Raw genomic sequence first — 115,343 nt, 5'->3', positions numbered from 1 at the left:
ACGTACAGGCAAGCTTTTCGCCTATATGAACTATGATGTGACACCAGACATTATTACAACTGCAAAAGCGCTAGGAGGTGGTTTTCCACTCAGTGCGATGTTAACAACACATGAAATAGCTTCTGTAATGGGCGTAGGGACTCATGGTACAACTTATGGTGGCAATCCATTAGCTTGTGCAGTGGGTAATGTCGCATTTGATTTAATTAATACACCTGAGGTACTTGAGGGTGTAGAAAAGCGCTATCAATGGATTGTGAATGAACTGGTGGCAATTAATCAAACGTACGATGTCTTTTCGCAAATCCGTGGACAAGGTTTATTGATCGGTGCGCAATTGGCACCACAATATAAAGGTAAAGCCAAAGAGTTACTCAGTCTTGCTGCCAAACATGGCTTAATGATGTTAAACGCAGGAGCAGATGTAATGCGTTTTACACCATCGTTAATTATTACCCAAGAAGAATTACAAGAAGGAATGGTGGCATTAAAAGCGGCTATTGCGGAATTTGTAAAAGGGTAGTGCGGACTAAAAACCCCATCTATAAGGATGGGGTTTATACAGATTGTATCATCAATAGCCCTTTTATTGGGCTATTGTTTGTTCGGGGTGGGGAAACTTAGCGAGTCCCGTAAACGACGATAGTTTTACCGTGTGCTGAGATCAGGTTTTGATCTTCTAGCATTTTGAGAATACGGCCTACAGTTTCGCGTGAACAACCAACGATTTGACCAATTTCCTGACGTGTAATTTTAATTTGCATGCCATCAGGATGCGTCATGGCATCGGGTTGTTTTGCTAAGTTTAGTAAGGTCTGTGCAATACGGCCTGTAACATCAAGGAAAGCAAGGTTACCTACTTTTTCTGATGTTGTTTGTAATCTGTTCGCCATTTGAGCAGAAAGGCGCATCAGAATATCAGGGTTAACCTGAATTAATTGACGGAATTTTTTATAGGAAATTTCTGCTACTTCACAGGCTGTTTTTGCTCTAACCCATGCACTACGTTCTTGATCTTCTTCAAATAATCCAAGTTCACCGATGAAATCCCCCTGATTTAGGTAGGAGAGGATCATTTCTTTTCCTTCTTCATCTTTAATAAGAACAGCCACGGAACCTTTAACAATATAATAAAGTGTTTCCGCTTTCTCACCTTGGTGGATCAGCGTGCTCTTGGATGGATATTTGTGAATATGGCAGTGTGACAAAAACCATTCAAGAGTCGGGTCTGTTTGCGGCTTGCCGAGAACCATTCGCGTTATCCTCTGTACGTTAAATGCAGCCTTTCAAAACGGATAGGTTCCCTTTTGATACAGCGTGCTTAAAAATCCTATCTTTACCTATTAACTTCCTGAGAACACGGTAAGTTAATATGGAGTAGATTATAATAAATGAGAAAATAATGCATTGATCTTAACCACTATCATCAAGCAGATATTGTTTTTAACACAATTAGTGCATTAAGTCTCGTTTTACGCAGTCAGCATAATAAACCTATTTGCTAATTGCTAGTTGAATTATGAGAATGTACTCTTTTAGTTTCTGTCATCTTTAGGGGAAAATAAATGGAAGCGAGAGTTAAGTGGGTAGAAGATTTATCTTTTGTCGGTGAGTCTTCTTCTGGTCATCAAATCATGATGGATGGAAATTCGGGTGATAAAGCACCAAGCCCAATGGAAATGGTATTAATTGCTGCAGGTGGGTGTAGCGCTATTGATGTTGTGAGCATCTTACGTAAAGGTCGTCACCAAGTGACTGATTGTGAAGTGAAATTAACATCAGAAAGACGCGAAGAAGCCCCTCGTCTATTTACTGATATCAATTTACATTTTATTGTTTCAGGTAAAGAATTAACGGATAAAATCGTAGAACGAGCTGTTCAATTATCCGCAGAAAAATATTGTTCTGTTTCTTTAATGCTAGGAAAAGCAGCCAATATTACGCATTCATTTGAAATAAAAGATGCCGACTAATTTTGATATTTTAAAATAAAGTTTAATTCGAAAAATAATATCCCTTAATTAATGGGATATTATTTTTATAGAGATAAATTTTATTTTGGTTAACTTATCTTTTCGCCATTTAATAATTTTTTGACTAATGGCGCCATAATTAATTCCATCGCTAATCCTAATTTCCCGCCCGGTACAACAATAGTATTTATTGTTGACATAAATGAGCCATGCAACATCGCAAGTAAATAGGGAAAATCAATATCGGTTAAGCCTCGAAAACGAATAACAATAAAGCTTTCATCGAGAGTGGGGATTGCTTTGGCAGAAAAAGGGTTTGAAGTATCAACCGTTGGAACTCGTTGGAAGTTAATGTGAGTGCGTGAGAATTGAGGAATAATATAGCTAATATAATCATCCATTGAGCGTACAACCGAATCTCTTACCGCCTCTTGTGAGTGTCCTCTTTCTGTGGTGTCTCGAATAAGCTTTTGTATCCACTCTAGGTTTACGATAGGGACAACACCCACTAGTAAATCAACATGTTGTGCGACATCGTGCTCATTGGTGACAACGCCCCCGTGTAACCCTTCATAAAAGAGAACATCGGTATTGTTTGGCAAAGGCTCCCAAGGTGTAAATGTACCTGGTAATTGGTTGTAGGGAGTGGCTTCATCATAAGAGTGTAGATACTTGCGAGATTGACCTTGTCCTGTATCACTATACTGACTTAAGGTCTTACTCAGTAAGCTAAAATCATTTGCTTCAGGGCCAAAATAACTGATATGTCTACCTTGTTCTCTGGCTTTTCTTATCGCCATATCCATTTCAGGACGGGTATAGCGATGGAAACTATCTCCATCAATCAATGCAGCATTTGCATTGAGTTGTTGGAATATCTTACGAAAAGCTTGGCTTGTTGTGGTAGTTCCTGCACCACTTGAGCCAGTCACTGCGATGATCGGATGCTTGATTGACATAGGTTATCCTTTTGCTAAATAAGGTTGGCCCTTATTGACGGCGATACATCGCTTGCTTTGAATAACTAACCAGAGCGAAACTGCGATGCCGGCATAATATTGACGCTCTCATGAAGTTCTGACCAAACCAATACGGCTTCACCGGATTTAAGTTGTTTTTTTACGTCGGCGACTTTTTGTTCAAGCGTTTTCTCTTGGATACCATAATCAGTGCCTTCTCGTAAAACAAAACTTTCAATAAGATTATCAAGTGTCTCTGTGGAAAGCTCATTCCAAGGAATTATCATTTGGTTTTCTCCAAATAAGCGGATAACCAGTCAGGTATTCGGCTTTCAAGCCACATCACGGGTTTAGAAAGTTTTCCACTTACAAAACCGACATGCCCACCAAACTCGGTGAGTTGATATTCAATGTTGTTTGGTAAGGTTGTGATATCAGGAATAACATCCGCAGACATAAAAGGATCATCTTTCGCGTGAATAATCAGTGTTGTTTTCTTTATTTTATTTAATAAAGGTAATGCACTGCATTGGCGATAATAATCTAACGCATCTTTAAATCCGTGAATTTTAGACGTGATAAGATCGTCAAATTGACGTAGTTTTTTAATGGATTTTATCGTCAATAAGCTGATTGGTAATGATTCAGGATAGCGAATAAGCTTGCGTGTCGCGTTATTTTTCAGCTCTTTTAACAGATACCATTGATAAAAACGAGAAAAGCCATGTTCAATTTTTGTTGAGCATGGTTCTAGCATTAATGGCGCAGAGACAATAACGGCAGCATCTACAACCGCATTTTCACCGCTTTCTGCGAGATAATAGGCAAGCATATTTCCACCAAGAGAGTAGCCAACGGCGGCTGTTGGTTGCTCACCAAATTCCTTTTTCAACCAATTTAAGAAGTAGCGAGCATCTTCCGTTTCACCAGAGTGATAAATGCGCTTTTGTCTATTGGGTTCACCACTACATCCTCTAAAGTGCATCACAACGCTTAGCCAGCCTCTCTCTTTTGCTGCGGCTAACATGCCGTGAGCATAAGGGCTACTAAATCCACCTTCTAAGCCATGAAAAATGACTAAGCGCGGTTTATTGAGTGCTGTTGTCGGATCTTCACTCCACGCTAAATCGACAAAATCGTTGTCTGGGAGATTGAGTCGTTGCCAATGTGGCGTAAGTTGTGGTGTCCTACGTACAATTCTTGGTAAGAGCGTTTGTAAATGTGGATTTTTAGCCCAACGCATTGGATTAAAGTATTGAGACATATTTTCCGTCTATCAAAATGAATTAACACTTGTTTGCTAAATAACATACTGCTATTTTCGGTGAAAATAAAACATCTGTCACATCTTTGAGCACTTATAATGACAATTAGTCTGATTTCATCGTTAGCAATTTTCCTATTTATTGCTGCTATCACGCCTGGACCCAACAACTTATTGCTTACTTCATCAGGTGCTAATGTAGGTTTTAAAAGCTCATTAAAGCTGATGGCTGGCATTATACTAGGTATGCAATGTGTTTTGCTGAGTTCTGCATTTGGTGTTGCCGCATTATTGATAATTTATCCTGCACTGCATATTGGATTGAAGGTAGTCGGGAGTGCGTATCTGCTTTGGCTTGCTTGGAAAACAGCAACATCATCTTATCAGCGTTTAGATATTCCAGCAAAAACGCCCCAAGCAGTAAGCTGGTTTCAGGGCGGATTATTGCAATTTCTAAATCCAAAAGCGTGGATGATGGGATTAGGTGCAGTAGGAAGCTTCAGTTTATCGGGCGATGCTTATTTTAGCTCTGTTATTGCTATTAGTATTGTTATGGTTATTGTTAATTTCGTTGCCGGTATTGTTTGGATATTAGGCGGAACATTAATTAGTCTATTTTTACAAAGCAGACAGTCTTGGTTTATTTTTAATATCTCGATGGGATTATTAACGGCACTTTGTGTACCTTTGATTTGGATAGGGTAAATTAAAAAACATTTATAAATCAATAGATAAATTAACTTTCTTGATTAAAGTGATGTTTTTTTAAGTTTGGTTAAAATGATCTTTCTGAATGTGTATCAAAAAAAGAGTATTAATCTATCAAAAGAGAGATCTGCGATCATCTGTCATCTTTATTATGTATGTTACAGTGTCAATCATATAAAATGCTTATTGGTTTTGGGTTTTTACTCTTTTTAATATCCGTCTTTTTATTTAAATATGTTGTTTAACCTATTTTTGTATCATTAAAAATAAAAATAATTCCCCTATGAAGGAATTATTTATTCCTTATTACTATTTGTAATTAAAGGTTTTTTATTGTGTTAATGTTTTTAAAATGTGTTTTATATTGTCATTTAGTTAATTATTATGTTTAAAAACGCAATTTTGCTGAATATAAGTATATTCAGTTTATATCGTGTTGTTGACTAAGAAGAATAAATTATTATTTAAAATTGGAAAAAATTAAATTAAGTATTATAAAATATAGAGGTTAATGTGTGAGAGATTGAATAAAAAGAGTCAATATAACGTTATTATAAGAACAAGTATTTCGATAATAATATTACTTTTTTTATGATTTATTGTATCTCATATTTTGTTTCTAATTGATTTTATTCTAAAAACTTAATTACTTTAGGTATTAAACGTTTTATCAAAATTATTCCATATATAACTATATTGTACTCGAAGTGGATATTGTCATTATGCCAACATTAACGAAAATTGCGTGGATCAAGCCTGGTATGGCGACAAATCAACGTAAAATAGCGGATTATATTTTAGAGAACCCAGAAAAAACGGTCACTCTTTCATCACAGCAACTTGCTGAAACAATGGGTGTGAGTCAATCAGCTATTGTTAAATTTAGCCAAAAAATTGGATTCAAAGGTTTTCCTTCTTTGAAGCTTGCAATTAGTGAAGATCTTGGGCGAAAAAATGCAAATACAGGGCAGGATCCTAGCATATTACATAATCAGATTGGCTCTGAAGATAGCTTAGTTGTAATAGCTCAAAAACTTGCTCAAGAGAAGAATAATTCTATCAGTGATACCACTCGCCAAATTAATTACCTTCATTTTGAAAAGGTGATCCAGCTTATTGATGAAGCTCAGCGAGTTCAGATTATTGGTATTGGTGGTTCAGGGTTAGTCGCAAGAGACTTAAGTTATAAATTACAGAAAATAGGAATAACCACTCTGATTGAAACAGATCATCATGTTCAGATATCTGTTGCTCAAATGTTAAGTTCAAAGGATTTGCAGATAGTTATTTCTTATAGCGGCAAAAGAAAAGATATGTTAGTTGCGGCCTCTGTGGCTAAAAAACAGGGAGCAAAAATCATTGCTATTACAGGCGAAAAACACTCTCCATTAGGAAGAATTTCTGATTATATATTAGAAACAATTGCGGATGAAGGTGAGTGGCGAAGCGCTTCAATCTCTTCACGTACAGCACAAAATACGATCACTGACCTTATTTTTATGGCGTTATTAAAGAAACGTGATGAGTGTGCGAAGACATTAGTGCTAAGTTCACAGGCATTAATTAATAGCCTAGATAATTAAAAATTTTGAACTGATTCAAAAAACTAATATTTAAATGTAGGTATTTACACTTATTACTAAAGTTATTCTCCTAACGGCCGAAACGATAGTTATTTAGGCAGTCTTTTTTTGTTGAGATGTTTTAATTTCAATGTCGAGGAGAGTAACTAATGCGTAACAATCAACCGGTGACACAGCGAGAATACCCGGTATCTGAAAACGCAACACTGATGTCGACGACAGATCTTGATGGCAATATTATTTATGCCAACGAGGATTTCGTCGAAGCCAGTGGGTTTTCAGTCGAAGAGTTGGTGGGGAAACCCCATAATCTTGTCCGGCATCCAGATATACCTTCAGAAGTCTTTAAGGATATGTGGAGAACTTTAAAGCAAGGTGAGGTTTGGACTGGGATCGTTAAAAATCGGCGTAAAAATGGGGATCACTATTGGGTAAGAGCGAATGTCACTCCTATTATACGTCAGGGTAAAATTCAAAGTTTTATGTCGGTAAGGACGGCGGCAAAAAAAGAAGAAATAGCACAAGCCTCAGCACTTTACGCCGCTTTTAATCAAGGTAAATACCCTTCACACACGTTTTTAAAAGGCGCTTTTGTTTATAAAGGATGGCAACGTTGGCGCTCATGGAATCAAACAATTTCATTAAAAAAACGACTCCGTCTCTTTATCCTCTTACCTTTACCTTTTATGTTGTTAAGTGCATGGTTTGCTGGTTTATCGGGTTATACTCTTTTTATGCATATCGCGATTTTGCTGGTATTACTGATGGCAAATGAACGTATTCTCTATTTTCAGCTTGTTAAGCCAATTAGACTACTTAATGAGCAAGCGAATCGAGTTGCAACTGGCGATGAACATAACGTTACGTATATCAATCGCATCGATGAAGTGGGCATGACACAGCGTTCCGTTAATCAATTAGGACGCATGTTCCGTTGGTTGGTAAGTGATGTGAGTCATCAAATTCATCAAGTCGATATTTCTTGTGATCAATTAGCCGCAGGTAATCGCGATCTGTATGTGAGAACAGAGCAAACCGCCAGCAATGTTGAAGCAACTGCTTCAACGATGAATGAATTAACAACAGCAGTAAGCAGTAATAGTGAAACGGCAGGGCAGGCAAATAATCTCTCTAATATCACTTGTGAGGCAGCGATAAAAGGAGGTAGTGCAATGGATAATATCGTTACTACCATGAATGATATTGCGAAAAGCTCTGATCGTATTAGTAATATCATTGGTGTTATTGATAGCATTGCCTTCCAAACGAATATCCTTGCACTTAATGCATCCGTAGAAGCGGCTAGAGCGGGTGAACAGGGTCGAGGTTTCTCCGTAGTTGCAACAGAAGTAAGAGAATTGGCACAGCGCAGTGCTGAAGCAGCGAAAGAGATCAAAGCATTGATCAATGCTTCAAGTAGCAATATCAAAGTGGGTTCAAAGCAGGTCAATGAAACTGTCGGAACAATGGAAGATATTGTGGTACATGTTAAAAATGTGACCGATTTAATTGGTGAAATCAGTCTCGCATCCACAGAGCAGAGTGCGGGTTTAAAAGAGCTTGGCCGTGCTGTTGAAAAATTGGAATCGATTACGCATGAAAATGCGAATTATGTTTCGAAAGCTTCAATGATTTCAGGTGAAATGAAAGTACAAACTAACTACTTAGTTAGTGCAATCAATGTATTCCATTAATTTGTCATTATTTAAGAAGTAAAAGAAAAAGACACCTACTAAAAATAGGTGTCTTTGTGTTTATCTAAATCACGTTTTTATCATGATCAAATCAATGGATTAAAAGCTTGTCCAATCATCATCTTCATCTTCATCTTCATCGTCATTTACAGTTGCGGTTCCTTTTGCCGATTTTTTCTCTTTCACTTCATCTTTGACTGTATTTTTTATCTTCTCATTTTTTGTATGTAGTGATGTTTCAGATGAGAACGGTTTTTCTATTACTTTGTGTTGTGCCTTTTTATTGAACTGTTCACTTTCAGCCGTTTTAAACTGTTCAACGATTTGTTCAAGATTACCTGCTTCTTCAGTCAATAAGCTGGCAACAGAGGAAGATTGCTCAACCATCGCCGCATTTTGCTGTGTTGCCTTATCCATTTCAGTGACTGCAAGAGAGACTTGAGTAATGCCTCGAGTTTGTTCTTCTGATGCAGATAAAATTTCAGTCATTGAATCTTCAACATATTTTACGGAAGTCAGTATTTCGCACATAGAAATGCTGACTTGCTCAACAAGATCATTACCATGGCGAACACGGCTAATAGAGGCATCAATTAACTCTTTAATTTCTTTTGCAGCTTCGGCACTGCGTTGTGCCAATTCTCTGACTTCTGTTGCAACTACGGAGAATCCCCGACCTTGTTCACCTGCTCTGGCGGCTTCAACCGCAGCATTTAATGATAAAATATTGGTTTGAAAAGCGATGCTATTGATAACAGCAGTGATTTCACCAATTTTTTGTGAGCTATCAGCAATGTCAGTCATCGTTTTCACCATTCTATTGGTGACATCGCCCCCTTTACTGGCAATATTGGAAGTTTGGCTGATAAGGTGTGAAACTTCACGAGCACTTTCTGTATTATTTCTCACTGTTGCTGTGAGTTGTTCCATACTTGATGCTGTTTCTTCTAATGCGCTCGCTTGCTCTTCGGTACGACAAGAAAGATCGGTATTCCCTGCGGATAACTCTTGAACACCAGTATAAATATGATGACTTGTTCCTCGGATCGCATTCACAATTAATGACAGTTCGGTACGCATATATTGAATACCTGTAATTAATTGGTCGATTTCATTATTTCCTTTTGCAGTGACATCTTTATTTTCTAATAAATTTCCTTGTGAAATTTCCGACATATAATCGACAATTTGATTGATACGTAAAACAATATTTCGACGTATCCAAAGTACAACAAGGACAGTGAAAAGAATAAAAACAAACATAAAGACAAAAGCTAACACCAAGGTACGTTCATAATTACCTTGAGCTGCTTTTATTGCGTGAGTAACAACGTTATCACTGAGGTAATCTGTTGCTTCATAAAGGGATTGAGTGAAGCGTTCATTGGTATTATGTGCATAAAGAGATTGAAAACCGTAGTAATCGCGTATCTCTAGACATGATGCAAGTTGGTCAAGATCGTAAAGCACACGATTAAAGAGCTTTTTCATACTCTCTATTTTTTCGGGATCAAAATTAGCTTCTTCAGTAGCAGTGAAGTATGCGGTAATAATACGTATAACTTCTTGTTTTCTTTTTGGATAAGAGGAAAGGAAGTCAGAGATTTTATTTTCTGCAATATCGGGTGTGAGATGAGCGTCAAACATAACATTTAGCATATCTTCACGTAATTTATTTAACTCAGCATAACCATAATCCATCGTTTTTATCTGTTCAAAGCCATTTGCTAATTGTGAGATCCGCTTATTTGTTAAACTCGCGTCACGGATACTCATTGCACCAGAAAAAAGTTGAATGGCGCAAAACAGTATTAAGATAAACATTAAGCCATTAGATATTTTTATTCGTTTCAGCATAGCCTTACCTATTTAATTGGTTTGTAGGACACACAGCAAGGAGCGATAACTATTTATCAATTAAACTTATTCGGCTCAATGTTTAAAAACTTTACCTTTTCTACTTTGTTTAATGGTAAAGACGACTTATATTTCTTTTTTTAGCTTTAATTATCAGCTAATGGCTAAAATTTTCTAATGATTAATAGAAAAATCTATAAGTATATTATCTTACTTATTTTTTGTGTTAATTGTTAAAATATAAATATTAATAATGTTTTTTTGAATATTAAAATGATAATAAGCAGTATTTTATTTTTATTTATCTTTTTATCTTATGATAAGTAAAATAAAATTATCGCTTTCATAAATACTCTTAATGTTTCTAAAAAAACCATTTTGTTTCGTATAAAAAACGATCTGTTTTTTTGTGTTTATGTGCGGTGGGATCAGAAATACTCCCAGAAAAATTACTGGGAGTATGGTAGGGAGAGGTTTTGTTATATGTTCTGGACTATTTTCTACACCGCTCTTTCTTACGATGTTACGTGAGAGAGATAATTAAAAGCTTTCCCAATTATCGTCTATTTCATGATTATTGGTTTTGATTGTTGGTGTTTTAAGTGTTTCAGTGTCTTGTGACTTAGCTGAAAATGCGGGTAATTTAGCTTTAGCTGGTGCGATTTTTTCATGTTCAACTTTAAATGTATTCACAATCGTATCCAACATACTTGCTTGTTCACTTAATGTGGCAGAAGCAGCCGTTGATTGTTCAACCATCGCCGCATTTTGCTGAGTTGCTTTATCCATCTCATTAACAGCAAGGCTGATTTGTGCAATACCACGGGTTTGCTCTTCTGATGCAGATAAAATTTCCTTCATCGAACCCGAGACATGATTAACAGATGTAACAATCTCACCCATTGATAAACTAACTTGTTCGACGAGATCATTACCTTGTCTAACACGTAATATTGTCGATTCAATAAGCTCTTTGATCTCTTTCGCCGCTTCTGCACTACGCTGTGCTAAGTTGCGAACTTCACTGGCAACAACAGAGAAACCACGACCTTGTTCGCCCGCTCTTGCCGCTTCAACAGCAGCGTTAAGGGCTAATATATTGGTTTGGAAAGCAATATCATCAATAACCGCAGTGATTTCACCAATTTTTTGTGAGCGATCGGCAATGTCGGTCATTGTCATAACCATCTTATTACTATGCTCACCGCCTTGCACGGCAATATCAGCAGTGCTCATAACGAGTTCTGTTACTTCACGAGCGCTTTCCGTATTATTACGAATAGTTGCGGTCATTTGCTCCATGCTGGATGCCGTTTCTTCTAATGCGCTGGCTTGCTCTTCAGTTCGGCTTGATAAGTCATTATTACCCGCAGCAATCTCTTGTACGCCAGTGTAAATAGTTGCACTCGTATTGCGAATAGAGCTTACCATCTCTTTTAATTGAGCACGCATTTGCTGTAAGCCAAGCATGAGCTGATCGATTTCAGTCTTACCTGAAATATCGCTATCAATGCGACTGACTAAATCACCTTTAGCAATTGCTTCTTGATAGGTGATCATTTGGTTAATGCGCATAATAATGTATTTGCGGATCCAAATAAGAACTAAGGTGGTAAAGATGAGGAAGATACCCATAAAGAGTGATGCTACCCACAACATGCTGTGGTAATTATCTTCTGCTTCAATGACTGAAGGGTTAACAACTTCATCGGTAATAAAGTCTGTGGCTTCATACAGGGAATTCGTGAAGTTAGTGTTTGCTGGGCTTTTTAAAATTAAACGAACCGCGTTAGTGTTACGTTCACTTAAATACTGCGCCAGTAAATCAAGATCAGCTCGGCTTTTTTGATAGAGCTGTTTGATTTGCGCCATACGCTGCTGATCGAAACCTGTTTGCGCAGATAGCTCAACATATTCATTCATCAATGCATCAACTTGCGCTTTACGCGCAGGCATAGTTTGCATAAATGCAGTGATGTTCGCATCCTCGGCTTGAGGGTTTGAAATATAACTAAATGCTTGTGCAATAATATCAGTACGTAATGTATTCAACTCCGCATAGGTATTATCCATGGTACGTAGTTGATCGAAACTGTATGAAATTCTTTTAAGAGTATTTTGAGTCTGGTAGGCATCGTGAATGCTTTGTACTCCAGAAATGATCTGAATAATACAAAACAGAGTCAGGACACACATTAAACCTTGAGAGATTTTAATTCGTTTTAACATAACCCTACCTATTAGCTTTGCCTTTTCGTTGGTAAGTGGGAGGTCCACTTAGCAGAATGATTAATTCGGCTGGAATGTTAAAAACTTTAGCGTGAAAGAATTTATTTCCCTTACTTAATATAAACAGGTAGAAAATAAACGTTAGATGATTATTTTTATTGGGTTATTTTTAGATAGAGTGAGATTATGTTTTGTGTAAATCGTGCTATTGTAAAATGATATAAATACCGTAAGTGAAATGAATTGTATAAATTTTCAGAATGAATTGAAGGGCAAAAAGAAAGGAACTATTTCGCTTAAAATAGTTCCTTTTTTAATGAATCGGGTTGTATTACTGGGCTTCAAATGTGTTTGTCATTTCTTCCAGTGTTTCTTGTAACTCCATCCACTCCATTTCCACTTCTTCTAGTGCAGATTTCGCAACACCTTGTCGGCTTAAGCAATCAGAAAGCTCATTTTTACGGCTAGTATCATAAATACCACTATCAGAAAGAGCAGTTTCGATATCACTAAGCTCTTGGCTTAATTTATCCATCTTGCTTTCTAATGTTGTGAGTTTCTTGCGTAAAGGCTGGGTTTGTTGTCTAAACTCAGCTTCTTTACGTTTTTGCTCTTTTTTATCTTGAGCACTTAAATTGGTGGTTGTCGTAGTGTTGTCGTTATCTTGTTGGCTTTTATTTGCCTGTGCCTCTTGACGATTTTGATCAACTAACCATTGTTGGTAATCATCAAGATCACCATCAAATGGCTCAACTTGACCATCGTGTACAAGATAGAGATCGTCAGTGGTAGAGCGTAATAAATGCCTATCATGCGATACAACAACAATTGCCCCTTCAAAGCTAATTAGAGCTTGGGTTAGTGCTTGGCGCATATCTAAATCAAGGTGGTTTGTTGGTTCATCCATTAATAGCAAGTTAGGACGTTGCCAAACTAAAAGTGATAAGACTAAACGTGCCTTTTCACCTCCAGAAAATTGACCACAAGCATCCGTGACTTTATCGCCATGAAAACCGAAACCGCCCAAGTAATCACGTAGTTTTTGTTCAGTTTCTTTGGGCGCCAAACGAGTTAAATGCTGTAGTGCCGATTCATCAGAGCGTAAAAACTCCAATTGATGCTGGGCAAAATAACCAAGTTTAATACCTTTAGAAAGAGCCAATTTCCCCTGTAACGGTTGAATTTCGCCTGCAAGTAATTTTATCAGTGTCGATTTACCTGCACCATTGCGCCCTAATAATCCAATACGTGAGCCGGGAACTAAATTGAGTTTGATGTCATTAAGAATAACTTTTTCACCATAGCCCGCGCTGACTTTCTCCATTGATAAAAGAGGATTAGGTAAGCTTTCAGGTTGGCGGAAACTAAATTGGAATGGGTTATCCGAATGTGCAGGAGCAACACGTTCCATTCGTTCAAGCATTTTTACACGGCTTTGAGCTTGTTTTGCTTTTGTCGCTTTCGCTTTAAATCTATCTATAAAACTCTGTAAGTGTGCAATTTTGGCTTGTTGATTCTCAAACAAAGCTTGTTGTTGCGCGAGTTTGGTTGCACGCTGCATTTCAAATGAAGAGTAGTTACCTGAATATTCAAAGATTCTTTCTTGCTCAATATGCAAGATTTTATCCACGATCGGATCAAGAAAATCACGGTCATGGGAAATTAAAATAAGTGTGCCTGTGTAGCTTTTTAGCCATTTTTCTAGCCAAATTACAGCATCTAAATCTAAGTGGTTGGTGGGTTCATCGAGTAGTAGTAAATCAGATCGACAAATCAGCGCTTGTGCTAAGTTTAAACGCATTCTCCAGCCACCTGAAAATGATTTTACAGGTTCATTAAGTTGCTGTTGGCTAAAACCTAAACCATTCAGTAAGGTCGCTGCACGAGATTGTATTGTCCATGCATTAATTGCATCTAATTGCCCATGTATCAGTGCAATAGCGTGACCATCGTTTATTTCGTTAGCTTTTTGTAATCGTTGTTCTAACTGACGGTATTCTCTATCACCATCAATAACATAATCAATAGCAGGTACATCAAGTGCAGGTGTTTCTTGGTTAACCCATGCCATTGACCATGTACTAGGATAGGTGACATTGCCTGCTTCAGCTTGAAGTTCACCTTTCAATAAAGAAAGTAATGTGGTTTTGCCACAGCCATTTTTACCGACTAGACCAATTTTTTGCCCTGGATTAATGGTTGCACTGGCATTGTCCAGTAACACTCTGACACCACGGCGAATTTGCAAAGAAGAAAAAACAATCATAAATATCGTCTATTAAGAGTATGTAAATTAATATATAGAGTAAGTTGTTCGTAACTGTTGGTCACAATGCGTGCATGGTAACGGAAAAAATGGTTTCTGACACGTTTTGTAAGGAGGAATGATGTCAAACGCATCAAATGTATTACTGGTGTATGTTCATCCCGAACCGCGCCAATCAATCGCCAATAAAGCGTTATTAAATGCGGTGAGGGATTTAGAGAATATAACTATCCATGATTTATATGCTATTTATCCTGATTTTTTTATTGATATACACCATGAACAATCTTTGCTGTGTAAACATCAAGTGATCGTTTTTCAATTTCCATTGCAAACATATAGTTGCCCTGCGTTATTAAAAGAGTGGCAAGATAGAGTGCTAACTCGTCCATTTGCTAACAAAGCAGGTAGAGCACAATTAAAGGGTAAGTCATTTCGTTGTGTTATTACAACGGGAGAGCCTGAGCAGGCTTATCAACATGATGGGAAAAATCACTACACACTCACAGAATTATTACGCCCCTTTGAATTAATGGCAGAAATGTGTGGTATGCGCTGGTTATCACCAATGATTGTGTATTCAGCAAGACAACAATCTAAAACAACACTGACTCATATCAGTGAAGCTTATCGCCATTGGTTAAGTGCGCCACTTGAAGGGGAGCAAGCTTAATGGAAGATAATTGGATGATTAAAGCTGTGCTCTTTTTCCTGTGTGCGGCCGTGGTTATGGTGCCTATTGCACAGCGCCTTAAAATTGGTGCGGTACTCGGTTATTTAATTGCTGGTATTGCCATTGGTCCTTGGGGTTTAGGGCTGTTTAAAGATGTCGATAACATCTTACATTTTGCTGAATTAGGTGTGGTCTTTTTAATGTTCCTTATTGGTTTGGAATTAAATCCAGCCAAATTATGGGAATTGAGGCGTGCCATTTTTGGTGTTGGTTCAATGCAGGTGGTATTAACCGCCTCTATTTTTTCAGGACTCATTCTCGTTTTCACTTCTTTCTCGTGGCAGGCAGCCGTTATTGGTGGATTAGGTATTGCGATGTCTTCTACTGCGATGGCATTGCAACTTATGAACGAGAAAGGAATGAACCATAATGAAGGCGGGCAATTAGGTTTTGCTGTTTTACTTTTCCAAGATATGGCGGTTATTCCTATCCTTGCCGTTATTCCTTTGTTAGCCGGAGAAACGGCAAGCAGTGATTGGTATCGTATTGGCGTGAAAGTGGCCGCTTTTGCTGGTTTACTGATTTGTGGTCGTTATTTATTACGTCCACTCTTACGCTTAGTTGTGAAATCAGGAGTAAGAGAAGTTTTTACAGCTGCTGCGCTACTTGTGGTATTGGGTGCCGCTATTTTTATGGAAACCCTAGGCTTTTCAATGGCTATGGGAACCTTTATCGCGGGAGTGTTATTGGCAGATTCAGAATATCGACATGAATTAGAGATCTCCATTGAACCTTTTAAAGGTCTACTTTTAGGACTCTTTTTTATCTCTGTTGGTATGTCTTTAGATATCGGCATTTTATGGCGTTATCTTCCACAAGTATTATTGGGCGTCTTAGTTCTGGTTATTGTGAAAGCGTTGATACTTTATAGTATTGCTTGGTTAGCTAGATTGCGCTTTTCCACGCGTTTACAATTCTCAGCGGTGTTAAGCCAAGGTGGGGAATTTGCGTTTGTTGTTTTCTCAACATCTATGGCAATGGGCGTATTAGATAGTCAGCAAATGGCGTTATTGTTGGTTGTTGTCACACTTTCTATGATGACAACACCTCTTGTGATGCAAATGACAGACGCTGTGTTTGCTCGTCGTTATAATGAAGCTAAAACGGACGAACAGCCCTTTGTTGAAAATAACCACCCAGAGGTCATTCTTGTTGGATTTGGTCGAATGGGGCAGGTTGTAGGGCGCTTATTAATGGCGAATAAGATTAATGTCACGGTATTAGAGCATGATGTCGGAAGCATAAGCACCATGCGTAAATATGGCTATAAAGTTTATTACGGTGATGCAACCGATCTCAATCTATTGCGCGCAGCTGGTGCTGAGCATGCTAAAACTATTGTTATCACCTGCAATGAGCCTGAAGCTACGATGGAAATCGTTCATCTTTGCCAACACCATTTTCCTAATTTGCATATTATTGCAAGGGCAAGAGGGCGTGTTGAAGCTCATGAGTTGCTCAAAGCGGGTGTGACAGATTTTAGCCGTGAAACATTTTCTAGCGCCTTAGAATTAGGACGTAAAACGTTAATTGAATTAGGCATGCATCCTCATCAAGCTTATCGGGCACAACAGCATTTCCGTCGTCTGGATATTAACTTATTGAGAAAGCTGGTGGATGAATCTCCTGAAGAAGTCTCTAACGTTTCACGAGTGAAAGAAGCGAGACGAGAACTTGAGGAGCTCTTTAGTGAAGAAATTCGTCAAGAGCACCATCAGCCTGATATTTGGGATGAATCTTTAACAGAAGACATTCCTCAAATACATAAAGAAAAAAAATCTATTGATAAATAGGAGAACTGACCCCATGTCTGCAACCCGTAAACGCTTTATCGCAGGAGCCGTGTGTCCACACTGTAAAGCTCAAGATACACTCAAAATGTGGCGTGAAGATAAAGTGGATATTGTGGAATGTGCAAAATGTGGCCACCAGCAACGGCAAACAGAGGGTGAAGTTAACTCACTTGTTCGTGAAAATGAACAAGTCATTGGGATCTTTACACCACAATAATTGTAGGTTTTTTGATATAACCCGATACAGAAGATTTATTTTTCGTTACAATCGGGAAAATTTTGCCCACGGGTATGTAGGAGATGTCATGAAAGTAGCAAACGACTTGGTAGTTAGTCTGGCTTATCAAGTAAGATCAGAAGACGGTGTTTTAGTTGATGAGTCCACGGTGAGCGCACCGTTAGACTATCTGCATGGCCGTGGTTCTTTAATCAGTGGTTTAGAAAATGCATTAACAGGTCGCGAAGTCGGTGAAAAATTCGACGTAGAAGTTGCTTCTGATGATGCATATGGTCAATACGACGAAAACTTAGTTCAACGCGTACCGAAAGATGTTTTTGTGGGTGTTGATGAGTTAGAAGTTGGTATGCGTTTTCTTGCTGATACCGATCAAGGTCCAGTACCAGTAGAAATCACAGGTATTGAAGGTGACGAAGTTATCGTTGATGGTAACCACATGTTAGCAGGTCAAAACCTGAAGTTTCATGTTGAAATCGTTGCAATTCGTGAAGCGACTGAAGAAGAATTAGCTCACGGTCACGTACACGGTGAAGAAGAAGAGCACGAATGTTGTGGTGGCCACGGTCACGGTGAAGAAGGCGGATGCTGTGGCGGCGGTCACGGTCATGGTCATGGTCATTCACACGGTGAAGAAGGTGGATGCTGCGGTGGCGGCGGTCATGGTCACGGTGGTCACGGCCACGGCAATGGCGGTTGTGGTTGCCAGCACTAATCTTTTTTTGAAAAGATCAAAAGGAGCGTTTAAGCGCTCCTTTTTTGTTTTCATTTTTGATATTAACAGCGAATGGCGACTTAATAGTGAGGTGGGGGCGTTTCATCCTCGGGTCTAGCAAGTATTGAGGTTTGAGAATTTTTTAGGCGCTCAGAAACAATTTTTAAGGCTTCTTTAAAGCGGCTGATTTCAATTTGCTGCTGTGTGACCACCTGATTTAATTCTTCAATAGTCGCGTCTTGGAAAGCAACTTTGCTTTCTAATTGAATGAGCAATCGCTCTACTTCCTTAATATCCATTGTGTTTTTCCTCCTTTAAAAAGTCCTATTACGACGAATATGATTAACAAACTCGCGAAATTTAATCTTATTTACTGATATATACACAGGAAGACATAAATCTGGTTTGAGATAAAAGACTATTTTGCTAATGTGATAGCACTCTGTGCTGACAAAAATCCTAACATTAACTGTTAAGAGTGTCGGCAAATTTTTTAAATTCATATAAAATTGCTACCCGCGGATGAGTATATACCGCAACGACAGCAAGAAGTGATGCAAAATGTTTTGGCGAAGATCTATGATGATCGTTTGCAAAACGTAGCGACTCACTAACATATACTGGAGAATGGGATGAAATCTTTATTAAAAACGACGTTGCTGGCAACCAGTTTAGCTTTCGCATTCAGTGCACCTCATGCATTCGCTGAAGAAACAGCAGTAGCTAAAGTGCCAACACTAAATAGCGCATTTAAAACTCAAAATGAGCAAAATGCCTATGCGTTAGGCGCGTCGATGGGTCGCTATATGGAAGCTGCATTACAAGAACAAAAAAATATTGGTATTACTTTAGATTCTAAACAACTGTTAGCAGGTGTTCAGGATGCATTTAATAGTAAATCAAAATTATCAGACTCTGAAATTGAATTAACGTTAGCTGCTTTTGAAGATCAAGTCCGTACTGCTGCAACAGCAAAAATGGAAAAAGAAGCGACTGAGAATAAAACTGCGGGTGATAAATTCCGTACAGAGTTTGCAGCGGAAAAAGGTGTGGTAAAAACCAAATCAGGTTTACTGTATTTAGTTGAAAATCCTGGTAAAGGTAAGACACCAACAGATGCTGATCGCGTTACTGTAAACTACAAAGGCATGCTGATTGATGGTAAACAATTTGATAGCTCTTATGATCGTAACGAACCTCTGACAATTAGCCTGAAAAGCGTTATTCCTGGCTGGACTGAAGGTATGAAGTACATCAAAGAAGGCGGTAAAATCAAGTTAGTTATTCCACCAGAATTAGGCTACGGACAACGTGCGACAAGTGGTATTCCAGCTAACTCAACATTAGTCTTTGAAGTTGAATTACTGAGTGTTGAAAGCGATAAGTAATTCACTTATCTCTAAATATCACTAAAAAAATGCTGACGTCAATGTCAGCATTTTTATTTCTAATGTCGAGCTCATCATTTATTAACGCATAGTGAACATAGTGTTAGTCTATCGCCTCTTCTACAATAATGGCTTTGGGCTTTTTAAAAACAAACAATAAGCCCACAATGATTGCACCCATTCCCGCTAAACTTAGCCAAGACATTTTATTACCTAAGAAGATGTAATCCATTAATGCTGTCACGCCAGGTACTAAATAAAATAAGCTCGTGACGTTAACTAAATTACCTGCTGTGAGTAAGCGGTATAGCAGTAATTGAGCAACAACAGAAATAATAACAGCAAGCCAAAGTACAGGAATGACAAAGCCAATGTCGAATGAGGCGTGAAAAGGCTGGAATGGCACAAATAACAAGCACAACATAAGGCTAACAACATATTGTAGCGGTAGAGCATCCATTGGCGCTAATTGCAATTTTTTCTGTGAGATTGCACCGAAGCTCATACAAAGTAGTGCAACTAACGCGTAAATCATTCCCGTTAATGAAAGGGCTGTATTAAATAGGCTTTGAGCAACCACTAACACTAATCCTGCCAAGGCGATTAAAAGCCCTAATAGCCGTGTCGCGGTAAAATTACGTTCTATTATCCATAGTGTAATAATCGGCTGAACGCCCATAATTGTGGCTAACATTCCTGGTGTAATGCTATTAGCGAGTGCTAAAAGATAACAGATGGAATAACCACCAATAATCAATAAGCCGACCCATGCCGTTTTTAAACGACTTCCTTTTGGGGGCAAAAAGCGATGGCGTTGAATACACAAAAAAGAGAGAAATGCTAAAGCGATAATAAAGCGCCAAGTTAAAATAGCAAATGAGCTACCATTATCTAATCCCCAGCGAGAAAAAATAGCACCACTGCTCCATAATAAAACGAATAATGTCGTCGGGCCGAATTTTGCCCAATATTGACCTAAGTACATGATGATATACCTGTAAAACAAGCAATAAGAGAGCTTGATTATTTTTAATGATTATTAGCGAATTAATTAAGCAACGTGAGTTGCAACAACAACCGTTGTATTGACTACAACCACTTTCACTGGCGGAGGCGGTGAAGCGAGGATCTCAATAGGTATAGAAGCAACAGAAATTAATCCTATTATTGATGAAGTTTGCTGAGATTGGCATATCATCAGTAAATTCATAGGATTAATCACTCGTTAAAATAACAATGACTTGGAATATAGGTAATCTATTCAATAGTGTCAATTCTTATTATAACCACACCTAAAAAGGGAAGTTTGCAACAATAAAAGCTGGAAATGAGTACAAAATATAAAGAAAAATGAAAAAAGCTGTGACCTATCACAAAGCTATTATTCTAAGTCACTTGACGTAGATCTTCTGGCGATCTAACGTCAGGATCGTTCTTAATTCTGTTTTTATATTTAAATTTTTTTAATATTGAATTGATCCGCAATGACGAATCGTTATAAAAAATAGAACCTCAAGTCATTATCATAATTAAAGCCTTTAAGGATTATATAATCAAATGTCTAGCCCGTTATTTAATGGTGACAGCAGCGAGTTTGAAAAATTAGATAGCCGACCTTTTACTCAAACTGATCACGAAATACTAAAGTCCTATGAAGCTGCCGTGGATGGTTTGGCAATGCTCATCGGCAATCATTGCGAAATTGTATTGCACTCTCTGGAAGATTTGAAATGTTCAGCGGTTAAAATCGCGAATGGAGAACATACTGGTCGTAAGATTGGTTCTCCAATTACCGATTTGGCATTACAAATGTTACATGACATCACAGATGAAGATTCAAGTTTTTCAAAGGCTTATTTTACCAGAGCAAAAAGTGGTGCATTGATGAAGTCAATCACGATTGCCATTCGTAATCGTGAACGTCGTGTCATTGGTTTATTGTGTATTAATATGAACCTTGATGTTCCATTCTCTGAAATAATCAAAACCTTTATTCCTGAAGAAACACATGACGTTGCATCTGATGTTAACTTTGCCTCATCTGTTGATGATTTAGTGGCTCAAACGTTAGAGTTCACGATTGAAGAAGTAAATAATGATCGTGAAGTTGCGAATAATGCTAAGAATAAACAAGTTGTGTTAAGCCTTTATGAGAAAGGTATTTTTGATATTAAAGATGCTATTAATCAGGTTGCAGACCGCTTAAATATCTCAAAACATACTGTGTATCTCTATATTCGCCAGTTTAAAAACGGAGAATAAGGCAACATTATGAGTTCCTTGACATATTGTTTAGTGGTTACGGGGCCTCATTACGGAACTGAACAAGCTTCAAGTGCCTATTTATTCGCAAATGCCCTTATTGAAAAAGGGCATCAGATTGCACAAATCTTCTTCTATCGGGAAGGTGTTGTGAACGCTAATAAATTGGTATCGCCTGCAAATGATGAATTTGATCTTCCTAAAGCGTGGGTTACCTTGGCGAAAAAACATCAAATCCCCTTGCATGTTTGTGTTGCTGCCGCATTACGTAGAGGAATTATCGATGAGCAGCAGGCCAAAGAGCAGGAAATGGATAGCTATAACATGGCGCCCGAATTTGAGTTAAGTGGTTTGGGTTCACTGGCTCAAGCGATGTTGACCTGTTCCCGTGTGGTGCAATTTTAATGAAGAAAATGAATTCGATCGCATTCCTTTTTACTCAAGCACCTCATGGTAATAGTGCAGGGCGAGAAGGTTTAGATGCATTACTCGCAACCTCGGCATTAACAGAAGATATTGGTGTTTTTTTTATCTCTGATGGTGTGTTTCAACTCGTTGAAAATCAACAACCTGAAGGGGTTTTGTCACGTCATCATGCTGCAACATTTAAAGTGCTACCCTTGTATGATGTGACAAACGTCTATATATCACAGAAAGACATAGCTCATCGTGGATTATCCTCTCAAACTTCTTTTGTATTGGATGCACAGGTGATATCCCAACAAGATATTACTCAAAAATTGAGTGAATATGATGTGGTATTGCGCTTTTAATACAGAAGTTAGTCAGGAAGGTTGAACGGTTATGTTGTATACTTATTCTGTCTCTATTTATCAAAGTGATTTAGAGGCTTTTTTATCTTTATTGACAAAAGAAGATGATGTTTTGTTAATACAAGATGGTGTACTGGCAGTCCTTGAAGACAATCCCTTATTAAAACATTGTCTTCAACAGCAAATTTCAGTTTACGCATTAATTGATGATGTTTTGGCAAGAGGCTTAAAACAACAAGTATCTCATCATATTAAACTCATCAATTATAGTGATTTTGTCGATTTAACGGTAAAACACCCCCAACAAATTCATTGGGGAGCGTAGAATTGCTGTATAATTCTTGACACATGAGCCCGTCAGCAATAAAATTCTGCGTCCTCATGTTTTGTCTTGTTGACAAGACAGAGTTCAAATCCGTGTTTACGAAGCAAAAACCAGGAGCTTTTTTTAAATGGCAACTATTAATCAGCTGGTACGCAAATCTCGTAGCTCGAAAGTTGTTAAAAGCAACGTTCCAGCTCTGGAAGCTTGCCCGCAAAAACGTGGCGTATGTACTCGTGTATATACTACCACTCCAAAAAAACCAAACTCAGCACTGCGTAAAGTATGTCGTGTGCGTTTGACTAACGGTTTCGAAGTTTCTTCCTACATCGGTGGTGAAGGCCACAACTTGCAGGAGCACTCCGTAATCTTAATCCGTGGTGGTCGTGTTAAAGACTTACCAGGTGTGCGTTACCACACTGTTCGCGGCGCGCTGGACTGTTCTGGTGTTAAAGACCGTAAACAAGCTCGTTCTAAGTACGGTGTGAAGAAGCCAAAGGCTTAATGGTTCTCCGTTAAGTAAGGCCAAACATTTTTTCACAAATAATGTCAAAATAAACTCATTGAGTTTTGGACAACCCTGAATTTTAAACGGAGTATTTCCATGCCACGTCGTCGTGTAATTGGTCAACGTAAAATTCTGCCAGATCCTAAGTTCGGATCAGAACTGCTGGCTAAATTTGTAAACATTCTGATGGTAGACGGTAAAAAATCTACTGCAGAGTCTATCGTATATAATGCGCTTGAGACCCTGGCTCAGCGTTCAGGCAAAACTGAACTGGAAGCGTTCGAAATCGCATTAGATAACGTACGTCCTACTGTGGAAGTTAAATCCCGCCGTGTTGGTGGTTCAACTTACCAAGTTCCAGTTGAAGTACGCCCAGTTCGTCGTAATGCATTAGCAATGCGTTGGATTGTTGAAGCTGCTCGTAAACGCGGTGATAAATCCATGGCTCTTCGCCTGGCAAATGAATTATCTGATGCGGCTGAAAACAAAGGCGCTGCTGTTAAGAAACGTGAAGACGTTCACCGTATGGCAGATGCAAACAAGGCGTTCGCACACTACCGTTGGTAATCCACGGAGTATTGCAACTCTTTTCAGGACAGCTCTGCTGTCCTTTACCTGAATTGAACGCCCACGAGAGAGGAAAAAATGGCTCGTCAAACCCCCATAGCACGCTACCGTAATATCGGTATCAGTGCGCACATCGATGCCGGTAAAACCACTACAAGTGAACGTATTCTGTTTTATACCGGTGTAAACCATAAAATTGGTGAAACTCACGAAGGTTCAGCAACAATGGACTGGATGGAGCAGGAGCAGGAACGTGGTATTACTATCACATCCGCAGCAACTACTGCATTCTGGTCTGGTATGGCTAAACAGTTCGAGCCTCACCGTGTAAACATCATCGACACCCCAGGTCACGTTGACTTCACAATCGAAGTAGAACGTTCTATGCGTGTTCTTGATGGCGCGGTTATGGTTTACTGTGCAGTTGGTGGTGTTCAGCCTCAGTCAGAAACAGTATGGCGCCAGGCTAACAAATATCATGTACCACGTATCGCGTTCGTTAACAAAATGGACCGTATGGGTGCAAACTTCCTGCGTGTTGTTGAACAAATCAAAACACGTCTGGCAGCAAACCCAGTTCCACTGCAAATCCCAGTAGGCGCTGAAGAAGATTTCACCGGTGTTGTTGACTTAATTAAAATGAAAGCAATCCGTTGGAATGAAGAAGACCAAGGTGTTACTTTCGAATACGAAGACATTCCTGCAAATCTGCAAGATTTAGCTGAAGAATGGCACAACAACCTGGTTGAATCTGCTGCTGAAGCATCAGAAGACCTGATGGACAAATATCTGGGCGGTGAAGAACTAACAGAAGCAGAAATTAAAGCTGCTCTGCGTAAACGCGTTCTAGATAACGAAATTATCCTGGTTACCTGTGGTTCTGCATTTAAGAACAAAGGTGTTCAGGCAATGCTGGATGCGGTAATTGAATACCTGCCAGCACCAACAGATGTACCTGCAATCAAGGGTATTTTACCAGATGGTAAAGATACTCCAGCAGAACGTCATTCAAGCGACGAAGAGCCATTCTCATCTCTGGCATTCAAAATCGCAACTGACCCATTTGTTGGTAACTTAACATTCTTCCGTGTGTACTCTGGTGTGATTAACTCAGGTGACACAGTTCTGAACCCGGTTAAAGACAAAAAAGAACGTTTTGGCCGTATTGTTCAGATGCATGCTAATAAGCGTGAAGAAATTAAAGAAGTTCGTGCGGGCGACATCGCTGCTGCTATCGGTCTGAAAGACGTAACTACTGGTGATACTCTGTGTGCGATTGATGCACCAATCATCTTAGAACGTATGGAATTCCCAGAGCCAGTAATCTCTGTTGCTATCGAACCTAAGACTAAAGTTGACCAAGAAAAAATGGGTATCGCTCTGAACCGTCTGGCTCAAGAAGATCCATCTTTCCGCGTATCAAGCGACGAAGAAACTGGTCAAACTATCATTGCTGGTATGGGTGAACTGCACTTAGACGTGTTAGTTGACCGTATGCGTCGTGAATTTAAAGTTGAAGCGAACGTAGGTAAACCACAGGTTGCTTACCGTGAAACTATTCGTGATACAGTAACTGATATCGAAGGTAAGCACGCGAAACAATCTGGTGGTCGTGGTCAGTATGGTCATGTTGTTATCGACCTGTCTCCATTACCAGCAGGTGGTGAAGAGAACTACGTATTTATCAACGATATCGTTGGTGGTGTAATTCCTAAAGAATTCATCCCAGCTGTTGATAAAGGTATTCAAGAACAGCTGAAATCTGGTCCATTAGCAGGTTACCCTGTTGTGGATATTCAGGCTCGTTTACATTATGGTTCTTACCATGATGTTGACTCCTCAGAAATCGCGTTTAAAATTGCCGCATCAATGGCATTTAAAGACGGCTTCATGAAAGCTAAGCCAATTCTGCTTGAGCCAGTCATGAAAGTTGAGATTGAAACGCCAGAAGATTACATGGGCGACGTTATCGGTGACTTAAACCGTCGTCGTGGTATGGTTGAAGGTATGGACGATCTGCCTACCGGTAAGATCATCCGTGCTCAAGTACCACTGGCTGAGATGTTCGGTTATGCAACTGACCTGCGTTCACAAACTCAGGGTCGTGCTTCTTACTCTATGGAGTTCTTGAAGTACAACGAAGCGCCTAGCAACGTCGCTCAGGCTATTATCGAAGCTCGTAAAGCGAAATAAGATCCTTTCGAGTTCAATTTAGTTTACGCTCCCTCTATTTGAGGGAGCGATATTAAGGAATATAGTCGTGTCTAAAGAAAAATTTGAACGTTCAAAACCGCACGTTAACGTTGGTACTATCGGCCACGTTGACCACGGTAAAACAACTCTGACTGCTGCAATCACTACAGTTTTAGCTAAAACTTACGGTGGTTCTGCTCGTGCATTCGATCAAATCGATAACGCACCAGAAGAAAAAGCTCGTGGTATCACCATCTCTACTTCACACGTAGAATATGACACTCCAAGCCGTCACTACGCACACGTAGACTGCCCAGGTCACGCCGACTATGTTAAAAACATGATCACAGGTGCTGCGCAAATGGACGGAGCTATCCTGGTTGTTGCTGCGACTGATGGCCCAATGCCACAAACTCGTGAGCACATCCTGTTAGGTCGTCAGGTTGGTGTTCCTTACATCATCGTATTCCTGAACAAATGTGACATGGTAGATGATGAAGAGTTACTGGAATTAGTAGAAATGGAAGTTCGTGAACTTCTGTCTCAGTACGATTTCCCAGGTGACGACACTCCAGTAATCCGTGGTTCAGCGCTGAAAGCACTGGAAGGCGAAGCTGAGTGGGAAGCGAAAATTGTTGAATTAGCAGAAGCACTGGATTCATACATCCCAGAACCAGAGCGTGCAATTGACAAACCATTCCTGTTACCAATCGAAGACGTATTCTCAATCTCAGGCCGTGGTACAGTAGTAACAGGTCGTGTTGAGCGTGGTGTTATCAAAGTTGGTGAAGAAGTTGAAATCGTTGGTATCAAACCAACAACTAAAACAACTTGTACTGGCGTTGAAATGTTCCGTAAATTACTTGACGAAGGTCGTGCAGGTGAGAACGTTGGTGTTCTTCTGCGTGGTACTAAACGTGAAGAAATCGAACGTGGACAAGTTCTGGCTAAACCAGGTTCAATCAAGCCACACACTAAATTCGAATCAGAAGTTTATATTCTGAGCAAAGATGAAGGTGGTCGTCACACTCCATTCTTCAAAGGCTACCGTCCACAGTTCTACTTCCGTACAACTGACGTAACTGGTACTATCGAATTACCAGAAGGCGTAGAAATGGTAATGCCAGGTGACAACATCAACATGATCGTTGAACTGATTCACCCAATCGCGATGGACGACGGTTTACGTTTCGCTATTCGTGAAGGTGGCCGTACAGTAGGTGCGGGCGTTGTTGCTAAAGTATTAGGTTAATTACTCGCGTAATTTCCTAAAAAAGGGCATCAATTGATGCCCTTTTTATGCGTTGTTTGAAAAAGAACCTATCTCATCACTAGTTTGTTGTAAATTATTGGTGAGATAGGCTCTGATACAACGAATCGAGTCCAGTATCTTGCAGATACGAATGTCATAGAGATATGACACTGTGTCAGATGCAATCATAGTTGATTTTATGGTTAGTCTGATTTGTTTTGCTCTTGCGAGGCAAGCTGGCTATTTATTTACATCATAGTGACAGGTTAATTTATGAGTGCGAATAGCGGAGCTCAAGATAGCAAACGCGGTGGTGATATCGCTAAGTGGATCATTACCGTTTTATTGCTGGCAGTAGCAGTGGGTGGCAACTATCTTTACCGTGAATTTAACCTAGCGTTGCGAGCTTTAGCTGTTGTTGCTTTGTTCGTAGCAGCAGGTGGGATCGCGTTGTGGACAACACAAGGTAAAGCAACGTTAGCATTTGCTCGTGAAGCGCGTATTGAAATGCGTAAAGTAGTATGGCCAACACGTCAAGAAACATTGCAGACAACCCTGATTGTTGCTGCGGTGACGGCTATTGTGTCATTAGTTCTTTGGGGACTGGATGGCATTCTGGTTCGTTTTGTTTCATTTATTACTGGCCTGTGAGGTGTTCATGACTGATTCTCCAAAAAAACGCTGGTATGTCATTCAGGCATTTTCAGGCTTTGAAGGCCGTGTTGCACAGTCTCTGCGTGAACATATCAAATTAAACGAAATGGAAGACTCATTCGGCGAAGTTATGGTTCCAACCGAAGAAGTGGTTGAGATCCGTAGCGGTCAACGTCGCAAAAGTGAGCGTAAATTTTTCCCAGGGTATGTTCTTGTCCAAATGGTCATGAACGATGCAACTTGGCACTTAGTACGTAATGTACCTCGTGTTATGGGATTCATTGGCGGAACGTCAGACAGACCTGCACCAATTAGCGATAAAGAAGTTGATGCGATTATGAATCGCTTACAACAAGTTGGTGATAAACCGCGTCCTAAAACACTGTTTGAACCAGGTGAAATGGTTCGTGTTAGCGATGGTCCATTCGCTGACTTTAATGGTGTTGTTGAAGAAGTTGATTACGAAAAAAGCCGCTTAAAAGTCTCTGTATCAATCTTTGGTCGTGCAACACCAGTTGAATTAGACTTTAGTCAGGTTGAAAAAGGTTAAACCTTTTTACGCTGCTTTCTTGCAAAAGGTGGAAAAGTTATCTACAATTTTCCACCTTTCGTTTTGAGTTGTTTTGTCATAAGACAGAACAAAGTAAAATCGGGGAGCCCTAGCCGGGCGATATACCCAAATTGAGGAATTAATTAATGGCTAAGAAAGTCCAAGCCTATATCAAACTGCAAGTTTCTGCAGGTATGGCTAATCCAAGTCCACCAGTTGGTCCAGCTCTGGGTCAACAAGGTGTTAACATCATGGAATTCTGTAAAGCATTCAACGCTAAAACTGAAAGCGTAGAAAAAGGTTTACCAATTCCTGTTGTTATTACAGTTTACGCTGACCGTTCTTTCACTTTCGTTACCAAAACTCCTCCAGCAGCAGTTCTGCTGAAGAAAGCTGCGGGCGTGAAATCAGGTTCTGGCAAACCGAACAAAGAGAAAGTAGGTAAAATTACTTCTGCTCAAGTTCGTGAAATCGCAGAAACTAAAGCTGCGGACCTGACTGGTGCTGACGTTGAAGCTATGATGCGTTCAATTGCTGGTACTGCTCGTTCCATGGGCCTGGTAGTGGAGGATTAATCTGATGGCTAAACTAACCAAGCGCATGCGCAATATCCGTGAGAAAGTTGAAGTAACTAAACAGTACGAAATTGCTGAAGCTGTTGCTTTACTGAAAGAACTGGCTACTGCTAAATTCGTTGAAAGCGTTGACGTTGCTGTTAACCTTGGCATCGATGCACGTAAATCAGATCAAAACGTTCGTGGTGCAACTGTACTTCCACACGGTACTGGCCGTTCAGTTCGCGTTGCTGTATTCGCACAAGGTGCAAATGCAGAAGCTGCTAAAGAAGCAGGCGCTGAATTAGTCGGTATGGACGACTTAGCTGCTAAAGTTAAAGCTGGCGAAATGGACTTTGACGTTGTTATCGCATCTCCAGATGCAATGCGCGTTGTAGGTCAATTAGGTCAAATCCTTGGCCCACGTGGCTTAATGCCAAACCCGAAAGTGGGTACTGTAACTCCTAACGTTGCTGAAGCAGTTAAAAATGCTAAAGCTGGTCAGGTTCGTTACCGTAACGACAAAAATGGTATTATCCATACCACTATCGGTAAAGTTGATTTCAACGAAGCTCAGTTGAAAGAAAACTTAGAAGCTCTGCTGGTTGCTCTGAAAAAAGCAAAACCATCAGCAGCGAAAGGCGTTTATATCAAGAAAGTAAGCCTGTCTACCACTATGGGTGCAGGTGTTGCGATTGATCAAGCTAGCTTAAGCGCGACAGTTTAATCTTAGATTAGACTAAAGTCATAAAAGACTTTACCTTGGCGTCAAATTTATATAGAATTTGACGCCTTGAGTTTAGCTATGTTGTATTTTATTCAAGTCGACATAACTAAATTCTCTGAATTTCGGTTGGAGTCTGGCCTATCCAGACCCCGTCCAAGACCGCAGGTGTAAGTAATTACTTAATTTTCCTGCGTAGACGGTGAGAGAGCCAATAAAGAATTATATATTCTGGATTCTACTCACCGTGTTTTAGCGCTTATACCATTGTGGTAATAAGTGATGTGAGTCCCGAGTTTTTACTCGGTTAATCCAGGAGCAAGAAGCTAATGGCACTAAATCTTCAAGACAAACAAGCGATTGTTGCTGAAGTCAGCGAAGTTGCCAAAGGTGCGCTTTCTGCAGTTGTTGCGGATTCCCGTGGCGTTACTGTAGCTAAAATGACCGAACTGCGTAAAGCATGTCGTGAAGCTGGCGTTACTGTACGTGTAGTACGTAACACACTTCTGCGTCGTGCTGTTGAAGGTACTTCTTATGAAGTACTGAAAGATGCATTTGTTGGTCCAACCTTGATTGCATTTTCTGCTGAACATCCGGGCGCTGCTGCTCGTCTGTTCAAAGATTTCGCGAAAGCGAACCCAGCATTCGAGATTAAAGCGGCTGCCTTTGAAGGTGAGTTTATCCCAGGTTCGAACATCGATCGTCTGGCTACACTCCCAACTTACGATGAAGCAATCGCACGCCTGATGGCAACCATGAAAGAAGCCTCTGCAGGCAAATTGGTTCGCACTCTGGCTGCTCTGCGCGATCAGAAAGAAGCTGCTTAATAGCCAATTTCTTCGTTGCTTTATTTACGTATAAACTTTTTCTGAATTTTAGGAACACTTGTTATGTCTATTTCTAAAGACGATATCTTAAACGCAGTTGCTGAAATGTCTGTAATGGACGTTGTTGAACTGATCTCTATGATGGAAGAAAAATTCGGTGTATCTGCTGCTGCAGCTGTTGCTGTTGCTGCGGGTCCAGCAGAAGCTGCTGAAGAGAAAACTGAATTTGACGTTATCCTGAAAGCTATCGGCGGTAACAAAGTAGCAGTAATCAAAGCAGTACGTGGCGCTACCGGTCTTGGCCTGAAAGAAGCTAAAGACTTAGTAGAATCTGCACCAGCAGCTCTGAAAGAAGGCGTAAGCAAAGATGATGCTGAAGCTCTGAAGAAAGCTCTGGAAGAAGCAGGCGCTGAGGTTGAAGTTAAATAATTTAACTTCCCAGAGTGCAGCCTAACGGCTGATGGCTGGTGATTTTTTGGTCACCAGCCTTTTTGCGCTGTAAGGTAAGAGTCACTTTTTCACACTTTTTTGGTGTCTCATTACTTCAATATTTTTTGCTATTGACGACTTAATATACTGTGTTAGTCACTACGATCCACGTTCTCGAAAGCTCGGTAGTGATCTTGGCACAATGAAATGATTTAAGAGTAATAGCAATGAATATTCGGAAAATAGTTGTTTTCCTACCTACAAAAAAACAGTGTTTGCAGAATGTCGAGCCATCCTTAAAGTTAAGGACAGGCAGAGTGGGTCACTTTTCAGCGAGCTGAGGAACCCTATGGTTTACTCCTATACCGAGAAAAAACGTATTCGTAAGGATTTTGGTAAACGTCCACAAGTTCTGGATGTTCCCTATCTCCTTTCTATCCAACTTGACTCGTTCCAGAAGTTTATCGAGCAAGATCCTGATGGTCAAAACGGTCTGGAAGCAGCTTTCCGCTCCGTATTTCCTATCCAAAGCTACAGTGGTAATGCTGAATTACAATATGTCAGCTACCGCTTAGGCGAGCCTGTTTTTGATGTTAAAGAATGTCAGATCCGCGGTGTAACTTATTCAGCACCTCTGCGTGTAAAACTGCGTCTGGTCATTTATGAACGTGAAGCCCCAGAAGGCACCGTTAAAGACATCAAAGAACAAGAAGTCTATATGGGTGAGATCCCATTAATGACCGATAATGGTACCTTTGTTATCAATGGTACTGAGCGTGTTATCGTTTCCCAGTTACACCGTAGCCCTGGTGTGTTCTTTGATAGTGACAAAGGTAAAACACACTCTTCAGGTAAGGTACTGTATAACGCACGTATTATCCCTTATCGTGGCTCATGGTTAGACTTCGAATTCGACCCTAAAGATAACCTTTTTGTCCGTATTGACCGTCGCCGTAAATTACCTGCGACTATCATTTTACGCGCAATGAACTACAGCACTGAAGAAATCTTAGGATTATTCTTCGAAAAAACATTGTTTGAAATTAGCAACAACAAGCTGATGATGACATTAGTGCCTGAACGTCTGCGTGGTGAAACTGCTTCATTTGATATTGAAGCAAACGGCAAAGTGTATGTCGAAAAAGGCCGTCGTATTACCGCTCGCCATATTCGTCAATTAGAAAAAGAGCAAGTTGACCGCATTGAAGTACCTGTTGAATACATTGCAGGTAAAGTGGTTGCTCGTGACTATATTGATGAAGCGACAGGTGAACTGATTTGTGCTGCTAACATGGAAATCTCTTTAGATGTGTTAGCTCGCTTAAGTCAAGCTGGTCATAAAACGATTGAAACACTGTTTACCAATGACTTAGATCATGGTGCTTATATTTCAGAAACTGTTCGCGTCGATCCTACAAACGATCGTTTAAGCGCATTAGTTGAAATCTATCGCATGATGCGTCCTGGTGAACCACCTACACGCGAAGCAGCAGAAAATTTATTTGAGAACTTATTCTTCTCTGAAGATCGTTATGATCTGTCTGCTGTTGGTCGTATGAAGTTCAACCGTTCTTTAGGCCGTGACGAAGTTGAGGGTTCTGGCATCCTAAGCCAAGAAGATATCATTGAAGTAATGAGAAAACTGATTGATATCCGTAATGGTAAAGGTGAAGTGGATGATATTGACCACTTAGGTAACCGTCGTATTCGTTCTGTTGGCGAAATGGCTGAAAACCAATTCCGTGTTGGTCTGGTGCGTGTTGAACGTGCAGTTAAAGAGCGTCTATCTTTAGGCGATCTTGATGCATTAATGCCACAAGATATGATCAACGCAAAACCGATTTCTGCTGCTGTCAAAGAATTCTTTGGTTCTAGCCAGTTATCACAGTTTATGGATCAGAATAACCCGCTATCAGAAATTACGCACAAACGTCGTATTTCTGCATTAGGCCCAGGTGGTTTGACCCGTGAACGTGCAGGCTTCGAAGTTCGAGACGTACACCCAACTCACTACGGTCGTGTGTGCCCAATCGAAACACCTGAAGGTCCAAACATCGGTCTTATCAACTCATTATCTGTTTATGCACAGACTAATGAGTACGGTTTCTTAGAAACGCCTTACCGTGTTGTTGAAAACAATGCCGTAACAGATGAAATTCACTATCTGTCTGCAATCGAAGAAGGTAACTTCATCATTGCTCAGGCTAACTCCGTATTAGACGATGACAATCACTTCGTTGAAGAATTAGTTACTTGCCGTCATAAAGGTGAGTCAAGCTTATTTAGTCGTGACCAAGTTCAGTACATGGACGTTTCAACCCAACAGGTTGTTTCTGTCGGTGCTTCACTGATCCCATTCCTTGAACACGATGACGCCAACCGTGCATTGATGGGTGCGAACATGCAACGTCAGGCTGTTCCTACACTTCGTGGTGATAAACCACTGGTAGGTACAGGTATGGAACGTGCGGTAGCGGTTGACTCCGGTGTTACTGCGGTTGCTAAACGTGGTGGTGTTGTTCAGTATGTTGATGCTTCTCGTATCGTTATCAAAGTTAACGAAGAAGAGACTTACGCTGGTGAAGCGGGCATCGATATCTACAGCTTGACCAAATACACTCGTTCTAACCAGAACACATGTATTAACCAAACTCCTTGCGTATCTTTAGGTGAACCTGTTGATCGTGGTGACGTGTTAGCCGATGGTCCTTCAACAGACCTTGGTGAGTTAGCATTAGGTCAAAACATGCGCGTGGCATTTATGCCATGGAATGGTTATAACTACGAGGACTCCATCCTTGTATCTGAACGTGTTGTTCAAGAAGATCGTTTCACTACTATCCATATTCAAGAACTTGCTTGTGTCTCTCGTGATACTAAGTTAGGGCCTGAAGAGATCACAGCTGATATCCCGAACGTCGGTGAAGCAGCGTTATCTAAACTGGATGAATCAGGTATCGTTTATATCGGTGCTGAAGTGAAAGGTGGTGACATTCTGGTTGGTAAAGTAACACCTAAAGGTGAAACTCAACTGACTCCAGAAGAGAAATTGCTGCGTGCTATCTTCGGTGAAAAAGCGTCTGATGTTAAAGATTCTTCTCTGCGTGTTCCTAATGGCGTGTCTGGTACAGTTATCGACGTACAAGTCTTCACCCGTGATGGCGTAGAAAAAGATAAACGTGCATTAGAAATCGAAGAATCACAGTTACGTGAAGTTAAGAAAGACTTAACTGAAGAACTGCGTATCTTTGAAGCTGGTCTATTCGCTCGTATCCGTGGTGTTCTGATTGCTGGCGGTATTGAAGCTGAGAAATTAGATAAATTACCTCGTGAACGTTGGTTAGAGCTGGGTATTGCGGATGAAGAAAAGCAAAACCAGTTAGAACAATTAGCAGAACAGTATGATGAACTGAAAGCTGAGTTCGCGAAGAAACTGGAAGCTAAACGTCGTAAAATCACTCAAGGTGATGATTTAGCACCAGGCGTGCTGAAAATCGTTAAGGTTTACCTGGCTGTTAAACGTCAGATCCAACCTGGTGATAAGATGGCGGGTCGTCATGGTAACAAGGGTGTTATCTCTAAGATTAACCCAATTGAAGACATGCCATACGATGAAAACGGCAATCCAGTAGACCTCGTATTGAACCCACTGGGTGTACCATCACGTATGAACATCGGTCAGATCCTTGAAACTCACTTGGGTATGGCTGCTAAAGGTATCGGTGATAAGATCAACGCGATGCTGAAACAGCAACAAGAAGTTGCTAAATTACGTGAATTTATCCAGAAAGCTTACGATCTGGGTATGGCACCTCGTCAGAAAGTTGATCTGGACACCTTCAGCGATGAAGAAGTGTTACGTCTGGCTGAAAACCTGAAAAAAGGTATGCCAACCGCAACACCAGTGTTCGATGGTGCAGAAGAAATGGAAATTAAAGAGATGCTGAAATTAGCTGATCTTCCAACTTCTGGTCAGATTACACTTTTCGATGGTCGTACAGGTGAACAATTTGAGCGTCCAGTAACTGTTGGTTACATGTACATGCTGAAACTGAACCACTTAGTTGATGACAAGATGCACGCCCGTTCTACTGGTTCGTACAGCTTGGTTACTCAGCAACCTCTTGGTGGTAAAGCACAGTTTGGTGGACAGCGTTTCGGGGAGATGGAAGTGTGGGCACTGGAAGCATACGGTGCAGCTTATACTCTTCAAGAAATGCTTACTGTTAAGTCGGATGACGTTAACGGTCGTACCAAAATGTACAAAAACATCGTTGATGGTAACCATCAGATGGAACCAGGTATGCCAGAGTCGTTCAACGTATTGTTGAAAGAGATCCGTTCACTGGGTATCAACATCGAATTGGAAGACGAATAACGGATTCCATATAGACAGACTGCTAGAAATGGCAGTCTGTCAAACAGTGACTACACTGGTTTAAAGGGGTGAATGACAGGGGTCATTTGCCTGGCAGGTCTAACTCCGACAGGAGCCATTTCGTGAAAGACTTATTAAAGTTTCTGAAAGCGCAAACCAAGACCGAAGAGTTTGATGCGATCAAAATTGCTCTGGCATCACCTGATATGATCCGTTCATGGTCATTTGGTGAAGTTAAAAAGCCAGAAACAATTAACTACCGTACGTTCAAACCAGAGCGTGACGGTCTTTTCTGTGCCCGTATTTTCGGACCAGTAAAAGATTACGAATGTTTGTGTGGTAAATACAAACGTTTAAAACACCGTGGTGTTATCTGTGAGAAGTGTGGCGTTGAAGTTACACAAACTAAAGTTCGTCGTGAACGTATGGGTCACATCGAATTAGCTTCTCCAGTTGCTCACATTTGGTTCTTGAAATCACTACCGTCCCGTATCGGTCTGCTGCTGGATATGCCACTGCGCGATATTGAACGTGTACTGTATTTCGAATCTTATGTTGTTGTTGAAGGCGGAATGACTAGCCTTGAGCGCGGACAAATCTTAACAGAAGAGCAATATCTTGATGCATTAGAAGAATTCGGTGACGAATTCGATGCGAAGATGGGTGCAGAAGCTGTTCAGAACTTGTTACAGAGCATGGATCTGGAACAAGAGTGTGAAACGCTGCGTGAAGAGTTAAATGAAACTAACTCTGAAACTAAACGTAAGAAACTGACTAAACGTATCAAGTTACTTGAAGCATTCATGCAATCAGGCAATAAACCTGAGTGGATGATCTTAACTGTACTGCCTGTGTTACCACCAGACTTACGTCCACTGGTTCCACTAGATGGCGGTCGTTTTGCGACTTCAGACCTGAACGATTTATATCGTCGTGTGATCAACCGTAACAACCGTTTAAAACGCCTGCTTGATTTAGCAGCACCAGACATTATCGTACGTAACGAAAAACGTATGTTACAAGAGTCTGTGGATGCGTTATTAGATAACGGTCGTCGTGGTCGTGCGATCACAGGTTCTAACAAACGTCCTCTGAAATCTTTGGCTGATATGATCAAAGGTAAACAAGGTCGTTTCCGTCAAAACCTGTTAGGTAAACGTGTTGACTATTCTGGTCGTTCTGTAATCACCGTTGGCCCATACCTGCGTCTGCATCAGTGTGGTCTACCGAAGAAAATGGCTCTTGAGTTATTCAAACCATTTATTTACGGAAAACTGGAAACCCGTGGTTTAGCGACAACAATCAAAGCCGCTAAAAAAATGGTTGAGCGTGAAGAAGCGGTTGTTTGGGATATCTTAGATGAAGTTATCCGCGAACACCCAGTGATGCTGAACCGTGCACCAACACTTCACCGTTTAGGTATTCAGGCATTTGAACCAATCCTTATCGAAGGTAAAGCTATTCAGTTACACCCACTCGTTTGTGCGGCATATAACGCCGACTTCGATGGTGACCAAATGGCGGTTCACGTACCACTGACATTAGAAGCACAGTTAGAAGCTCGTGCGCTGATGATGTCAACAAACAACATTCTGTCTCCAGCAAGTGGTGACCCAATCATCGTTCCTTCACAGGACGTTGTATTAGGTCTGTACTACATGACTCGTGACTGCATCAATGCCAAAGGTGAAGGCATGGTGTTAAGTGGTCCTAAAGAAGCTGAACGCGTTTATCGCGCAGGTTTAGCCTCTTTACACGCACGCGTTAAAGTACGTATCACTGAAGAGATCAAAGATGGCGAAGGTAATATCACCACTGAAACTAGTTTAAAAGACACAACTGTTGGCCGAGCTATTTTATGGATGATCGTACCAAAAGGCCTACCTTACGCGCTGGTTAACCAACCATTAGGTAAGAAAGCAATTTCTAAAATGCTGAATACCTGTTATCGCGTATTGGGCTTGAAGCCAACCGTTATTTTTGCTGACCAAATCATGTATACCGGTTTTGCTTACGCAGCACGTTCAGGTGCTTCAGTAGGTATCGATGACATGGTTATCCCTGCGAAAAAAGCAGAGATCATTGCAGAAGCAGAAGCAGAAGTTGCAGAAATTCAGGAACAGTTCCAATCCGGTCTGGTAACAGCGGGCGAACGTTACAACAAAGTTATCGATATTTGGGCTGCGGCGAATGAGCGCGTAGCAAAAGCGATGATGGAAAACCTGTCTACTGAAACCGTTATTAACCGTAATGGTGAAGAAGAACAACAAGTATCTTTCAACAGCATCTTTATGATGGCTGACTCCGGTGCTCGTGGTTCTGCAGCTCAGATCCGTCAGTTAGCAGGTATGCGTGGTCTGATGGCTAAGCCAGATGGCTCAATCATCGAAACACCTATTACAGCAAACTTCCGTGAAGGTCTGAACGTACTCCAGTACTTCATCTCAACTCACGGTGCTCGTAAAGGTCTTGCGGATACCGCACTGAAAACAGCAAACTCCGGTTACTTGACTCGTCGTTTAGTTGACGTTGCACAAGACTTAGTCGTAACAGAAGACGACTGTGGTACAACCGAAGGTGTTATGATGACTCCGGTTATCGAAGGTGGTGATGTTAAAGAACCACTGCGTGAACGTGTATTAGGTCGTGTGGCTGCAGAAGATATTCTGAAACCAGGTACTGCCGATATTCTTGTTCCACGTAACACCCTGTTAAACGAAAAACTGTGTGACTTGTTAGAAGAAAACTCAGTTGACAGCGTGAAAGTACGTTCAGTTGTAACCTGTAACACAGACTTCGGTGTGTGTGCTAATTGTTATGGTCGTGACCTTGCTCGTGGTCATATCATTAACAAAGGTGAAGCTATCGGTGTTATCGCAGCACAGTCAATCGGTGAACCAGGTACACAGTTAACGATGCGTACGTTCCACATCGGTGGTGCGGCATCTCGTGCGGCAGCAGAATCTAGCATTCAAGTACGTAACAAAGGTACTCTGAAGCTATTCAATGCGAAGTTCATTACTAATACTGCTGGTAAATTAGTTATCACTTCTCGTAACACTGAATTACGTTTAATTGACGAATTCGGTCGTACGAAAGAGAGCTATAAAGTACCTTACGGTGCTCAATTAGCGAAGGGTGATGGCGAAGCGGTTAACGGTGGCGAAACTGTTGCTAACTGGGATCCACATACAATGCCAGTTGTGAGTGAAGTATCTGGTATCATCCGTTTTGCAGACATGGTTGATGGTCAAACTATCACACGTCAAACAGATGAATTAACAGGTCTTTCTTCACTGGTTGTTTTGGATTCAGCAGAGCGTACAGGTAGCGGTAAAGATTTACGTCCAGCATTACGCATCACTGATGCACAAGGTAATGACGTATTAATCCCGAATACTGATATGCCAGCACAGTACTTCCTGCCAGGTAAAGCGATTGTTCAGTTAGACGATGGCATTACAATTAACGCTGGTGACACTTTAGCGCGTATTCCACAAGAATCTGGCGGTACTAAAGATATCACCGGTGGTCTGCCACGCGTTGCTGACTTGTTTGAAGCTCGTCGTCCGAAAGAGCCTGCAATCCTTGCTGAAATCAGCGGTATTGTTTCGTTCGGTAAAGAGACTAAAGGTAAACGTCGTCTAGTTATTTCTCCATTAGACGGTAGCGATGCATACGAAGAGATGATCCCTAAATGGCGTCAACTTAACGTATTCGAGGGTGAGGTTGTGGAACGCGGTGATGTTATTTCCGATGGGCCAGAATCACCACACGACATTCTGCGCTTACGTGGTGTTCATGCGGTTACTCGCTATATCACTAACGAAGTACAGGAAGTTTACCGTTTACAAGGCGTTAAGATTAACGATAAACACATCGAAGTTATCGTTCGTCAGATGCTACGTAAAGTTACCATTGAGAACGCAGGAAGCTCTGAGTTCCTCGAAGGCGAACAGGTTGAATACGCTCGCGTTAAAGTTTCAAACCGTGTTCTGGAAGATGATGGTAAAGTACCAGCAACGTATGCTCGTGACCTGTTAGGTATCACGAAAGCATCTCTGGCAACTGAATCCTTCATCTCTGCTGCATCGTTCCAAGAAACAACTCGTGTTCTGACGGAAGCTGCGGTAGCGGGTAAACGTGATGAATTACGTGGCTTGAAAGAAAACGTTATTGTTGGTCGCTTGATCCCAGCTGGTACTGGATATGCGTATCACCAAGATCGTATGAAGCGTCGTCAATCACAACTGCCGACAGATGAAACTGAAACAACAATCAGTGCTGATGAAGCATCTGCTAACTTAGCAGAATTACTGAATGCTGGTTTTGGTGGATTAAAAGACTAAAATCTAATTTAGATTAGATTGAAATGCCCTCCATTGTGAGGGCATTTTTTGTTTCTGTTCTACATAAGTAGGCGAAATGATGAGAATAATAGCGAATATTTTGATTATTCTATGTTTTATTTTTACTGGATTTGCTTCAGCAGTGCCTTATGAAAGAGGTATTCCAACAGAAGCTCAATGGGATTTAAAAATGCCCATTACAACATTGATGCAACTTCGCCAACAAAAAACGTTATATGCATTTGTAGGGGATAAATTGCAGCCGGTTGCAGAACTTTTTCCTAACCAAAGTTTTTATGCATCAGTTACAGAGGGTGATTACCACAAAATACAATTTGGGAATGCTCAAGGTTATCTTGAAGCGGGCTATCTAGAAGATGGCTATTTTGAAGATATAGCTTCAATGAAACCAGATAAGAAAATACGTTTCTTATCAGATAGCACGAAGAAAGCAGATTATCCTATCTACGAATATTTAATTACGACAAAAAATACTCCTATCTATAGTGATAAAGATATTGCTAGCCCACAAATAGCGACACTCTTACCCAATTTACGTTACCCCGTGTTATCTCGCACAATAAAAGAAGATACTAATGGAAGTAAAATCAATTGGTTTGAAATCTCTTTAGGTGATCGCTTAGGTTATATTTCATCAAGGGATGTAAAGCCTGACTTAGGGATACCAGTACTTACTTATCACCATATTCTTAAAGTTACGGAAAACCATAATTTTCGCCATACATCAACAACAACATCATTAACTGCATTTACAGAGCAGATGAATTATTTAAAAGAAGCTGGATATGAAACGCTTTCGCTCAATCAAGTTGCTGGCTATTTAAATAAGAGTGTTAATTTACCAGGCAAAGCTGTTGCATTAACATTTGATGATGGTTTGCAATCCGTTTATCGTTATGCTTATCCTCTTTTAAAAGAAAATGGTCAACGAGCAACACTATTTATTATCTCATCACGAATAAAATCCAAAACACCTAAGTGGGCACCTAATTCATTACAATTTATGAGTTGGCAATCACTCAAATCGAGTCGTGATGTTTTTGATATTCAGTCACATTCCCATTTTTTACATCGTTTAGATAATAATAAAAAACCTATTATTTTTAGCCGTCAGTCCCACACAATTATATTAGACTTACAACGCTCACAACGTGTATTGCGATTATTAAATCCACATCAATATGCCTTTGCATATCCTTTCGGTGGATATAATCAAAGGGCAATTACTGCAGTTAAAGCGTCTGGTATGACATTGGCGGTGACAACTCAACAAGGAAAAGTTCGTTTAGGTGATCCTCCTTTTGCACTAAAACGGCTCTATGCTTTGAGTACAGACCCTATTGAGAAATTTGCGAGAATGGTGGGTAATGATGAATATGAAGTCGTTAATAAAAATATCGTTGTTGATAAATAATTAAAAATAAAATTTATAATCTTAAAAAATACCTTTGATATTTATTGAAGGTATTTTTTATTCCTCTATTACTAATTCAGTTAAGATCAATAAATAACTTATATTTTTCAGATAATTATGATGATTTTTTAGTGATAAAAATTTATTTTTTTCTGTAAGCTGGCAATCCAAATTCAGTATGGAGCCAGTTATGAAAAAGCCTATATCTATATCTTCTTATGATTCTGCATTTAAACGCTTTATGATGAATGTCAGTAATGCGAAAGATTTCTTCTTTGTTCATTTACCAGAGGAATTAAAAAGTCATTGTGATTTTTCGACGTTACAATTGCAAAATTCTTCTTTCATCGATATTAAATTACGTTCTCGTATGTCTGATATTTTGTATTTAGTGAGAACTAAAGAGGGTGATATTCCTATTTATTTACTGATAGAGCATCAATCTAGGCCAGATAAAATGATAGCTTGGCGCATGATGAATTATGCATTTTCCACTATGAATCAACATTTACAGCAAGGTTATAAATCGTTGCCTCTCGTTGTTCCTATTTTGTTTTATCATGGCAAGAAAAAACCTTATCCTTTTCCTGTTAATTGGATGTCATGCTTTCCACTTACTTCACTTGCTAATAAGCTTTATTCTAATAATTTCTCTTTAATTGATTTGACTTCAATTGATGATGATATTTTGCTGACACATAAAAAAGCAGCGGTAATGGAAATTGCAATGAAGTATGTTAATAGTTGTCATGATCTTAATAAGATTGCAATGCTTCTATCAAAAGCAATAAATCAGAAAAACTGCAGAGATGAGGACACGATTATTGTCGTAGAATATTTATTCTCAATTCTGGATGCATCAGACTTTGAATTTGTTATCAATAAAATAGTTGAACAGGTAGATAGCCACAGAGAGGTGATTATGAATATAGCGTGGAGATTAGAAAATAAAGGGTTTGAATTAGGTAAAAATGAGGGTATTAAATTAGGTAAAACGGAAGGTATTGAGATTGGTAAAAAAATAGTACAAATAGAATTAGCTCAAAATTTATTAAAAGAGAATTTTGATCTTTCATTGATCGAAAAAATATCAGGTTTGAGTATGCAAGAACTTGAAGAATTAGCAGTATAAGAATTAAGTTAATTATTTTATATAATATTAAATTAAAAATATCCTAAGACATTATTTATAATCTTTTATTTTTCTTTAATTATTTTAAGTTTATTACATGTTATTTTTATTGAGTTATTTAATAAAAACCGCCTTTATTATTTGTAATTAAATTAATTAAAAGCGGTTTTATATTATTCAAATTTTAATTAACGACCCAAGTAATTATCCCAATCTTTCCATACAGGTTGTAATCCTCGCTCTTTTAATACGTTAATAACATCATTTACATGGCGATTATCATTAGGTGAAAACTGTTCTAGCTCTTCATGACTATCAGAATATCCACCGGGTTGGGTTTTAGATCCTGCGCTAATATTATTAATTGCTAACGGCACTGTGTTATCGCGAAAATAAGGAGATTCTCGTGTTGAAAGTGAAAGCTCAACGTCTGGTGCCAAAATGCGAAAAGCACAGATCAATTGAACTAATTCAGCTTCACTCATTACCGATGCAGGGCTAAGCCCACCAGCGCAAGGACGTAAACGAGGAAAAGAGATAGAGTAACGGCTTTTCCAATAGCGTTTTTGTAAGAACAAGAGATGTTCTGCCACCATATAACAATCGCTACGCCACTGACTTGAAAGGCCAATCAACGCACCTAAACCAATTTTATCAATTCCTGCTTGCCCTAATCTATCAGGTGTTTGTAGTCGCCAATGGAAATCTTGTTTTTTACCTTTTAGATGATGAAGCTGATAAGTTGGTTCATGATAGGTTTCTTGATAAACCATCACGCCATCAATACCTAGTGTTTTTAATTCTGCATACTCTTCTGTTGCAAGAGGTTGTACTTCCATCATTAATGAACTGAAATTTTCTCGAATAAGAGGGATATATTGGCGAAAATAATCCATACCCACTTTTCTTTGGTGCTCTCCAGTCACTAATAACAAGCTATCAAAACCTAACTGCCTGATGCTACTGCATTCAGCGATGATTTCATTTTCATTTAATGTTTTACGTTTAATGGCATTACTCATTGAAAAACCACAATAAGTACAATCATTCGCACATAGATTAGAAAGATAAAGTGGAACATATAATCCCACAATATTACCAAAACGTTGTCGAGTGAGTTGTTGAGCACGTTGTGCCATAGGCTCTAAATAATGGCGACCCGCAGGCGAAATTAGCGCCATAAAATCATCAAGTGTAAGGGAATGGCGATTTAATGCGGCTTCAACATCCGCATTGGTTTTACTATTGAGTTTTAATGTAATGTCATCCCAGTCGAGTTGTTGCCAATAATCAGAAAATGTGTCCATTAGTATGCCCCTAAATATTGGGTTAATGGACTAGAAGCTTTCGCTTGCATATTCACAATTGAAGCAGGTGTCACAAGTCCTGATTGTCGAGCAAGTTCACCAGCATCAAGCGCTGCTTTAAATGCTTGTGCCATTAGAATAGGATTTTTGGCAACAGCAATTGCGGTATTAACTAATACTGCATCAGCACCTAACTCTAAAGCTTCGAGTGCATGACTTGGTGCACCAATACCAGCATCAACAACAACAGGAATTGAGGCTTGTTCAATGATAATTCGTAGGAAATCACGAGTCTGTAAACCTTGATTTGAGCCAATAGGAGAACCTAAAGGCATTACAGCTGCACAGCCAACCTCTTCTAAACGACGACATAAAACAGGATCAGCACTGCAATAAGGTAACACAACAAAACCTTCTTTAACGAGGATTTCAGCGGCTTTAAGTGTTTCAATAGGATCGGGTAATAAATATTTAGTGTCAGGATGAATTTCTAATTTTACCCAATGGGTGCCAAAGGCTTCTTTGGCTAAACGAGCCGCAAAAACAGCTTCTTGTGCTGTTTTTGCACCGGATGTATTAGGTAATAATTTTACCCCTAATGATTTAAGTGGTGCGATTAAATCATCATTACCATTCTTTAAATCCACACGCTTCATTGCCATCGTGACTAATTGGCTACCCGAAGCCTTAATGGCTTCTGTCATTAGCGTTGGTGTTGCAAATTTTCCTGTGCCTGTAAAAAGTCTAGATGTGAATGTTGTATCAGCAATTTTTAACATATCAGCCTCCTGCAATTGCTTGGAAGAGAAGAATAGTATCGCCATCATTAATAAAATGTGTTTCCCAATTTTCACGGGGAACAATGGTTTCATTGACAGCAAGCGCCACACCGATGTGTGGCTGTTCTAACTGAATAAGGAGCTGACAGATAGTGACAGGCATATCCAGAGAATATTGTTCGTCATTTACGGTAATGTTCATGCTACCCCTCGACAAACAGGACATGTTTTTGATGGTGTTAAATGCAAAGTACTCCAATTTTGTTTTCTACCATCGAAAAGGCGAAGTTTTCCACTTAGAGAACAAGGTAAGCCTGAGAGTAATTTGATTGCTTCAAGGGCTTGAAGTGTGCCAATAACCCCAACAACAGGTCCTAATATACCTGCTGTTTTGCAGTTTCTTTGTGGCTCAGTTTCATCAGGATAAAGACAGTGATAGCAACCTTGAGTAAAAGGAGGTTCAAATACCATAAGCTGACCACTAAAGCCCACGGCACTACCACTAATAAGTGGAGTTTGCTGTGCGACACAAGCACGGTTAATCGCTTGACGAGTGAGCATGTTATCTGTGCAATCTAAAACTAAATCGACCTCTTTAACTAATTTAGATAATGAATCATCATTAATACGTTGTTTATAAGAAGTAATTTTTATATCCGGATTTAGTGCAAGTAGAGACTGCTTTGCGACTTCTGATTTGGCATCGGGAATATCTTGAGTGCGATAAAGAATTTGACGCTGTAGATTAGAAACATGTAACTCATCATCATCAACTAAAATAAGCTCACCAATACCTGCACCAGCAAGATAAAGTGATGCGGGAGAGCCTAATCCGCCAAGTCCAATAATCAATACCTTTGCTTGTTGAAGTTTGTTTTGACCCTCTAAGCCAATATCTTCTAACATCACTTGTCGGCTATAACGCATAAAATCATTATCATTTAGCATGATGGTTTTCCTTCCACTAATTCTAATAATTTACGAGTCACTTGTTGCCAATCTGGTGCTTTTGTTATTGCACTAACCAAGGCAACGCTCCCCACCCCAGTTGCAACAACATCAGGTACTCTTTCTAGTGAGATCCCACCAATAGCAACCGTTGGAAAATCGGGTGTCTGCTCTACTTGATGTCTGAGTGCCTTTAAACCTTGAGGTTTAGATGGCATATCTTTTGTGGTGGTTGGAAATATATGCCCTAATGCGATGTAAGATGGACGTAATATTTTCGCTCTTTGTAATTCAACTTCGTCATGAGTGGAAATACCAAGGCGTAATCCTGATTGTTTAATGGCATTAAGGTCGGCAATATCGAGATCTTCTTGACCAAGATGAACACCGTAAGCGTGATGTTTAATGGCGAGTTGCCAGTAATCGTTGATAAACAGTCTTGCGTGATACTGTTTGCCCAGTTTTATTGCTTCGATGATCTCTTGTTCAACGTCGTCTGGCTGTTTATCTTTTATTCGTAATTGCAGGGTGGTAACGCCTATTTTTAATAGGCGTGCGATCCATTCAACAGAATCAACAACAGGATAAAGCCCAAGCTTTTTTTCTGTTAATGCAAAAGGTGTATTAGAGGATCTGTTCATTTTCAGGCACCTCAACACTGGCGATTTCTGCACTGTGGTATAACTCACTTCCATGCTCTTTAAAGGCTTGAGACATTTTCTCCATACCTGCCGCATAATCGCGTACTTCTTGTGTTATCTTCATTGAGCAGAATTTAGGACCACACATTGAACAGAAATGAGCGACTTTTCCTGAAGCCTGAGGTAGCGTTTCATCGTGATATTGACGTGCAGTTTCAGGATCAAGAGCCAAGTTAAATTGGTCTTCCCATCTAAACTCAAAGCGCGCTTTCGACATTGCATTATCACGAATTTGAGCGCCGGGGTGTCCTTTTGCTAAATCGGCTGCATGAGCGGCGATTTTATAAGTGATAAGACCTTGTTTCACATCTTCTTTATTAGGTAAACCAAGGTGTTCTTTTGGTGTAACATAACAGAGCATTGCGCAACCAAACCAGCCAATCATTGCTGCACCAATACCTGATGTGAAGTGATCGTAACCCGGCGCAATATCTGTAGTGAGAGGGCCTAATGTATAAAATGGTGCTTCATGACAATGTTCCAATTCCTCTGTCATATTGCGGCGGATCATCTGCATTGGAACGTGGCCAGGGCCTTCTATCATGACTTGAACGTCATACTCCCATGCAATTTTTGTCAGCTCACCTAGAGTATGTAATTCAGAAAATTGTGCTTCGTCATTGGCATCTTGAATCGAACCTGGTCTTAATCCATCGCCCAGTGAGAGGGAGACGTCATAAGCGGTACAAATTTCACAGATTTCACGGAAATGTTCGTAGAGGAAATTCTCTTTATGATGTGATAAACACCATTTTGCCATTATCGAACCGCCACGAGACACTATGCCCGTTAGTCGTTTTGCTGTCATTGGCACATAACGTAACAATACACCGGCATGAATAGTAAAATAATCAACCCCTTGTTCTGCTTGTTCAAGCAAGGTATCTCGGAACATTTCCCAAGTGAGATCTTCAGCAATACCGTTAACTTTCTCGAGAGCTTGATAAATTGGAACTGTACCAATAGGAACAGGGCTATTGCGAATGATCCACTCACGCGTTTCATGAATATAACGGCCTGTTGAGAGATCCATTACGGTATCCGCTCCCCAGCGTGTAGACCAAATTAGCTTTTCAACTTCTTCTTCAATTGAGGAGGTGACCGAAGAGTTCCCGATATTGGCATTCACTTTCACTAAGAAATTACGACCAATAATCATTGGCTCTGATTCAGGGTGATTGATATTGGCTGGAATGATTGCTCGACCAGCTGCAACTTCTTGGCGTACAAACTCAGGGGTAATATTGTCAGGGAGATGAGCACCAAAGCTAAACCCTGCGTGCTGTTGGCGTAAAACTTCGCTACGAATTCTCTCTCGCCCCATATTTTCACGAATAGCAATAAACTCCATTTCAGGCGTAATAATGCCTTGGCGAGCATAATGCAATTGGGTCACACTTTTGCCATTTAGCGCTTTTTTAGGGCTTGGTTTTAAGGGAAAACGCAGATGCTCTAATCCAGCATCAGAAAGGCGCTGTTGGGTGAAATCAGAACTTAAAAGTGAAAGCGTTTCGGTATCATTGCGCTCATCAATCCAAGGTTGGCGTATTTTTTTTAAGCCAAGGTTAACGTCAAGTTGAGAATCAGGATCACCATAAGGGCCTGATGTGTCATATACCGGTACAGGTTCATTATCTTCAAAAACAGGGGAATCTTTTGATCCTCCTACTAGCGTTTTATCAAGCTGGATCTCACGCATGGGTACTTGAATGTCAGTGCGTGAGCCTTCGAGATAAATGCGTTTTGAATTGGGGAAGCTTACGCCTTGAATGGTGCTGATAAACTCTTGAGCAGCATCACGTTGCTCTTTTCGTGGACGCTGTTTGTTGATCGTTGGTGAAATATCTTTAACGGATATAGTTTGATTTTGGGACATAGCATTTCCTAATAAATATCATGCAGGCTATTAGCCTGTCGGGTGAATATTGAGAAAAATGCTTGTCTGGAGGTCGCAGGGAGTATCGACAGATAGGTGTATATAGATGTGTGAAAAATATACGCAATGAAGCTATCAAAAGGTCGAATCACTCTTGTTCCCTTCGCGGGTATTAACCCGATCAGGTTCCGCGGATCCCGAATTAACGGTCTCAGCCTGTGTTTATAATAGCCTTATAAACACTAGGCACTCCGACAAGAAGAAGTCCAGTATATGAAAGATTTTAAAAACTACAAGTCCGATATGGGTTATTTATTTAAATCCCAATATTGTTGTTCCCAACCTTTCATTTGTGAAATTTGAATAATGGTTACACTCAATAACATTAATATAATTTATGTTTTTAGTGAGTGGATGTTAATGAATCATAGAAGACAGAGATAATACATTGAGAGGTTCTTGCTAAAGAGAGTATCCTCTATTCTATATCATTATTTTGGATAGAATGGTCGTTATGCATTTATATACATTAACAGGCTCAGAAAAGGGCTGGTGGACAGTCAGTCTTGGTGGGCGAGTGTGGTTACCTAAAGGTGAACTTCCGTTTGGCTTAGCTAAAGATTGGGATCTCATTGGTCAGCACGCCAAAATTGTGGGTGAATGGCAAGGTGAAACAGTTTGGCTTATTCATGGAAAAATGGATAACGACATGTGCTCACCAAGACTTATCGCCTCACAAGATGAAAACTTATTTAAATTAGTCGGTCGTGGTGTTCAACTGGCTGAGTTTTATCGTTCTCACCGTTTTTGTGGTTATTGTGGTTCTAAAATGCGTCATAGTGAGAGTGAATGGGCGTGTTTATGCGATAACTGCCATGAACGTTATTATCCGCAAATTGCCCCTTGCATTATTGTGGGTATTCGACATGAAGATAAGATCTTATTAGCACATCATGTTAGGCATAAACATTCACCTCTTTACACTGTACTCGCTGGTTTTGTTGAGGTTGGTGAAACATTAGAAGAAGCAGTGGCTCGTGAAGTGTTTGAAGAGAGCAATATTCGTATTCGCAATATTCGCTATGTATCATCTCAGCCTTGGCCGTTTCCTCACTCTTTAATGATGGGATTTTTGGCCGATTATGATGGTGGCGAACTACAACATGATCCTTCTGAATTAATGAGTGCGGGTTGGTATCGTTACGATCAATTACCCCAGATCCCACCACCAGATACAATTGCTCGACGCTTGATAGAAGATACGATAGCGAATATCAGACAAGATAAAGAAAAGAGCTAAATAAAGGCGCTGTCTGCCAACAGTTATTTTTCCAGCATGTTACAATGCATGCTATTTTGCGGCCCTATTACTGTTAATGGAGTTAGTCATGAGTGAGTTGAAAAACGACCGCTATTTACGTGCGCTGTTGCGCCAACCTGTTGATGTCACCCCAGTTTGGATGATGCGTCAGGCAGGCAGATATCTTCCTGAATACAAGGAAACACGGGCACAGGCGGGAGATTTCATCTCATTGTGCAAAAATACAGAATTAGCATGTGAAGTGACATTACAGCCTTTAAGACGCTTCCCTTTAGATGCCGCTATTTTATTTTCTGATATTTTAACTATTCCAGATGCAATGGGGCTAGGTCTTTACTTTGAAACAGGTGAAGGCCCTCGTTTTAAATCACCTATCAACAGCCTTGCTGATATTCAAAAACTGCCTATTCCTGATCCTGAAGATGAACTAGGATATGTGATGAATGCAGTACGTGCCATTCGTCATGCATTGCAAGGTAGTGTGCCATTAATTGGTTTTTCAGGAAGCCCTTGGACACTGGCAACCTATATGGTTGAGGGTGGAAGTAGTAAGGCCTTCACAAAAATTAAAAAAATGATGTATTCAGAGCCTCAAGCTCTACATCTATTACTGGATAAACTGGCAGATAGCGTTATTCTGTATCTGAATGCTCAAATTAAAGCGGGCGCACAATCTATCATGATCTTTGATACATGGGGTGGTGTGCTAACAGGGCGTGATTACCAACTCTTCTCATTACACTATATGCATAAGATTGTTGATGGTCTTATCCGTGAATATGATGGAAGAAAAGTACCAGTCACTTTATTTACCAAAGGTGGTGGTCGCTGGCTAGAAGCTATGGCTGCGACAGGTTGCGATGCATTAGGACTTGATTGGACGATTGATATTGAAGATGCACGCCGTCGAGTTGGGGATAAAGTTGCGCTACAAGGTAATATGGATCCTTCTATGCTGTATGCACCACCTGCCAGAATAGAACAAGAAGTCGAAACTATTCTTGCTGGGTTTGGTAAAGGCAACGGTCATGTCTTTAATCTTGGGCACGGTATTCATCAAGATGTTCCACCTGAACATGCTGGTGCATTTATTGATGCGGTTCACCGTTTATCGAAGCCTTATCATCAGGATAATGATTAATACCCAACAATTACGTCAGGAGCAGACAGAAAAAGCTCAACAGATTATTCTAACAGACCAATTCACAGCACCAACTTATATAGCTGGTGCTGATGTTGGTTTTGAAGACGGCGGCGCGGTCACTCGCGCCGCCATCGTGATAATGCATTATCCTTCTTTCGAAATTCTTGAATACCAAATCGCGCGAATTCCTACGACTCTCCCTTATATCCCTGGTTTGCTTTCATTTAGAGAGTGTCCAGCGTTACTAGCTGCTTGGCAATTAATCAAACAGAAGCCTTCTCTTATTTTTGTCGATGGACAAGGTATTGCTCATCCTAGAAGGCTTGGTGTTGCAAGTCATTTTGGTTTATTAGTGGATACACCGACTATTGGCGTGGCAAAAAGTCGTTTATGTGGCATTGATAAAGCAGTTAACGAAGAGGTGGGAAGCCATGAGCCGTTAATGGATAAGAATGAACAAATAGGGTGGATTTATCGCAGTAAGAAAAAATGTAAACCCCTGTATGTTTCTCCGGGTCATAAAGTGAGTATGGAAGGTGCTTTGCAGTGGGTTGAGCTGTGTATGAAAGGATATCGATTGCCAGAACCAACGCGTTGGGCTGATGGTATTGCTTCAAATAGGCGATTATTTGAGCAGTTGAATAAGAATAAGCTCTAAATGATCGGGAAATATGTGGATATTTTTAATTTTCAGGTAAACTGCGCCTAAGTTAAGAAAATGAGTAATCACGAATGTTGAAGAACCCAATCCATTTACGTTTAGAAAAGCTAGAAGCTTGGCAACACCTGACGTTTATGGCATGCCTGTGTGAGAGAATGTACCCAAATTATCAGGTATTTTGTCGTGAAACAGGTTTTACCGATCCAATGCTTTATCGCCGTATTCTCGATCTGGTTTGGGAAACTTTAACGGTGAAAGATGCAAAGGTTAATTTTGATTCTCAATTAGAGAAATTAGAAGAAGCAATTCCTGATGCATCTCAGTTCGAGATTTATGGTGTCTATCCTGCGATTGATGCCTGTGTTGCACTTAGTGAAATTGTTCACTCTCGTTTAAGCGGTGAATCATTAAGTCACGCTATTGAAGTGAGTAAATTATCAGTAGGGACAGTTGCTTCACTTGAAATGACACAAGCAGAAAGAGAAATGAGTGAAGAAGAGCTTAGATCTCTACCTGCTGTTATTGAAGAATTCGATATCCAATGGGAAATTTACCGTCTACTTGTAGAATGTGAAGAAAGAGATGTCGAACTGATCAAAGGTCTACGTGCAGACCTTCGTGAAGCTGGAATGAGCAATATCGGTATAGAATTAACGCACTAAATCAGAAAAACGTGATTTAGTGCTTGAAAAGCGACGTTTAAAGACTTCACATCACCCCCGTGTATGTTCTACATTGGGTACGAAAAGAAGTGGCTCAGGTGTTTTACTTAATTTATCCTCTTAAAAAGATAAGTTAAGTTTTTTCACCAGATGTTTTTCAAACGATAAAACATACTTTAAGGACTATTTTATGAACAAAGCTGAATTAACCGAATCAGTTGCTGAAAAAGCGGATCTGACAAAAACTCAAGCAAAAGCTGCTATTGAAGCGTTTATCGATTCAGTAACAGGTGCTCTGAAAGAAGGCGATTCTGTACAGTTAGTTGGTTTCGGTACATTCAAGGTGAATCACCGTGCAGAGCGTACTGGTCGTAACCCTCAAACTGGTAAAGAAATTAAAATTGCAGCAGCTAACGTTCCTGCATTTACTGCCGGTAAAGCACTGAAAGACGCAGTAAAATAATTCCTTTGAACGGAATGAACAATAGAGGGGGATTTACTCCCCTTTTGTTGAAACGACAGGGGCTGTTAGCAATAGGATCTGCTTTTTTGCTCAGCGCCTGCTCCTCTACTGTGCAGCTACCTGAATTTTCTGCAACAGGTTATATTGCGGACGAAGGCATTGTGCGATTATGGCGTTTAAATAATACAGCGTCAGAACCTCAAGTGATCATGAGTGTTTATAGCTTTTATAAAAAGCCAGAAACTGTCATCACATTCTATGAGTATCGCCAAAATAAGCTTTGGCAAGTCCGCTCTGAAGTTATCAATCCTACCGAGCCCTCATCTTGGCACCTTCGTTTAAATAAACGTGGTGAAGTTATTTTCATGCAACAAGAAAGCCAAAAGCAAAAACGAGCATTAACAGAAGATGAACGTTTAAGAATGGTGTTTGCTGCAAGTAAAGAGCGTGAAATCAGCGAAGCGCTTACTATTGGGAAAGTAAATTTAGTACAGGGTGTCTGGTATCAAAATACAATGACAACATGTGCTGGCGAGAAGGTGAGTGTTTCATTTGAAGATCCAGAACAACGCTGGTTAAAAACGAGAGCGCGCAATCCAAATAAGCCTTCTTATGTTGCTTGGCTTGATTCACCAGAAGGTAAGCAATTACTTATGGTTGCAGAACACGATTTTTGTAAATGGGAACCAACAAAAGAGAGCTTGTGATCACTCCCTTTTGCCGTTGTTAAATTATTTCTTTAAGCGTGCAATCGCTCGATAGCCGATATCATGACGATAAAAACTACCATCCCAATGAATACCTTTCGCTAAAGCATAAGCATTTTTTTGAGCTTGCTCGATATCATCACCTAATGCAGTCACACATAATACTCGCCCGCCAGCAGTGATAACTTCGCCTTTGTCATTGAGTGTTGTTCCAGCTTGAAATACCTTTGCCGTTGTTGACGATGTTGGTGTTAAGCCTTCGATAACATCACCTTGACGATAATCCGCAGGGTAGCCGCCTGCTGCAATCACAATCCCTAAAGCTGGGCGAGGATCCCAATGGGGATCTTTATCTTTTAAATTACCTTTTGCTCCAGCTAAACAGAGTTCAACTAAGTCAGATTGCATACGCATCATAATAGGTTGAGTTTCTGGATCACCAAAACGACAGTTAAACTCAATAACCTTAGCAACACCTTGTTTATCAATCATCAGTCCAGCATAAAGGAAACCTTGGTAGCGATGTCCTTCAGAAGCCATTCCTTTTACTGTTGGATAAATGATCCTTTCCATTACTTGCTGGTGGATTTCTGGTGTAACAACAGGTGCTGGCGAATATGCACCCATTCCCCCAGTATTAGGACCTGTATCGCCATCGCCGACACGCTTATGATCTTGGCTTGTTGCCATTGGAATAACGTGTTCACCATCAACTATGACAATAAAGCTAGCTTCTTCACCATCAAGATATTCTTCGATAACAATACGGTGCCCTGCATCACCAAAAACATTGCCAGCCAGCATATCTTTAATTGCAGCTTCAGCCTCAGCTTGTGTCATTGCAACAATAACGCCTTTACCTGCTGCTAAACCATCTGCTTTGATAACAATCGGCGCGCCTACTTTATTGAGGTACTCAAGTGCAGGCGCTATCTCTGTAAAATTTTGATAATCCGCAGTTGGAATTTTATGTCGAGCTAAAAAATCTTTTGTAAAAGCTTTAGAACCCTCTAATTGAGCGGCTCCTTTTGTTGGACCAAAGATGGTCAGTCCCGCTGCTTTAAAGGCATCAACAACACCAATAACAAGTGGGGCTTCAGGGCCAACAATTGTTAAATCAATATTATTCTCTAGAGCAAAGGCAATTAATGCAGGAATATCCGTTGCACTGATTGCAACGTTTTGTACGCCTTGCTCTAACGCTGTTCCAGCATTACCCGGCGCAACAAAGACTTGTGTAGTAAGCGGTGATTGAACGGCTTTCCAAGCTAAAGCATGCTCACGACCACCATTACCAATAATCAAAATCTTCATATCAATACCTTATTAATGACGGAAGTGGCGCATATTGGTGAAAATCATCGCGATGTTATGTTCATTTGCAGCTGCAATCACTTCATCATCACGAATTGAACCACCAGGCTGAATAACACAAGTCACACCGGCAAGTGCTGCTGCATCAATACCATCTCTAAATGGGAAGAATGCATCTGATGCCATTGCACAACCTGCAACTTCTAAGCCTTCATCAGCGGCTTTAATCCCCGCAATTTTTGCAGAATACACACGGCTCATTTGTCCTGCACCAATACCGACAGTCATATCGTTTTTTGCGTAAACAATGGCATTTGATTTTACAAATTTTGCGACTTTCCAGCAGAAGAGTGCATCTTTAAGTTCACGTTCACTTGGTTGACGTTGAGTGACTACTCTTAAGTTTTCTTCTTTTACCATACCCAAGTCACGATCTTGAACTAACAGTCCACCATTAACACGTTTGAAATCTAACGCTGGTTTGGCTTCATGCCATTGACCACAAGCTAATACACGAACATTTGGTTTTGTTTCTAAAATCGGTAGCGCATCTTCATTAATAGAAGGAGCAATGATCACTTCAACAAACTGGCGTTCGATGATTGCACTTGCTGTTTTTGCATCTAATGGACGATTGAATGCGATAATACCGCCAAATGCAGAAGTTGGATCGGTTTTAAATGCATTGTCATATGCTTGTGTGAGAGTGTTCGCAATTGCAACTCCACAAGGGTTTGCATGTTTCACAATAACACATGCAGGCTCGGAGAATGATTTCACACATTCTAACGCGGCATCAGTATCAGCGATGTTGTTATAAGAAAGTGCTTTGCCTTGTAATTGGTTTGCAGTGGCAATAGATGCTTCCTCTATATTCTCTTCTATATAGAAAGCTGCTTGCTGATGAGCATTTTCACCATAACGCATATCTTGTTTCTTTATATAGTTCAGATTTAAGGTTCGAGGGAAAGTACCTGATGGTTGTGAAGTATCACCATAATAAGGTGCAACCTTCTGACCAAAGTAGTTAGCAATCATTCCGTCGTAAGCAGCTGTATGTTCAAAGGCTTTAATCGCCAAATCAAAGCGTGTGTCTAAAGTAAGACTATTTTCGTGATTATCCATTTCTTCAATCACTCTTTCATAGTCATTACTATTTACTACAATCGTAACGTCTTTATGATTTTTTGCTGCGGAGCGAACCATTGTTGGTCCACCAATATCGATATTCTCCACTGCATCTGCTAATGAGCAATCTGGGCGAGCTACCGTCTTAGCGAAAGGATAAAGATTTACGACGACCATATCGATAGGTCGAATTTCATGTTCTTCCATAATCGCATCGTCTTGTCCACGACGACCTAAAATTCCACCATGTACTTTAGGGTGCAGCGTTTTCACTCTGCCATCCATCATTTCTGGGAAACCTGTGTAATCGGAGACTTCAATAACCGGTAAGCCAGCTTCTGCTAATAGACGTGCGGTTCCACCTGTCGATAAGAGTTCTACTTCTCTTTCAACAAGTGCTTTAGCAAATTCTAAAATACCTGCTTTATCAGACACACTTAAAAGTGCACGGCGGATAGGACGAAGATGTTGCATGAGTTTTATCCCTTGGGGTTGGTATAACGGTAGTAATGGTGAAGTTAAATCACATTAATACAGTGAAATTGTGTTTGCTTAACTAACATTTCAGAAGATGGACACAAAATCAATCTTACTTAATCGGTCATTATAATAACGCAAACGTTTGCGTTTGACATGCTAATTTTATGTAAAAAGACAGTCTGTGGATAAAATTGTTGATAAGTGCGTATAAGTGGGGGTTTTGCTGTGGAATTAAGCAAACGATTTTTTTTCTAAAAAAAACTATTGCCAGCCTCGGAAAACTCCCTATAATGCGTCCTCGTTGTCACGGCAAACCACGCTAAGTGAGTTAGCCGAGAGAACGAAGAAAAAAGTGAAAAGCCTTGAAAATAAACGCTTGACACTGAATGAGGAAGATGTAGAATGCACCTCCTCGCAACAACGCAGAAGACCGGAAACGGCAGCGAATGTTGCACTGCTCTTTAACAAATTATCAGACAATCTGTGTGGGCACTCGCAGAGACGATATCTTCTAAAATATTAGATGTATCAAGTCTTGAAGAGTGAACAACAAAAGTAAATTCATTTATGAATAGCTAAGTTTTCGATTTCTTTGAGCATCAAACACTTTTAATTGAAGAGTTTGATCATGGCTCAGATTGAACGCTGGCGGCAGGCCTAACACATGCAAGTCGAGCGGTAACAGGAGAAAGCTTGCTTTCTTGCTGACGAGCGGCGGACGGGTGAGTAATGTATGGGGATCTGCCCGATAGAGGGGGATAACTACTGGAAACGGTAGCTAATACCGCATGACGTCTACGGACCAAAGCAGGGGCTCTTCGGACCTTGCGCTATCGGATGAACCCATATGGGATTAGCTAGTAGGTGAGGTAATGGCTCACCTAGGCGACGATCTCTAGCTGGTCTGAGAGGATGATCAGCCACACTGGGACTGAGACACGGCCCAGACTCCTACGGGAGGCAGCAGTGGGGAATATTGCACAATGGGCGCAAGCCTGATGCAGCCATGCCGCGTGTATGAAGAAGGCCTTAGGGTTGTAAAGTACTTTCAGCGGGGAGGAAGGTGATAAAGTTAATACCTTTATCAATTGACGTTACCCGCAGAAGAAGCACCGGCTAACTCCGTGCCAGCAGCCGCGGTAATACGGAGGGTGCAAGCGTTAATCGGAATTACTGGGCGTAAAGCGCACGCAGGCGGTCAATTAAGTCAGATGTGAAAGCCCCGAGCTTAACTTGGGAATTGCATCTGAAACTGGTTGGCTAGAGTCTTGTAGAGGGGGGTAGAATTCCACGTGTAGCGGTGAAATGCGTAGAGATGTGGAGGAATACCGGTGGCGAAGGCGGCCCCCTGGACAAAGACTGACGCTCAGGTGCGAAAGCGTGGGGAGCAAACAGGATTAGATACCCTGGTAGTCCACGCTGTAAACGATGTCGATTTAGAGGTTGTGGTCTTGAACCGTGGCTTCTGGAGCTAACGCGTTAAATCGACCGCCTGGGGAGTACGGCCGCAAGGTTAAAACTCAAATGAATTGACGGGGGCCCGCACAAGCGGTGGAGCATGTGGTTTAATTCGATGCAACGCGAAGAACCTTACCTACTCTTGACATCCAGCGAATCCTTTAGAGATAGAGGAGTGCCTTCGGGAACGCTGAGACAGGTGCTGCATGGCTGTCGTCAGCTCGTGTTGTGAAATGTTGGGTTAAGTCCCGCAACGAGCGCAACCCTTATCCTTTGTTGCCAGCGCGTGATGGCGGGAACTCAAAGGAGACTGCCGGTGATAAACCGGAGGAAGGTGGGGATGACGTCAAGTCATCATGGCCCTTACGAGTAGGGCTACACACGTGCTACAATGGCAGATACAAAGAGAAGCGACCTCGCGAGAGCAAGCGGAACTCATAAAGTCTGTCGTAGTCCGGATTGGAGTCTGCAACTCGACTCCATGAAGTCGGAATCGCTAGTAATCGTAGATCAGAATGCTACGGTGAATACGTTCCCGGGCCTTGTACACACCGCCCGTCACACCATGGGAGTGGGTTGCAAAAGAAGTAGGTAGCTTAACCTTCGGGAGGGCGCTTACCACTTTGTGATTCATGACTGGGGTGAAGTCGTAACAAGGTAACCGTAGGGGAACCTGCGGTTGGATCACCTCCTTACCTAAGAGATACGTGTTATGTGCAGTGCTCACACAGATTGTCTGATGAAGAACGAGCAGAAATACCGGTATAGGCTTGTAGCTCAGGTGGTTAGAGCGCACCCCTGATAAGGGTGAGGTCGGTGGTTCAAGTCCACTCAGGCCTACCACTTTTCCTTTATGCTGTGTTGTGAAGCAACTCGTTTACTTTAAGTAAACTTCGTTACTCCACGCCTTGCCTAAAGAAAAAGCTTCTTTTATAAAGAAGAAAAGGAGTGGTTATACAGGTATTAAGAATGCATTATGGGGCTATAGCTCAGCTGGGAGAGCGCCTGCCTTGCACGCAGGAGGTCAGCGGTTCGATCCCGCTTAGCTCCACCATAATCTCTTGAATAAAAAACAATAATTCAGAGTATATTAGCAATAGTATACTGCGAATTATTTTGCTCTTTAACAATCTGGAACAAGCTGAAAAATTGAAAACAAATCAATATATCACCGAGGTATATTGATGAGTCTCTCAAAATCTCAAACTTTGAATGTGTTTTTGACATCAAAGTGGGATGAGCGAGCAATTTACAGTTCGAGGCGGCCAGCGCGTAGCCAGCGCAACATACATAAGTATGTGAGCATGGCGAGCACTGCCCAACGACGAAATGTAATCTGCGCAGCCATCACCACCAAGATAGTCTTCAAAAAGACACCTTCGGGTTGTGAGGTTAAGCGAATAAGCGTACACGGTGGATGCCTAGGCAATCAGAGGCGATGAAGGACGTGCTAATCTGCGATAAGCGTCGGTAAGGTGATATGAACCGTTATACCCGACGATTTCCGAATGGGGAAACCCAATATCCAATGGATATTATCATTAACTGAATACATAGGTTAATGAAGCGAACCGGGAGAACTGAAACATCTCAGTACCCCGAGGAAAAGAAATCAACCGAGATTCCCCTAGTAGCGGCGAGCGAACGGGGAACAGCCCAGAGTCTTAATCAATAGCAGCATCAGGAGAACGGTCTGGAAAGTCCGGCAGTAAAGGGTGATAGCCCCGTATCTGAAGATGCTGTTATTGTGAACTCGACGAGTAGGGCGGGACACGTGTTATCCTGTCTGAATATGGGGGGACCATCCTCCAAGGCTAAATACTCCTGATTGACCGATAGTGAACCAGTACCGTGAGGGAAAGGCGAAAAGAACCCCGGCGAGGGGAGTGAAAAAGAACCTGAAACCGTGTACGTACAAGCAGTAGGAGCCTCTTCGTGAGGTGACTGCGTACCTTTTGTATAATGGGTCAGCGACTTATATTCTGTAGCAAGGTTAACCGAATAGGGGAGCCGTAGGGAAACCGAGTCTTAACTGGGCGAATGAGTTGCAGGGTATAGACCCGAAACCCGGTGATCTATCCATGGGCAGGTTGAAGGTTGGGTAACACTAACTGGAGGACCGAACCGACTAATGTTGAAAAATTAGCGGATGACTTGTGGATGGGGGTGAAAGGCCAATCAAACCGGGAGATAGCTGGTTCTCCCCGAAAGCTATTTAGGTAGCGCCTCGTGAACTCATCTTCGGGGGTAGAGCACTGTTTCGACTAGGGGGTCATCCCGACTTACCAACTCGATGCAAACTGCGAATACCGAAGAATGTTATCACGGGAGACACACGGCGGGTGCTAACGTCCGTCGTGAAGAGGGAAACAACCCAGACCGCCAGCTAAGGTCCCAAAGTCATGGTTAAGTGGGAAACGAAGTGGGAAGGCTCAGACAGCCAGGATGTTGGCTTAGAAGCAGCCATCATTTAAAGAAAGCGTAATAGCTCACTGGTCGAGTCGGCCCGCGCGGAAGATGTAACGGGGCTAAACCATGCACCGAAGCTGCGGCAGCGACACTATGTGTTGTTGGGTAGGGGAGCGTTCTGTAAGCCTGCGAAGGTGTACTGTGAGGTATGCTGGAGGTATCAGAAGTGCGAATGCTGACATAAGTAACGATAATGCGGGTGAAAAACCCGCACGCCGGAAGACCAAGGGTTCCTGTCCAACGTTAATCGGGGCAGGGTGAGTCGACCCCTAAGGCGAGGCTGAAAAGCGTAGTCGATGGGAAACGGGTTAATATTCCCGTACTGGTGGTAACTGCGATGGGGGAACGGAGAAGGCTAGGTTGTCCGGGCGACGGTCGTCCCGGTTCAAGCATGTAGGCAGAGTGATTAGGCAAATCCGGTCACTTAATGCTGAGGTGTGATGACGAGCCACTAAGGTGGTGAAGCAATTGATGCCCTGCTTCCAGGAAAAGCCTCTAAGCTTCAGGTTACCAACAATCGTACCCCAAACCGACACAGGTGGTCAGGTAGAGAATACTCAGGCGCTTGAGAGAACTCGGGTGAAGGAACTAGGCAAAATGGTGCCGTAACTTCGGGAGAAGGCACGCTGGCGGTAAGTGAAGTCCCTTGCGGACGGAGCCGAAGCCAGTCGAAGATACCAGCTGGCTGCAACTGTTTATTAAAAACACAGCACTGTGCAAACACGAAAGTGGACGTATACGGTGTGACGCCTGCCCGGTGCTGGAAGGTTAATTGATGGGGTTATCCTTAGGGAGAAGCTCTTGATCGAAGCCCCAGTAAACGGCGGCCGTAACTATAACGGTCCTAAGGTAGCGAAATTCCTTGTCGGGTAAGTTCCGACCTGCACGAATGGCGTAATGATGGCCAGGCTGTCTCCACCCGAGACTCAGTGAAATTGAACTCGCTGTGAAGATGCAGTGTACCCGCGGCAAGACGGAAAGACCCCGTGAACCTTTACTATAGCTTGACACTGAACATTGAGCCTTGATGTGTAGGATAGGTGGGAGACTTAGAAGTGTGGACGCCAGTCTGCATGGAGTCAACCTTGAAATACCACCCTTTAACGTTTGATGTTCTAACCTAGGCCCGTAATCCGGGTCGGGGACCGTGTCTGGTGGGTAGTTTGACTGGGGCGGTCTCCTCCTAAAGAGTAACGGAGGAGCACGAAGGTTGGCTAAGCATGGTCGGACATCATGCGGTTAGTGCAAAGGCATAAGCCAGCTTGACTGTGAGAGTGACGGCTCGAGCAGGTACGAAAGTAGGTCTTAGTGATCCGGTGGTTCTGAATGGAAGGGCCATCGCTCAACGGATAAAAGGTACTCCGGGGATAACAGGCTGATACCGCCCAAGAGTTCATATCGACGGCGGTGTTTGGCACCTCGATGTCGGCTCATCACATCCTGGGGCTGAAGTAGGTCCCAAGGGTATGGCTGTTCGCCATTTAAAGTGGTACGCGAGCTGGGTTTAGAACGTCGTGAGACAGTTCGGTCCCTATCTGCCGTGGGCGTTGGAAGATTGAGAGGGGTTGCTCCTAGTACGAGAGGACCGGAGTGAACGCACCACTGGTGTTCGGGTTGTCATGCCAATGGCATTGCCCGGTAGCTAAGTGCGGAAGAGATAACCGCTGAAAGCATCTAAGCGGGAAACTTGCCTCGAGATGAGTCTTCCCTGTCACCTAGAGTGACCTAAAGGAACGTTTAAGACTAAGACGTTGATAGGCTGGGTGTGTAAGCGTAGCGATACGTTGAGCTAACCAGTACTAATGAACCGTGAGGCTTAACCTGACAACACCGAAGGTGTTTTGTCTGAGAGACGAACATCGATGAAGTAAGCTTGTTTAAGATTGAGATTGCTGGTTACTGAGAAAGAAACAACAGTAACGGGTAATGATACCGAATTTGCTTGGCGGCCATAGCGCAGCGGGCCCACCTGAATCCATGCCGAACTCAGAAGTGAAACGTTGTAGCGCCGATGGTAGTGTGGGGTCTCCCCATGTGAGAGTAGGGAACTGCCAGGTATTAAATAAGACGAGAAAGCCAACCCAATGGGTTGGCTTTTTTGCGTTTGGGGCTTTTAAAAAGATCAAAAGAATAAGCAATTGATTTTGTATTTAGGTTGTTAATAAGATAATTGCTAAATAATGCCTTGGCTCCAACGAGAAAATTGCTCAATTCCCATCCTATTTAATATATAACGAAACCAAACACTGTAATTTTGTGGGTTTTCTTCGGTATCTTGATAGAGTGTATCTAAAGAAATCCAACGATAATTCATCACTTCATCTGGGTTGCTATGTGGTAATTCATTACTAAACCCAAGAAATAGATGATCAAATTCATGCTCTATCAGATCATTTGTCACTTTTTCGTTATACAGAATAGTTCCAATAGGTTGCATATCACATTTCATGCCTAATTCTTCATCTAAACGACGATGAATAGCATCTGAAAGTAATTCGTTTGGAAGCGGGTGGCTACAACATGTATTTGCCCATAAACCACCAGAGTGATATTTAGATATTGCACGTTGTTGAATAAGTAATTGCTGTTTTGAATTAAAAATAAATATTGAAAAGGCTCGATGTAAGGCGCCTACAATATGAGCTTCAAGCTTTGGCATTGTTCCTAGCTCATTATCATTTTTATCTACGAGAATAACAGCGTCTTCCACAAGAAATCACCTTAATAAAATAATATATTGTTATAGCGTGAATATAACATGACTGTATATCAAATAACGATTTATTGTGTTGTCCTTTTTATGGCATCACAGTGATGATGCCTTTATTATAGTAATAAATACGTAGGTAATCTGCTTTTTTAAAATCATCTAAAAATAACTATTTGTTTTATATAAATTAAAAATAATGAATTTAAATGATTTAGGTAATGACTATCAGAGAGTTTACTAGATTCATATTATGATGAGAGGTAAGATGAAATACTAATTCTGCTACTGTTTGTAGCAAAATCTAAAATAAAGGAATTTAGTTATGTCATCTATATTACCTCGCTCTGTAACCTCGCCAAAAAAATTCTTTATTGGTAGCCAATTACTGTCTTCTGTCGGTAAATATGTAAAAGATTTTGGTGATAATGCATTTATTATTAGTGATGAGTTTTTTTTAGAAAAAGTAACTAAAGAAGCGGCTCCTTCTCTAAAAGAAAATGGTATTGTTTCACTGGTTGAAAAATTTAATTACGAATGTACTGAGGCAGAAGTTAATCGCCTTGGTAAAATTGCGGTTGAAAATAAAGCAAACGTTATTATTGGAATTGGAGGAGGTAAGACATTAGATGTGTCTAAAGCCGTTGCTTATTATCAACACATTCCTGTTATTTTATTCCCAACTATCGCTTCAACTGATGCACCTTGTACTGCATTATCTGTTTTATACAAAGAAAATGGTGAGTTTGATAAATACTTATTCTTACCACAAAATCCAGATGTTGTTATTGCTGATACCGCTATTATTGCATCAGCCCCACAACGCTTTTTCTCAGCAGGTGTTGGCGACGCCTTAGCAACTTACTTTGAAGCACGAGCTTGTTATCAAGCAGACGGCTTAAATTTAGTCAATCAACGTCCATCACGTACAGGCCTTGGTTTAGCACAACTTTGTTTTGAAATGTTAAGTGAAAACATTGATAAAGCAATGGATGCTATTCGCCACAAAATTACCACTCCTGCATTAGAGCAAACTATTGAAGCAACAATCTACCTAAGTGGTGTTGGTGCTGAAGCCGGTGGTTTAGCAGCTGCTCACGCAGTAAATAATGGTATGTCTGCTGTTGAGTCTTTACACCGAGTTCAACATGGTGAAAAAGTGGTATTCGGTTTATTAACTCAATTAGTGTTAGAAAATGCACCACAAGAAGAAATTGATGAAGTGATCCGTATTATTAAAGCGGCAGAATTACCACTGACACTTGAAGATATGGGCATGAAAGAATTCATTGAAAGCGAATGGCGCACTGTTGCTAAAATCGCCTGTGCTGAAGGCGACACGATGGGTAATATGCCAATGAAAGTGACTGAGGAAGATGTTTATAATGCAATGATCGCAGCTAACGCATTGGCTCATCGTTATAAATAATTCTTAGTTTAGTAATGATTATCTTAAAACCCCAAATTGATTTTGGGGTTTTTCTTTAATCTAATGTTGGATTCATTTGGGTAAGATCGAACGGTGTTATCTGATAAACATAGTAGTTCAACCAATTAGCAAACAATAAATGTCCATGACTACGCCAAGAAGCGATAGGTTTTTTACTCGGATCATTACTAGGAAAATAGTTTTCGGGTAATTTAGGATCTAGCCCTGCTTTAACATCACGATGATATTCATCTGCTAGTGTATTGGGATCGTATTCTGGATGCCCAGTTGCAAAAACAACTCTTTTATCTTTTGATGCAAATAAATAAGCGCCAGCTTCTTCTGATGTTGCAAGGATCTCTAAATCAGTATTGTTTTGAATAAAGTCGATAGGAAAACCAGCATAACGAGAATGCGGAGCAAAGAAAGTCTCATCAAATCCGCGTGTTAACAGTGAAAATGGTGAGCAAGTATTATGACTATATACGCCTGAAATTTTTTGTTCTAGCGTGTATTTAGGTAGGTCGTATAAGATATTCAATCCAGCTTGAGCCGCCCAACAAATAAAGAGTGTAGAAGTCACATGCTCTTTAGCCCATGTAATAACTTCTTTTATTTCATCCCAATAAGCCACATCTTCAAATTCAACTAGCCCTAATGGTGCACCTGTGACAATAAGTCCATCGAAATTTTGTTCTTTAATTTGGTCAAAATCACAATAGAAAGTATCGAGATGCTCTACCGGAGTATTTTTAGGAACACGAGAGTCAATACGCAATAATTGAATATCAATTTGAAGAGGACTATTAGAAAGCAATCGCAGAAATTGATTTTCTGTTTCTATTTTCTTTGGCATTAAATTAAGGATAAGCACTTTTAATGGGCGAATATCTTGAATACTCGCTCTACTGGATGTCATAACAAAGACATTCTCTTTTTGTAAACAGCGGACTGCGGGTAGCTCATCGGGCACTCTAATTGGCATTTCAATAACCTCTAAAATACATCTAGACATCTAGAAGCCTGAATTTATCTAATAACTTTTTAAATGTCGAGGTCTTCATGTGGTGTATGAAGAATATTCATATAAGAAAAAGCTATATAGCTAAAATCATCAGACATTAACATTCTTTTTCTCCGTCTATTACCGATCTCTTCCAGATCCCTCGAATTATTTTGAAATTCTGATTTTTGTACAATAAAAAAACACCGATGTAATCACATTGTTAAAAATTATTTAAATAAAAATGGAATTCATTTTTGATTTTTGTGAAAACTGCATTAATCTTAATCAGGTGTGTAAACGCTTTTAGGGGAATGCAGAATGTCACAATCGTTAACTACAGAAGAATTAAATTTTACGCAATCTTTTGGTGAACAGGAAAAGAATATATTAAATCATGATGTTAAGTGTTTTTTAACTGATTTAGTAAATCATTTCTCAGATAGACGCCATGCTTTATTAGTTGAAAGAGATAACTGGAAACACAGAGTTGATAATGGTGAACTTCCTGATTTTATTTCGGAATCAGATTCCATTATAAAATCAGAATGGAAAGTTAATCCAATACCTAAAGATCTTCAAGACCGTCGAGTGGAAATAACAGGGCCTGTTGATCGCAAAATGGTTATCAATGCACTAAATGCTAATGTGAAAGTCTTTATGGCGGACTTTGAAGACTCCTTAGCGCCTACATGGGACAAAGTAATTGATGGCCAGATCAATTTGCGTGATGCCGTCAAAGGCACTATTTCTTATACCAATGAAAAAGGTAAATGTTATCAACTTAAAGCGTCACCTGCGGTATTGATTGCAAGAGTAAGAGGACTCCACCTTCCTGAGAAGCATGTGCTATGGCAAGGGAAGCCTATTGCAGGGGGATTATTTGATTTTGCTTTGTATTTTTACCATAACCACAAAGCCTTATTAGAAAAAGGGAGTGGCCCTTATTTTTACATTCCTAAATTGCAAACATGGCAAGAGGCTAAATGGTGGAGTGATGTTTTTCATTTCACTGAAAAGCGCTTTGGTTTAGCAACAGGAACCATTAAAGCCACAGTATTAATTGAAACCTTACCCGCTGTTTTTCAAATGGAAGAAATTCTTTTTCATATGAAAGAGCATATCGTTGGACTTAATTGTGGTCGTTGGGATTATATTTTTAGCTATATCAAGACATTAAAAAATTACCCAGATCGTGTATTACCTGATAGACAAGGGATCACGATGACTCAACCTTTCTTAAGTGCTTATTCACGTTTACTGATCCAGACTTGCCATAAACGGGGTGCTTTTGCGATGGGCGGAATGTCTGCATTTATCCCAAGTAGAGATCCTGAGCAAAATGGCATTATTTTGAAAAAGGTATTTGACGATAAAGAGTTTGAAGCAACAAATGGCCATGATGGTACCTGGATTGCTCACCCTGGCCTTGCTGAAACAGTATTGTCTGCTTTTGATGCGGTATTGGGGACTCGCTCCAATCAGCTCGATGTACAACGCAATGAAAAAATAACGGCAGAAATGTTATTAGCACCTTGTACAGGTGAACGTACAGAAAAGGGCATGAGAGCGAATATTCGTGTTGCTGTGCAATATATCGAAGCGTGGATTTCTGGTAATGGTTGCGTACCTATCTATGGATTAATGGAAGATGCAGCAACAGCGGAAATATCGCGTACCTCTATTTGGCAATGGATCCGCCATCAAAAAACACTGTCTGATGGGCAAGTCGTGACTAAAGATCTCTTTCGTAAAATGCTGAAAGAAGAGCTTGAAGTGATACACCAAGAAGTCGGTGATACTCGTTTTAAAGAAGGGCGTTTTAAAGAAGCGGCTTCTTTGATGGATAAGATTACAACCCAAGATGAATTAGTCGATTTTCTGACTTTACCGGGTTACCAACTTTTAAATTAAAAAAGATACGTCAAAACGTATTTATAAACTGCAAACATCATCACTACCGTATTTATAGGAGCTGTTTTTATGACTATTAGTAGATCAGAGCAAATCGCCCAATTAGAGAAAGAGTGGGAACAACCTCGCTGGAAAGGCATTACCCGTCCTTATAGCGCTGAAGATGTCATTAAATTAAGAGGTTCGGTTAACCCAGAACATACCTTAGCAAGACGTGGCGCTCAAAGGCTTTGGTCATCATTAAATGGAAAATCGAAAAAGGGTTATGTTAATGCATTAGGTGCTTTAACTGGTGGGCAAGCGTTGCAACAAGCAAAAGCAGGGTTAGAAGCTGTTTACCTTTCAGGATGGCAAGTGGCTGCTGATGCTAACACCGCAGCAAGCATGTACCCTGATCAGTCGCTATATCCAGTTGATTCTGTTCCTAATGTTGTTCAACGTATTAATAATACGTTTAGACGAGCTGATCAAATTCAGTGGTCAAATGGTATTGGTCCTCAACATAAAGATTATATTGATTTTTTCCTTCCTATTGTGGCTGATGCGGAAGCAGGTTTTGGTGGGGTATTAAATGCCTTTGAATTAATGAAAGCAATGATTGAAGCTGGAGCGGCAGGTGTTCACTTTGAAGATCAGTTAGCAGCAGTGAAAAAATGCGGTCATATGGGAGGAAAAGTATTAGTTCCGACTCAAGAGGCTGTACAAAAGCTTGTCGCTGCACGTTTGGCCGCTGATGTGTCTGATGTGCCAACATTACTTGTTGCCAGAACAGATGCTGATGCTGCCGATCTCTTAACTTCAGATTGTGATCCTTACGATAGTCCATTCTTAACAGGAAAACGTACTCCTGAAGGTTTCTTCTGTACTCATGCGGGTATTGATCAAGCCATTAGTCGTGGGCTTGCTTATGCACCTTACGCCGATCTGGTGTGGTGTGAAACATCACTCCCTGATCTGAAAATGGCAGCTAAGTTTGCAGAAGCTATTCACGATAAATATCCCGGGAAAATGCTGGCTTATAACTGCTCGCCTTCTTTTAACTGGAAAAAGAACCTTGATGATCGCACGATCGCACATTTCCAAGATGAGCTTTCCGCAATGGGATATAAATTCCAGTTTATTACTTTAGCGGGTATTCACAGCATGTGGTTCAACATGTTCGATCTGGCACATGATTATGCTAAGGGTGAAGGTATGAAACATTACGTTGAGAAGGTGCAAGAAAAAGAGTTTGCTGCACTTAATCAAGGTTACACCTTCTCCTCGCATCAGCAAGAAGTGGGAACAGGATATTTCGATAAAGTGACCACGATTATTCAAGGTGGTATGTCTTCAGTGACGGCACTAACGGGCTCAACAGAAGAACAACAGTTTTAGATTTCAGCGAGCCACAAGTTTTAAAAATATCATTATCTATTTTTGTGGTGATAATTCAGGAGCAGGATGCTCCTCTTTTTCGTGAGGTTGTTAATGACGCCAGAAGATTTAATTGCTCAAACAATTTTACAAGGCTTTGATGCCCAATATGGTCGCTTCCTTGAGATAACCTCGGGGGCACAATATCGTTTTGAGCAGGCGGATTGGCATGGTGTTCAAATCGCGATGAAAGAGCGCATCCGTTTATACGATAATCATGTTGGATTAGTGGTTGAACAACTTAAGTGTATTCGGCATGATATTGATAAAGAAAGTCTTTTTCTACAAAGGGTGAAAGAAAACTATACGCAATTATTGCCCAATTACCCTCGGTTTGAGATCGCAGAGAGCTTTTTTAATTCTGTTTATTGTCGTCTGTTTTACCATCGTGAATTGAATAAAAAAAACCTATTTGTTTTTTCATCCCAACCAGCTTATCGCTTTACACAAGCACCTCGACCGTTATCAAAGCAGTTTGTTATTCAGAGTGATTTACCCACATTACTGCAAGACGTTTTATCACGCTTACCTTTGCGATTACCGTGGCAAAATAAACAACGCGACATTCACTCTATTTGTAGTGTACTTACCGCTCAATTCTCTTCTGAACAATTGCAGAGTGCGGTATTTCATATTGCAAACGAACTCTTTTATCGTAATAAAGCGGCTTGGTTGATTGGAAAAATAGTGATTAATAATCAATATATTCCATTCTTATTGCCTATTCATAATGTTGAGCAGCAATTACTGATTGATACCTGCCTTATCTCAGCAGATGAAGCTAGTATTGTCTTTGGTTTTGCCCGTTCTTATTTTATGGTTTATGCCCCATTTCCTGCGGCATTAGTCGCATGGTTAAGAGATATATTACCAAGCAAATCTATCGCTGAGCTTTATATGTCTATAGGATGCCAAAAACACGGTAAAACAGAATACTATCGTGAATACCTCGCCTTTATGAATTTTTCATCAGAGCAATTTATTGAAGCACCCGGTGTAAAAGGTATGGTGATGTTAGTATTTACATTACCAACTTATGATCGAGTTTTTAAAGTAATCAAAGACAAGTTTGCACCACAAAAAACGATCACTGCGGAGCGTGTAAAAGAGTGCTATCAATTGGTTAAAGAACATGATCGTGTTGGACGAATGGCAGATACCCAAGAGTTTGAGAATTTTATGATCGATAAGAAAAGAATTAGCCCTGAATTAATGGCTGTTTTTGAACAAGAGATCCCAAATAAACTAGAAGATCTAGGTGATAAAATACTGATCCGTCACCTTTATATGGAACGGAGAATGATACCGCTCAATATCTATATGGAACAGTGCGATGTCAATCAACTTAAAGCTGTTGTTGAAGATTATGGGCAAGCGTTGAAAGAGCTTATTGCAGCGAATATTTTTCCCGGTGATATGCTGTTTAAAAACTTTGGTGTAACTCGGCATCATCGTGTGATTTTCTATGACTATGATGAAATTAGTTATATGACAGATATGAATTTTCGGGCGATCCCTCCTGCTCGTTACCCTGAAGATGAATTAGCGAGCGAGCCTTGGTATAGCGTTGCACTCAATGATGTATTTCCTGAAGAATTTCGCTATTTTTTATGTAGTGATAAGCGAGTTTGCCACTATTTTGAAGCTCAACATCGTGAGCTTTTATCACCAGAATATTGGCAACAGCAACAGCAAAAAATTAAAGAAGGGTATATCGAAGATGTTTATGCCTATTCCCAAACTAAGCGATTTACTTAATAAATTGCCCTAGGAAAAGATAAAAATAAAGATAGGTATAAGGGGATACCTACCTTTATTGGATAAAACCTATTTTTGTACAGAGATAATTAACGCTGAGTACCCGCAACAGCTTCTTTAGCTAATTCAGTAATGCGTTGGAAATCACCTGCTTTCACTGCATCATTAGGCACTAACCAAGAACCACCAATACAAAGTACACTCTCAAGTGCAAGGTAGTTACGGTAGTTTTCTGGTGAAATACCGCCAGTTGGGCAGAAGCGAATTGTTGAGAATGGCCCTGAAATTGCTTTTAATGCCTTTACACCACCATTAGCTTCAGCTGGGAAAAACTTAAATTCATTTAAACCGTAGCTCATTCCCAGCATTAATTCGGAAACTGTTGAAATCCCTGGAATTAAAGGAATAGTTCCCGCAACAGCCGCTTTGAGTAATGCTTCTGTTAATCCTGGGCTAATAGCAAATTGAGCACCCGCTTCAGTAACTTGCGCTAATTGTTGAGGATTAATTACCGTCCCCGCGCCTACAATAGCTTCAGGAACTTCTTTTGCAATACGGCGGATAGCTTCAATTGCACATTCTGTACGTAATGTCACTTCTAAGACTTTTACACCACCGGCGACTAAAGCTTTTGCAATAGGGACTGCATCATCAATATGGTTGATAACAATAACCGGAACAACAGGCCCTGATTTTAGTACAGACTCTGCACTTGTATTCCAATGATCCATGATTGTATTTCCTAATCAGAAAGTGGTGAGCAAATAAATTTAATTTGCTCCTCGTTAAGCCTCAAAACTTGTCTACATTAAAAATCAATGCAACAAGCACCTTGTTCAGCACCTGATAAATGACGGCGTAAATTAATGAATAACTCACGACCACAGCCTGTATTGTTGGCACTTAAATCAGGGATTTCATCTTGGCGAGCATTTATTGTTTGCTCATCGACAAGTAACGTTAACTCACCTGTTTTACCATTAACACGAATGATATCACCATCACGTACTTTGGATAATAAACCACCATTTACCGCTTCTGGTGTAACATGAATTGCGGCGGGAACTTTACCTGATGCGCCTGAAAGTCTGCCATCTGTAACTAATGCGACTTTGTAGCCTTTATCCATTAACACCCCTAACGGCGGCATTAATTTGTGTAATTCAGGCATCCCATTGGCTTGTGGTCCTTGATAACGCACAACGACCACACAATCTTTATTTAACTCACCAGCTTCAAATTTAGCGGCAATATCATGTTGGCTATTAAAAACAACAGCTGGCGCTTCGATAATTTTATTCTCATCGGGTACCGCAGAGGTTTTCATTACCGCTCTACCTAAATTACCTTGCATCACTTGTGTACCACCATGTGATGAGAATGGCGTATTTATATCAGCAATCACATCTTTATCTAAAGAGCTTATCGCACCTTCACGCCAATCAAGTTTGCCGTCATTTAACCAAGGCTCTAAGGTATAGCGTTCAATACCAAATCCAGCCACCGTGTTTACATCACGATGAATTAAGCCTTTTTTCAGTAATTCACGAATAATGAGAGCAATTCCTCCAGCCGCTTGAAATTGGTTAATATCGGCTGGACCATTAGGATAAATACGAGCAATAAGTGGAACAACTTGCGAAAGTTCAGAGAAATCATCCCAATTAATAATAATACCTGCTGCACGGGCCATTGCGACTAAGTGCATAGTGAGATTAGTGGAACCGCCTGTTGTTAACAGAGCAATAATGCCATTTACAATCACTTTCTCATCAACTAATTGCCCGATAGGAAGATAGTTACCCGAGTTTTCAGTGAGACGCACAATTTGGCTGGCGGCTGCGTCAGTTAATGCATCACGCAATGGCGTATTAGGATGCACAAAAGAAGCACCAGGTAAATGTAACCCCATTATTTCCATCACCATTTGGTTGGAATTTGCTGTGCCATAAAAGGTACAAGTCCCAATACTATGATAAGAAGCAGCTTCCGCTTCTAACAAGGCATTACGATCTACTTTACCTTCAGCATAAAGCTGGCGAATACGGACTTTTTCTTTATTGGGTAAGCCGCTAGTCATAGGACCCGCAGGAACAAAAATAGCAGGAAGATGACCAAAAGAGAGTGCAGCCATCGCTAATCCGGGAACGATTTTATCGCAGATCCCTAAATACAGCGCACCATCAAACATATTATGGGATAAACCCACTGCTGCTGACATTGCAATCACATCACGACTAAGGAGTGATAGCTCCATGCCATCTTGACCCTGAGTGACACCATCGCACATTGCAGGAACACCACCTGCCACTTGTCCTACGGCACCAACAGCATGTAATGCTTTTTTAATTTTTTGAGGATAATCTTCATACGGCTGATGAGCTGACAACATATCATTGTAAGCAGTGATAATGGCAATATCATTATGAACCATATTTTTCAGGCGATTTTTATCATCAGCCTGACAAGCAGCGAAACCATGAGCCAAATTACCACAAGCAAGTTGAGCACGATGTACTGTTTGGCTTTTTGCGGCTTCAATTTTTTTCAGATAAGCACGACGAGTCGATTGTGAACGAGCAACAATACGCTCTGTAACCTGTTTTACTGTTTCATTTAGAGGTGCAAAGTCGTTCTGAAAATGGTCATGATTTTTAGGGTTCATAATGATGCTTCCTTTATTCACACAAGGGTGATGAGCGTTACTATTGGCTATAAAAAGAGAATATATGTATTAGCTATAGTATTTGTTACCGGTAACATTGTTACGGGTAACAAGCAGAGTTGCAATACTCTTAATGCACCTTAAACAACATCTGTGATCGACATCAATTTTTTAAGGGGAGAAATAACAGTTTTTTAATATTTAACGGAAATAAAGTGTAAAAGCGGTCATTTTAAAAAGCTGAATCGGTTTAATTGCGGAGATGCCTTCCTCATTACTTTGCAATGAGGAAGGTGAAAGAGGGCGGATTAACTTTTTACGCCACCGTATTCACGGCTAATTTGTTTTGCTGCTTTTATCACCATCGCACCCAATTCAGTGATACGAGAATCCGTCATTCTAGACACAGGACCTGAAAGCGAAATTGCGGCAAAAGGCTGGTGGTGTTCATCATAAATACAGGCACCAATACAGCGTAAACCTAAAGCATGCTCTTCATCATCGAAAGAGAAGCCTTGTTTGCGGGCTTGTTCTAAATTTTCTTTTAAGGATGAAGGAAGTGTTCGTGTATGAGGGGTATAAGCCATTAGGCCTTTTTTCTGGAGCAAAGGCAGTAATTTATTTTCTGGTAAAGTGGAAAGAAACGCTTTACCCGCACCCGATGCGTGCATGGGTAATTTACCGCCAATAGGTGCAGACATTCGCATTAACGCATTACATTGCACTTGATCGACAATCACCGCATCAAATTCAATTTGGTCAAGAATTGCCAAATTTACCGTTTCACCTGAGTCTTCCATTAATTGACGTAAGATGGGGTGAACCATAACAAGTAAGTTACGGGTTTGCAGAAAACTACTGCCGACAATAAAGGCGTGTGTACCTACAACCCATAAGCCTAAATCTCCGACTTGGCGAACAAAACCATGTTGTTGAAGTGTAGTGAGTAGGCGGTGTGTTGTGGAATTGGGTAACCCAGCTTGAAAGGCTAAATCAGTTAGGGCGATACCACCCGGAGATTCGGAAATATATTCCAATAATGTCAGTCCACGACTTAATGACTGAACAGGGCCTCCTTGTGCGGTGCTTTGAGTGGCAGTTGTTTTCGTCTTACGCACTTTTTTATTTGTAGGGGAAACTGTCATGCATACACTCCAGAAATGCTATCCATATTAATATCTATTATGAACTATCTCGTGTAATAAAACTCCTCCGATCACCGCATTTTTCAAAACAAAATGTGTGATAAGAAATATTACTGTAATGGGATTTATCGCTAAGTGAAAATCTCTCATCTTCGTCTTAGAAATCTTTATAAAAAGATATGGTAGGATAAAAAAACAACGAAATAACAATAAAGAAAACAAGAACAAAAACATTCTCTATTAAGAGGGAACAACGTGGCAAACATAAAGCAACAACTGACGGAAGCATTAGCAAAACGTATCTTAGTACTTGATGGTGCAATGGGTACAATGATCCAACAATATCAACTGACAGAAGCCGATTATCGAGGTGAGCGTTTTGCTGATTGGCGCTGTGATGTCAAAGGGAATAATGATCTTTTAGTTTTAACTCAACCGCAAATTATTGCCGATATTCATAATGCTTATTTTCAAGCAGGCGCTGATATTGTTGAAACCAACACCTTTAACTCGACATCTATTGCGATGGCGGATTATCAGATGGAGTCGCTTTGTTTCGAACTTAATGAAGAAGCGGCAAAATTAGCTAAAGCCTGTGCAGATAAATGGAGTGCCTTAACACCAGATAAACCTCGCTATGTCGCGGGTGTTTTGGGGCCAACCAATAGAACTGCCTCAATATCCCCAGATGTTAACGATCCGGCTTTTCGTAACGTTTCATTTGATAAGCTGGTGGAAGCTTATCGAGAAGCAACGCGCGGATTAATTACAGGCGGTGTTGATCTAATTATGGTCGAAACTATTTTCGACACACTAAATGCGAAAGCGGCTATTTTCGCCATTAAATGTGAATTTGAATCACTCAATATTGAGTTACCTGTAATGATCTCCGGTACCATTACGGATGCATCAGGAAGAACATTAACAGGTCAAACAACAGAAGCGTTCTATCACTCTTTACGCCATGCGGATGCGCTTTCATTTGGCTTAAATTGTGCTTTAGGCCCTAGAGAATTACGCCAATATATTCAAACACTTTCGCAAATTTCTGAAACCTATGTCAGTGCTCACCCTAATGCTGGTTTGCCTAACGCATTTGGAGGCTATGATTTAGATGCCCAAGAGATGGCTGAGCAAATTAAAGAGTGGGCACAAGCTGGTTTTCTCAATATTGTAGGTGGTTGTTGTGGAACCACTCCTGCGCATATTCTCGCCATTTCACAAGCGGTAGAAGGCATTGCACCAAGAGTATTACCTTCCTTGAAAAAAGCATGTCGTCTTTCAGGTCTTGAACCATTAGTTATTGATGAAAATTCACTGTTTGTGAATGTGGGCGAAAGAACCAACGTTACAGGTTCTGCCAAATTTAAACGCTTGATAAAAGAAGGTAATTACCAAGAAGCGTTAGATGTGGCACGTCATCAAGTTGAAAACGGTGCTCAAATCATTGATATCAACATGGATGAAGGCATGTTAGATGCCGTCGAAGCGATGACACGTTTTCTCAATCTCATTGCGGGTGAGCCTGATATTGCCAAAGTGCCTGTGATGATTGACTCCTCCAAATGGGAAGTGATCGAAGAAGGCCTAAAGTGTATTCAAGGCAAAGGTATTGTTAACTCAATTTCGATGAAAGAGGGTGAAATTCCTTTTCTTGAGCATGCTAGATTGGTGCGTAAATATGGTGCTGCTGTTGTCGTTATGGCGTTTGATGAAGTAGGGCAAGCGGATACCCGAGAACGTAAAATTGAAATTTGTCGTCGAGCTTATCAGTTATTGACCGAGCAAGCGGGTTTTCCTCCTGAAGATATTATTTTTGATCCTAATATATTCGCCGTCGCAACAGGTATTGCAGAACATAATAATTATGCCGTTGATTTTATTGAAGTCTGTGCGGATATTAAATCTCAACTGCCTTATGCCTTAATTTCTGGTGGGGTATCTAACGTTTCATTCTCATTTAGAGGTAACGATCCTGTTCGTGAAGCTATTCACTCTGTTTTTCTCTATTACGCAGTAAAAAATGGTATGGATATGGGGATTGTCAATGCGGGACAACTCGCCATTTATGACTCACTACCTGATGAACTGCGTAACGCAGTTGAAGATGTCATTTTAAATCGTCATGAAGAGAGCACAGATAATTTATTAGCATTGGCAGAACGTTATCGTGGCACTAAAAGTGATGAGCAAAATCATCAGCTTGCCGAATGGAGACAGTGGAATGTTGAGAAACGTTTAGAATACGCCTTAATTAAAGGGATCACCGAGTTTATTGTTGAAGATACAGAAGCTTGTCGCCAACAAGCATCAAGCCCTATTGAAGTGATTGAAGGGCCATTGATGAATGGTATGAATACCGTCGGTGATTTATTCGGTGAAGGCAAAATGTTTTTACCTCAAGTTGTGAAATCAGCAAGAGTGATGAAACAAGCCGTTGCTTATCTTGAGCCTTATATCCAAGCGACAAAACAGGCAGGAACTTCCGCAGGTAAAATTTTACTCGCCACAGTGAAAGGTGATGTTCACGATATTGGTAAAAATATTGTCGGTGTGGTTTTGCAGTGCAATAACTATGAAATTATCGACTTAGGTGTAATGGTGCCTTGCGATAAAATTTTGCAAACAGCGATCGATGAAAAAGTCGATATTATTGGTCTTTCAGGGCTGATCACGCCTTCACTTGATGAGATGGTGAATGTTGCTAAAGAGATGGAAAGGCGAGGTTTTTCCTTACCATTAATGATTGGTGGAGCAACAACGTCTAAAGCGCATACCGCAGTAAAAATAGAACCAAATTATAGTCATCCTACTGTTTATGTACAAAATGCATCGAGAACCGTAGGTGTTGTTGCTGCTCTATTATCTGAAACACAAAAAGCCGATTTTGTTGCTAGAACGCGTCGTGAATATGAAGTTGTACGTCAGCAATACGCCAGAAAAAAACCGCGTACACCGCCTGTTTCTTTAGAGGTTGCGCGAAAAAATGCGCTACAAATTGATTGGCAAAATTACACACCACCAAAGCCTAATCAATTAGGAGTGCAAGAGATCACGGCAAGTATTGAAACCTTGCGTGAATATATCGATTGGACGCCTTTCTTTATGACGTGGTCTTTAGCAGGGAAATATCCGCGTATTTTAGAAGATGATGTAGTCGGTGAAGAGGCAAAGCGTGTATTTGCCGATGCAAATGCGATGCTAGATAAACTAAGTCGTGAAAAATTATTAACACCTAAAGGAATTGTCGGGATATTCCCCGCTAATCGTCTGGGTGATGATATTGTGATTTATCAAGATGAAAGTCGCCAACAAGCACTTTTGAAAAGCTGTCATTTGCGTCAACAAACGGAGAAAAATGATTTTCCTAATTACTGTTTAGCTGATTTTATTGCTCCTGTTGAAAGTGGTGTTGCTGACTATTTTGGTGCTTTCGCAGTCACGGGAGGATTAGAAGAAGATACTCTCGCGAATGCTTATGATAATGCCCATGATGACTACAATAAAATCATGGTAAAAGCGCTGTCAGATAGATTAGCAGAGGCTTTTGCTGAATATCTTCATCAACGGGTTAGAACTCAAATTTGGGGTTATAGCGCTGATGAAAACCTCTCCAATGACGAACTTATTCGAGAAAAATATCAAGGAACGCGACCTGCGCCGGGGTATCCTGCCTGTCCTGAGCACACAGAAAAAGCCAAAATTTGGCAATTACTTGATGTTGAAAATCGCATTGGGATGAAACTGACCGATGCGTATGCCATGTGGCCTGGGGCTTCAGTATCGGGTTGGTATTTTAGTCATCCTGACAGTAAATATTTCGCAGTTGCTCAAATTCAAAAAGATCAGGTTGAAGATTATGCAAAACGTCGAGAAATGAGCGTGAGTGAAGTTGAACGTTGGTTAGCGCCTAATTTAGGGTATGAGTCTTAGTTTATTTTTGTTTTCAGATCTCAATAATGTAATAAATAGTGAGGGGATAGCAATATCCCCTTGTTATTCTCACTAGCCACTCCCATTAAAGATGTTTAAGCTGTGAACCTGTATCAGAAAAAAGGACATTACAATGAGCTATACTTTGTACCTTCAGAAAACACCACCTGCTGGCGCTGAGGTGCCGTTTCCTTCTTTAGCAAAAGGAAATTATCCATTAAGTGAAGTTTTAATTAATGCTTTTTTAAATCTGATGCAACTAACAGGAAGCTTAGATACTGATGCTATTTTAGATGAAAAAGCATTTGATAAAATTTGGCTGAAAGCCGAAATGACTCCTGCCCGCATTGAAGAAGTGGGAGACTATATTTATCATAAAATTCCTACTTCTCCAGAGCCTGTTGAAGAAGAAATAGAATTATTTAAACAGGCAATGAAAGAAGAAGAAGCGTTGCTAGCTCAAGAGAGTAAAAAAGAAGGGAATATCCCTATCCATAAATTTGCCACCAATGATGGCTGGATTGTCACACCGAAAGAGTGTGAAATAATTTCTGCTACACTTACTGCTAAACTACTAGAAGATAACCATGTTTTTGTTGAAAAGATTGCAAAGATGTCTCATCTTTCGCATAAGACTTTAGAGATTGCCTTAATTGATTTCGGTAAATTTAATCAATTTGCGAAAAAATATGGCGGTTTTCGGGGATCTGTTTCTTTTATACATCTCCCAGCCCCCCAGACCAGGCATGATCTCGTATTCCGTCTTTTTCTTTTAAAAAAAAAAAAAAACAAAAACAATATGTAAGATAGGTAGTATTTATTTTTTCTATTCCTTCTATATGTTTTGTTATTACTTCTAATATTTTATTATGATATTTTGATTGGTCGCTATCTTCTAATATGGATATGTAATTTGAAGTAATTTTACATAGCTCATCAATGGCTCCATTTAAATTTTTATTATATTTATTGGCTTTATTTGTTTTTTCTTCAATATCTGTCACTATGTTTTTTTGAGATGTGTTGTATTTAATTAAGCTTGAGATAATTTTATTCTGGTTATCGTATTCATTTATTTTATTTTCGAGTTCTGGTGTTTCATCCAGTCGATCTTTAAGGTTTTGAAAATAACTATCTAGAATTTTTATTGTATCTTTTATTATGGTGTGATTTTTTATTATTTGATCAGATAGTTTCATAAACTCCTTTGTAAGCTGAATTTCTATATTTGTAGCTTTTATGTCTATTTTTTTTAATATATCCGAATAACAAGCAATTGCTAAATAATCTTTTTTCTTTTCTCTATGATGAATATCAATCATAGATTTAAGGCTATCCTTATTTACTAATTCTAGATTATATATGGATTCTATATTTTTAGAGATAGGACGCTTTTCTTCTATATGTTTTAAAAGATAGAGCGTAGTATCGATAGGAGTATTCAGCGCAACTGATTTATTGTGCAAATAATTAATTTCTTTTTTTATATCAGTAAGAATATGAGGATTGTTGGTGTTGATTTTATTACTGATTGTTTCACTAATGTTCATACTGTTATTTATAAATATTTTCATTTTTATTACTCCATTAATAAAATTAGATTTTAATTCTAATTGCTATTTAATGAAGTTCTTTAAAGCTTACACCTTTTCAATAATAAAGGCTGAATTTTGAGAGAGAAAAAATATCTCTCTCAAAATCGTTTAATTAAAACAATGTATCATGCAATTTACGCACAATATTATCCGCATCTTTGCCATCAACTAATAAACATAAATTATGGGTACTTGCTCCGTGGCTTATCATACGAATATTGTAATTTTCTAATGTACCGAAAATTTTAATACCTAAACCATTCACTTGTGAAAGTGAGTTACCAATCACGGCAACTAATGCTAGATCTTCTTCTACTTCAACACGGCATAATGCAGATAGCTCTGTTAATAAGGCATTCGTTAATAAACTGCCTGATGAATTTGTTGTACCTGTTGTATCAAGGGTTAAAGCAATGCTGACTTCAGATGTTGTTATCACATCAACCGAAATATGGTGGCGTGATAAAATGGTGAAAATTTCAGCCAAGAAGCCACGCGCATGAAGCATTTTTAGGCTATGTAATGTGAGCAACGTTTGTTTTCTACGTAGTGCAATCGCGCGGAATACAGGTGGATTTTCTGTTTGAGCACAAACTAAAGTGCCGCCTTCTTCGGGGGCTTTGCTTGAGCCAACAAACACTGGAATGCCACTACGAACAGCAGGTAATAATGTCGCTGGGTGTAATATTTTAGCCCCAAAGGTGGCCATTTCAGCCGCTTCATTAAAGGCGATTTGATCAATACGATGTGCTTCTGGCACTATTCTTGGATCGGTACTGTAAATACCAGGGACATCCGTCCAAATATCCACACGAGACACTCCCAGTGCTTCACCAATAAGTGCAGCCGTATAGTCGCTACCACCACGACCGAGAGTTGTGGTTCTCCCTTTAGGCTCTTGACCAATAAAACCTTGTGTGACGATGACAGTTTCTTCTAAACGAGGCTGAATAAGGCTTTGTGTCAGTGCTGTTAACTGCACCATATCGGGCTCTGCATGACAAAATAGATCATTCGTTTTCATCACTTTTCTGACATCAAACCAATCTGCCTGTATGCCTTTTTCACGCAATAATTCAACAAATAGCAATGTTGACATTAATTCGCCGTGACTGACTAATTCGTCTGTCAATGCATCAGATGTGGCAAGTGAAGCCGCTTCAGATAACATCTCAATATTTTCAAGCAGGCGGTTTATTTCTTGAGAAATAATTTCAGGCTGAGAAAGCTGATTAATAATGGCATATTCAATATCACGAACTTGTGAGAGTAAAGCTTCTCGTTGTGAAGGTTCAGTACCTGCTGCAAGTTCAATTAACAAATTAGTAATCCCAGCAGATGCCGAAAGAACGACGACACGAACTGACTTTTGTTTCAGGATAATATCTGCACACTTTTCCATTGCTGAAAAGTTAGCAACACTGGTGCCGCCAAATTTAGCGATAGTGTATGGAGAAGAAGATGATGAAGGCGTAGCAGTATTATCAGTCATTGTCGTATTCCTTTAGGCAAAAATGAGATGTTGGACACACTTAGGAATATCGGTTATTAAGTAGAGAGTCAATGCAGAGTGAAGAATAATCAATTTAATTAATAATCAGCTCCGCATTATCGGTTTTACCTATGTAAGTAATTAGTACTAGATTTGTCGAATGGTTTTGACCAATATCATCAAATGAGAAAGAATTGACTGTAACTATTAAATGTCAGGCTACAATCTGAGAATATTGGATTGTAATCTTAAGAGAGTATTGTGAATGAAAAATGTAAACCCAACCCAAACCTTAGCCTGGAAGGCATTAGAAAACCATTTTTCGGTGATCAAAGATACCGAGATGAAAACACTGTTTGCTCAGGAAACATCACGCTTTGAGCAGTTTTCAAAAACGTTTTCAGACCAAATTCTAGTGGATTTTTCAAAAAATCGTATTACGAAAGAAACATTAGAGAAATTGCAGGCTTTGGCTAAGGAATGTGACGTTGAAGGTGCGATAAATAGCATGTTTACGGGTGAAAAAATCAACCGTACTGAAGATCGTGCTGTATTGCATACTGCATTACGTAATCGTAGCAATGCTCCCGTCATCGTTGATGGCAAAGATGTTATGCCTGAAGTGAATGCTGTACTGAATAAAATGAAAAACTTCAGTGAGCGTATTATTAGTGGTGAATGGAAAGGTTATACAGGCAAGGCGATTACTGATGTTGTAAATATTGGTATCGGTGGTTCTGATCTTGGTCCTTATATGGTGACAGAAGCATTACGTCCGTATAAAAACCATCTTACTATGCATTTTGTTTCTAATGTTGATGGTACCCATATCGCAGAAACACTGAAAAAATGTGATCCTGAAACGACGCTATTCCTCATCGCATCAAAAACATTTACTACACAAGAAACCATGACAAATGCGCATTCAGCAAGAGATTGGTTTTTAGCCACTGCTAAAGAGAGTGCATTTGTTGCTAAACACTTTGTGGCGTTATCCACAAACAGTACAGAAGTGGCAAAATTTGGTATTGATACTGCCAATATGTTTGAATTCTGGGATTGGGTTGGTGGCCGTTATTCATTATGGTCAGCAATTGGTTTATCTATCGCATTATCTGTTGGTTATGACAACTTTGAGCAATTGCTGGAAGGTGCTCATGCAATGGATAATCACTTTAGAACAACAGATGCTGAAAATAACATCCCAATGATCCTCGCTCTGATTGGCATTTGGTATAACAATTTTTTTGGCACAGAAACTGAAGCGATTCTGCCATACGATCAATACATGCATCGTTTTGCTGCTTACTTCCAACAAGGCAATATGGAATCTAATGGTAAGTATATTGATCGTGATGGAAACAAAGTTAATTATCAAACGGGTCCTATCATTTGGGGTGAACCAGGTACAAACGGACAACATGCGTTTTACCAACTGATCCACCAAGGTACAAAAATCATTCCTTGTGATTTTATTGCGCCTGCAATTAGCCATAACCCACTATCCGATCATCATGCAAAATTGATGTCTAACTTTTTTGCTCAAACCGAAGCTCTCGCTTTTGGTAAAACGCGTGAGCAAGTTGATGCGGAATTTGCCGCAGCAGGAAAAGATCCTAAGACTATGGGATATGTTGCACCTTTCAAAGTGTTCGAAGGTAACCGCCCAACTAACTCTATTTTGTTAAAAGAAATTACGCCTTATTCATTAGGTGCATTGATTGCAATGTATGAACATAAGATCTTTGTACAAGGTGTTATTTTCAATATCTTCACCTTTGACCAATGGGGTGTTGAATTAGGCAAACAACTGGCTAATCGTATTCTTCCTGAATTAAAAGGTAAGGAAAGTGTTAACAGCCATGATAGCTCAACAAATAATCTGATTAATCGTTATAAAGCATGGCGTTAATCGAATAAACTGAATATAAGTAGTTGGTTAGATAGAAAGGAGGTTTTTATAACCTCCTTTGTTTTTTGGTTATTTAGTACTCAATCTGATTTTCTTTTAACGCTTTTTTAGATTATTTATGCGAAATGTTATCAGCTTTTAACTTCCATTAGTCACATCATGATATCCTTATGCATCATGACTCACACAAGCTAGGATCATCAAAGCGTGATGATGAATAAATGTTCAAAAAATCAATAATTACCCCTGCACCTATCCATTGGCTACCCAGTGAGGAACATGCAAGTATTCAAGAAAGTACATTAAGTTGGTTAATAGAATTAGGCTCAATGACAAGGCGATTTGAACAATATTGCCAAAAAGTCACCGTAATGCCTTATCAAGAAGGGTTTATTGACATTATTGAGCCCGCTGACGAAAGAGCATGTTTACCCAAAAGTCAGCGTTATTGGTTAAGAGAAGTGGTATTGTGTGGTGACGATATTCCTTGGTTATTAGGGCGGACGTTAGTACCAGAAGAGACATTGACAGGCGAAGACAGAAAACTGGTCAATCTAAGAACCGTTCCACTTGGGCGTTATCTGTTTCAGGAAACAACCTTAAGTCGAGATTTTATTCATATCGGGCAACAAAATGGGTATTGGCTACGCCGTTCTCGTTTCCAGCTTTCAGATAAACCTTTATTATTAACCGAGATGTTTCTACCTGCATCACCAGTGTATGAGAAGTAATTAGGGGGAGCTAAAATTGGAGGGAAGTATGACGCAAAGTAAATGGCAAGCATATAGCCGTTTAATGCGTATAGATAAACCTATCGGAGCGCTATTATTACTTTGGCCAACTTATTGGGCTTTATGGATTGCCGCTAAAGGCTTTCCTGATTGGCATATTCTGATTGTCTTTACTATTGGCGTGTTCTCTATGCGTGCCGCTGGGTGTGTAATAAACGACTTTGCTGACCGGAAAATTGATGGCAGTGTTGAACGAACTAAAAATCGACCATTACCTAGTGGGGCTGTGACAGAAAAAGAGAGCAAAATTTTATTTATCGTTTTGGTACTCTTGTCTTTTGCATTAGTTTTGACACTTAATACTATGACTATTTGGCTCTCTGTGGCAGGGCTTGCACTGGCGTGGTTTTATCCTTTCGTTAAACGGTTTAGTAATCTGCCCCAGCTTATTTTAGGTATGGCTTTTGGCTGGTCAATCCCCATGGGATTTGCTGCCGTTTCTGAAAGTTTGCCATTAGTGTGTTGGTTATTATTCCTTGTCAATATTATCTGGTCTGTGGTTTACGATACACAATATGCAATGGTTGATCGTAATGATGATATAAAAATTGGGGTTAAATCTACCGCCATTTTATTCGGTCGTTATGACAAAATTATTATCGGTATTTTACAGCTGGTGATGTTGGCATTATTAGTGGGTATCGGTATTTTGCTGAATCTGAAAGGTATCTACTACTGGTCGTTATTGTTAGTAACAGCTCTGTTTATTTATCAACAGAAGCTTATTGCAGAGCGTGAAAGAGCACCGTGTTTCCAAGCTTTTATGAATAATAACTATGTTGGTTTTGTTTTATTTGCGGGCATTTTATTTAGTTATTTTTAACGTATCGTAAGTGCTAAATGATTATCTACGATTGAGTAGAAATAAAAAGGGATAAGCAATGAGCTTATCCCTTTTCTATTTCGGTCATGGCACTATTTGCTGATTATTCATCAGCTTTAGGCTCACTTTTTTCGTCAATAGTTTGTACTGAATTGTTATCTTCAGTGATCCCCACGCTTTCAATGGTTAAGCGAATTTCTGGTGACATTAATTTTGCAATCACTTGGTAAAGGGCAGATGCATCTGCTTTGAGAATATCTTCATTATCATTGAGATACCCTTCCTCACGTAGCGTTGAAACTAAAGTAGAGAATACCGCTTTATCAAAGAACTCAGGTGCGTTAATACCATGCAAGACTGAAAGACGTTGTGCCAAGATACGGCTCTCTTTTTCCAATAATGCACGGCTAATTTCAGGGGCAAAATTGAGTAAAGACAGCGTAATACCATAGCGTTGTAATGTTTCTCTGACGCTGGCGGCTAAAAGCTGTAATGGACGAATACGCGCAGGGTTGATACGTAGTAAGCCATCACTATCAGAACAAATTAGGCGTTGACGGCACAATTCTGCAATCAAAGTATTAATGACTTCAGGGAGTTCTTCTTTCTCATAACGAATAAATAGTTCCGCTTTAATAAGAGGGAAGATTAGCTCAACTTGTTTCATTAAATCATCACGATGAATTTTTTCATGATGTAAGATGATGCTGGCAATTAATGACGGAGTGACCATTAAGTGGATTGTGTTATTACGGTAATAAGTCATTAATACCGCGCTTTCACGAGGAAGTACCACAATATCACCCAGACTGTCTTTTTCGACTTGGAATTTATCTGATTGTAGAGCGTGTTCTAATAAGGTTTCAGCATTTTTATCAGACACAATCATATCTGTCGAATAAGGCACATTGCGTAATAATTGCAGATAACAATCGACCTGCTCTAACAGTTGCTCTCTTGTGAGTGCGCGCTGACGTGATGCCAGCAAGGCTGTTGAAACAAGGTTGATCGCATTAATCGATGCTGCATTATTGATATGAACCATAATGTTATCAGCTAGTGCGCTTACTGCTGGGTTCAACCAACTTGGACGCTGTGGCTCAATGGGATCAATATCATCACGCCATTGTGGTACAGCTTGATTTAAGTATTGTACAACAGAAATCGGCTCACCAAAGTTCACATAGCCTTGACCAAGGTTACGTAATTTACGTAATCCTCTGACCATCTGCATAAAACCTTCTTTCTCTTTTGTTGCTCCACGTAACTCTTTGGCATAGGTTGCCACTTCCATTACGTGCTCATACCCAATGTAAATTGGAACAACAGAGATAGGGCGTGTTTCACCACGTAACATAGCTTGTACCGTCATTGAAAGTGTCCCTGTTTTAGGATCTAACAATCGACCTGTACGAGAGCGTCCACCTTCAACAAAATATTCAATGGAGTAGCCTCGTGTAAATAGCTCACCTAAATATTCGCGGAAAATGGTGGAGTAAAGTTTGTTACCTTTAAAGGTTCTTCGGATAAAGAATGCCCCTAAACGGCGGAAAATCGGACCTGCTGGCCAGAAGTTGAGGTTAATACCTGCCGCAATATGTGGGGGTACTAAACCTTGGTGATAAAGCACATAAGAAAGCAGCAAGTAGTCCATGTGGCTACGGTGACAAGGAACATAAACGATTTCATGCCCATCTTGCGCGAGTTTACGCACGCGTTCGGCATTATAAACGTTAATACCTTGGTAGAGCTTATTCCATGTCCAACTTAATACGCGATCACTAATACGCACTGCTTCATATGAGAAATTAGCTGCAATTTCCTCCATGATATCAGTGGCATTTTTACGTGCTTTATCAAGTGAGATTTTCTTCGCTTTTGATTCATCTTCAATTGCTTTTTCAATGGCTTTCGATGAAAGCAATTTATTGAAGAGATCTTGGCGTGCTGGCAATTTAGGGCCAACTGCCGCTAAACGCTGACGTGAAAAATGGATACGCGCAACGCGAGCGAGTTTTCGAGCTATACTGGTGTCAGTGCCGTGTTCGTTCGCCATTTCACGCATTGATACAGTGGGTGAAAAACGAACAAAACTATCACGACCTAACCAGAGGATAGCGATAAATTTTTGGATACCGTTAAGCACACGTAAATGTGGAACACCATTATGGCCTTCACGACCTGGAGAGCGTCCAAACATCACAGAAACCGGCAACATCTCGATATCAAGATGTGGGTTATTACGATGTGCATCAAGATAAGCGTGGAATGTCTTCACGGAATCTTTTCGAGGATCGGGCGAGTAGTAACGGAATACTCTTGGGCCGTCATCAATAAAGACGTATGCAGGAAGTTTTGTTCCGCCTATTTCAATAGGTTGCAGTGGATCTGGCAATCCTAATGATAGACATTGCTGTCTTAAAGTCAGTAAGTCCGCCTTGGAATGATAAGGCAGAACATAAAGAAAAGATCGCGACGTATCTAACCCTAATTCTGTGATAGGATTAGTCGGAACTCGTTTGCTTTTTACCAGTAATTTTAGTGGTAAATTCAATGTGTTATAATATAGTTTACGCCAAGCTGACATAAATAGTTGTAGCCTCTTATTAGCAATACTTTGAAAGCATAACAGAAAGTCTTTCGTAGATCTGTGGTGCTGTGACAATATTAATAGAGAAAAGTGGCAAAATAATCGTTTGTTTTCGATAGAGTTTATTATGGCTAATCAAAATAAAGGTCTTACCCGAATCATTAAAGCTGGTGGCTATTCATACAAAGGCATTCGTGCCGCTTGGATTAATGAAGCCGCTTTTAGACAAGAAGCCATTGTGACCTTGGTTGCAATTATCCTTTCATTTTTCATCGATGTCAGTGGTCTAGAGCGCATTTTACTCATTGGTTCCGTTGTATTGGTTGTGATCTTGGAACTGGTAAATAGTGCAATAGAAGCCGTTGTCGATCGAATTGGATCTGAATACCACGAATTATCTGGACGTGCAAAAGATATGGGTTCTGCCGCCGTTCTGATTGCTATTATATTGGGATTATTTACTTGGGTAACCATTCTTTGGGGGCATTTCTTCGCATAAAGTTAAAAAATTCGATTTTTGTCGAAAAATAATCCAAAGATGCGTGTTTTATATTCATTTGAGGTTTCAAATCGTCATATACCTGTATATACTCACAGTCTGACTGTATAAACAAACAGGGGGCGGAATGAAAGCATTAACTGCAAGGCAGCAGCAGGTTTACGATTTGGTTCGTGATCACATTTCGCAAACGGGTATGCCACCAACACGGGCTGAAATAGCTTCCCAACTTGGGTTTCGCTCACCAAATGCGGCAGAAGAGCACTTAAAAGCTCTTGCTCGTAAAGGTGTGATAGAAATTGTCTCTGGTGCATCCAGAGGTATCCGTTTGCTAATGGAAGAAGAGCCAGAAGGATTGCCATTAATTGGGCGAGTCGCAGCTGGTGAACCACTTTTAGCGCAAGAGCATATTGAAAGCCATTATCAAGTTGACCCAATGCTATTTAAACCAAGTGCAGATTTTTTATTGCGTGTTAATGGTATGTCAATGAAAGATATCGGTATTATGGATGGCGATTTACTTGCCGTGCATAAAACGCAAGATGTTCACAACGGGCAAGTTATTGTGGCTCGTATTGAAGATGAAGTGACAGTAAAGCGCCTTAAGAAAAGCGGTAATAAAATTGAACTTCATGCAGAAAACCCAGAATTTTCACCTATTATCGTCGATTTACGCGAACAAAACTTTACTGTGGAAGGTTTAGCAGTTGGGGTTATTCGTAACGGTGAATGGCTGTAATTTGTACCAAAGTAAGTCAACACAACTTATTTTATAAAGATGCAGATGATGTGTAAAAGCACAAAATCATCTGCATTTTTTATTTTTTAATTTGTATAAAAAAACACCATTGCACTACAAATGTAATTACAATATGATGAGTTTTAATTATGGAGGTGTTTATGACAACAATACAAGTTAGAGTAGACGATGAGCTAAAAAAAGAAGCTTATCAAGTATTTGAAAAAATGAATCTATCTCCTTCAGATGCTATAAGATTGTTTCTACGTTATGTTTCTGAAAATGAAAAGTTACCTTTCTCTGAAGTTTCTGTCGTTGTTGGTGAACAAGATGAAGATGAGGATATTTTAGCTGTTGTACGTGAGCGTTTGAAGAAACCATGTAAACGTATAAGAGTAAATATTGATGATCTTTAATATTGAGTTTGATAAGCGTGCATTAAAAGAATGGCACGGGTTGCTATAAGATTAAATTACGAGCATCTGGTTTTCGATTGGTTTACCAAATAATTGATTCAGAAGTCGTTATTTTAGTTATTGCTATTGGTAAGCGTGAAGAAAGTAAAGCGTATTCATTAGCTGAAATGAGAATTCAAAAGTAGAACACGTATTAGCCAGCATTTAGCTGGCTTTTTGTATTTTATAAGCTTAACGAGGCTTATAGTCACCGGTTTTTTTCTGCTTAAGATTATCATCCATACTGTGATCATGATGACAACCTTCAGGATGGGTACACTCTTGTGCTTCGTGGCATTGTGAACATAAGCCATGAATTTCGATGACGCTATGTCGTAAATGAAATCCACTCTCTTGTGCCAGTAATGAAATCGAATTTTCGATTTTATGGCTATTTTTTTCAGTGACAGATAAACAACGGTCACAAATTAGCATTACTGATGTGTGTTCAACATCATCAAAATGATGACAAAGTACATAACTGTTGGTGGATTCTATTTTATGGATAAATCCTTGCTCAAGTAAAAACTCTAACCCACGATAAACCGTTGGCGGTTTTGCTTGTGGTTCAACTTGGCGTAGTAAATCCAATAAGTCGTATGCGCTGATAGCAGAAGGTTGCTGCACTATCAGACGCAATACTGCCAGACGTTGTGAAGTCAGGCGAACACCTCGTTTCTGGCAGATCTTTTCTGCCTGAGCGAGCAATTTCTCTTCATTCATGGGGATCAGATGCTCTCAGACGTTGTTAATGGCGCAGATCTTACCATATTTTTTGAAAGCAAACCTTTGTGTAAAGTGGGGTTTTGTGAAAATAACTTTTCATGGTGATCTATCATGATCATCAACAAAAAACCCAGCCTAAGCTGGGTTAATTTTTTAGATGGTTTTAGATAATTTTTTCTGAAATATGATCAGAACGGAATATCGTCATCAAAATCCATTGGTGGTTCATTGTTTGGTGCTGGTGCTGCTGCGGGTTGTTGTGCAGGACGAGATTGTGCGCCACCGCTAAATTGTTGTGATGCTTGTGGCTGTTGTGGTTGACCCCAACCGCCTTGGCCGCCTTGTGAAGGTGCGCCATCTTGACCACCACGGCCACCTAACATCTGCATTGAGCCACCGATATTGACCACAACTTCAGTGCTATATCTGTCTTGACCGCTTTGGTCTTGCCATTTACGTGTTTGTAATTGACCTTCGATATAAACTTGTGAACCTTTACGCAGATATTCGCCTGCAATTTCTGCCAGTTTGCCGAAAATTACCACACGGTGCCACTCGGTTTTTTCTTTCATTTCACCGGTTTGTTTATCGCGCCAGCTTTCTGATGTTGCCAGTGTCAGGTTTGCAACTGCACCACCACTTGGCATATAACGGATTTCTGGATCCTGCCCTAAATTACCGATAAGAATAACTTTGTTTACGCCTCTGCTCGCCATGTGCGGTACTCCTGCGAAAGTAAATTTTTTGAAATCATAAGCGAATAAGTTTATCACGTACGCTAAAATTTGAATATGACGCGTGATGAATTTCTCATTTGTGAACATTGTCGAAATTTTTTTGTCTCAAAATGACAGGTTTTCATCGTCATTCAATTTCACTATATATACTGTATATCCATTCAGTTAACTTTGTGTCATAATTATCCGATTCTTTCTTTTTCGGCGACTCTCTCAATCCGGGATATGTTCATGGATAAAATCGAAGTACGGGGCGCTCGCACCCATAATCTAAAAAATATCAATTTGGTCATTCCCCGCGATAAACTTATTGTTATTACGGGACTTTCTGGCTCTGGTAAATCCTCTTTAGCCTTTGATACGCTTTATGCAGAAGGACAGCGACGCTATGTCGAATCGCTTTCTGCCTATGCTCGTCAGTTTCTTTCGTTAATGGAAAAGCCTGACGTTGATCACATCGAAGGTTTGTCTCCCGCTATTTCGATTGAGCAGAAATCTACGTCGCATAACCCGCGTTCGACTGTGGGAACGATTACAGAAATTCACGACTACCTACGGCTCTTATTTGCGCGCGTTGGTGAACCTCGCTGTCCTGATCACGATATTCCATTAGCCGCTCAAACAGTTAGCCAAATGGTTGATAATGTACTTGAGCAGCCAGAAGGCAAGCGCTTAATGCTGTTAGCGCCTGTAGTGAAAGAGCGTAAAGGCGAGCATATTAAGTTACTCAATAATCTTGCTGCCCAAGGTTATATTCGTGCGCGTATTGATGGTGAAGTGTGTGATCTTTCTGATCCGCCGACATTAGAATTACAGAAAAAACATACCATTGAGGTGGTGATTGACCGTTTTAAAGTGCGTGACGATCTTGCCCAACGTTTAGCAGAATCTTTTGAAACTGCATTAGAACTTTCTGGTGGCACTGCTGTTATCTCTGATATGGATGATAGCAATGCAGACGATATTATTTTTTCTGCAAACTTTGCCTGTCCTGTTTGTGGTTATAGCATGAGCGAGCTAGAGCCTCGTTTATTCTCTTTTAATAACCCTGCTGGGGCTTGCCCAACTTGTGATGGCTTAGGTGTTCAGCAATTTTTTGATCCTGAATTAGTGATCCAAAATAGAGAGATTTCTCTTGCTGGTGGTGCAATTAAGGGATGGGATCGCCGTAACTTCTATTATTTCCAAATGCTTCGCTCATTGGGTGAACATTACCATTTTGATGTTGAAGCGCCGTTTGATTCGTTACCAGATAATATTCAAAAAGTTATTTTAACGGGTTCAGGCAAAGAGAATATTGAATTTAAATACACAAACGATCGTGGTGATGTCGTTGTTCGTCATCATCCTTTTGAAGGCGTATTAAATAATATGGAACGCCGTTACCGCGAGACAGAATCAAGCGCGGTACGTGAAGAACTTTCTAAGTATATTAGTAATCGTCCTTGTGCTTCATGTGGTGGTACGCGTTTACGCCGTGAAGCGCGCCATGTGTATGTTGAAAATACTACATTACCTGAAATTGCAGATTACAGCATTGGTCATGCGATGACCTTTTTCCAAAATCTCAAGCTCAGTGGTCAACGAGCAAAGATCGCAGAAAAAGTCTTAAAAGAGATTGGTGATCGACTAAAATTTTTGGTCAATGTAGGCTTAAATTACCTCACACTTTCTCGCTCGGCTGAAACCTTGTCAGGCGGTGAAGCGCAACGTATCCGTTTAGCCAGCCAGATTGGTGCTGGATTAGTTGGCGTAATGTATGTCTTGGATGAACCTTCAATTGGGTTACATCAACGAGATAACGATCGTCTACTTGAAACATTGATCCACTTACGTAATTTGGGTAACACGGTGATTGTTGTTGAACATGATGAAGATGCTATTCGTGCAGCAGATCATGTTATCGATATTGGCCCAGGCGCGGGCGTTCACGGTGGTGAAATTGTTGCTCAAGGTACGCTTGAAGATATCATCAATAATCCGAATTCATTAACAGGCAAATTCTTAAGCGGTGAACGCCGTATTGCTATTCCAGAGCAACGCGTTCCGATTGATCGTGAGAAAATGCTGACGATTTTAGGTGCTAAAGGTAATAACCTAAGAAACGTAAATCTGAAATTACCTGTGGGTTTATTTACCTGCATTACGGGCGTTTCAGGATCAGGTAAGTCAACGTTAATTAACGATACGCTATTCCCTATTGCACAACGCCAATTAAATGGTGCTACAAATAGTGTTCCTGCACCTTATTTAGACGTTGAAGGTTTAGAGCATTTCGATAAAGTCATTGATATTAACCAAAGCCCGATTGGTCGAACACCTCGTTCAAATCCAGCAACTTATACAGGGGTATTTACACCTATTCGTGAGTTATTTGCGGGTGTACCAGAATCGCGTACTCGTGGTTATACGCCAGGTCGTTTCAGTTTCAACGTAAAAGGTGGTCGTTGTGAGGCTTGCCAAGGTGATGGCGTAATAAAAGTTGAGATGCACTTTTTGCCTGATGTTTATGTACCTTGCGATCAATGTAAAGGTCAGCGTTATAACCGTGAAACCCTTGAAATAAAATATAAAGGAAAAAACATTCACGAAGCGTTAGATATGACCATTGAAGAGGCAAGGGAGTTCTTTGATGCTGTGCCAGCGCTGGCTCGTAAGTTACAAACATTGATTGATGTTGGTCTTTCTTATATTCGCTTGGGGCAATCAGCAACGACTTTATCGGGTGGTGAAGCACAGCGAGTTAAGTTAGCAAAAGAGTTGTCAAAACGTGGTACGGGACAGACTCTTTATATTCTTGATGAGCCTACAACAGGGCTTCACTTTGCTGATATTGAGTTGTTACTTGAAGTACTTCATCAATTACGTGATCAAGGTAATACCATTGTTGTTATTGAGCACAATCTTGATGTGATCAAAACAGCGGACTGGATTGTGGATCTTGGTCCTGAAGGCGGAAGTGGTGGCGGTCAAATTTTAGTGTCAGGCACACCAGAGCAAGTCGCAGAGTTTGAAGGCTCACATACTGCAAGATTCTTAAAACCAATCTTAGAGCGCGGTTATTAAGATCACACCGCTTATTCCCTTATGATCTAAGCGCTACGAACAATAAACTCTTTACGGTTTGTAGCGCACTTTCTTCAAGAAAAGTAAATCCATGGGATATGATAGAATTTAATTCTATCGAAAAAAGTATTCTCTTTGGGTTATACACTTCCTTATCTATTTTTATCTTATTAGCCGCCTATTTTTATAAAAAACAGATCAAATGGTTAATTATGCTGTTTAGTAACAGTATTTTAACCAAATACGAGATAACAAAGCTAAATAGAAAGGATTATCATAGTATATCGTGATAGACAGCACAGTTTATTTGGTGATTTGTTTCAATTGTTATACTTGACTATTATTGTATAACAATAGGTATTTTTCATTATTAATCAATTATTTATTTGTTTATAAAGGTTACAATAGAGGGAAGGTTATTATTTACTATGCTCTTTGAACAGATAATCCTATTTTTCTCCTTACGATAGAATTTTTTTCCAAATCATTTCGGGCTATCACGATTTATAACAACTTTTTTCTCCGTAATATTCCCTATCATTTACCCATAATAAATAATACCTGCAAAGAGTAAGGCTATTTCGACATCGCAATGTTAGATAGACTTTTTTTACCCCCAAAAATTCGTTTTGCTATTAACAATTACAATATAAAAAGTGAGTACTAATATGGAAACGGCTTCCTCAAAAATAGAGACAACAAGCTATCCCGCAACTAGTGCTGGCGCTCGCCGCGCAGGTATGACAGAACAAGAATGGCGTGCTGCAATTAAATTCGACGGCAATGATGTGGGCTGGGTTATCATGAGTATCGGTATGGCTATCGGTGCAGGTATTGTGTTTTTACCTGTACAGGTAGGTCTGATGGGATTATGGGTTTTCCTACTATCCTCGATCATTGGTTATCCTGCGATGTACCTTTTCCAACGCCTATTTATTAATACGTTGGCTGAATCTCCAGAGTGTAAAGACTACCCAAGCGTTATCACCGGTTATCTCGGTAAAAACTGGGGTATTTTATTAGGAGCACTCTACTTTGTGATGTTAGTCATTTGGATGTTTGTTTACTCAACGGCAATCACCAATGACAGTGCTTCTTACTTACAAACATTTGGTGTTACGGAAGGTTTACTGTCAGAAAACCCATTCTATGGTTTGATCTTGATTTGTGCTTTAGTCGCTATCTCTTCTCGTGGTGAACAATTACTGTTTAAAGTATCAAGCTTTATGGTACTAACTAAACTGTTTGTTGTTGCCGCGTTAGGGATCTCCATGATTGGTATGTGGCATCTTTATAACGTGGGTGCATTACCACCCGCTGGACGTTTAATCAAAGAAGCAATCATTACATTACCTTTTACCCTGACTTCAATTCTGTTTATCCAAACATTAAGTCCAATGGTTATCTCTTACCGTGGTCGTAATAAAAACCGTGAAGTTGCTCGCCACAAAGCGTTACGTGCAATGAACATCGCGTTCGGTGTGTTGTTCTGTACTGTTTTCTTCTATGCAATCTCATTCACATTAGCAATGGGTCATGATGAAGCAGTTAAAGCGTATGAACAAAATATCTCTGCATTAGCGATTGCTGCAAAATTCTTCCCTGGTGGTTGGGTAACTGTTGTAAGCGTTATGCTAAATATCTTCGCCGTAATGACTGCATTCTTTGGTGTTTACCTAGGTTTCCGTGAAGCGACACAAGGGATCGTTATGAATATTCTGCAACGCTATATTCCAGCAGAAAAAATCAACCAAAAATGGGTACAAAACGGCATCATGATTTTCGCCGTGCTTTTAGCATGGGGAGCAATCATCCTGAATGCGCCAGTACTGAGTTTTACCTCAATTTGTAGCCCAATCTTCGGTATGGTGGGTTGTCTTATCCCTGCATACTTAGTGTACAAAGTACCAATGTTACACAAATACAAAGGTGCGTCGCTCTACCTGATTATTTTTACCGGTTTACTGCTCGTTATCTCTCCGTTCTTGGCATTCTCATAGTCGCCAACTTCGGTTCTAGTTAGGCGTTGTTTTTAAAAACTAAATTAATCCAAGGTGTTAGATTATGAGCCAGAACAAAAATTCTCATTTATGGTCACAGTTTGTTCGTCAGTTACGTGAAGGTGTTAAGCCAGCAGTAGGTTGTACTGAGCCAATTTCATTGGCATTGGCAGCAGCGAAAGCAACTGCGCTTTTAGGCGAGCCTGTTGTTCGTGTCGAAGCTTGGGTTTCACCAAACTTGATGAAAAACGGAATGGGCGTAACAGTGCCGGGAACGGGAATGGCTGGGCTACCTATTGCAGCAGCATTAGGTGCGACAGGAGGAGATCCTGAGGCTGGGTTGGAGGTCTTGTTAAAAGCATCCGCTGATGCAGTTGCTCAAGCTAAAACACTGGTTGCTCAAGGTAAAGTCACAGTGGGTGTAAAAGCACCTTGTGAAGATGTTCTTTACTCTGAAGCGAAAGTGTATAGCCAATCTGGTTATGCCATCGTCAGTATCGCAAGGGAGCATACACATGTTGTTCGTTGTGAATGTAACGGTAACGTTGTTTTTGAGGAAGATAAATCAGCGCTTACCAATAATTGTGAATGTACTGATGAAAAACCTTTTACTGATGTTTGTGCTGAAGATATCTATAATTTCGCACTTAACGTGCCAGTGAGTGAAATTGAGTTTATGCTCAATGCTGCTCGTTTAAATGGCGCTTTATCAGAAGAGGGACTACAAAACACCTATGGATTAGCCATTGGTCGTACTTTAATTCTGCAACAAGAGAAAGGTTTGTTAGGTAAAGACTTACTTAATGAAATCATGATCAGAGCATCAGCTGCATCTGATGCTCGTATGGGGGGGGCGGTATTACCTGCAATGAGTAATTCAGGCTCAGGTAATCAGGGTATTGCCGCAACATTGCCTGTAATGGTGGTTGCTGAATTTATTAAAGCCGATGATGAAACCTTACTGCGTGCATTGGTTTTATCTCACTTAATGGCAATTTATGTTCATAGCCATTTTCCACCACTTTCCGCTCTTTGTGCTGCAACAACCGCTTCAATGGGAGCAGCCGCAGGAATGGCATGGTTACTCACAAAAGATTTCACCACTGTCAGTATGTCTATCAACAGTATGATTGGTGATATCAGTGGCATTATCTGTGATGGTGCATCGAATAGCTGTGCAATGAAAGTATCAAGTAGTGCAGCGAGTGCCTATAAAGCAGTATTAATGGCGATGCAAAATCAAAGTGTTGCGGGTACTGATGGTATTGTCAGTGACGATGTCGATAGTTCAATAGCGAATCTCTGTGCATTAGCCAGTCGTGCAATGCAACATACAGATATTCAAATCATTGAGATTATGGAAGAAAAAGCGCGTCGTAATGCTGGGGAAAAGAAGCAAGCTGTCAATATATAAAAGGCGAAAACCTAAAGCGACAGTGATGTTGTGATGCAGTAAAAAGAAATACCTGCTTATAAAAAATAGGCAGGTATTTTTTTATCATGGAATTGCGTTGATTAGATTAAATACTCACAGCCGCAAAGGCTTGCGCAATGCGCTGAACATTACTTGTATTAACACCTGCCATACAAACACGGCCAGTACCGACAAGATAAATACCAAATTCGTCACGTAATCTATCAACTTGCGCTTGTGTAAAGCCGGTATAGCTGAACATACCGCGTTGAGTTAATAGATGATCAAAATTCTTTTCAGGCAGAGCAACTTTTAAAGCTTCGACTAAAGTAACGCGCATCTCTTTAATGCGATCACGCATATGCGCGACTTCTTTTTGCCATTGTGCCGTTAAAACTTGGTCTGATAGCACTTTATTGACAATTTGCGCACCATAGTTTGCAGGGCTTGAGTAGATACGACGTACACCTGCTTTCAACTGACCTAATACATGTTCGCATTCAGTGGCATTTTCACACACAATTGATAAGCCGCCAGCACGTTCACCGTAGATCCCAAATATTTTTGAAAAAGAGTTACTGATAAGTATCGGTAATCCTGCTTTTGCCATAGTACGAATAGCGTAAGCATCTTCATCTAGATTTTCAGCAAAGCCTTGATAAGCAATATCTAAGAATGGAATTGCTTGGCGAGCTTTTAATACTTCAGTGACTTGATCCCATTGATCTTTAGTCAGATCAGAACCTGTTGGGTTGTGGCAACATGGGTGCATCAATACGATGCTTTTTTCAGGCAGCTTTTTAAAGCAATCGAGTAGAGCTTCAAATTTTACGCCTTTGGTTTCAGGATCAAAGTATGGGTAATAATTTACCTTGAAACCCGAGCCCGCAAAAATAGAAGCATGATTATCCCAAGTCGGATCACTTATCCACACTTCTGATCTTGGGAAATAGCGATGGAGAAAATCAGCACCTACTTTTAATGCGCCTGATCCACCTAATGTTTGGATTGTGGCAATTTTCTTTTCTGCAATTAGAGGATTATCTGCACCGAAAAGGAGATCTTGAATTTCGCTGCGATAAGGCGCCAGCCCTTCCATTGGTAAATAAAGTGTTGCGGTGGGGGTCATGGCATTAAGTTGCTGACGCGCAACAGAAACTGTTCCTAAAATAGGGGTCTTGCCTTCTTCGTCATAATAAAGACCAATGCTTAAATTAATTTTATCCTGACGTGGGTCTTTGTTATAAACATCCATCAATGAGAGAATCGGATCTCCCGGAAACGCTTCAACCTGTTGAAACACGGCTTCTTCTCCAATCACTTTTAGTGTGTCATAGGGATACAATATCGTGTGTATTATTGTTCGTCTAGGTATTCCATGATGACGCGCGAGGTTAATTTTGTAATCAACTCATAGGCGCTAATACCACTATATTTGGCAATTTCTTCTACGGGCAACACATCTCCCCATAAAATAGCTTCATCACCAACACTATCAATCAGTTCAGTCCCCAAATCGACGCTGATCATATCCATCGAAACTCTGCCAACAATAGGCACTTTTCGACCATTGATCCACACAGGAGTACCTGAAGGTGCACTGCGAGGATAACCATCGCCATAACCAATAGCGATCACACCAAGATAAGTGTCTTTTTCACTTACCCATGTTCCACCATAACCAACAGGTTCACCCGCTTTATGTTTACGAACAGCAATCAGGCTTGTTTTCAGTGTCATTGCAGGGGTTAAGCCAAAATCTTTACCTGTTCTTTCATCACCAGTAGGGGAGATACCATAAGTAATAATACCAGGGCGAACCCACTGATAATGAACTTGAGGCCAAAATAAAATACCCGCAGAAGCGGCGATAGACTTATCACCGGCTTTATCTTGAATAAAATCTTGAAATAATGTGATTTGTTTTTGTGTTGCTTCAGGAGCATCAGGCTCATCAGCGCGACTAAAATGGCTCACAATATTGACAGGTTGTTGTACATTTTTGCAGGCGGAAAGTCGTAAATAGAAGGCTTGCGCATCTTCAGGACGCACGCCTAAACGGTGCATCCCCGTATCGATTTTCATCCATACTTTGACGGGTTCATCTAAGTCGGCCTGTTCTAATGCTTCTAATTGTTCTTGGCTATGAACAACCGTTTCAATGTGGTTGACGACTAAAATAGGTAGGTCAACGATATCAAAAAAGCCCTCTAACAGAAGAATGGGCTTTACAATACCCCCACTTCGTAAGGTTAATGCTTCACCAATACGTGCAACACCAAAACAATCAGCATTGTCCATTAAGGTATATGCTGTTTCTAATAACCCATGACCATAAGCGTTTGCTTTCACGACAGCTATCAGGTGGCTATGTGGGGCATAGTCTCTCACATGCTGAAAATTGTGACGCAGAGCGCGGCGATCTATCACTGCGGTTGCCGCTTTCATATTATTCCAATACTTCCTTTAATTAAGTCAAGGTTAGTGATTATTCATCGTCGTAAGCAGGGCCCGCATAGTTATCAAAGCGTGACCATTGGCCGTTAAAGGTAAGTCTTACTGTACCAATTGGACCGTTACGTTGTTTACCGATGATGATTTCTGCAACCCCTTTTAAATCACTACTTTCGTGGTAAACCTCATCACGATAAATAAACATGATAAGGTCAGCATCTTGCTCGATAGAGCCAGATTCACGTAAGTCGGAGTTAACAGGGCGTTTATCAGCACGTTGTTCCAAACTACGATTTAACTGTGATAAAGCAACCACAGGAACTTGTAATTCTTTAGCTAACGCTTTTAAAGAACGAGAAATTTCAGCAATTTCTAATGTTCTATTTTCAGATAATGAAGGTACTCTCATTAGCTGCAAGTAGTCAATCATGATAAGGCTTAAACCGCCATGTTCACGATAAATACGACGAGCGCGAGAGCGAACTTCTGTTGGTGTTAAACCCGATGAGTCATCGATATACATATTGCGTTTTTCAAGCAAAATACCCATGGTGCTTGAAATGCGCGCCCAATCCTCATCATCAAGCTGCCCTGTACGAATTCTTGTCTGATCGACACGAGATAACGATGCCAACATACGCATCATGATTTGGTTGCCGGGCATCTCTAAGCTGAAGATAAGTACGGGTTTTTCTTCCGTCATTGCCGCATTTTCACATAAGTTCATGGCAAATGTGGTTTTACCCATAGAAGGACGTGCAGCAACAATAATTAAATCTGACTTTTGTAATCCTGCGGTTTTTTTATCAAGATCTTGATAACCACTTGAAACCCCTGTGACACCATCATGAGGTTTTTGATAGAGCTGTTCTATTTTTTCAACAGTCTCTTCTAAAATTGCATCTATTGCTTTAGGGCCTTCGTCTTTATTGGCGCGTGTTTCAGCAATTTGGAACACTCTTGATTCAGCAAAGTCGAGCAGATCTTCACTGGTGCGTCCTTGAGGATCAAAACCTGCATCTGCAATTTCGTTGGCAACTTTTATCATATCGCGAACAACCGCACGCTCTCGGACGATATCCGCATAAGCGTTGATGTTCGCCGCACTTGGCGTATTTTTTGAAAGTTCGGCTAAATAAGCAAAACCTCCTACACTGTCTAACTCCGCATTTTGTTCTAATGCTTCGGATAGCGTAATAAGGTCGATAGGCTTGCCTAATTCCAACAAACGTTGCATTTGCGAGAAAATAGTACGATGAGGTCGGCTATAAAAATCTTCGACGGTAACGCGTTCAGAAACATTATCCCAACGTTCATTATCTATCATCAGACCGCCTAACACGGACTGCTCTGCTTCCAGCGAATGGGGAGGTAGCTTTAATCCCTCCATTTGTCGGTCTTTAATATCAGACATCAGCTTGTCAGTGGTCTTGTTTCTGGCCATAAATCCTGCATAAAATCGAAAAAGTATCAGTCAGCGTATTAGTATACGCTAACCCAATTATCTGTGCCTTGTAGAAATAGCTATCCTTTGTCATTATCTCCAAAGGTCTTTTTGCGCTCGCTTATTTAACCTCTCATCCTACAAAGGAGATAGTAATGGCTAATCGTATTCAATTTGCAACTCATGGCGATGCAGATATTCTTGAGTTAGCAACATTTACACCAGCTCCTCTTGGCGATCATGAAGTTCAAGTTGCCAATAAGGCAATTGGTATTAACTATATTGATACTTATGTACGTAGCGGATTATATCCTGTAAGCCAATTCCCAAGTGGATTAGGCACTGAAGCTGCGGGCATTATTATCAAAACAGGCGCTAAAGTGACTTCACTAAAAGAAGGGGACAGAGTTGTGTATGCGCAATCTCCGCTAGGGGCTTATAGCGATACGCATAATGTACCAGAAAATAAAGTAGCACGTCTGCCTGATAATATCTCTTTTGAACAAGCCGCAGCTTCTTTCTTAAAAGGATTAACAGTTTATTATCTCTTCAATGAAACTTATAAATTACAAGCGGGCGAAACCTTCTTATTCCACGCAGCTGCTGGTGGCGTTGGTTTAATTGCCAGCCAATGGGCTAAGGCCATTGGTGCAAAAATGATTGGTACAGCAGGTAGCGATGAAAAAGTTGCCAAAGCAAAAGCCGCAGGTGCATGGGAAGTGATTAATTACCAGACTGAGTCGATTGTGGAACGTGTCTTGGCGCTAACTAATAACCAAAAAGTGCCTGTTGTTTATGACTCTGTTGGTAAAGCAACGTGGTTAGATTCGTTAGACTGCTTGCAACGCCGTGGCTTAATGGTGAGTTTTGGTAATGCATCAGGTGCCGTAACAGGTGTCGATTTAGGTATTCTTAATAAAAAAGGTTCTCTATATGTGACGCGCCCATCTATTTCGGGTTATATCACAACGCGTGAAGAGCTAGATGCTGCAAGTGAAGCGCTATTTGCATTAATTGGTAGCAGTAAAATTGATGTAAGTGTGCCAGATAATCAGAAATTTGCTTTAGCAGATGCGAAAGATGCTCATCGTTATCTTGAAAGTAGACAATCTCAAGGATCAAGTTTACTTATTCCTTAATTATTATTTGTAAAAACTAAAACCTATTTAAAATAAATTAAATAGGTTTTGAATATTTATTATTAATAAATATAAATAATTTCAAGTTTGATTATCAAAAAAAAGCCTTATTTTTATTTTAGATTTATTTTTAACTCTATCTCTTTTAATTTACGTTTTCGTGATTTTTATTAATAGAATATGGAGTGTTTATGCAAAAAGATGAATTAAAGGATTTTATTGATTTTATTTATGAAGATAATAAAGTCAGTAATGTTGAATTACAATTTATTCGTGATGTCGCAGATGAAAAAACAGAAGCATTATTTAAACGCCTTGGTGAAAATAATAATTTATCTGCATTCCAAAAATCAATGGATGTATCAGTTCAATTAATGCAAAATGCTTTTTTTGATATTAAAAAGAAAGAAGGAACAGAAGAAGGTAAACGTGAAGTTAAAGAAGCATTTGAATTTCAAATTGCTTATTTAGTTGCAAACTATAATCGCTTCTTCTCATTACTTTAATGAAAGTAAAACCAGCCCAATGTGGCTGGTTTTATTTTTAATATCGTTATTTTTCAGTTACAAATTTAAGTGCATTTTCTAAAACAGATAAATCAGCGCCCTGTTTATGGGCATTTTCACTTAAATGACGTCGCCATTGTCTAGCACCTGGAATACCTTGGAAAATCCCCAACATATGACGTGTAACATGACCTAAATAAGTACCTTGTGAGAGCTCTTTCTCAATATAAGGATACATTGCTCTTACCGCAGTGACTGCATCGACAATAGGTAGCTGGTTGTCAAAAAGCTCATGATCAACATGCGTTAGAATTGACGGGTTTTGATAAGCCTCACGACCTACCATAACGCCATCCATATATTTTAAGTGCTCTTTGGCTTCTTCTAGTGACTTAATACCACCGTTAATTGCCATAGTGAGATGCGAGAAATCGCGTTTTAATTGATAAACACGAGGATAATCTAAAGGTGGAACTTCACGGTTCTCTTTTGGACTTAAACCCGATAACCATGCTTTACGGGCATGAATAATAAAGGTATCGCAGTTATTATCACGGCTAACAGTATCAATAAAATCACATAGAAATTCGTAGCTATCTAGCTCGTCAATACCAATGCGAGTTTTTACCGTCACAGGAATATCAACGACATCACGCATGGCTTTCACACAATCTGCAACGAGTTGTGCATCTCCCATTAAACAAGCACCAAAGCGCCCATTTTGTACGCGATCTGAAGGGCAGCCCACATTTAAATTGATTTCATCATAGCCACGCTCTTGTGCCAATTTTGCACATTGCGCTAAAGCTTGAGGATCGCTTCCGCCTAACTGCAAAGAGACTGGATGTTCTTCTTCACTGTATTTTAGATAGTCGCCTTTACCGTGAATGATGGCACCAGTTGTGACCATTTCAGTATAAAGCAGTGTATTTTTACTGAGCTGACGAAAGAAATAACGACAATGACGATCAGTCCAATCGAGCATCGGCGCAACAGAAAACCTATTAAGTGGGTAATTGCCTTGAATAGCCTGTGTTTGCTTGTTTTTTAATGTTTTATCGGTTGGTGTATTTTCGTGCATTATAACCCATTTTAGTGTATTTTCTCTTTATCAGGACACCAGTGAGGACACCAAATTTTGGTGTCCCGCTGAGAGTGAGAGAGGATTTATATAGAGATGGCTTACTATACCATATCAAAACGTGATAGAGCAGATGGCACTGCTCGATACAGATGTTCTGTTTCGGTGAAAGCTGGTGGAAAGAGAATTTATAATGAAAGTAGAACGTTCACTAAACAAGCTCATGCAAAAACATGGGGAACTAAACGTGTTTTAGAGTTAGAGCAAAACGGCATACCAGATCCAACTGATGCAACAAAAATAACAGTCAGAGATTTACTGTTTAAATATTTAAATGATCCAGATCTTGGCGGGAAAGCAGGAAGAACAAAACGGTATGTTTTAGAAATGCTGTTTGATTCTGATTTGTCTAAATATGGGCTAACAGAGCTTACCGTTTCACATATTGTTGATCATTGCAGACATAGACACGCATCAGGTGCATCACCCTCAACCATTAACCATGATGTTAGTTATTTGACCTCGGTATTAAAATCGGCAAAACCTATCTATGGTATAGAATATACGGCTAATCCAGCGTATGAGGCACGCCCGTTACTCATTCAAATGGGATTGATTGGTAAATCGCAACGGCGTAGTCGTAGACCTCAAAAAGAAGAATTAAAACAACTAAGAGAAGCGCTTAAAAAACGAAGCGAACACAGAGAGTGCATTATCCCTTATGTTGATATTTTAGATTTTTCTATTCTTAGTTGCATGCGGATTGGTGAAGTGTGCAAAATTCTATGGGCAGACGTTGACGAGAAAAACAGATCAGTAATTGTTAGAGATAGAAAAGATCCGCGTAAAAAATCTGGCAATCATATGTCAGTTCCTTTGCTTGGTGATGCATGGACAATACTGAGTCGCCAACCAAAAACAAGTGATAGAATTTTCCCTTATAACCCTAAATCAGTTACTGCAGGTTTTCAGCGCACTAGGAACGCATTAGGAATTGAAGATCTTAGATATCATGATTTAAGAAGAGAAGGGGCTAGTCGTTTATTTGAAGCGGGCTTTAGTATTGAAGAGGTGGCTCAAGTTACAGGACATAGATCTTTAAATGTTCTTTGGCAGGTATATACAGAGTTATATCCCAAATCTCTACACGAAAAGTTTGAAAAAATAACATCAAAAAAGGCATGAAATTCATGCCTTTCTATTTTAGCATCTTACTAAAAATGCCCAAGCTTGATATCCGTATGCATGCGCATCTAATCTTTTACCAGATTTACCACGAACTTTACGGAATCTGCAAAATATCCAGCGAAAACCTTTTGGTGCTGGTTTGCTAGTAATTGGTTTTAAAGCCATTCATAAACACCTCCTTACCAAGAGAGATTTTTCTTGAGTTAACTTCCCTGAGGTGTTATTGTCAGGTTGTCACGAAGTAATTCAAGTAGTAACACTCTTAGGTTTGTTACTAAAAAAAGCCCTTGTTTAGCACCACCTAAACAGGGGTTTTATATTTTTTGCAACTGATATTCAGCTGCTTCTAGAGAAACTCCACACACCTGAGCGACTTCAATAGGTGTCATGTTTAATAGTATTTCTCTTTTGGTGGCAGGGATAAGTAACTCACCACTAAAACATTTTGCCTGCCATTCACTACTTTCAAACGCTCTTATTCGAACGTTAGGCATAGACCTAGCGAAAGATATATTTTTATGCATAAGTAAATGGCCTAGCTCATGTGCAACAGTCATCCTATCCCGACCATTTCCATTTAATGCTCCCTCATATATATCTTCCCTTAATATAATCTTGCTCTCTTGAGGTATTGTTAACCCGTGAGTTCCCGGCATATCTTCAATGGGCATTATACTGAGCTCATAATCATCAATAAGACGAGGTAATCCAAATTCAACAAATTCCATTATAGGAAAGTGTAAGTTTGTAATACCTAACCTGCTCCTTATTTGATGAGCTAGCGTCCTTATATCCCTTCGATTTAGAGAGGGAACTCTATAATCTTGACCACTCAAGAGGCCTCCTTAGTTTAAGTATTATTCATTTTTATTCAAAATACTTTGTAAACGAGATAAATCTTCTGCACTTAAATCGTCAAAATTTCTGGCGAACGCAATAGCCACATCTCTTGCTCTTTCTTGTCTACCTAACAAGCTAATCTCCACTGTTTGCTGAGATTCATCGGCTGCCTTTATCAATTTTTCTTTCACATCACCACTTGCTTGGAAAAATTTTATTATATTTTCTAAAATCTGATTTGTGACAGCTCTTTTGCCAGTTTCAATCGCTGAAAGGTAAGAAGATGTCATGTTCATTGACTCAGCCATACTTTTTAAAGTAATGCCTAAATCAATCCGCATTTTCCTTACAGTCTTACCGAACGGCGTTAACATTTTGTGACTCCTCAATTAAAAAATAAGGTAAAAATACCCTACGCTTTGATATTAACAAAATGAGTTATTGAAATCAACATGTTTTGTTGATTTTTTTTCATTTGCTGTTTCTTTTGTTTTAAATCAATATGTTATATTTTCCCATGATATGGTGTTTTTAGATACTTAAGTATAATTATGATGCAATAAAGTATGGTTTTGGTAAATATTAAAAACTCTAATATCATGATGATAACTATTATTCATGTAAGATTAAGAGGGAATAAATAATGGGTGTTGAAGTTGGTGAAGGTTTGAGTGATGAAATGACTTTATGGAGATATATGTCTATTGACAAGTTAATAGACCTTTTCAGTAAGAATAAGCTTTTTCTTACACCACTTTCTATTTATCAGGAAACAGATCCATTTGAAGGTTATGCCCCGCAAATTGTCTTAAAAGAATATCATAAAACGATAAACACTGTTTTTAATGAAGAGTGTTGTGCAGCAACTAATCAATTTAATCATGACGATAAAATAAGAAACTTGATAGAGGATAAATTTAAAGAAAGTAAAGAAATAGTAACTTCCATGTATTATAAAATAATGAAATCATGTATTGTCAATTGTTGGTATCATAATGATTTCGAATCAGAGGCTATGTGGAAGTTATATTCTGATAGTGGAAAAGGAATTGCCATCAAGACTAACGTTACTTCTCTGGTTAATTCTTTAAGTGGAAACGATGAACTTTCTTTAAGGCTAGGTAAAGTCAAATATTTTAATTTTTTTGACACAAACTTAAAACATGAAGATTGTTTAGTGGATGGTTCAACGTCTCCATTATTGAAACGTAAAGAATATGAGCATGAAAATGAAGTTAGGCTTTATCTAGTTCCTAAGCCTGAAGATTGGTATACATATGAACCAATTCCTTTTTTTCTAGATGTTAATGTATCGACTTTAATCGAAGAAATATATATATCTCCTTATGTAGGAGAACCATTTACTTCTAGTGTTTATAAAATATGTGAATTATTTGGAATCCCTGAAAGTAAAATAAAAAAATCGAAACTTTTAGATGATTATAAAGAAGCGATGAGAAAATTTATTGAGGCTTAATGGTTACAATTGGCTGTATCAATTATACAGCCAAATACAATTTATTGTAATGATTTGAATTCTATTTTAGCTAATTCTCGTTTTTTATCTATCCATTCAGCCAAATCAACAATATGTACTAATCGGCCAGATTTTTGATTATCTCTATATGTTGGAAACGGTAATTCTCCAAGATTAGCTTTTTTATCAGCCCAGGATGGCGATATGCTAAGGAACTTCTCAGCAACTACAGATAACGGGATTTGAGACGTTTCATATTCTGCCATTAATAAAAATACTGTATTCATATATTCTCTCCACACTGTCCGTACACAGTTTAAATAGATATTAGTTAATGCTGGTGGTAATTATTTACTGATTTCCTTTATAGAACGCCATCCAATGTGTTTTATCGTTTTTCCCTACACGCTGAACGGCAGTTGGTTTTTCATTAGTTAAAACTAATATTTGTTTAACTGGTATTTGAGTTTCATTCCACTTAAACAATAAGGTTCCATTTGGCTTTAACACACGAAATGCTTCAGCAAATCCTTTTTTTAAATCTTCTTTCCATGAGTCTTTATTTAACGAACCGTATTTTTTAAACATCCAGCTATTTTTACCAACTCTAATTAAATGAGGAGGGTCAAATAGCACCTGATAAAATGTATTATTAGGAAATGGAAGATTTTTAAAATAAGAAATCACATCAGGTGTTATATTTAAAATTCTCCCGTCACATAAAATATGTTCTTCAGCTCTAATGTCATTAAATAAAACACGGTCATCTTGTTTATCAAAATAAAACATACGAGAGCCACAACACATATCAAGTATTGGCTTCATTATATCCTCTGAAATTAGGTATAAAAACCGCGCTAGTACTAAAATATTTTATAATTTATCTTTAATTTTATTAACGTCATCAATAAACTCTTGAAATTTTACTGAAAAACCATCTAAAAAAAGCAGTTTCATTTTTATAGGTTGTGTGTTTGATTTTAATGTTGACAAAATATAACTTTGAAATGATTTTTCAAAATCATCAGAAATATAATTCATTTCTTCTGTTAATTGTATGACTTTATCAGATGTTAAATGTCTTAATTTCATGGCTTCTTTTATAAATTCTCTGTTGTTTGTTCTTATCCTATCGCAATAAACCAAATCCCCGTCATCATCTTTTGCCGTTAACATGTATCCAACGTTATCATTATAATCTAATTCTATTTCTTCATAGTGAGTTCTATATTCACTATCTAGGAATTTTTTTATATCTGAGATTGTTTTTAAATGACCTTTAATATCCAAGATGATATATCTTTTTACTATATCATCTTTATTTTTTTGCATTCTATCTTCTCTATTTTTTTGATGAATATATACACCAATGGTAGATAAAATACCAAGTGAAGAAACAAAACTAAAGAAAGATGATACTTTACTATCTAAACTTATTTTTTCAGAGTAATAGATAAAAGAAAAACCACAGAGGAATACAGTAACGAATAATATAATTATAAATGACCATGTTAGTACAAAAGTTAAACAGCTCTCACCTTTATTAGACATAACCCCTCCTTAATGAAAGTGGAAATCATACCCACATCCATGCGACTATTCTACTGGCATAACATCACCTAAAGCACATTAATTAAATGGCGTGGATGCATAAGCCCAATCGGAGCAAAAGGAATATCATCGTCAAAATCCATTGGTGGCTGATTGCTTTTGGCTTGAGGTTGAGCTGGTGGCTGATTTTGCTGTGCCGGTTGTGAACCTACTGATTTACTAGCACCGCCTAACATCTGCATTGAACCGCCAACTTTTACAGCAATTTCTGTTGTATAACGTTTAACGCCGTTATCATCCCACTCGCGCGTTTGTAGTTGGCCCTCGATATAAACTTGTGAGCCTTTACACAAATAGCCACTGGCGATATCTGCAAGCTTTCCAAACAAAACAACACGATGCCATTCTGTTTTTTCGCGGTTTTCACCCGTTTGTTTATCACGCCATTTTTCACTTGTGGCCACAGCCAAATTGGCAACAGCACCACCAGAAGGCAGGTAGCGAATTTCAGGATCACGACCTAAATTGCCAATGAGGATTACTTTGTTTACTGATCCGTTAGCCATTTTCAGTTATTCCTATTTGAGTAAAATCGCCACCAATAAGATGGCGATTAATTAATAATTAAGCTGAAAACTTGCCAATGAATGTTTCGATTTCACTTCCATCGAATTCATCACAAAGCAGACTGCGAAACTCTTGAGCGATTTGCTCTTCAAGGTTTTCAAGTTGGACAATACGGAGCACTAAAACAGGAACATCACCGCCAGTAAGCACGCTATAACGCAATTTAACGCTACGTTCTTTTAACTCGTCATACGGATTGCATGTAAACTGGAATGCAGTAGGCATAACATCTTTGCTTCTTGCTTCAACATTTTCTAATACTGAACGTTTGGCACTAAAATCGTGATCTTCATGTTCAGCAGAGCGTGTTGATTCAATCGTAATACGGCGAACAGCAGAAATAGCTTGTTTGATATCTAGAACATTACCGTCAGCATCGAACGCCATTAAATAATCACGCCAGTCTTCTAACCATTCCGCTAATTCTTTTTGACGATGTTTAACACCATCAATTTTTAATAGTGCTGCGAATGGAGCGGTTTGTTTTAATTTAACAACAGCCGTGTTATCGGCATGACCTGGTTCGCCAATTGTGCCAATATTGAAAATAGTTTTGGCGCTCATTTCATCGGCATCAATAAAGCAGCTAACACCTTCATCAATTGCATTTTTGATTGAGTATTTAACAAAATCACTAATACTTGTTGTTTTCATTTCACCACGAAAGCGAAAACGACCTTCTTGTAAATTTTCTAAACTACTTACTTTAAAGTCATTCGGAAGAACAATCGCTGGGCATAATGACTTCTCTATTGCATCGAGACTTAATGAAGCCACTGCCATATTTTGAATTTGCGAAATAGCATTACCGTCTAATTGAGACATGAATAAACTCCTACTTATTTAAAAGCATTAAATTAAATGGATAGGTTTAATTAAAAATAAGGAAACTAATTAACGGATTTTAATTTCCCGTCGGGCTGACCTTGTAGAGAAAATAATTGACCTTGGTCTTCTTGCATGATGGTCAACTTACCACCTTTACCTACGTACATTGGTGTTTTGGTGGTATCTTCTTCAGCCCGTTTTCCGCGTGGTGTTGGTGCAGAGAATTTAAGTTTATGAGTTATTTCAACTCGTTTTTCTTCCATTGAATTACTAAGGCGAGCAATATCTAATTCAATAGTGACCTTGCCTTTTCCACCATTATTTAAAACGCCTAAAGCCACATCATTTAAAACAGCAGAGACTTTATTTTCAAAAACGCCAGCGTCCAATTCGGAAAGAAAGTCGGGAACATTTGTCTTACGATCTTCTTGGCTCATTTCTATAACCTCACGTTATCACTTCACACAATAAGAAAGGGCACTAGCGAGTTGACATAATCCTGATAAGACATTTCACAAGTAATGCCAGCACCCTTGCTTATTGTTAGATTTGATAAAATGGCTGACTGAGCAGAACATTATCACCACACCCCCGTTAATGGTTTAAGACTCAGCCAGCCATTGTTTCTCTTCACACGTTCTCTTCACACATAAAAATCATTCACTTTGTATCTGAATAGCACTTTTAATTGCGTACTCTGCTATTTCAGCATCTAGTCTTGCTAGCTCATCCACCAGCTTTCTACGCTCAGCATGCAAATTATTTAGATAATTCATGTACTGCAATTTTTCTCTCATCCAGTTTGCAACATCTGCATCAGTGAAATTGGCTGTAGGTATGATTGTTGGTTCAGTTGTCATAAGTATTCTCAATAACTATTTAGTATAGATATTAGTAAGCTTACATTTTAAGTCAAGAAAAAAATATAAGTTACCTTACATTTCTTTCTTTTTTTTGTGAAGGGGGAGGGAATTAGTCTAGATTTATAATAACTTGCTTAACTTTACCTGCTATAACGCAGTCACCATTTATCTGAATAGGGTTAAATTGAGGGTTTAAAGGAGCTAAGTATTTGTTTGGCCCATCAATAATAAGTTTTTTGATAGTGGCTTCATCGCTACCTTTTTGTTGTGCTATGACTATTTTCCCATTTATATCATCGAGATATCCATAATCAGGCTCAACTATAACCACAGCACCTTCAGGGATGCTTAACTCTCCATTGTAGGTAGTCATAGACTGCCCCTTAACTATTAAAGCAAATGCTTTATCTGACAGTTTTAAATTAGTATCAATGTACTTGTAGTTACCAGGATCTGACTCGCAGTACGTCTCAGTCCATTCTCCAGCCTGCACCCAACTAATGATTGGTATGGGCTTGTAAATAGACGTTTTTATTTCAACATCATCCTCAGGAAGCCCTACTCCAAACATTAACCATTTTGGATTGCAACTCAAAACAGATGATAGCTTTAATAAGCTTTCTGCAGATAAACCAGTGTTGTCACTTTCCCATTGAGTAACCGCTGATGCTGAGATTCCAACGCGTTCAGCTATATCTTTTTGGGTCATTTTTAACTGTCGTCTACGTTGCTTTATTCTCTCTCCTACTGTTTCCATAAATAGCCTCAAATTCACGTATCACACATAAGCAATCTTACATTTTATTGACATTAGTATCCTGCTACATTAAATTGTAAGTATGCTTACTTTATGGAGAGTGTAATGCTTAAAAACTTAGTTTTAGAACATTTTGGGGGAACAGTAAAAACAGCTATTGCGCTTGGTGTATCTCATAGTGCTGTTTGCCAGTGGTCGACTATTGTTCCTGAAAAACAAGCTTTAAAAATAGAACGGTTAACTAAGGGAGTCCTTAAATACAACCCCGATCTTTATTTAAAAAATAACAAAACCGTTTAAAGCAGTTAACTACAAGAATTTATCAATGGTGGTAGGAAATGAGTAACCAATCAATAAAACAGGTAGTGAAAGAAATGTGTGATGCGACAGCTGGTGGACGCGAGGCAATGGCTGGTGCGCTTGGTCTGTCTTTAACATCATTCAATAACAAACTTTACGAGAAAAACGGTTGTCGCTCATTTGATTTAAACGAGTTGTTAGCGATGCAAGATATTTCTAAGACCGTTTTATTTGCTGAATTTGTCGCTCGTGAATCAAATCGTTTACTCGTTGACAGAATTAGTCCTGCGGAACTGGACGAAACGGAATTGTTTGTACTGCGTAGTGGTGTTGACGAAATGCAGGGGCGTTTAGCGTTATTGATGAAAGATAGCTTAGCTGATGGCGTTATTGATGGTGATGAAGAGCAAAAAATAAAAATGATGTTGGATGGATTAATTTCGCAGATCCGCACATTTATGAATGCGTTTGTTTCGTTACATCAAAAGAGAAATTAAAGATGGCTATATCCAGAAAGGGTGAAGCCAAAGGTGTACGGCCTCTGGCTTCGGTTTGCAAATTTCAATTGTGTGAAGAGAAATTAGCATGAGTAGATTATCAAACTTAGCATGTCGCACGCAAGTGCGAGCTTCAATGCGTGATGGTCGTTTTGTCTATGAAATTAAAGTACCAGAAGGCTATGAAGAAACAAACTACCAATTTATGCGTTGGCTTGTAGATGATTTCAATTCAAAACATGGTTTAAGGGTGGGCAATGAACAATGAGAACCCAAACCAACTTGATCGCTACTACAAAAATCACAGGGGTATCGTTGTTCATGTTGTTCGTTATGACAGAGAAAAACAGCGAGTCATTTTTATGCTTGATGGTTGTGACGATCCGCAATGTGAACCCTTGCAACGATTTAAAGAGAAATACACCAGAGTTAAGTGAGGCGTTGCTATGACGACTATTTTTGATGTTGTACAAGCTATGTCGGGGCAGAAAAACGTCATTGTTATTCCTGTTCCCTATTTAGATTTTTTCAAAGGTGATCAACAAGCTCACGCCTTGTCTGCAATTTTAAATCAGCTTGTCTTCTGGTCTGGCGTTTCATCAAGTGCTGATGATGGCTGGTTTTATAAAAGCCATGAAGAGCTGGCAGAAGAAATTCACGGGCTTTCTGGTGAAGAGCAAGCTCGACGCCTCGTTGATAAATTACGTAAAAAGTATTTCCCTGGTGTGATTGAAACTAAGACAAAAAAGGTTAACGGTACCCCTGTTACTCACTACAAGATAGATGGCAATAAACTTATCTCTATGATTTTCCCATCTATTTCTGAAACGTCGAAAGTGAGGAATGGAAACGTCGAAAGTGAGGAATCGGAACGTCGAAACTGCGGAATGGAAACCGCAGAAATGCAGAATCATGGAAACGTCGAAAGTGAGGAATCCTATCTTTATACAGATCTTAACTCAGATAAAAACTTACAGATCACTAAAGACCTTTCGTCGCAGAATTCTAACGAATCCAGCGACCAGCCGAAAAATGATTTTTTAACTCGTTATCCAGAAGCGGTGATTTACAGCGCTAACTTCCAAAAATGGGGTTCAGCTGACGATTTAAAATGTGCTCAGTGGTTATTCGCTCGCAAATGTGAAGTGTTCGAAGATATGGAGCTTCAAGCACCTAAAGAGCCTAATTTCACGGAATGGGCTAATGATATTCGCTTAATGAGCACGATTGACGGGCGCTCACACAAAGAAATTTGTCAGCTCTATAAGCGTATTACTCAAGATGATTTCTGGAAAAAGAATATTCAATGCCCTCAGAAACTGAGAGAGCAGTGGGATAACGTCACCTTGCGTTTGGCTGGCGAAGAAAAAGTCGCTATTGATACCGTTGAGCGTGATGAAACATTTCGACTCATTTGGGGCACAGGTTGGAAACCTAAAAATAGAATTCAAGAATTATCAGCTATTCAAGCTCGTAAGAGTGGATTAGGGCGAATGAATGAAGTTGCTGGTTTAGCTGCATGGCGTGGCATTTGGAAACAAGTTGCAGAGCAAGTTGCACAGGAGGTTCAGCAATGATTGATTACGCACTGAAATTACAGGAATTAAAAAGCCAATCTTCTCATAAATTAAAAGAAATTGGCGATCAATGGCGAACACCTGAAAATCTGTATTGGGGTATCAATTCGCTCTATGGACCTTTCACGCTAGATCTCTTTACCGATGCACAAAACAGCAAATGTCCAAATTTTTACACTGTTGAAGATAACGCGCTTACTCAGGACTGGTCGGAAAAACTGAAAGAAATTGGCGGTGCAGCTTTTGCTAATCCACCATATTCACGTAGTTCATATCATGAAAAACAAGCTGTTACTGGTGTTAGACACATTATGAATCATGCGTTGGCGATGCGTGAAAAAGGCGGGCGCTATGTTTTCTTGTTGAAAGTGGCCACAAGCGAAACATGGTGGTGTGAAGAAGCGGACCATATTTGTTTTATTCGCGGTCGTGTTGGTTTTGACGTTCCTCAATGGTTTGTTCCTGCAGATGAAAATCAAGTACCAACAGGGGCATTTTTTGCTGGTGCTATCGTGGTGTTTGATAAAACGTGGAATGGTAAAGCCATTGATTACATTCAACGTAGTGAGCTAGAGCAAATCGGCAAAACATTTATTGAACAAGCAAAATGGCTTGTATCGAGAGGTGTTGCATGAAAATCACAGAGCAAATTTTAGCATTGTACAAAGTCGGTGACAGGATAGATCGTCATATTGTTAGTCGTGATTTAGGCATTGCTCTATCTAGTTCATCGAGAGCATTAGCACACCTGAATGGTTTATCTGCATTAGTGCGAGTTGGAAATGAAGATCGACCATTACGTTACAAAGTAACCGAGGAAGCGGGAATTATTTACAACGCAATCATTGAACAGCGTAAATCCGGTGAATCTATTTATCTTGAAAAATTGAATACACAAAAAGCCAAAAAGCGCGCATTACCCACAATCAAATGGGTAAAACACGCCACTTCTAATTTTGCACTCATGGGTAAATTACCAACTGAGCCCTACGATTCGTTAGTCAGAGCAGTAAGGAGTAATCACTAATGAACAATAAAAGCTGTCCATTCTGTAACTCTAAAAAACTAGAAGTCATGCAAGTGATGATCAATACATTCACTCGCTGTCAGAAATGTGGAGCAAGAGGCCCTATTGCTAATAACGCGGACGAAGCCCTGAAAGCTTGGGATAAAAGGAGTGTAAACGATGCTAACTAAATATGCGCTGTTTATAGGCTTTTGGTTTGTTCTCATGCTGGCTATTGGGTTGTGGGGGACTTATGCCTGAACTCATGCTCACGTTGCCATTTCCACCTAGTGTTAACTCATATTGGAGAAACATTAAAGGTAGAACGCTGATCAGTGAAAAAGGGCGTAAGTTTCGAATTAACACCATTGCTTCTGTATATGAGCAGTTAAAACGAAAACCCAAAGCTATTAAAGAAAATGTCTCTGTCCTGGTTCGCTTATATCCACCAACGAAACAGCGCAGAGATATTGATAATTTTTTAAAAGCCCCGTTTGATGCATTAACACATGCGGGTGTTTGGGAAGATGATCAGCAAGTGAAGCATATGGATGTGATGTTAATGGAAGTCGTAAAGGGTGGAAAATTAGAAATCACTATCCGCTCATTTAATAACGTGATGTACGGTCACGAGTAAAAGTGGAGAGAAATAGCATGATGCAAAGAACAATGGAA

At 39.9% G+C, this 115,343-nt stretch carries 107 protein-coding genes, 2 tRNA genes, 3 rRNA genes and 1 riboswitch (2 of these 113 cut by a window edge); of the genes, 69 read left to right on the top strand and 43 right to left on the bottom strand.

Annotated features, from left to right (window positions below; translation table 11 throughout):
* A protein-coding gene (gene argD / locus ACWPWK_RS08715; RefSeq protein WP_109374238.1) for a bifunctional acetylornithine/succinyldiaminopimelate transaminase crosses the window boundary here: on the top strand, positions 1 to 523 show its end. It extends 692 nt beyond the left edge of the window; 523 of the gene's 1,215 nt are visible here — the last part of the coding sequence; its start codon lies beyond the left edge, outside the window; it ends in the stop codon at positions 521 to 523.
* Positions 524 to 620: 97 nt separating this feature from the next.
* On the opposite strand, the gene crp is transcribed toward argD, so the two are convergent.
* On the bottom strand, positions 621 to 1,253 hold the full coding sequence (crp, locus tag ACWPWK_RS08710; protein WP_004246872.1) for a cAMP-activated global transcriptional regulator CRP: 633 nt from the start codon (positions 1,251 to 1,253) through the stop codon (positions 621 to 623).
* 312 nt (positions 1,254 to 1,565) lie between these two features.
* Here crp and ACWPWK_RS08705 point away from each other — a divergent pair, with 312 nt between their 5' ends.
* A complete protein-coding gene (locus tag ACWPWK_RS08705; protein WP_023583286.1) occupies positions 1,566 to 1,973 on the top strand; it encodes an OsmC family protein in 408 nt (135 codons plus the stop codon).
* Positions 1,974 to 2,062: 89 nt separating this feature from the next.
* Here ACWPWK_RS08705 and ACWPWK_RS08700 read toward each other — a convergent pair whose 3' ends face one another.
* The 3 genes from ACWPWK_RS08700 to ACWPWK_RS08690 all read right to left on the bottom strand — a co-directional run bounded on the left by ACWPWK_RS08700 (position 2,063) and on the right by ACWPWK_RS08690 (position 4,196).
* A complete protein-coding gene (locus ACWPWK_RS08700; protein WP_109374239.1) occupies positions 2,063 to 2,932 on the bottom strand; it encodes a phosphoribulokinase in 870 nt (289 codons plus the stop codon).
* A 65-nt stretch (positions 2,933 to 2,997) separates the two neighbouring features.
* Entirely contained in the window at positions 2,998 to 3,219 is a 222-nt protein-coding gene (locus ACWPWK_RS08695; RefSeq protein WP_023583288.1) for a YheU family protein, read from the bottom strand.
* Complete coding sequence (locus tag ACWPWK_RS08690; RefSeq protein ID WP_109374240.1) at positions 3,216 to 4,196, bottom strand: hydrolase; 981 nt, start codon at positions 4,194 to 4,196, stop codon at positions 3,216 to 3,218. Before ACWPWK_RS08690 ends, ACWPWK_RS08695 begins: the two co-directional genes overlap by 4 nt.
* Before the next feature lie 99 nt (positions 4,197 to 4,295).
* On the opposite strand from ACWPWK_RS08690, the gene ACWPWK_RS08685 reads away from it, so the two are divergent.
* The 3 genes from ACWPWK_RS08685 (at position 4,296) to ACWPWK_RS08675 (ending at position 8,181) form a co-directional block, all read left to right on the top strand.
* Positions 4,296 to 4,901, top strand: coding sequence for a LysE family translocator (locus tag ACWPWK_RS08685; RefSeq protein WP_109374241.1), 606 nt, complete (start codon positions 4,296 to 4,298; stop codon positions 4,899 to 4,901).
* A gap of 725 nt (positions 4,902 to 5,626) precedes the next feature.
* Complete coding sequence (locus ACWPWK_RS08680) at positions 5,627 to 6,487, top strand: SIS domain-containing protein (protein WP_109374242.1); 861 nt, start codon at positions 5,627 to 5,629, stop codon at positions 6,485 to 6,487.
* Between the two features lie 149 nt (positions 6,488 to 6,636).
* Positions 6,637 to 8,181, top strand: coding sequence for a methyl-accepting chemotaxis protein (locus ACWPWK_RS08675; RefSeq protein WP_109374243.1), 1,545 nt, complete (start codon positions 6,637 to 6,639; stop codon positions 8,179 to 8,181).
* A gap of 99 nt (positions 8,182 to 8,280) precedes the next feature.
* On the opposite strand, the gene ACWPWK_RS08670 is transcribed toward ACWPWK_RS08675, so the two are convergent.
* The 3 genes from ACWPWK_RS08670 to ACWPWK_RS08660 all read right to left on the bottom strand — a co-directional run bounded on the left by ACWPWK_RS08670 (position 8,281) and on the right by ACWPWK_RS08660 (position 14,533).
* A complete protein-coding gene (locus tag ACWPWK_RS08670; RefSeq protein WP_109374244.1) occupies positions 8,281 to 10,038 on the bottom strand; it encodes a methyl-accepting chemotaxis protein in 1,758 nt (585 codons plus the stop codon).
* A 540-nt stretch (positions 10,039 to 10,578) separates the two neighbouring features.
* Positions 10,579 to 12,267, bottom strand: coding sequence for a methyl-accepting chemotaxis protein (locus tag ACWPWK_RS08665; RefSeq protein WP_109374245.1), 1,689 nt, complete (start codon positions 12,265 to 12,267; stop codon positions 10,579 to 10,581).
* A 331-nt stretch (positions 12,268 to 12,598) separates the two neighbouring features.
* Positions 12,599 to 14,533, bottom strand: coding sequence for an ABC transporter ATP-binding protein (locus ACWPWK_RS08660; RefSeq protein ID WP_109374246.1), 1,935 nt, complete (start codon positions 14,531 to 14,533; stop codon positions 12,599 to 12,601).
* Positions 14,534 to 14,654: 121 nt separating this feature from the next.
* On the opposite strand from ACWPWK_RS08660, the gene kefG reads away from it, so the two are divergent.
* The 4 genes from kefG to slyD all read left to right on the top strand — a co-directional run bounded on the left by kefG (position 14,655) and on the right by slyD (position 18,009).
* The gene (kefG, locus tag ACWPWK_RS08655) at positions 14,655 to 15,206 is read left to right on the top strand and encodes a glutathione-regulated potassium-efflux system ancillary protein KefG (RefSeq protein ID WP_109374247.1); all 552 of its coding nucleotides are present in this window, start codon (positions 14,655 to 14,657) and stop codon (positions 15,204 to 15,206) included.
* Complete coding sequence (kefB, locus tag ACWPWK_RS08650; protein ID WP_100159728.1) at positions 15,206 to 17,059, top strand: glutathione-regulated potassium-efflux system protein KefB; 1,854 nt, start codon at positions 15,206 to 15,208, stop codon at positions 17,057 to 17,059. The genes kefG and kefB overlap by 1 nt, the downstream gene beginning before the upstream one ends.
* A gap of 13 nt (positions 17,060 to 17,072) precedes the next feature.
* Positions 17,073 to 17,276 (top strand): YheV family putative zinc ribbon protein, encoded by a 204-nt coding sequence (locus ACWPWK_RS08645; protein ID WP_109374248.1) that lies wholly within the window; start codon positions 17,073 to 17,075, stop codon positions 17,274 to 17,276.
* Positions 17,277 to 17,364: 88 nt separating this feature from the next.
* Positions 17,365 to 18,009: a peptidylprolyl isomerase gene (gene slyD / locus ACWPWK_RS08640; RefSeq protein WP_098941721.1), complete on the top strand. Its 645-nt coding sequence runs from the start codon at positions 17,365 to 17,367 to the stop codon at positions 18,007 to 18,009.
* An 80-nt stretch (positions 18,010 to 18,089) separates the two neighbouring features.
* Here slyD and ACWPWK_RS08635 read toward each other — a convergent pair whose 3' ends face one another.
* Positions 18,090 to 18,308, bottom strand: coding sequence for a SlyX family protein (locus ACWPWK_RS08635; protein ID WP_023583298.1), 219 nt, complete (start codon positions 18,306 to 18,308; stop codon positions 18,090 to 18,092).
* Positions 18,309 to 18,641: 333 nt separating this feature from the next.
* Between ACWPWK_RS08635 and fkpA the strand changes: the two genes are divergently transcribed.
* Positions 18,642 to 19,397 (top strand): FKBP-type peptidyl-prolyl cis-trans isomerase, encoded by a 756-nt coding sequence (fkpA, locus tag ACWPWK_RS08630; protein ID WP_109374249.1) that lies wholly within the window; start codon positions 18,642 to 18,644, stop codon positions 19,395 to 19,397.
* A gap of 103 nt (positions 19,398 to 19,500) precedes the next feature.
* On the opposite strand, the gene ACWPWK_RS08625 is transcribed toward fkpA, so the two are convergent.
* Both ACWPWK_RS08625 and ACWPWK_RS08620 read right to left on the bottom strand, forming a co-directional pair.
* Positions 19,501 to 20,382 carry a DMT family transporter gene (locus ACWPWK_RS08625; RefSeq protein WP_109374250.1) on the bottom strand — a complete coding sequence of 294 codons (882 nt, stop codon included), beginning with the start codon at positions 20,380 to 20,382 and terminating at the stop codon, positions 19,501 to 19,503.
* A 66-nt stretch (positions 20,383 to 20,448) separates the two neighbouring features.
* Positions 20,449 to 20,607, bottom strand: a complete 159-nt coding sequence (locus ACWPWK_RS08620) for a hypothetical protein (RefSeq protein ID WP_160230766.1) — start codon at positions 20,605 to 20,607, stop codon at positions 20,449 to 20,451.
* Positions 20,608 to 20,954: 347 nt separating this feature from the next.
* Between ACWPWK_RS08620 and ACWPWK_RS08615 the strand changes: the two genes are divergently transcribed.
* The 18 genes from ACWPWK_RS08615 (at position 20,955) to ACWPWK_RS08530 (ending at position 42,306) form a co-directional block, all read left to right on the top strand.
* A complete protein-coding gene (locus tag ACWPWK_RS08615) occupies positions 20,955 to 21,659 on the top strand; it encodes a helix-turn-helix transcriptional regulator (RefSeq protein WP_109374251.1) in 705 nt (234 codons plus the stop codon).
* A 9-nt stretch (positions 21,660 to 21,668) separates the two neighbouring features.
* Entirely contained in the window at positions 21,669 to 22,064 is a 396-nt protein-coding gene (gene tusD / locus ACWPWK_RS08610; protein WP_109374252.1) for a sulfurtransferase complex subunit TusD, read from the top strand.
* Complete coding sequence (tusC, locus tag ACWPWK_RS08605) at positions 22,064 to 22,432, top strand: sulfurtransferase complex subunit TusC (protein ID WP_109374253.1); 369 nt, start codon at positions 22,064 to 22,066, stop codon at positions 22,430 to 22,432. Before tusD ends, tusC begins: the two co-directional genes overlap by 1 nt.
* Positions 22,433 to 22,463: 31 nt before the next feature.
* Positions 22,464 to 22,757 (top strand): sulfurtransferase complex subunit TusB, encoded by a 294-nt coding sequence (tusB, locus tag ACWPWK_RS08600; protein ID WP_109374254.1) that lies wholly within the window; start codon positions 22,464 to 22,466, stop codon positions 22,755 to 22,757.
* A 127-nt stretch (positions 22,758 to 22,884) separates the two neighbouring features.
* Positions 22,885 to 23,259, top strand: a complete 375-nt coding sequence (rpsL, locus tag ACWPWK_RS08595; protein WP_004236497.1) for a 30S ribosomal protein S12 — start codon at positions 22,885 to 22,887, stop codon at positions 23,257 to 23,259.
* A gap of 99 nt (positions 23,260 to 23,358) precedes the next feature.
* A complete protein-coding gene (gene rpsG, locus ACWPWK_RS08590; RefSeq protein ID WP_004246897.1) occupies positions 23,359 to 23,829 on the top strand; it encodes a 30S ribosomal protein S7 in 471 nt (156 codons plus the stop codon).
* A 78-nt stretch (positions 23,830 to 23,907) separates the two neighbouring features.
* A complete protein-coding gene (fusA, locus tag ACWPWK_RS08585; protein ID WP_109374255.1) occupies positions 23,908 to 26,022 on the top strand; it encodes an elongation factor G in 2,115 nt (704 codons plus the stop codon).
* A 67-nt stretch (positions 26,023 to 26,089) separates the two neighbouring features.
* Positions 26,090 to 27,274: an elongation factor Tu gene (tuf, locus tag ACWPWK_RS08580; protein ID WP_160229880.1), complete on the top strand. Its 1,185-nt coding sequence runs from the start codon at positions 26,090 to 26,092 to the stop codon at positions 27,272 to 27,274.
* A gap of 273 nt (positions 27,275 to 27,547) precedes the next feature.
* A complete protein-coding gene (gene secE, locus ACWPWK_RS08575; RefSeq protein WP_023583091.1) occupies positions 27,548 to 27,925 on the top strand; it encodes a preprotein translocase subunit SecE in 378 nt (125 codons plus the stop codon).
* Positions 27,926 to 27,932: 7 nt separating this feature from the next.
* The gene (gene nusG / locus ACWPWK_RS08570) at positions 27,933 to 28,478 is read left to right on the top strand and encodes a transcription termination/antitermination protein NusG (RefSeq protein ID WP_004246900.1); all 546 of its coding nucleotides are present in this window, start codon (positions 27,933 to 27,935) and stop codon (positions 28,476 to 28,478) included.
* Between the two features lie 146 nt (positions 28,479 to 28,624).
* On the top strand, positions 28,625 to 29,053 hold the full coding sequence (gene rplK, locus ACWPWK_RS08565) for a 50S ribosomal protein L11 (RefSeq protein ID WP_006534703.1): 429 nt from the start codon (positions 28,625 to 28,627) through the stop codon (positions 29,051 to 29,053).
* A 4-nt stretch (positions 29,054 to 29,057) separates the two neighbouring features.
* Positions 29,058 to 29,759 (top strand): 50S ribosomal protein L1, encoded by a 702-nt coding sequence (rplA, locus tag ACWPWK_RS08560; protein ID WP_023583092.1) that lies wholly within the window; start codon positions 29,058 to 29,060, stop codon positions 29,757 to 29,759.
* 326 nt (positions 29,760 to 30,085) lie between these two features.
* Complete coding sequence (gene rplJ, locus ACWPWK_RS08555; protein ID WP_006534706.1) at positions 30,086 to 30,583, top strand: 50S ribosomal protein L10; 498 nt, start codon at positions 30,086 to 30,088, stop codon at positions 30,581 to 30,583.
* A 63-nt stretch (positions 30,584 to 30,646) separates the two neighbouring features.
* Positions 30,647 to 31,012, top strand: coding sequence for a 50S ribosomal protein L7/L12 (gene rplL, locus ACWPWK_RS08550; RefSeq protein ID WP_023583093.1), 366 nt, complete (start codon positions 30,647 to 30,649; stop codon positions 31,010 to 31,012).
* Between the two features lie 349 nt (positions 31,013 to 31,361).
* Positions 31,362 to 35,390, top strand: coding sequence for a DNA-directed RNA polymerase subunit beta (rpoB, locus tag ACWPWK_RS08545; protein ID WP_109374341.1), 4,029 nt, complete (start codon positions 31,362 to 31,364; stop codon positions 35,388 to 35,390).
* A 122-nt stretch (positions 35,391 to 35,512) separates the two neighbouring features.
* Positions 35,513 to 39,739 carry a DNA-directed RNA polymerase subunit beta' gene (gene rpoC / locus ACWPWK_RS08540; protein WP_109374342.1) on the top strand — a complete coding sequence of 1,409 codons (4,227 nt, stop codon included), beginning with the start codon at positions 35,513 to 35,515 and terminating at the stop codon, positions 39,737 to 39,739.
* 79 nt (positions 39,740 to 39,818) lie between these two features.
* Positions 39,819 to 41,174: a polysaccharide deacetylase family protein gene (locus ACWPWK_RS08535; RefSeq protein WP_109374343.1), complete on the top strand. Its 1,356-nt coding sequence runs from the start codon at positions 39,819 to 39,821 to the stop codon at positions 41,172 to 41,174.
* Between the two features lie 190 nt (positions 41,175 to 41,364).
* The gene (locus ACWPWK_RS08530; protein ID WP_109374344.1) at positions 41,365 to 42,306 is read left to right on the top strand and encodes an Rpn family recombination-promoting nuclease/putative transposase; all 942 of its coding nucleotides are present in this window, start codon (positions 41,365 to 41,367) and stop codon (positions 42,304 to 42,306) included.
* Positions 42,307 to 42,494: 188 nt separating this feature from the next.
* Here ACWPWK_RS08530 and thiH read toward each other — a convergent pair whose 3' ends face one another.
* Genes thiH through thiC form a run of 6 tightly spaced genes read right to left on the bottom strand, consistent with a single transcriptional unit; the run spans position 42,495 to position 47,917 of the window.
* Positions 42,495 to 43,613 (bottom strand): 2-iminoacetate synthase ThiH, encoded by a 1,119-nt coding sequence (thiH, locus tag ACWPWK_RS08525; RefSeq protein ID WP_109374345.1) that lies wholly within the window; start codon positions 43,611 to 43,613, stop codon positions 42,495 to 42,497.
* Positions 43,613 to 44,392 (bottom strand): thiazole synthase, encoded by a 780-nt coding sequence (locus ACWPWK_RS08520; protein WP_109374346.1) that lies wholly within the window; start codon positions 44,390 to 44,392, stop codon positions 43,613 to 43,615. Before ACWPWK_RS08520 ends, thiH begins: the two co-directional genes overlap by 1 nt.
* A gap of 1 nt (position 44,393) precedes the next feature.
* A complete protein-coding gene (thiS, locus tag ACWPWK_RS08515; RefSeq protein WP_109374347.1) occupies positions 44,394 to 44,594 on the bottom strand; it encodes a sulfur carrier protein ThiS in 201 nt (66 codons plus the stop codon).
* Positions 44,591 to 45,340: a HesA/MoeB/ThiF family protein gene (locus ACWPWK_RS08510; protein ID WP_109374348.1), complete on the bottom strand. Its 750-nt coding sequence runs from the start codon at positions 45,338 to 45,340 to the stop codon at positions 44,591 to 44,593. Before ACWPWK_RS08510 ends, thiS begins: the two co-directional genes overlap by 4 nt.
* Positions 45,334 to 45,981 (bottom strand): thiamine phosphate synthase, encoded by a 648-nt coding sequence (gene thiE / locus ACWPWK_RS08505; RefSeq protein WP_109374349.1) that lies wholly within the window; start codon positions 45,979 to 45,981, stop codon positions 45,334 to 45,336. Before thiE ends, ACWPWK_RS08510 begins: the two co-directional genes overlap by 7 nt.
* Positions 45,965 to 47,917, bottom strand: a complete 1,953-nt coding sequence (thiC, locus tag ACWPWK_RS08500; RefSeq protein ID WP_109374350.1) for a phosphomethylpyrimidine synthase ThiC — start codon at positions 47,915 to 47,917, stop codon at positions 45,965 to 45,967. The genes thiE and thiC overlap by 17 nt, the downstream gene beginning before the upstream one ends.
* A 141-nt stretch (positions 47,918 to 48,058) precedes the next feature.
* A riboswitch (TPP riboswitch) is annotated at positions 48,059 to 48,181 on the bottom strand.
* 250 nt (positions 48,182 to 48,431) lie between these two features.
* On the opposite strand from thiC, the gene nudC reads away from it, so the two are divergent.
* The 6 genes from nudC (at position 48,432) to ACWPWK_RS08470 (ending at position 52,875) form a co-directional block, all read left to right on the top strand.
* Entirely contained in the window at positions 48,432 to 49,217 is a 786-nt protein-coding gene (gene nudC / locus ACWPWK_RS08495; protein ID WP_109374356.1) for an NAD(+) diphosphatase, read from the top strand.
* Positions 49,218 to 49,305: 88 nt separating this feature from the next.
* Positions 49,306 to 50,379, top strand: coding sequence for a uroporphyrinogen decarboxylase (gene hemE, locus ACWPWK_RS08490; RefSeq protein WP_109374351.1), 1,074 nt, complete (start codon positions 49,306 to 49,308; stop codon positions 50,377 to 50,379).
* Positions 50,372 to 51,040: a deoxyribonuclease V gene (gene nfi / locus ACWPWK_RS08485; protein ID WP_109374352.1), complete on the top strand. Its 669-nt coding sequence runs from the start codon at positions 50,372 to 50,374 to the stop codon at positions 51,038 to 51,040. The genes hemE and nfi overlap by 8 nt, the downstream gene beginning before the upstream one ends.
* A gap of 74 nt (positions 51,041 to 51,114) precedes the next feature.
* On the top strand, positions 51,115 to 51,705 hold the full coding sequence (locus ACWPWK_RS08480) for a YjaG family protein (RefSeq protein ID WP_023583105.1): 591 nt from the start codon (positions 51,115 to 51,117) through the stop codon (positions 51,703 to 51,705).
* Positions 51,706 to 51,895: 190 nt separating this feature from the next.
* Positions 51,896 to 52,168, top strand: a complete 273-nt coding sequence (locus tag ACWPWK_RS08475) for an HU family DNA-binding protein (RefSeq protein WP_004246922.1) — start codon at positions 51,896 to 51,898, stop codon at positions 52,166 to 52,168.
* 44 nt (positions 52,169 to 52,212) lie between these two features.
* Positions 52,213 to 52,875 carry a DUF1481 domain-containing protein gene (locus ACWPWK_RS08470; RefSeq protein ID WP_244185087.1) on the top strand — a complete coding sequence of 221 codons (663 nt, stop codon included), beginning with the start codon at positions 52,213 to 52,215 and terminating at the stop codon, positions 52,873 to 52,875.
* Positions 52,876 to 52,899: 24 nt separating this feature from the next.
* Here ACWPWK_RS08470 and purD read toward each other — a convergent pair whose 3' ends face one another.
* The gene (gene purD / locus ACWPWK_RS08465) at positions 52,900 to 54,189 is read right to left on the bottom strand and encodes a phosphoribosylamine--glycine ligase (RefSeq protein WP_109374354.1); all 1,290 of its coding nucleotides are present in this window, start codon (positions 54,187 to 54,189) and stop codon (positions 52,900 to 52,902) included.
* Between the two features lie 12 nt (positions 54,190 to 54,201).
* Positions 54,202 to 55,791, bottom strand: a complete 1,590-nt coding sequence (gene purH / locus ACWPWK_RS08460; RefSeq protein ID WP_109374355.1) for a bifunctional phosphoribosylaminoimidazolecarboxamide formyltransferase/IMP cyclohydrolase — start codon at positions 55,789 to 55,791, stop codon at positions 54,202 to 54,204.
* A 616-nt stretch (positions 55,792 to 56,407) separates the two neighbouring features.
* Here purH and ACWPWK_RS08455 point away from each other — a divergent pair.
* The 5 genes from ACWPWK_RS08455 to rrf all read left to right on the top strand — a co-directional run bounded on the left by ACWPWK_RS08455 (position 56,408) and on the right by rrf (position 61,781).
* Positions 56,408 to 57,950, top strand: a 16S ribosomal RNA gene (locus ACWPWK_RS08455).
* A gap of 71 nt (positions 57,951 to 58,021) precedes the next feature.
* Positions 58,022 to 58,098: transfer RNA gene (locus tag ACWPWK_RS08450), tRNA-Ile, on the top strand.
* Positions 58,099 to 58,233: 135 nt separating this feature from the next.
* A tRNA-Ala gene (locus ACWPWK_RS08445) sits at positions 58,234 to 58,309 on the top strand.
* 336 nt (positions 58,310 to 58,645) lie between these two features.
* Positions 58,646 to 61,548: ribosomal RNA gene (locus ACWPWK_RS08440) — 23S ribosomal RNA — on the top strand.
* A 117-nt stretch (positions 61,549 to 61,665) separates the two neighbouring features.
* Positions 61,666 to 61,781 (top strand): 5S ribosomal RNA (rrf, locus tag ACWPWK_RS08435).
* Together the 16S, 23S and 5S rRNA genes with 2 tRNA genes alongside form the textbook arrangement of a ribosomal RNA operon.
* A gap of 116 nt (positions 61,782 to 61,897) precedes the next feature.
* Here the strand turns inward: rrf and idi are convergent.
* Positions 61,898 to 62,434 carry an isopentenyl-diphosphate Delta-isomerase gene (idi, locus tag ACWPWK_RS08430; protein ID WP_109373142.1) on the bottom strand — a complete coding sequence of 179 codons (537 nt, stop codon included), beginning with the start codon at positions 62,432 to 62,434 and terminating at the stop codon, positions 61,898 to 61,900.
* A gap of 322 nt (positions 62,435 to 62,756) precedes the next feature.
* Here idi and ACWPWK_RS08425 point away from each other — a divergent pair, with 322 nt between their 5' ends.
* Positions 62,757 to 63,860 (top strand): glycerol dehydrogenase, encoded by a 1,104-nt coding sequence (locus ACWPWK_RS08425; protein ID WP_109373143.1) that lies wholly within the window; start codon positions 62,757 to 62,759, stop codon positions 63,858 to 63,860.
* A gap of 55 nt (positions 63,861 to 63,915) precedes the next feature.
* Here the strand turns inward: ACWPWK_RS08425 and metA are convergent, their stop codons facing one another.
* Positions 63,916 to 64,845 (bottom strand): homoserine O-acetyltransferase MetA, encoded by a 930-nt coding sequence (gene metA / locus ACWPWK_RS08420; RefSeq protein WP_109373144.1) that lies wholly within the window; start codon positions 64,843 to 64,845, stop codon positions 63,916 to 63,918.
* 339 nt (positions 64,846 to 65,184) lie between these two features.
* On the opposite strand from metA, the gene aceB reads away from it, so the two are divergent.
* From aceB to aceK, 3 genes are all read left to right on the top strand, one after another.
* On the top strand, positions 65,185 to 66,777 hold the full coding sequence (gene aceB, locus ACWPWK_RS08415; protein WP_109373145.1) for a malate synthase A: 1,593 nt from the start codon (positions 65,185 to 65,187) through the stop codon (positions 66,775 to 66,777).
* Between the two features lie 69 nt (positions 66,778 to 66,846).
* Complete coding sequence (aceA, locus tag ACWPWK_RS08410) at positions 66,847 to 68,154, top strand: isocitrate lyase (protein ID WP_109373146.1); 1,308 nt, start codon at positions 66,847 to 66,849, stop codon at positions 68,152 to 68,154.
* Between the two features lie 87 nt (positions 68,155 to 68,241).
* Positions 68,242 to 69,951 carry a bifunctional isocitrate dehydrogenase kinase/phosphatase gene (aceK, locus tag ACWPWK_RS08405; RefSeq protein WP_406588826.1) on the top strand — a complete coding sequence of 570 codons (1,710 nt, stop codon included), beginning with the start codon at positions 68,242 to 68,244 and terminating at the stop codon, positions 69,949 to 69,951.
* Positions 69,952 to 70,040: 89 nt separating this feature from the next.
* Here aceK and ACWPWK_RS08400 read toward each other — a convergent pair whose 3' ends face one another.
* From ACWPWK_RS08400 to iclR, 3 genes are all read right to left on the bottom strand, one after another.
* On the bottom strand, positions 70,041 to 70,682 hold the full coding sequence (locus tag ACWPWK_RS08400; RefSeq protein ID WP_109373148.1) for a bifunctional 4-hydroxy-2-oxoglutarate aldolase/2-dehydro-3-deoxy-phosphogluconate aldolase: 642 nt from the start codon (positions 70,680 to 70,682) through the stop codon (positions 70,041 to 70,043).
* Between the two features lie 77 nt (positions 70,683 to 70,759).
* Entirely contained in the window at positions 70,760 to 72,616 is a 1,857-nt protein-coding gene (gene edd / locus ACWPWK_RS08395) for a phosphogluconate dehydratase (RefSeq protein ID WP_109373149.1), read from the bottom strand.
* 308 nt (positions 72,617 to 72,924) lie between these two features.
* The gene (iclR, locus tag ACWPWK_RS08390; protein WP_075673076.1) at positions 72,925 to 73,761 is read right to left on the bottom strand and encodes a glyoxylate bypass operon transcriptional repressor IclR; all 837 of its coding nucleotides are present in this window, start codon (positions 73,759 to 73,761) and stop codon (positions 72,925 to 72,927) included.
* 255 nt (positions 73,762 to 74,016) lie between these two features.
* Between iclR and metH the strand changes: the two genes are divergently transcribed.
* Both metH and ACWPWK_RS08380 read left to right on the top strand, forming a co-directional pair.
* On the top strand, positions 74,017 to 77,694 hold the full coding sequence (metH, locus tag ACWPWK_RS08385; protein WP_109373150.1) for a methionine synthase: 3,678 nt from the start codon (positions 74,017 to 74,019) through the stop codon (positions 77,692 to 77,694).
* Between the two features lie 133 nt (positions 77,695 to 77,827).
* On the top strand, positions 77,828 to 78,499 hold the full coding sequence (locus tag ACWPWK_RS08380) for a hypothetical protein (RefSeq protein WP_454208705.1): 672 nt from the start codon (positions 77,828 to 77,830) through the stop codon (positions 78,497 to 78,499).
* On the opposite strand, the gene ACWPWK_RS08375 is transcribed toward ACWPWK_RS08380, so the two are convergent.
* Both ACWPWK_RS08375 and lysC read right to left on the bottom strand, forming a co-directional pair.
* Positions 78,411 to 79,268 (bottom strand): hypothetical protein, encoded by an 858-nt coding sequence (locus ACWPWK_RS08375; protein ID WP_454208703.1) that lies wholly within the window; start codon positions 79,266 to 79,268, stop codon positions 78,411 to 78,413. The two genes, ACWPWK_RS08380 and ACWPWK_RS08375, sit on opposite strands and share 89 nt — an antisense overlap.
* A 133-nt stretch (positions 79,269 to 79,401) precedes the next feature.
* Positions 79,402 to 80,781, bottom strand: coding sequence for a lysine-sensitive aspartokinase 3 (lysC, locus tag ACWPWK_RS08370; RefSeq protein ID WP_109373153.1), 1,380 nt, complete (start codon positions 80,779 to 80,781; stop codon positions 79,402 to 79,404).
* A gap of 265 nt (positions 80,782 to 81,046) precedes the next feature.
* Between lysC and pgi the strand changes: the two genes are divergently transcribed.
* From pgi to ubiA, 3 genes are all read left to right on the top strand, one after another.
* Complete coding sequence (gene pgi / locus ACWPWK_RS08365) at positions 81,047 to 82,693, top strand: glucose-6-phosphate isomerase (protein ID WP_109373154.1); 1,647 nt, start codon at positions 81,047 to 81,049, stop codon at positions 82,691 to 82,693.
* A 221-nt stretch (positions 82,694 to 82,914) separates the two neighbouring features.
* On the top strand, positions 82,915 to 83,424 hold the full coding sequence (gene ubiC / locus ACWPWK_RS08360; RefSeq protein ID WP_109373155.1) for a chorismate lyase: 510 nt from the start codon (positions 82,915 to 82,917) through the stop codon (positions 83,422 to 83,424).
* A gap of 28 nt (positions 83,425 to 83,452) precedes the next feature.
* Complete coding sequence (gene ubiA, locus ACWPWK_RS08355) at positions 83,453 to 84,307, top strand: 4-hydroxybenzoate octaprenyltransferase (RefSeq protein WP_100159029.1); 855 nt, start codon at positions 83,453 to 83,455, stop codon at positions 84,305 to 84,307.
* A gap of 103 nt (positions 84,308 to 84,410) precedes the next feature.
* Here the strand turns inward: ubiA and plsB are convergent, their stop codons facing one another.
* Complete coding sequence (gene plsB, locus ACWPWK_RS08350) at positions 84,411 to 86,894, bottom strand: glycerol-3-phosphate 1-O-acyltransferase PlsB (RefSeq protein ID WP_109373156.1); 2,484 nt, start codon at positions 86,892 to 86,894, stop codon at positions 84,411 to 84,413.
* A 130-nt stretch (positions 86,895 to 87,024) separates the two neighbouring features.
* Here plsB and ACWPWK_RS08345 point away from each other — a divergent pair, with 130 nt between their 5' ends.
* The 4 genes from ACWPWK_RS08345 to ACWPWK_RS08330 all read left to right on the top strand — a co-directional run bounded on the left by ACWPWK_RS08345 (position 87,025) and on the right by ACWPWK_RS08330 (position 88,736).
* The gene (locus tag ACWPWK_RS08345; RefSeq protein WP_006536373.1) at positions 87,025 to 87,396 is read left to right on the top strand and encodes a diacylglycerol kinase; all 372 of its coding nucleotides are present in this window, start codon (positions 87,025 to 87,027) and stop codon (positions 87,394 to 87,396) included.
* 127 nt (positions 87,397 to 87,523) lie between these two features.
* A complete protein-coding gene (lexA, locus tag ACWPWK_RS08340) occupies positions 87,524 to 88,135 on the top strand; it encodes a transcriptional repressor LexA (protein WP_109373157.1) in 612 nt (203 codons plus the stop codon).
* Positions 88,136 to 88,296: 161 nt separating this feature from the next.
* Positions 88,297 to 88,551, top strand: a complete 255-nt coding sequence (locus ACWPWK_RS08335; protein WP_023583073.1) for a type II toxin-antitoxin system RelB/DinJ family antitoxin — start codon at positions 88,297 to 88,299, stop codon at positions 88,549 to 88,551.
* Between the two features lie 77 nt (positions 88,552 to 88,628).
* Positions 88,629 to 88,736, top strand: a complete 108-nt coding sequence (locus tag ACWPWK_RS08330) for a type II toxin-antitoxin system RelE family toxin (RefSeq protein WP_348271746.1) — start codon at positions 88,629 to 88,631, stop codon at positions 88,734 to 88,736.
* Between the two features lie 46 nt (positions 88,737 to 88,782).
* On the opposite strand, the gene zur is transcribed toward ACWPWK_RS08330, so the two are convergent.
* Positions 88,783 to 89,313: a zinc uptake transcriptional repressor Zur gene (gene zur, locus ACWPWK_RS08325; protein ID WP_109373158.1), complete on the bottom strand. Its 531-nt coding sequence runs from the start codon at positions 89,311 to 89,313 to the stop codon at positions 88,783 to 88,785.
* Between the two features lie 191 nt (positions 89,314 to 89,504).
* Positions 89,505 to 90,032 carry a single-stranded DNA-binding protein SSB1 gene (gene ssb1 / locus ACWPWK_RS08320; protein ID WP_088494417.1) on the bottom strand — a complete coding sequence of 176 codons (528 nt, stop codon included), beginning with the start codon at positions 90,030 to 90,032 and terminating at the stop codon, positions 89,505 to 89,507.
* Between the two features lie 252 nt (positions 90,033 to 90,284).
* Between ssb1 and uvrA the strand changes: the two genes are divergently transcribed.
* The 3 genes from uvrA to ACWPWK_RS08305 all read left to right on the top strand — a co-directional run bounded on the left by uvrA (position 90,285) and on the right by ACWPWK_RS08305 (position 96,533).
* On the top strand, positions 90,285 to 93,119 hold the full coding sequence (uvrA, locus tag ACWPWK_RS08315; RefSeq protein ID WP_109373159.1) for an excinuclease ABC subunit UvrA: 2,835 nt from the start codon (positions 90,285 to 90,287) through the stop codon (positions 93,117 to 93,119).
* 668 nt (positions 93,120 to 93,787) lie between these two features.
* Positions 93,788 to 95,119 (top strand): SLC5/6 family protein, encoded by a 1,332-nt coding sequence (locus ACWPWK_RS08310; protein ID WP_109373160.1) that lies wholly within the window; start codon positions 93,788 to 93,790, stop codon positions 95,117 to 95,119.
* 64 nt (positions 95,120 to 95,183) lie between these two features.
* On the top strand, positions 95,184 to 96,533 hold the full coding sequence (locus tag ACWPWK_RS08305; protein WP_109373161.1) for an L-cysteine desulfidase family protein: 1,350 nt from the start codon (positions 95,184 to 95,186) through the stop codon (positions 96,531 to 96,533).
* A 106-nt stretch (positions 96,534 to 96,639) separates the two neighbouring features.
* Here ACWPWK_RS08305 and ACWPWK_RS08300 read toward each other — a convergent pair whose 3' ends face one another.
* The 3 genes from ACWPWK_RS08300 to dnaB are packed head-to-tail and all read right to left on the bottom strand — an operon-like array spanning position 96,640 to position 100,431.
* A complete protein-coding gene (locus ACWPWK_RS08300; RefSeq protein ID WP_109373162.1) occupies positions 96,640 to 97,836 on the bottom strand; it encodes an amino acid aminotransferase in 1,197 nt (398 codons plus the stop codon).
* A 53-nt stretch (positions 97,837 to 97,889) separates the two neighbouring features.
* Entirely contained in the window at positions 97,890 to 98,981 is a 1,092-nt protein-coding gene (gene alr / locus ACWPWK_RS08295) for an alanine racemase (RefSeq protein WP_109373163.1), read from the bottom strand.
* A 40-nt stretch (positions 98,982 to 99,021) separates the two neighbouring features.
* Positions 99,022 to 100,431 (bottom strand): replicative DNA helicase, encoded by a 1,410-nt coding sequence (gene dnaB / locus ACWPWK_RS08290; RefSeq protein ID WP_109373164.1) that lies wholly within the window; start codon positions 100,429 to 100,431, stop codon positions 99,022 to 99,024.
* A gap of 155 nt (positions 100,432 to 100,586) precedes the next feature.
* On the opposite strand from dnaB, the gene ACWPWK_RS08285 reads away from it, so the two are divergent.
* The gene (locus tag ACWPWK_RS08285; RefSeq protein WP_109373165.1) at positions 100,587 to 101,570 is read left to right on the top strand and encodes a quinone oxidoreductase; all 984 of its coding nucleotides are present in this window, start codon (positions 100,587 to 100,589) and stop codon (positions 101,568 to 101,570) included.
* A gap of 191 nt (positions 101,571 to 101,761) precedes the next feature.
* Positions 101,762 to 102,076, top strand: a complete 315-nt coding sequence (locus tag ACWPWK_RS08280; protein WP_109373166.1) for a hypothetical protein — start codon at positions 101,762 to 101,764, stop codon at positions 102,074 to 102,076.
* 46 nt (positions 102,077 to 102,122) lie between these two features.
* On the opposite strand, the gene dusA is transcribed toward ACWPWK_RS08280, so the two are convergent.
* Positions 102,123 to 103,157, bottom strand: a complete 1,035-nt coding sequence (gene dusA, locus ACWPWK_RS08275; protein ID WP_109373167.1) for a tRNA dihydrouridine(20/20a) synthase DusA — start codon at positions 103,155 to 103,157, stop codon at positions 102,123 to 102,125.
* A 96-nt stretch (positions 103,158 to 103,253) separates the two neighbouring features.
* On the opposite strand from dusA, the gene ACWPWK_RS08270 reads away from it, so the two are divergent.
* Positions 103,254 to 104,342: a tyrosine-type recombinase/integrase gene (locus ACWPWK_RS08270; protein ID WP_036904867.1), complete on the top strand. Its 1,089-nt coding sequence runs from the start codon at positions 103,254 to 103,256 to the stop codon at positions 104,340 to 104,342.
* An 18-nt stretch (positions 104,343 to 104,360) separates the two neighbouring features.
* Here ACWPWK_RS08270 and ACWPWK_RS08265 read toward each other — a convergent pair whose 3' ends face one another.
* The 3 genes from ACWPWK_RS08265 to ACWPWK_RS08255 all read right to left on the bottom strand — a co-directional run bounded on the left by ACWPWK_RS08265 (position 104,361) and on the right by ACWPWK_RS08255 (position 105,559).
* The gene (locus ACWPWK_RS08265; RefSeq protein WP_167392493.1) at positions 104,361 to 104,510 is read right to left on the bottom strand and encodes a hypothetical protein; all 150 of its coding nucleotides are present in this window, start codon (positions 104,508 to 104,510) and stop codon (positions 104,361 to 104,363) included.
* 149 nt (positions 104,511 to 104,659) lie between these two features.
* Positions 104,660 to 105,181, bottom strand: coding sequence for an ImmA/IrrE family metallo-endopeptidase (locus ACWPWK_RS08260; RefSeq protein ID WP_233063872.1), 522 nt, complete (start codon positions 105,179 to 105,181; stop codon positions 104,660 to 104,662).
* Between the two features lie 21 nt (positions 105,182 to 105,202).
* On the bottom strand, positions 105,203 to 105,559 hold the full coding sequence (locus ACWPWK_RS08255; protein ID WP_109373169.1) for a helix-turn-helix domain-containing protein: 357 nt from the start codon (positions 105,557 to 105,559) through the stop codon (positions 105,203 to 105,205).
* A 269-nt stretch (positions 105,560 to 105,828) separates the two neighbouring features.
* On the opposite strand from ACWPWK_RS08255, the gene ACWPWK_RS08250 reads away from it, so the two are divergent.
* Positions 105,829 to 106,662, top strand: coding sequence for a DUF2971 domain-containing protein (locus ACWPWK_RS08250; RefSeq protein ID WP_198801291.1), 834 nt, complete (start codon positions 105,829 to 105,831; stop codon positions 106,660 to 106,662).
* A gap of 41 nt (positions 106,663 to 106,703) precedes the next feature.
* On the opposite strand, the gene ACWPWK_RS08245 is transcribed toward ACWPWK_RS08250, so the two are convergent.
* The 8 genes from ACWPWK_RS08245 to ACWPWK_RS08210 all read right to left on the bottom strand — a co-directional run bounded on the left by ACWPWK_RS08245 (position 106,704) and on the right by ACWPWK_RS08210 (position 111,288).
* Positions 106,704 to 106,949, bottom strand: coding sequence for a pyocin activator PrtN family protein (locus ACWPWK_RS08245; protein WP_109373170.1), 246 nt, complete (start codon positions 106,947 to 106,949; stop codon positions 106,704 to 106,706).
* Positions 106,950 to 107,013: 64 nt separating this feature from the next.
* Positions 107,014 to 107,487 carry a class I SAM-dependent methyltransferase gene (locus ACWPWK_RS08240; protein ID WP_109373171.1) on the bottom strand — a complete coding sequence of 158 codons (474 nt, stop codon included), beginning with the start codon at positions 107,485 to 107,487 and terminating at the stop codon, positions 107,014 to 107,016.
* 48 nt (positions 107,488 to 107,535) lie between these two features.
* The gene (locus tag ACWPWK_RS08235) at positions 107,536 to 108,213 is read right to left on the bottom strand and encodes a hypothetical protein (RefSeq protein WP_109373172.1); all 678 of its coding nucleotides are present in this window, start codon (positions 108,211 to 108,213) and stop codon (positions 107,536 to 107,538) included.
* Positions 108,214 to 108,281: 68 nt separating this feature from the next.
* Positions 108,282 to 108,779: a single-stranded DNA-binding protein gene (gene ssb / locus ACWPWK_RS08230; RefSeq protein ID WP_109373173.1), complete on the bottom strand. Its 498-nt coding sequence runs from the start codon at positions 108,777 to 108,779 to the stop codon at positions 108,282 to 108,284.
* A gap of 58 nt (positions 108,780 to 108,837) precedes the next feature.
* On the bottom strand, positions 108,838 to 109,665 hold the full coding sequence (locus ACWPWK_RS08225) for a YfdQ family protein (RefSeq protein ID WP_109373174.1): 828 nt from the start codon (positions 109,663 to 109,665) through the stop codon (positions 108,838 to 108,840).
* Between the two features lie 65 nt (positions 109,666 to 109,730).
* Entirely contained in the window at positions 109,731 to 110,105 is a 375-nt protein-coding gene (locus ACWPWK_RS08220; RefSeq protein WP_006533955.1) for a hypothetical protein, read from the bottom strand.
* Positions 110,106 to 110,324: 219 nt separating this feature from the next.
* Complete coding sequence (locus tag ACWPWK_RS08215) at positions 110,325 to 110,528, bottom strand: hypothetical protein (RefSeq protein ID WP_109373175.1); 204 nt, start codon at positions 110,526 to 110,528, stop codon at positions 110,325 to 110,327.
* 112 nt (positions 110,529 to 110,640) lie between these two features.
* Entirely contained in the window at positions 110,641 to 111,288 is a 648-nt protein-coding gene (locus ACWPWK_RS08210) for a LexA family protein (protein ID WP_109373176.1), read from the bottom strand.
* A gap of 105 nt (positions 111,289 to 111,393) precedes the next feature.
* Between ACWPWK_RS08210 and ACWPWK_RS08205 the strand changes: the two genes are divergently transcribed.
* The 10 genes from ACWPWK_RS08205 to ACWPWK_RS08160 all read left to right on the top strand — a co-directional run.
* Positions 111,394 to 111,588, top strand: a complete 195-nt coding sequence (locus ACWPWK_RS08205; protein WP_109373177.1) for a Cro/CI family transcriptional regulator — start codon at positions 111,394 to 111,396, stop codon at positions 111,586 to 111,588.
* A 38-nt stretch (positions 111,589 to 111,626) separates the two neighbouring features.
* Positions 111,627 to 112,085 (top strand): YmfL family putative regulatory protein, encoded by a 459-nt coding sequence (locus tag ACWPWK_RS08200; protein ID WP_109373178.1) that lies wholly within the window; start codon positions 111,627 to 111,629, stop codon positions 112,083 to 112,085.
* Between the two features lie 88 nt (positions 112,086 to 112,173).
* Complete coding sequence (locus ACWPWK_RS08195; RefSeq protein ID WP_109373179.1) at positions 112,174 to 112,353, top strand: hypothetical protein; 180 nt, start codon at positions 112,174 to 112,176, stop codon at positions 112,351 to 112,353.
* Positions 112,343 to 112,522 carry a DUF4222 domain-containing protein gene (locus ACWPWK_RS08190; RefSeq protein WP_099660103.1) on the top strand — a complete coding sequence of 60 codons (180 nt, stop codon included), beginning with the start codon at positions 112,343 to 112,345 and terminating at the stop codon, positions 112,520 to 112,522. The genes ACWPWK_RS08195 and ACWPWK_RS08190 overlap by 11 nt, the downstream gene beginning before the upstream one ends.
* A gap of 9 nt (positions 112,523 to 112,531) precedes the next feature.
* Positions 112,532 to 113,662 (top strand): replication protein 15, encoded by a 1,131-nt coding sequence (locus tag ACWPWK_RS08185; protein ID WP_244185050.1) that lies wholly within the window; start codon positions 112,532 to 112,534, stop codon positions 113,660 to 113,662.
* The gene (locus tag ACWPWK_RS08180) at positions 113,659 to 114,297 is read left to right on the top strand and encodes a phage N-6-adenine-methyltransferase (protein ID WP_109373180.1); all 639 of its coding nucleotides are present in this window, start codon (positions 113,659 to 113,661) and stop codon (positions 114,295 to 114,297) included. The genes ACWPWK_RS08185 and ACWPWK_RS08180 overlap by 4 nt, the downstream gene beginning before the upstream one ends.
* Positions 114,294 to 114,689 (top strand): hypothetical protein, encoded by a 396-nt coding sequence (locus ACWPWK_RS08175; protein WP_109373181.1) that lies wholly within the window; start codon positions 114,294 to 114,296, stop codon positions 114,687 to 114,689. Before ACWPWK_RS08180 ends, ACWPWK_RS08175 begins: the two co-directional genes overlap by 4 nt.
* Positions 114,689 to 114,859, top strand: coding sequence for a Lar family restriction alleviation protein (locus ACWPWK_RS08170; RefSeq protein ID WP_023582529.1), 171 nt, complete (start codon positions 114,689 to 114,691; stop codon positions 114,857 to 114,859). The genes ACWPWK_RS08175 and ACWPWK_RS08170 overlap by 1 nt, the downstream gene beginning before the upstream one ends.
* Before the next feature lie 62 nt (positions 114,860 to 114,921).
* A complete protein-coding gene (locus tag ACWPWK_RS08165; RefSeq protein WP_109373182.1) occupies positions 114,922 to 115,305 on the top strand; it encodes a RusA family crossover junction endodeoxyribonuclease in 384 nt (127 codons plus the stop codon).
* A 17-nt stretch (positions 115,306 to 115,322) separates the two neighbouring features.
* On the top strand, positions 115,323 to 115,343 hold the 5' portion of the coding sequence (locus ACWPWK_RS08160) for a phage antirepressor KilAC domain-containing protein (protein WP_109373183.1). The gene runs 687 nt beyond the window's last position; the window shows 21 of its 708 coding nt (coding positions 1-21); it begins with the start codon at positions 115,323 to 115,325; its stop codon lies beyond the right edge, outside the window.

The organism is Proteus sp. Marseille-Q3619, assembly GCF_965283115.1.
The sequence above is the reverse complement of the archived record's forward strand: the minus strand, read 5'-3'. Positions and strand labels throughout refer to the sequence as shown.

What these genes read in the sequence shown, in the direction of transcription:
- ACWPWK_RS08615 (WP_109374251.1), top strand. Translation starts at nt 20,955, where the DNA reads ATGTCTAGCCCGTTATTTAATGGTGACAGCAGCGAGTTTGAAAAATTA.
- fusA (WP_109374255.1), top strand. Translation starts at nt 23,908, where the DNA reads ATGGCTCGTCAAACCCCCATAGCACGCTACCGTAATATCGGTATCAGT.
- ACWPWK_RS08625 (WP_109374250.1), bottom strand. Translation starts at nt 20,382, where the DNA reads ATGTACTTAGGTCAATATTGGGCAAAATTCGGCCCGACGACATTATTC.
- lexA (WP_109373157.1), top strand. Translation starts at nt 87,524, where the DNA reads ATGAAAGCATTAACTGCAAGGCAGCAGCAGGTTTACGATTTGGTTCGT.
- ACWPWK_RS08215 (WP_109373175.1), bottom strand. Translation starts at nt 110,528, where the DNA reads ATGACAACTGAACCAACAATCATACCTACAGCCAATTTCACTGATGCA.
- ACWPWK_RS08310 (WP_109373160.1), top strand. Translation starts at nt 93,788, where the DNA reads ATGGAAACGGCTTCCTCAAAAATAGAGACAACAAGCTATCCCGCAACT.
- rpsG (WP_004246897.1), top strand. Translation starts at nt 23,359, where the DNA reads ATGCCACGTCGTCGTGTAATTGGTCAACGTAAAATTCTGCCAGATCCT.
- rplA (WP_023583092.1), top strand. Translation starts at nt 29,058, where the DNA reads ATGGCTAAACTAACCAAGCGCATGCGCAATATCCGTGAGAAAGTTGAA.
- hemE (WP_109374351.1), top strand. Translation starts at nt 49,306, where the DNA reads ATGAGTGAGTTGAAAAACGACCGCTATTTACGTGCGCTGTTGCGCCAA.
- ssb1 (WP_088494417.1), bottom strand. Translation starts at nt 90,032, where the DNA reads ATGGCGAGCAGAGGCGTAAACAAAGTTATTCTTATCGGTAATTTAGGG.
- ACWPWK_RS08180 (WP_109373180.1), top strand. Translation starts at nt 113,659, where the DNA reads ATGATTGATTACGCACTGAAATTACAGGAATTAAAAAGCCAATCTTCT.
- ACWPWK_RS08170 (WP_023582529.1), top strand. Translation starts at nt 114,689, where the DNA reads ATGAACAATAAAAGCTGTCCATTCTGTAACTCTAAAAAACTAGAAGTC.
- ACWPWK_RS08235 (WP_109373172.1), bottom strand. Translation starts at nt 108,213, where the DNA reads ATGTCTAATAAAGGTGAGAGCTGTTTAACTTTTGTACTAACATGGTCA.
- ACWPWK_RS08205 (WP_109373177.1), top strand. Translation starts at nt 111,394, where the DNA reads ATGCTTAAAAACTTAGTTTTAGAACATTTTGGGGGAACAGTAAAAACA.
- ACWPWK_RS08705 (WP_023583286.1), top strand. Translation starts at nt 1,566, where the DNA reads ATGGAAGCGAGAGTTAAGTGGGTAGAAGATTTATCTTTTGTCGGTGAG.
- tusB (WP_109374254.1), top strand. Translation starts at nt 22,464, where the DNA reads ATGTTGTATACTTATTCTGTCTCTATTTATCAAAGTGATTTAGAGGCT.
- ACWPWK_RS08670 (WP_109374244.1), bottom strand. Translation starts at nt 10,038, where the DNA reads ATGCTGAAACGAATAAAAATATCTAATGGCTTAATGTTTATCTTAATA.
- ubiC (WP_109373155.1), top strand. Translation starts at nt 82,915, where the DNA reads ATGTTCAAAAAATCAATAATTACCCCTGCACCTATCCATTGGCTACCC.
- aceA (WP_109373146.1), top strand. Translation starts at nt 66,847, where the DNA reads ATGACTATTAGTAGATCAGAGCAAATCGCCCAATTAGAGAAAGAGTGG.
- ACWPWK_RS08240 (WP_109373171.1), bottom strand. Translation starts at nt 107,487, where the DNA reads ATGAAGCCAATACTTGATATGTGTTGTGGCTCTCGTATGTTTTATTTT.
- thiS (WP_109374347.1), bottom strand. Translation starts at nt 44,594, where the DNA reads ATGAACATTACCGTAAATGACGAACAATATTCTCTGGATATGCCTGTC.
- ACWPWK_RS08660 (WP_109374246.1), bottom strand. Translation starts at nt 14,533, where the DNA reads ATGATTGTTTTTTCTTCTTTGCAAATTCGCCGTGGTGTCAGAGTGTTA.
- ACWPWK_RS08425 (WP_109373143.1), top strand. Translation starts at nt 62,757, where the DNA reads ATGTCATCTATATTACCTCGCTCTGTAACCTCGCCAAAAAAATTCTTT.
- thiH (WP_109374345.1), bottom strand. Translation starts at nt 43,613, where the DNA reads ATGGACACATTTTCTGATTATTGGCAACAACTCGACTGGGATGACATT.
- fkpA (WP_109374249.1), top strand. Translation starts at nt 18,642, where the DNA reads ATGAAATCTTTATTAAAAACGACGTTGCTGGCAACCAGTTTAGCTTTC.
- ubiA (WP_100159029.1), top strand. Translation starts at nt 83,453, where the DNA reads ATGACGCAAAGTAAATGGCAAGCATATAGCCGTTTAATGCGTATAGAT.
- ACWPWK_RS08270 (WP_036904867.1), top strand. Translation starts at nt 103,254, where the DNA reads ATGGCTTACTATACCATATCAAAACGTGATAGAGCAGATGGCACTGCT.
- ACWPWK_RS08175 (WP_109373181.1), top strand. Translation starts at nt 114,294, where the DNA reads ATGAAAATCACAGAGCAAATTTTAGCATTGTACAAAGTCGGTGACAGG.
- ACWPWK_RS08685 (WP_109374241.1), top strand. Translation starts at nt 4,296, where the DNA reads ATGACAATTAGTCTGATTTCATCGTTAGCAATTTTCCTATTTATTGCT.
- ACWPWK_RS08510 (WP_109374348.1), bottom strand. Translation starts at nt 45,340, where the DNA reads ATGCTAAATGATAATGATTTTATGCGTTATAGCCGACAAGTGATGTTA.
- ACWPWK_RS08210 (WP_109373176.1), bottom strand. Translation starts at nt 111,288, where the DNA reads ATGGAAACAGTAGGAGAGAGAATAAAGCAACGTAGACGACAGTTAAAA.
- ACWPWK_RS08375 (WP_454208703.1), bottom strand. Translation starts at nt 79,268, where the DNA reads ATGAAAATATTTATAAATAACAGTATGAACATTAGTGAAACAATCAGT.
- ACWPWK_RS08520 (WP_109374346.1), bottom strand. Translation starts at nt 44,392, where the DNA reads ATGTTAAAAATTGCTGATACAACATTCACATCTAGACTTTTTACAGGC.
- zur (WP_109373158.1), bottom strand. Translation starts at nt 89,313, where the DNA reads ATGAATGAAGAGAAATTGCTCGCTCAGGCAGAAAAGATCTGCCAGAAA.
- ACWPWK_RS08675 (WP_109374243.1), top strand. Translation starts at nt 6,637, where the DNA reads ATGCGTAACAATCAACCGGTGACACAGCGAGAATACCCGGTATCTGAA.
- ssb (WP_109373173.1), bottom strand. Translation starts at nt 108,779, where the DNA reads ATGGCTAACGGATCAGTAAACAAAGTAATCCTCATTGGCAATTTAGGT.
- tusC (WP_109374253.1), top strand. Translation starts at nt 22,064, where the DNA reads ATGAAGAAAATGAATTCGATCGCATTCCTTTTTACTCAAGCACCTCAT.
- rplK (WP_006534703.1), top strand. Translation starts at nt 28,625, where the DNA reads ATGGCTAAGAAAGTCCAAGCCTATATCAAACTGCAAGTTTCTGCAGGT.
- ACWPWK_RS08645 (WP_109374248.1), top strand. Translation starts at nt 17,073, where the DNA reads ATGTCTGCAACCCGTAAACGCTTTATCGCAGGAGCCGTGTGTCCACAC.
- ACWPWK_RS08335 (WP_023583073.1), top strand. Translation starts at nt 88,297, where the DNA reads ATGACAACAATACAAGTTAGAGTAGACGATGAGCTAAAAAAAGAAGCT.
- tusD (WP_109374252.1), top strand. Translation starts at nt 21,669, where the DNA reads ATGAGTTCCTTGACATATTGTTTAGTGGTTACGGGGCCTCATTACGGA.
- ACWPWK_RS08400 (WP_109373148.1), bottom strand. Translation starts at nt 70,682, where the DNA reads ATGGATCATTGGAATACAAGTGCAGAGTCTGTACTAAAATCAGGGCCT.
- alr (WP_109373163.1), bottom strand. Translation starts at nt 98,981, where the DNA reads ATGAAAGCGGCAACCGCAGTGATAGATCGCCGCGCTCTGCGTCACAAT.
- ACWPWK_RS08200 (WP_109373178.1), top strand. Translation starts at nt 111,627, where the DNA reads ATGAGTAACCAATCAATAAAACAGGTAGTGAAAGAAATGTGTGATGCG.
- ACWPWK_RS08695 (WP_023583288.1), bottom strand. Translation starts at nt 3,219, where the DNA reads ATGATAATTCCTTGGAATGAGCTTTCCACAGAGACACTTGATAATCTT.
- slyD (WP_098941721.1), top strand. Translation starts at nt 17,365, where the DNA reads ATGAAAGTAGCAAACGACTTGGTAGTTAGTCTGGCTTATCAAGTAAGA.
- rplJ (WP_006534706.1), top strand. Translation starts at nt 30,086, where the DNA reads ATGGCACTAAATCTTCAAGACAAACAAGCGATTGTTGCTGAAGTCAGC.
- pgi (WP_109373154.1), top strand. Translation starts at nt 81,047, where the DNA reads ATGAAAAATGTAAACCCAACCCAAACCTTAGCCTGGAAGGCATTAGAA.
- lysC (WP_109373153.1), bottom strand. Translation starts at nt 80,781, where the DNA reads ATGACTGATAATACTGCTACGCCTTCATCATCTTCTTCTCCATACACT.
- ACWPWK_RS08620 (WP_160230766.1), bottom strand. Translation starts at nt 20,607, where the DNA reads ATGAATTTACTGATGATATGCCAATCTCAGCAAACTTCATCAATAATA.
- ACWPWK_RS08380 (WP_454208705.1), top strand. Translation starts at nt 77,828, where the DNA reads ATGAGCTATACTTTGTACCTTCAGAAAACACCACCTGCTGGCGCTGAG.
- ACWPWK_RS08535 (WP_109374343.1), top strand. Translation starts at nt 39,819, where the DNA reads ATGAGAATAATAGCGAATATTTTGATTATTCTATGTTTTATTTTTACT.
- thiE (WP_109374349.1), bottom strand. Translation starts at nt 45,981, where the DNA reads ATGAACAGATCCTCTAATACACCTTTTGCATTAACAGAAAAAAAGCTT.
- rplL (WP_023583093.1), top strand. Translation starts at nt 30,647, where the DNA reads ATGTCTATTTCTAAAGACGATATCTTAAACGCAGTTGCTGAAATGTCT.
- ACWPWK_RS08680 (WP_109374242.1), top strand. Translation starts at nt 5,627, where the DNA reads ATGCCAACATTAACGAAAATTGCGTGGATCAAGCCTGGTATGGCGACA.
- ACWPWK_RS08530 (WP_109374344.1), top strand. Translation starts at nt 41,365, where the DNA reads ATGAAAAAGCCTATATCTATATCTTCTTATGATTCTGCATTTAAACGC.
- ACWPWK_RS08255 (WP_109373169.1), bottom strand. Translation starts at nt 105,559, where the DNA reads ATGTTAACGCCGTTCGGTAAGACTGTAAGGAAAATGCGGATTGATTTA.
- ACWPWK_RS08220 (WP_006533955.1), bottom strand. Translation starts at nt 110,105, where the DNA reads ATGAGCCAAGAAGATCGTAAGACAAATGTTCCCGACTTTCTTTCCGAA.
- nudC (WP_109374356.1), top strand. Translation starts at nt 48,432, where the DNA reads ATGCATTTATATACATTAACAGGCTCAGAAAAGGGCTGGTGGACAGTC.
- edd (WP_109373149.1), bottom strand. Translation starts at nt 72,616, where the DNA reads ATGAACCCTAAAAATCATGACCATTTTCAGAACGACTTTGCACCTCTA.
- kefG (WP_109374247.1), top strand. Translation starts at nt 14,655, where the DNA reads ATGTCAAACGCATCAAATGTATTACTGGTGTATGTTCATCCCGAACCG.
- uvrA (WP_109373159.1), top strand. Translation starts at nt 90,285, where the DNA reads ATGGATAAAATCGAAGTACGGGGCGCTCGCACCCATAATCTAAAAAAT.
- plsB (WP_109373156.1), bottom strand. Translation starts at nt 86,894, where the DNA reads ATGTCAGCTTGGCGTAAACTATATTATAACACATTGAATTTACCACTA.
- ACWPWK_RS08285 (WP_109373165.1), top strand. Translation starts at nt 100,587, where the DNA reads ATGGCTAATCGTATTCAATTTGCAACTCATGGCGATGCAGATATTCTT.
- ACWPWK_RS08225 (WP_109373174.1), bottom strand. Translation starts at nt 109,665, where the DNA reads ATGTCTCAATTAGACGGTAATGCTATTTCGCAAATTCAAAATATGGCA.
- ACWPWK_RS08635 (WP_023583298.1), bottom strand. Translation starts at nt 18,308, where the DNA reads ATGGATATTAAGGAAGTAGAGCGATTGCTCATTCAATTAGAAAGCAAA.
- iclR (WP_075673076.1), bottom strand. Translation starts at nt 73,761, where the DNA reads ATGACAGTTTCCCCTACAAATAAAAAAGTGCGTAAGACGAAAACAACT.
- nfi (WP_109374352.1), top strand. Translation starts at nt 50,372, where the DNA reads ATGATTAATACCCAACAATTACGTCAGGAGCAGACAGAAAAAGCTCAA.
- ACWPWK_RS08280 (WP_109373166.1), top strand. Translation starts at nt 101,762, where the DNA reads ATGCAAAAAGATGAATTAAAGGATTTTATTGATTTTATTTATGAAGAT.
- rpsL (WP_004236497.1), top strand. Translation starts at nt 22,885, where the DNA reads ATGGCAACTATTAATCAGCTGGTACGCAAATCTCGTAGCTCGAAAGTT.
- ACWPWK_RS08700 (WP_109374239.1), bottom strand. Translation starts at nt 2,932, where the DNA reads ATGTCAATCAAGCATCCGATCATCGCAGTGACTGGCTCAAGTGGTGCA.
- ACWPWK_RS08195 (WP_109373179.1), top strand. Translation starts at nt 112,174, where the DNA reads ATGAGTAGATTATCAAACTTAGCATGTCGCACGCAAGTGCGAGCTTCA.
- thiC (WP_109374350.1), bottom strand. Translation starts at nt 47,917, where the DNA reads ATGTCCCAAAATCAAACTATATCCGTTAAAGATATTTCACCAACGATC.
- ACWPWK_RS08185 (WP_244185050.1), top strand. Translation starts at nt 112,532, where the DNA reads ATGACGACTATTTTTGATGTTGTACAAGCTATGTCGGGGCAGAAAAAC.
- ACWPWK_RS08165 (WP_109373182.1), top strand. Translation starts at nt 114,922, where the DNA reads ATGCCTGAACTCATGCTCACGTTGCCATTTCCACCTAGTGTTAACTCA.
- ACWPWK_RS08475 (WP_004246922.1), top strand. Translation starts at nt 51,896, where the DNA reads ATGAACAAAGCTGAATTAACCGAATCAGTTGCTGAAAAAGCGGATCTG.
- dnaB (WP_109373164.1), bottom strand. Translation starts at nt 100,431, where the DNA reads ATGGCCAGAAACAAGACCACTGACAAGCTGATGTCTGATATTAAAGAC.
- ACWPWK_RS08190 (WP_099660103.1), top strand. Translation starts at nt 112,343, where the DNA reads ATGAACAATGAGAACCCAAACCAACTTGATCGCTACTACAAAAATCAC.
- kefB (WP_100159728.1), top strand. Translation starts at nt 15,206, where the DNA reads ATGGAAGATAATTGGATGATTAAAGCTGTGCTCTTTTTCCTGTGTGCG.
- rpoB (WP_109374341.1), top strand. Translation starts at nt 31,362, where the DNA reads ATGGTTTACTCCTATACCGAGAAAAAACGTATTCGTAAGGATTTTGGT.
- ACWPWK_RS08480 (WP_023583105.1), top strand. Translation starts at nt 51,115, where the DNA reads ATGTTGAAGAACCCAATCCATTTACGTTTAGAAAAGCTAGAAGCTTGG.
- purD (WP_109374354.1), bottom strand. Translation starts at nt 54,189, where the DNA reads ATGAAGATTTTGATTATTGGTAATGGTGGTCGTGAGCATGCTTTAGCT.
- metA (WP_109373144.1), bottom strand. Translation starts at nt 64,845, where the DNA reads ATGCCAATTAGAGTGCCCGATGAGCTACCCGCAGTCCGCTGTTTACAA.
- aceB (WP_109373145.1), top strand. Translation starts at nt 65,185, where the DNA reads ATGTCACAATCGTTAACTACAGAAGAATTAAATTTTACGCAATCTTTT.
- ACWPWK_RS08245 (WP_109373170.1), bottom strand. Translation starts at nt 106,949, where the DNA reads ATGAATACAGTATTTTTATTAATGGCAGAATATGAAACGTCTCAAATC.
- dusA (WP_109373167.1), bottom strand. Translation starts at nt 103,157, where the DNA reads ATGCACGAAAATACACCAACCGATAAAACATTAAAAAACAAGCAAACA.
- ACWPWK_RS08345 (WP_006536373.1), top strand. Translation starts at nt 87,025, where the DNA reads ATGGCTAATCAAAATAAAGGTCTTACCCGAATCATTAAAGCTGGTGGC.
- ACWPWK_RS08665 (WP_109374245.1), bottom strand. Translation starts at nt 12,267, where the DNA reads ATGTTAAAACGAATTAAAATCTCTCAAGGTTTAATGTGTGTCCTGACT.
- ACWPWK_RS08690 (WP_109374240.1), bottom strand. Translation starts at nt 4,196, where the DNA reads ATGTCTCAATACTTTAATCCAATGCGTTGGGCTAAAAATCCACATTTA.
- ACWPWK_RS08250 (WP_198801291.1), top strand. Translation starts at nt 105,829, where the DNA reads ATGGGTGTTGAAGTTGGTGAAGGTTTGAGTGATGAAATGACTTTATGG.
- purH (WP_109374355.1), bottom strand. Translation starts at nt 55,791, where the DNA reads ATGCAACATCTTCGTCCTATCCGCCGTGCACTTTTAAGTGTGTCTGAT.
- ACWPWK_RS08305 (WP_109373161.1), top strand. Translation starts at nt 95,184, where the DNA reads ATGAGCCAGAACAAAAATTCTCATTTATGGTCACAGTTTGTTCGTCAG.
- nusG (WP_004246900.1), top strand. Translation starts at nt 27,933, where the DNA reads ATGACTGATTCTCCAAAAAAACGCTGGTATGTCATTCAGGCATTTTCA.
- secE (WP_023583091.1), top strand. Translation starts at nt 27,548, where the DNA reads ATGAGTGCGAATAGCGGAGCTCAAGATAGCAAACGCGGTGGTGATATC.
- crp (WP_004246872.1), bottom strand. Translation starts at nt 1,253, where the DNA reads ATGGTTCTCGGCAAGCCGCAAACAGACCCGACTCTTGAATGGTTTTTG.
- ACWPWK_RS08265 (WP_167392493.1), bottom strand. Translation starts at nt 104,510, where the DNA reads ATGGCTTTAAAACCAATTACTAGCAAACCAGCACCAAAAGGTTTTCGC.